Here is a 109,157-nt window from a genome sequence, read left to right as displayed (position 1 = left end):
GAGGGGAACTTAACCGATTTGGTTCAGAGTGTTGTGCCGCTGTCCGGTGGGCCCCTACTCTGATGCCGGGCCGCCGGGCGGGCCGCACCAGGCCGCCCATGTTCGGGATCTGACGGTCATTCACCGTCCTTTCCGCGGGCCGAACCCCGCCGGCCCGCCTGCCCGTGCAGAGCCGCTCGACCATCTCGGGCCGGCAAGCCCCGCTGCACCGCCCGTCCGCACCGTCGTACGCCGAACTGCACGCCGCGCCCCACCCCGTGCGCGTCCGTCCGGTCGCCGCGACTGCGGTGGTGCCGTCCGGGCGCAGTCAACCCACCCCATTCCGCAGCACCGGTCTCCCCCCACGCGGACCGGCACCGGTGCGTGCGCAACCCCCGTTGGGAGCACCAAGGATGAACCGCAGACTCGCAGGTGCGGCCGTGAGCCTCGCCGCCGTGGCCGCCTCGCTGTTCGTGGCCGTGCCCGCAGGCCACGCCGCGGCCGTGCCGGGTTTCCACGTCAGCAACGGGCGCCTGCAGGACGCCACCGACCAGGACGTCGTGCTGCGCGGGATCAACCACGCCCACACCTGGTACCCGAGCCGGACCACCCAGGCGCTCAAGGACATCAAGGCCGCCGGCGCCAACTCGGTCCGTGTCGTGCTGAGCACCGGCGACCAGTGGACCAGGAACAGTGCCGCCGACGTCGCGGACATCATCGCCCAGTGCAAGGCGAACCGCCTGATCTGCATCCTGGAGGCCCACGACACCACGGGCTACGGCGAGCAGGGCGCAGCCGTCTCCCTCTCCCGCGCCGTCGACTACTGGGTCTCCGTGCAGAGCGCGCTGCAGGGCCAGGAGAAGTACGTCATCCTCAACATCGGCAACGAGCCCTTCGGCAACAGCGGTTACGCCGCCTGGACGGCCGACACCACGGCCGCGGTCCAGCGCCTGCGCTCGGCCGGGTTCGCCCACACCCTGCTGGTCGACGCCCCCAACTGGGGCCAGGACTGGTCGTTCACCATGCGTGACAACGCGGCCGGCGTCTTCGCCGCTGACCCGCAGCGCAATACTGTCTTCTCCATCCACATGTACGGCGTCTTTGACACCGCGGCCGAGGTCGACGACTACCTCGGCCGCTTCGTGAACGCCAAACTGCCCATCGTCGTCGGCGAGTTCGGCGACATGCACTCGGACGGCAACCCGGACGAGGACGCCATCATGGCCACCTCCCAGCGGCTCGGCGTCGGCTACCTCGGCTGGTCCTGGAGCGGCAACGGCGGCGGCGTCGAGTACCTCGACATGGCCACCGGCTTCGACGCCACCAGGCTCACCACCTGGGGCAAGCGGCTGATCGACGGTGCCAACGGCATCCGCGCCACCTCCAAGGAGTCCCCCGTGTACGGCGGCGGGGGCGGCGACACCCAGGCCCCCACCGCGCCCGGCACCCCCGCGGCGTCCGCGATCACCTCCACCGGGACCCGGCTCACCTGGGCGGCCGCCACCGACAACACCGGCGTCACCGCCTACGACGTGGTCCGGGTGACCGCGGCCGGCGAGAGCGCCGTCACCACCGTCGCCGGCACCGGTGCCGACCTCACCGGGCTCACCCCCGCCACCCAGTACGGCTTCGCCGTGTACGCCCGGGACGCCGCCGGCAACCGCTCGCCCCGTTCGGGCACCGCCACCCTCACCACGGCCGGTGGCGGGACGGACCCGGCCGGCGCCTGCTCGGTGCGGTACGTCCTCAGCGACTGGGGCTCCTCCTTCAACGGCGACGTGACCGTCCGCAACACCGGCACCACCGCCGTCGACGGCTGGGCACTGGACTTCGCCTTCCCCGGCCCCCAGCAGCTCAACTCGGTGTGGAACGCCAAGGGCACCCAGAGCGGGCGGAACGTCCACGTCACCAACGAGGCCTGGACCCGGACCGTCCCGGCCGGCGGCAGTGTGACCTTCGGTTTCAACGCCTCCTCCGTCCCCGGCACCAACGGCGTCCCGGCCGCGTTCACCCTCAACGGCGCGGCCTGCACCATCGGCTGACGCGCACCCGGCACGTCCTCGGCCCCGGCCGCCCCTGTCGCGGGGCGGCCGGGGCCGGCTGCGGCGCTCGGGTGCGGGCTACGCGGGGAGGCAGGGGGCCGTGCGGGGCCGGACGGCCTCTTCCGCCGTGCGCGCCTCGGGGGTTGCCCGGCTTCCGTGGTCGGCGCGGTGGAGGGCGAGGGCGGCGGCGCCGACCAGGCCGGCGTCGGTGCCGAGGCGGGCCGGCAGGAGGTCGAGGCCGGCGGTGAAGGAGAGTGTGGCGTAGCTGTCGAGGTGGCGCCGGAGGGGTTCGAAGAGGACCGGTCCGGCCTTGGCCACGCCGCCGCCGACGACCGCCGCCCGGATGTCCACCAGGGCCGCCGTGGCGGCGATGCCCGCGGCCAGGGCCCGGGCGGCGCGGTCGAAGGCGCGCAGTGCGACCGGGTCGCCGCGGCGGGCGCTCTCCGCGACGGCGGAGGCGGAGGTGTCGGGGCCGGTGGGGCGCCAGCCGTCCCGGGCGGCGCGGGCGGCGATGGCGGTGCCGCTGGCCAGGCCCTCGAGGCAGCCGCGGGAGCCGCACGGGCACGGGTCGCCGTCGAGGTCCACGGTGATGTGGCCGAGGTGGCCGGCGTTCCCGCTGGGGCCGTGGTGGACGGCGCCGCCGAGGACCAGGCCGGCGCCGACACCGGTGGAGACGACCATGCACAGGGCGTCGGCGTAGGGGCGGGCGGCGCCGAGCCAGTGTTCGGCGGCCGCCATCGCCACCGCGTCGCCCCCGAGCACCACGGGCAGGCCGTGGACGGCCGGGTGGGCGGAGACCTCCCCGACCAGCGGGAAGGACCGCCAGGCGGGGATGTTGACCGGGCTGACCGTCCCGGCGGCGGTGTCGACCGGGCCGGCACTGCCGATGCCCACGGCCGTCACCAGCGGCCATCCGGGGTGTGCGGCGAGAGCGCCCAGGGCGTGCCGTACGACTCCGAGCACGGTGGCCGCGTCCTCGCGGGCCGGGGTAGGGCACTGCACCTGGTGCAGCAGGCGGCCGGAGGGGTCGACGAGCCCGCCGGCGATCTTCGTGCCGCCGATGTCGAGGGCGGCGACCGGCCCCCGGTCCGGGGCTGCGGGGGCGACGGTGCTGGCGGTGCTCATGGTGCTGGCTCCGGGGGAGTGGTGGTCGGTGCGGTGCGTGGCCGGAGTACCGCGGGGGCCGGTTGATTCTGACCCAGGCAGACAACGTTGTCCACCTTCGACGGGCAACGTTGTCCACGAGTCCCCCGCCGCGCCCCGAGGGCCGTATGCTCGCTGGCTATGAACAGCCGTCCGGTCGCCAGACCCACCATGAAGGACGTCGCGGCCGCCGCCGGCGTCGGACTCAAGACGGTCTCCCGGGTCGTCAACGAGGAGTCCGGCGTCAGCCCGGCCATGGCGGCCCGGGTCCGCGCCGCCATCGACGCGCTGGGCTTCCGCCGCAACGACAGCGCCCGGCTGCTGCGCACCGGCACCACGGCCAGCATCGGCCTGCTGCTGGAGGACATCGGCGACCCGTTCTCCTCCGCGCTCTCGCGCGGCGTGGAGGGCGTCGCCCGCGAGCACGGCTCCCTGCTCTTCACCGGCTCCAGCGCCGAGGACCCGCAGCGCGAACGGGAACTCGCCCTCGCCTTCTGCGCCCGCCGGGTGGACGGGCTCGTCGTGGTGCCGGCCGGCGCCGACCACGGCTACCTGGCGCCCGAACTGGCCTCCGGCACCGCCGCGGTCTTCCTGGACCGGCCCGCCTCGGGCCTGGCCGCCGACGCCGTGCTCAGCGACAACGCCGGCGGCGCCCGCGAGGGCGTGGCCCACCTGATCGCGCACGGCCACCGCAGGATCGGCTTCGTCGGCGACCTGCCGCACATCCACACCAGCTCCGAGCGACTGCGCGGCTACCGCGCGGCCCTGGCGGAGGCGGGCCTGCCCGCCGACGAGCGCTGGATCGCCACCGGCCCCACCGACGCGGGGACCGTGGCCCGGGCCGTGCGCGGCATGCTCTCGGGCAGTGAGCCGGTCACCGCGCTGTTCACCGCCAACAACCGGGTCACCCTGGGCGCCCTCCAGTACCTGGCCGGGGCGTCGCCGCGCCCCGCCCTGGTCGGCTTCGACGACCTGGAGCTGGGCGCCCTGCTCTCCCCGGGCCTGACCGTGGTCGCCCAGGACCCGGAGGCCCTGGGCCGGACCGCGGCCCGCCTGCTCTTCGACCGGCTCGGCGGCGACGCCTCCCCTCCGCAGCGCATCGAGCTGCCCACCCGGCTGATCGTGCGCGGCTCGGGGGAGGTGCCGCCGACCGCCGTGTGAGTGCCGGGGGGCCGGCGAGCCGGGTTCCCGCCGGCCGGTGCAGGCGTCGGGAGCGGCGCTGCACACGCGGTGGCACCCCGGCCCGGAGAGCGACCGCCCGGCCCTTCGGCGTCGGGGCGGACGCACGCGTGTCGGGCCGCGGCGGCGGTTGTCCCGACGCCTGTCGGATGCCCGACGGGCCGGCGCCGTGGGACGGTTCTTCCCGGGCGCCCGCCGGATCACGAGGGTTTCCGGCGGGCGCCCGCCCTGTGCCCGTTCCCGTGCCCGTCTCCGTCCCGGAGGGACCGCCAGCGTGCCCCACGCCTTCGACCCCGAACTGGCCGCGGCCCTCGCGATGTGGTCCCCGGTGGACATCTCCGACCTGGCGGCCGCCCGCGCCGCGCAGGCCGCCGAACTGGCCGGTACCGCCGAACGTGCCGACAGCGCCGGGGTGAAGGTCGAGGACGTCCGGGTGCCGGGCGCCCCCGGAGCCCCCGACGTCCTGCTGAGGACCTACCGGCCGCAGGGCCGCCCCGGCCCGCTGCCCCTGCTCTACACCCTCCACGGCGGCGGCTTCGTGCTCGGCAACCCCGACGTCGACCACGAGGACAACCTGCACCTCTGCCGGGAACTCCAGGCCCTCGTCGTCTCCGCCGACTACCGCCTCGCACCCGAACACCCCTACCCCGCAGCGCTGGAGGACTGCTGGACCGGCCTGCGCCGACTGGTCGAGCAGGCCGCCGGATTCGACCTGGACGCCGACCGGATCGCCCTCCGCGGCGACAGCGCCGGAGGAGGACTGGCCGCCGGTCTCGCCATGCTCGCCCGCGACCGCGGCGGCCCCCGCATCCGCCTGCAGCAGCTGCACAGCCCCGCACTCGACGACCGGCTGACCACCCCGAGCGCCGTCGAGTACACCGACACGCCCGTCTGGAACCGGCCCAACGCCCTGCTCTCCTGGGCGGCCTACCTCGGCCCGGCCGCCGGCGGCGACACCGTCGACCGGTACGCCGCACCCGCCCGCGCCGACGCCGCGGACCTGGCCGGCCTGCCGCCCGCCCACATCACCGTCATGCAGTTCGACCCGCTGCGGGACGAGGGCATCGACTACGCCCGCGCCCTGCTGGCCGCCGGCGTCCCCACCGAACTCCACCTGCTGCCGGGAACCTTCCACGGCGCCGGCATGGTGACCCACTCGGCCGTGGCACGGCGGGCCCGTGCCGAGGCCGTCGCCGTGCTCCGCCGGGCGCTGGGCCGATGAGCCCGGCCCGGCCGGTGGGTGCAGCCCCGCCCGGCGGCCTGCCGGAGGACGGTCAGTCCTCGGCGGAGGACGCCAGCCGCCAGGCGTACCAGGCCAGTTGTGCGCGGAACCGGTCCTGCGGGTCGCGCAGCCGCCAGCCCGTCTCCTCCTCCACCCGGGCCAGCCGCGCGGCCACCGAGCTGTGGTGCAGGTGCAGTTCGGCCGCTGCCTGGCGCAGGGAGCCCGTCCGGCAGAACGCGGCCAGGGCCGCCACCGCCGCCGCGCCGTCCTCGCGCTCCGCCAGCAACTCCAGTGCCCGGACGTCCGGCCGGCCGCGCAGCCGGTCCGCCGGGACCTCCGCCAGCAGCACCACCGTGCCCAGCGCGTCGTGGTCCGCCACCGCCTCCACCGGCGCACCCGCCACCGCGAACCGCAGCGCCGCACGCGCCTGCCGCCAGGACTCCCCGGCCGCCAGCGCCTCCGCCGGGCCGCCGACGCCGACCCGCAGGCCGCGTAAGGCCGTTCGCGCCCCGCCCGGCCCGCGGCCGCGCTCCCGCAGCGCCGTGCGCAGCTCCGCGGCCGGCGATCCGTCCGGCGATGCCCGCGGCCCCCGCGGCTGGAGCAGCACCGCGCCCACCGCACCCAGCCGGGCCACCCGGACCGTGCCCGCCACCGTGCTGCACCCGAGCAGCGCCACCGCCTCCGCGCCCGCATCGGTCTCCGGGCCGACCGCCACCGCCACCACCCGCAGCGGGAGTTCGGGCACCAGCCCGAGCAGCCGCAGCGCCCGGGCCCGGTCGGCCACCGCCTCCCGGCCGGACAGCACCAGCTCCACCAGCGCCGGATCGGCGACGTGCGGCGCCCCCGCGCCGCGTGCACCACCGCCCACCACCCGGGCGGCCGTCGCCATCCACTCCAGCACCAGATCATCCAACGGGCCCGCCGCGCCCGGACGTTCCAGCCACACCCGGCCGGCCGCACCCAGCTCCGCCGCGGACGAGACACGCCCGGGCAGACCGGCGAGCTCCCCGCCGTCCGGCCCGAACCGCACCGGCTCGCCGCCGGCCTGCAGCCACCCGGCCGCGCACTCCGCCAGACCCGCCGTCGAGCGCACCAGCGAGGCCGCATCGAGCGCCCCGCTGCCCAGCAGCGCCTCGAAGTGGGCGATCACCCGTAACGCTGCGGCCGCGTCCGCGTCCAGCGCCGACAGGCGCAGCAGCAAGCCCTTCACAGCCGCAGTCTAGAAAGGACAGGGACATGTCCGACAGGCATCTGCACACCCGATCGGCGCCGCCCGGGCGGAAGTCGCGCTCGCTTCCCGCCCTCCTGCTGGGAGCCGTCCTCCCGTTACTGGCGGCCCTCCTGCTCACCGCCCCGGCCGCAGGGGCGGCGAGCCTCACCGAGGTCACCGGCTTCGGCACCAACCCGACCGGCCTGCGGATGCACCTCTACGTGCCCACCACGGTCGCGCCCCGGCCGGCCGTGCTGGTCGCCGTCCACTACTGCACCGGCTCCGGGCCCGCCTTCTACTCCGGCACCGAATTCGCCTCGCTGGCCGACCGCTACGGCTTCATCGTGGTCTACCCGTCCGCCACCCGCAGCGGGAACTGCTTCGACGTGTCCTCGCCGCAGGCCCTCAGGCGGGACGGCGGCAGCGACCCGGTCGGCATCCGCTCGATGGTGGGCTGGGTCCAGCAGCACTACTCCGTCGACCCCGCCCGGATCTTCGTCACCGGCGCCTCCTCCGGCGCGATGATGACCAACGTCCTGCTCGGCGACTACCCGGACGTGTTCAGCGCCGGGGCCGCCTTCATGGGCGTGCCGTTCGGATGCTTCGCCACCACCGACGGCTCCTCGTGGAACAGCGCCTGCGCCAACGGCACCGTCACCAAGTCCGGGCAGCAGTGGGGCGACCTGGTCCGCGCCGCCCACCCCGGATACAGCGGGCCGCGGCCGCGGATGCAGCTGTGGCACGGCACCGAGGACAGCACACTGCGGTACCCGAACTTCGCCGAGGAGATCAAGCAGTGGACGGACGTGCTGGGCGTCCCCGCGACCCCGGCCCTCACCGACCACCCGCAGACCGCGTGGACGCGAACCCGCTACGGCAGCACCGGCACCCGGGCCCCCGTCGAGGCCGTCAGCGTGCAGGGCGCCGGTCACACCCTGCCCACCGCCGGCATGGCGGCCCAGGCCATCGCCTTCTTCGGGCTCGACTCCACCTCGCCGAGCACGCCGCCGACGAGTCCGCCGCCCAGCACCCCGCCGCCCAGCACCCCGCCGACCGCTCCTCCCGGTGGCAGCGCCTGCCGGATCGGCTACACGGTGAACAGTTGGAGCACCGGCCTGACCGCGGCGGTCACCGTCACCAACACCGGCAGCACGGCCGTCGACGGCTGGTCCCTCGCCTTCACCCTGCCCGCCGGACAGACCATCACCTCCGGCTGGAACGCCACCTACACCCCCGCATCCGGAGCGGTCACCGCCCGCAACGCCGCCTACAACGCGGCCATCGCCCCCGGTACCTCCGTCTCCGTCGGCTTCCAGGCCACCCACACCGGCAACCCGGCCGCCCCCACGGCCTTCACCCTCAACGGGACTCCCTGCACAACGGGTTGACCCGGACCGCAGGGTCACCACTGAGGTGCCCCCACACCCCCCAGTGGTGACCCTTGTGCGGTGTCCGTCCTCTGCCGACGGGTGTTGCGGGAGGATGGGTGCATGACGGAGTTGCGGAGAAGGGCCGAACTGTTCGCCGGTGCCGAGAGCGAAGGCCGCTTCGGCGGGCCGACGACCGGGGACGAACGGAGGATGCTCGCCGACATGCTGGCGGCTCAGCGCACCACGCTGGAGATGAAGTGCTCCGGGCTGGGGCCCGAACTGGCGCTGCGCGCCGTGGAACCGTCCACGCTCTCACTGCTCGGGCTGGTGCGGCACCTGGCCGACGTGGAGCGGCGCTGGTTCCGGCAGGTGCTGGCCGGCGAGGACGCGCCGGCCTTGTACTCCTCGCCCGCCGACCCGGACGGCGACTTCGACGGGGCCTCGGCCGCGCCCGGGGCCGCGGAGGCGGCCTGGCAGGCGTGGCGCGACGAAGTGGCCTTCGCCGAACGGTTCGTCACCGGGGCGCCCCACCTGGACGTCGAGGGATACGACGAATGGCGCGGCACGGTGTCGCTGCGCTGGGTGCTCGTCCACATGATCGAGGAGTACGCCCGGCACAACGGCCATGCCGACCTGCTCCGCGAACGCATCGACGGAGCGACCGGAGTGTGAGGACTGTGGGGAGGACGGGCCCTCAGCCGGGCTCGTCCTCCGTGTCGAAGGCCGCGGGGTAGAGCGTCGAGGACGGCCCGACGAGGTCGTCGTCGCCGCCGTACATGTCCTCCGCGGCCCGGCGGGCGGCGGGCCTGCGACCCGGTGGCCGGGGCGCGGCGGGAACGGACTGCTCGAGGTCGTCCGGCCCTGCGATTTCGTGCTCTGCGGGATTGCTGCTCATCGGACTCTCCGCACCTGCTGGTCCCGATGCTTCGATGCTACGCCCCGCCGCCCGCGCCCTGCCGCGGCCGGTCCGCCGGGCCGGCCGCCCCCGCGGAGCCGAGCTGCGCCGCCAGGGCGGTCAGCGCCGTGCCGAGCGGCAGCGCGACCCGGGTGGCGGCCAGGGCGTCCCCGCGGGTCTCGCCCTGGTTCACGATCGCGACCGGCTTGCCGCTGTGCGCCGCACGGCGAACGAAGCGCAGGCCCGACATCACCGTCAGGGACGACCCCAGGACCAGCAGCGCCCGCGCGCCGTCGACCAGGTCGTAGCACTGCTGGACCCGGTCCTTGGGGACGCTCTCGCCGAAGAAGACCACATCGGGCTTGAGCACGCCGCCGCAGGCCTCGCACGGCGCCACCCGGAAGCCGTCCACCAGCGCGTCGGGGAGCTCCACGTCGCCGTCCGGGTTGATCCGGCCGCCCGCGTCCCGGAAGTCGCCGTTGAGCGCGTGCAGCCGCCGGTCGAGGGCCTCGCGGGAGCTGGTGCGGCGGCAGTCCAGGCAGATCACGCGGTCGAGGCCGCCGTGCAGCTCGACGGCGTCCACGGTGCCGGCCGCGCGGTGCAGGCCGTCGACGTTCTGGGTGATCACTGCCGCCACGTGCCCGGAGCGGCGCAGCCGTTCGACGGCCCGGTGCCCGGCGTTGGGCTGCGCCCGGGCGATCGTCCGCCAGCCCACGTGGCTGCGCGCCCAGTACCGGCGGCGGCCGGCCTCGCTCGCGGTGAACTCCTGGTAGGTCATCGGTGTGCGGGGGCGGGCGCGGCCGGTGGCCCCCCGGTAGTCGGGGATGCCCGACTCCGTGGACAGCCCGGCGCCGCTCAGTACGGCCACGCCCCGCCCGGCCAGCAGGGCCCCGATCTCACGCAGGGCGGCGCCGTCCTCCGCGCTGCCGTCCTCCGCGCCGTCGTACGGCTCCGCGCCGCCGTCCGGCCCTGTTCCGTCGTCCTCCGGCCAGGTGCCGGACCCCGGGTGCACACGCATGCCACGAGCCTACGTCGGCCGTCGGGCGGAACCTCCGGGGCCGGTCGGCCGCACCTGCCGGGAACGGCGGTGTTCCGCGTGTAGTGTCCGGCCGGACGGGTTCTGCGACCTCCGAGGACTGCCTTCCGTGCCTGCTGAGACCAGCCGTACTGCGGCAGCCGCCGCCCGCGCCCGGGCCGCCGGGCCCTGCGGGACGGGGCGGGCCCGGTGATCTCCCTCGGGGCACTCGCCACCGAGGCCGGCACCACCGAGGCCGTGGGCTTCCCCGCGCTGTTCCTGCTGGTCGCCCTCGGTTCGCTGGTGCCGGTGTTCCCCACCAGCATGCTGGTCAGTGCGAGCGCGGCGGCCGCCGTCCACGCGACCCAGGTGCCCCGGGACGTGGCGCTGGTGGTGATCTGTGCGGGCCTGGGGGCCTGGTGCGGCGACGTGACCCTCTACCGGATCGCCGGTCACGCGGGCGGGCGCCTGGAGGCGCGCATCCGGCCCCGGTTCGACCATCCCCGGGTGCAGGCGGCCGAGCGGAGTCTGGACGAGCACGGCCGGATCGTGCTGGTGCCGTCCCGGCTCGTCCCCGGCGGACGGATGTTCATGATCGGCGCCTGCATGCTCTCGGGCTGGCCGGTGCGGCGCTTCGCCGTCGCCGAGGCGCCGGCCGCCCTGGCGTGGGCGGGCTTCTACACGCTGATCGGCGCACTCGGCGGCGCGCTCTTCGACGAGACCTGGAAGGGCGTCGTCGCCGCCGTGGGCATGGTGATGCTGGTCGGCGGTGCGACCCTGCTGTGGCGCCGCCGCAAGCGCCGCCGGGAGGAGGCGGCGGGTACCGGGCCGACCGACTGACCGCCGGGTCAGGCCGGGGTGCCGCCGGTGTTCCGGATCATCTGGCGGAGCACCTTGAGGGCCGTGACGTAGTCGGCGTCGTCGATGCCCTCGTGGATGCCGGCGCGGATCGCCGGGGCGTGCTCCTTGAGGCCGGCCCGGGCCGCGTCCCCCTCCTCGGTGATCCACAGCCGCCCCTCGCCGTCGCGGGTCAGCCAACCGTGCTCGAGCATCACGGCCGACTCCGCCGCGAGGTCGTCCTCCGGCCTGAGGTAGCCGCTCATGGCCAGCTGCAGTTCGCCGACCGTCATGCCCTGTCCGTCGGCCGAGAGGTCGTGCGTCGACAGGTGCCGCAGCACCCAGTACTGGGGCTGGGTGAAGCCGAGTTCGGCCTGCCGGGCCCGGGTGAAGGCGATGATCGACTCGTAGGCCGTGCCCGTCCAGTAGGCGGCCGGCTGCGAGGCGAGTTCGGCGTCGGTGAGGTGCTGGATCGTCATGTTCGGTCCCCCTGCGATTGATCGTCTCGGTGACTCGACCGTAAAACATGAAGTCGACATGAGGTCAAGGGCACAAGGCGGTACCTCGGGGATTGCATGCCCGGCCGACATCCTGGCCGAGGGCTCCAGGACGCCTACTTCCGTGACGCCGGACGCCGGGCCGCAGGTCCGGCCGTGGAGTTCACCGGCATCGAGTGGGCCGAATTCGAGATCGACTGACCGCGGACGGCCGGGAGGGTCCCGGCCGTCCGCAGCGGTGCCGGCTCAGCCGGCCGGCTGCTCGTGGCTGCCGTAGGGGCGGGTGATGATCTCCATGCCGTGCCCGGCCGGGTCCATGAAGTACAGGCCGCGGCCGCCGTGGTGATGGTTGATCTCGCCCGGCTGCTTCAGGTGCGGATCGGCCCAGTATCCGATGCCGCCCTCCCGGATGCGGGCGAAAGCGGCGTCGAACTCCTCGTCGGAGACGAGGAAGGCGTAGTGCTGCATGACGATCGACTCGGCCGGGATCGTGGCGAAGTCCAGGGTGACCCCGTTGGCGGTGGCGACCGGAATGAACGGGCCCCACTCGGCGCCGACCTCGAGCCCGAGGACGTGCGCGAGGAATGCGGCGGACTCCCGGTTGTCCCGGGCGTGGACGATGGTGTGGTTCAACTCGACTGGCATGTGTGGAATGCCTCCGTAGGGCATCTCACGGGCACCTCCATGCCTCACCCGGTCGGTGACCGACACGCGATGCCGTACCGGAATCCTAACCGCCCGTCCCGCGGCGGCGGGCGCCGTCCGCCGAGGGCCTCACGGCACCGTCCGGAAGGCCGAGGGTGATGCGGCGGCGCGGGCGGTCCACGGCGAGAACGGTGACGCGGACCGGGTCGCCGACCGCCGGTTCCGGACGGCCGGGCCAGGGAGCGTGGACCAGACCCTCGACGCCCGGAGCCACCCGGACGAAGATGCCGAACGGAAGCAGCCTGACGACCGTGCCGGGGAGTTCGGTGCCGGGGCGGAGGCGGTCGGCGAACAGCCGCCACGGGTCGGGCTGCAGCGCCTTGACGGACAGTCCGACCCGCTCCCGCGCCCAGTCGACGTCGAGGATCCGGGCCCTGATCCGGCGGCCTAGCGGGGCCACCTCGTCCAGCGAGTCGAAGTACGTCCAGGACATCTCCGGGACGCGCAGGAAGCCGGCGCCGCGCCCCGACGGGTGGTCGAGGTCCACGTGCACACCGACGTCGTCCAGGCCGCTCGCCACGGTGCCGGTCACGACGTCGCCGATCCGCAGGCCGGCGAGCAGGGCGCGCCGTCCGGTGGCCGGGGTGGGGTTGGTCCGCCACCGGGCCCGGACGACCCCGTCGGCGTCCGGCAGCACAGCCGCGAGCAGTGGCCGCCGGTCGGCCGGCTGGAGCGGGACGAGCCCGGCCCGCCGCCCCGGACCGGCGGGGACGGCAGGGTGCGGGTCGCCGGTGCGGCCCATCCACGGTTCGGCGATGCGCACCGTCGGGAAGGCGCCGTCGGCCTCCTGACGGACGAGCAGGTGAGGGCGCCCGCCGGCACGGACCCCGGCGCGGACCGCCTCGATGTCCTCGGTCAGGTCCGGCCACACCGCCAGCCGGGCCCGCGGGGCGAGGCGCCCGCGGACGGCGGTCACCGCGGCCTCGGTGGCCAGCCGGTGCCAGCGGCGGCCGTGGGCCGCGTACTCCTCCTCCAGCAGGACCGCCCCGCGTTCGGCGACCAGGCAGTGCACACCGGTCCAGAACACCCCGTCGGCGGGCGGCCGGACGTCCGTCTCGTCGAGGGAGGGGTCGTAGGGGGAACGTCCGACCTTCTCGGCGAACAGCCCCAGGCCGCGGGCCCCGGTCAGCGCCTCCGCGAACGGGCCGTCGCCGCCGGCGAAGCCGACGAACAGGTCGTCGCGGTGCCCGGGGTGGAGGAAGAACCCGCCGCCGGCCCGCAGCCTGCACCAGGTGCCCTCCCGCTGGAGCACCGCCCGCAGCAGCGCCAGACCGGCGGCCACCGGGAGGCCGGCGCCGTCGTGGAAGCCGGTGAGATCGCCGGGGAACACCCCGGCCAGGCCGTCCCGCCCACGGGAACCCCGGGTGGAGAACGAGAAGAACCCCTCCACCATCGGACTGCCGATCACCAGCCGCTCCGCACCTGCCGCCCGGGCGAACCCGGCGGCGGCATCGGCGAGGGCCGCGGCGGTCTGTGCGCGGGCGCGGTGTGCGGCGGGGGAGCAGGCGTCGTACTCCGCCTCCGCCGCAGGGTCGTACGGGGTGAGGCGGTACACCCGGGGCGCCATGTCAGCGCCCCGTTCGGTCCGCCGTCGCTGCAGGGGCCGAGCGCCCGCGGACGGAAGAAATGATCATCTGGCCACCCTACGGAGGTGACGGCGTGTCGGACAAGCCCCGGCGCGGCGCGGTCCGCGGGTGGGTAGGACCTGGTGGGAGGAGCGGCGGCCGAATCCGCTCCACGCGCCGAAGGAGCCGGCATGGACAGTGAACTGCAGCGGATCGTCGACGCGGTCCGGGCGGTCGAGACGCAGCTGCGCGAGACCGCGCTCGGCCCGGCCCGCGCCCGCCACGACGCGGTGCCCAGGGCCGACGAGGAGCACCTGCTGGGCGCCCTCGCAGCGGTGCTGGAAGTTCTCAAGGACCTCAGCGGAGTGCTCCCCGGCCGACTCCACACCCCCAACGCCAGATTCGTCCTCAACAGCGCCTCGCTCGAACTGGGCGGCCTCGCCGGCAACCTCCGCCGCGCCGAACGCCACGCCTCCGCGGGCGGGGTGTGACCGGACACAGCCTCGCCGGCGCCTGCACGGCGGCCTCCTGCCGGTCGTCGGCCTGCGTGCCCTTGCGGCGGTCGGGGACCTCCCGGTGGCCCCGATATTCGCTGTACCGGGGCTCCGAGCGCCGAAAGACTGCCGGCATGGAGTTCTTCTGCTATCACCGCGATCGGCCCGACTCACTGGCGCTGCGCGACGAACTGCTCGAACAGCACTGGTCCTACATGGACGGGTATGCGGCGGAGATGACCGCCCGCGGGCCGACGCTCACCGACGCCGACGGGGTGCCCACCGGCAGCGTGCACATCGTCGACCTGGCCGGCCCGGCCGCCGCACGCGCGTTCGCCTTCGACGAACCGGGCTACCAGGCCGGGGTGTACCGGGACGTCCTGCTGCGGCGGTGGCGCAACCTGCTGGGCCGCACCATGTGGGAATTCCCCGGGGGCCGGACGGGCGGCCACCGGTTCCTGGTGCTCGGCCTGGGCTCGGGCGAGCCCGCCGACCTCGACGTGCCGTCCGACCGGGACGAACTGATCGCCTACGGGCCACTGCTGTCCGACGACGGAACCACCTGGCTGGGCACAGCGGCACTGGTCCGGGCACCGGACCCGGAGACGGCGCGCGCCGTCCTCACCGCGGACCGGTACGCGGACATCGAGGTGCACCGCTGGCAGTTCGGCGGCCGGCCGTCATGAGCCACCCGGCGGTGACGGGAACCCCGATTGCCGGTGATCATCCGTCGTACACCTGCCGAGGTCCCGGACGGTCGGCGCGGCGGCCGGGCGTTCTTGTCAGCCGATGTAGTCGGAAGTCGGCTGCCCCACCGCTGTGTCTGCGGCGGACCGGCCCGGGTTCGCCGGCAGGCCGGCCAGGTGTTCGGGGTGCTCTTCGACCAGGAGGTGTCCGGCCCCGGAGACCACACCCGGCTCGACGGCGAAAGTCTTGCGCCCTGCTGTGGCAAGCCGCCCGGGCGGGAGGAAGACGTCGTGCTCGCCGGTGACCATCAGGCCGTCCGGTCGGACGGGCCTCGGAGCCGTTTTCACATGGCACTCGGGTGACTCAGGGGCGCTGGGGGTATCTCCTGTCCCAGGGGCTGGGGCGGAACGGCGCAGCCCGGGTGCAGGTGTCACGAAAGCACGGCCGAGCCGTGATCCGTACGGCGGCCCGCATCCGAATTGCGCAGTTCCCGTGCCCCCTGTGGGGCACCTCCAGGACGATTCAGAACACGTCCGAGGTGTCGGGCTCCGTGATCCAGCCGGCGGCCAGGGGGAGGGCGGAGGGGCGGTGGACGGCGAGGAAGGCGAACGGGCGGTCGAAGACCGCCTCGGCCAGGGTGATCCGGTGCAGGGGCCGGCTGAATCCGGCGGCGCTGCGGGACATGCCGACGGCGGTGACCGCGGACGCCTCGAAACCGTGGGCGCCGAAGGTGGCGGCGGCGTTCTGCCGGGCGCTGGAGACGGCCAGCGGCTCGCTGCGGCTGATGCCGGAGAAGCCGCCCTTCTCGGTGGCCGTGGCGAGTCCGAAGACGGGCGGCCGGTCGAGCAGGTCGTGTTCGCCCGTGAGGGCGAAGGGCACGGTGGTGAGGGCGAGCCGGTCGTGCGGTTGCAGGCTGTCGGCGGCACGGACGGTCAGTCCGGGCCACTCGCTGCCGGTGGGCAGGGCGGTCACGGGGATGCGTCGGCACCGCTGCGCCACGAGGTCGAGCCCGGCGGACAGGACGGCGCCGAGCGGCGCGTCGGCCTCGCCCGCGAGCAGGTGGACGTCGACGTCGCCGGTGCCGGGCAGCCGGACCTCGGTGACCGGGCCGGCCGCGGTCTCCGCCACCGCGAGCCGGTCGAACAGGTCGGCCGCGTCGACCGTCAGTGCGGTCAGCAGGCGGCCCGCCCAGGGGCCCGCCCCGGGCCGCAGCAAGGTCGGGCCGAAGGGCCGGAGCCACCGGGTCCTTACGGTCACGGCGCTCGCCAGGACCAGCAGCAGGATGTCGGTCGCCCGTACCGGCATCCGCTCGATGATGCCGTCGGTGCGGTCGGACGCCCAGGCGTCCATCGTCGCCTGGTCCTCGGCCGGGTCGCCGGTGAGCCGGGCGTGGCTGCCCGGGCCGAGGCAGGCGAGCCACTGCGGTTCGACGACCAGGTGCTCCCGGGTCCACAGACCGATCGCGGCACTGGTCCCGGGCAGTTCGCGGAGCACGGCGAGCAGGTCGCGGGCCCGCCCGGCCGCGTCCTCGGCGTGCGCGCCGAGCACCTCTTCCAGCTCCCGTCGGACGGGTTCGTCGGCGCCCGCGGCGAGGAACGCGAGCAGCGGCCACACGCCGACCGCGGTGAAGACCGTCCCGCTGCTGCCGTCCACGATCCGCGTCCAGTCCGCGGTGAGTCTGCCGACGGCCTGCGCCGTCGTCTCCGTCGTGCCCAAAACCGCCCCCGGTGTCCTGCCCGGGCCGACCCGTCCGGCCCGTCGGTGCAGCCGATCGTAGGACGGATCGGCCCGTACTGCGGTGCAATCCCGCGGAGGGAATCCGCGATCGGGCGGGACGGCAGACGACGGCCGCCCGGTGAAACCGGGAACACCGGTCCGGTCGTGTGAGGTCGGGACCGCTCTCGTGCCGCCCCTGACGAAAGGAACACCCGTCACATGACCGAGCAGGACGTGCTGCGGGCCGCGCAGGCCTTCCTGGAGGAGCTGTATCCGGTGGCGCCGCCCACGCCCGTGGTCCGGGCCGAGTGGATCGAGGAGCACGCCGCCGCCTGGAGCGTTTCCTTCGACACCTGGAGACCGGGATCTTCCCTCCTCCGCCGGAGGTCGACCGCCCGTAGGGGCGTCGCCCGCCCGGTCGTGGGCTGCCGCCGCAGCGGTGTCTGTCCGGGGCCGGGTGTTCCCCGGGTCGCTCTGCTGTTCCTGCTTCTTGCTCCACTGCCGGCAAAGCCCGTCAGTCGGGTTGGAGGGAGCGCCAGACCCGGTCGGGGAGGATGCGTTCGGCCTGGTCGAGGTCCAGGTCGTAGGTGCTGGAGAGCCAGCGCCGCGCGGCCTCCGCGGCCGGGCCGAGCACCAGTGCCTCGATGAGCGACGAGGGGATGGGGGCGATCTCGCCGGAGATGATCCGCGGGCCCAGCCACTCCGCGAGCGCCCCCAGCTTGGCCGCCTTGGCGGCACGGATTTCGTCGGCATGGGCCGCCAGGTACCCGGAGTAGGCGGAGGCGTGCAGGAAGAGCGCCGCGTCCGGGTGCTCCCGGGTGAACCGCAGATAGGCCACGACGATCGCCCGCACACCCGTCCGTGCGGTGCGGGTGCGGGCGACCGCGCCGACCATCTCGTCGAACAGCTGCTCCATGCACCGGATGTAGAGCGCGGCGGCCAGCCCGTCGAGACTGCCGAAGTGGTGGTACAGGCTGCCGAGGCTGACGCCGGCGCCCTTGGCCACCGCGTTCACGGTGAAGCCCTGCTGGCCCGAGGCGGCGTAGACGTCCAGGGCGGCGGCGAGGACGCGCTCCACGGTGGCCTCGCCGCGCTGCTGCTTCGGGGACATGTCGGGCCGTCCTGTCTGTCGTGGCGGGCCCGGTGGTGGCCCAAAGTAGAAATATATTCTAGAAACTGACTTCACATCAGACTGCGGAGCAGCCACACTCGTCCTGGGATCGCACCCGGAACGTCCGGGTACAGCAGGGGGATTGCAGCCATGTGGGGTCAGGGCACGGTACTCGGTGGACGGTACACGCTGGCCGGGCGGCTCGGCAGCGGCGCCATGGGCGAGGTCTGGCGGGCGGTGGACGGCGTGCTCGGCCGCGAGGTGGCCGTCAAGATCGTGCTCCCGGCGCTGCTCGAGGACGCCGCGTTCGCCGCGCGCTTCCGCCGCGAGGCCAAGGTGCTCGCCGCGGTCAGCCATCCCGGCATTGTGGACATCCACGACTACGGCGAGGACGACGGCGACCCCTCCGGGCGGCTCGCCTGGATCGTGATGGAACTCCTGGACGGCCGGCCGCTGGACCAGGTCCGCAAGGAGACCGGCACGCTCGAGGTGGCGCGGGCCCTGGACGTCGTCGCCCAGGTCCTGGACGCCCTGCACGCCGCGCACCGGCGGAAGATCGTGCACCGCGACATCAAACCGTCAACCTGATGCTGAGCGGCGAGGGGGCGGTGACCGTCACCGACTTCGGCATCGCCCGCACGCTCGCGGAGACCGGGATCACCACCGCGCACGCCGTGATCGGCACCGCCCTCTACATGGCCCCGGAGCGGGCCGAGGGCCGGGACGCCACCCCCGCCTCCGACCTGTACTCGGTCGGCGCGGTCTGCTACGAACTTCTGACCGGGGCACCGCCGTTCACCGGCGAGACCGCCCTGGAGGTGGTGCTCAAGCACGTCCGGGAACCGGCCCCGGAGCTGCCCGCCGAACTCCCGGAGCCGGTCCGCGCACTGGTCGCCAAGGCCCTCGCCAAGCAGCCCGAGGAGCGCTTCGCCGACGCCGTCGAGATGGCGGCCGCGGTGCGGTCCGCGGCAGGCGGCCCGGTGGCCGTCTCCCGTCCCACCGTCGACCTCGGCCTGCGACCCGACAAGCCCGAGAGGCCCACGAAGCCCGACACGGCGGAGAAGCCCGACAAGCCCGAGAAGCCCGAGGGCGATGGCCCGGCGCAGGTGCCCGCGAAGGCCGAGCCGGAGCCCCCGGCGGTGGTGATCGCCCCGGAGACCGGGCGGATGCCCCCGCGCAGGGCTCGCAGCACCCTGGTGGCCCTGGTCGTCCCGGTGGTCGTCGCCACGTCCGTCGTCACCGTGGACCGGCTCGACCTGCTGCCCTGGCAGGCCCGCGCGGCCGCGCCCGACAGCCGGTCGTCCACCGGCCCGGTCCCGGTCACCCCGGCCGCGGCGGCCGGCGGCGCAGCCGGGGGTCCGGCCTCGCCCGCGGCAGTCTCCTCGGCGCCCGGTGCGAGCCCGGCGGCGCCGGACGGCGGCGCGGGCGGCGGCGCCCAGGCCGGCGGTGTTCCGGCCGGCGGTGCGGCCGCCGGAGGCGCGGCGGGCGGAGCCGTACCCGTCGGCGGTGCCGGTGGCACGCAGGCCGGCGGCGGCGCGGGCGGCACCCGGGCGGGCGGCGGCTCCGGGAGCGGGGGAGGCTCCGGCGCGAGCGGCGGGGGGACGGGCAGCAGGCCGACCACGGCGGCGCCCGCGACACCGGCCACCGTGCCGAACGGCTGCGGCGGTTCGGGCTGGGGAGCGATCACCAACGTGGGCGACGGGCTCAAGGTGGGCCTGGCCTCGGCCGCCCTGACCGGGGGTGTCGCCGTCGTCATGGGCGGCCACACCGAGTACGGCTGGATGCGGGTCGGGACCGTCCCGCCGTACGTGGCGCTGCACGCCTGCAGTACCAATTACCCGAAACTGGGAGTCCCGTACGGCTCGTCCACCCCGGGCGGGACCGAACTCGCCGACGGCTTCGCGCACATCACCGCCTTCACGGTGGTCGACGCCGGGGCCGGCACCTACACCATCAAGCCCTCCTACGGGCCCGGCACGTCCTGCCTCACCGACAACGGCGCCAACCGTCAGTTGACCGTCAGCGACTGCGTTCCCGGTGCCAGGTCCCAGCTCTGGCGCGTCCCCTGACCGACCGGTCGTTCCCGGGGACCCCTACCGGGGGAGGCCGGCGGTCGACACACTGGTGACGGCAGCACGGGAGCTGCCGGGGGACACAAGGGGGAGCAATGCCGCTGATCGACCACACCCGCCGGAGCCGGGCGGGCTACGCCTGGCTCGCGGTGGCCGCCGCCGTCCTGACGCTGGTGGGCCTCTATGCGTGGCCCTGGTGGTCGGGGCGCCACAGCACCACCTTCCTCGAGTACCGCGAGGACTTCCTCACCGACCGCACCAGCGGCGACCAGTGGTGGAACGTCCTCTACGAGAGCTGGTTCCGGTACGGCTTCGTCGTGCAGACCGTCGCCGTGCTGGTGCTGCCAATCGCCGTCCTGCGGTGGGACCGCTGGCACTGGCTGTCCGCCGCGGCCGTGCTCGGCGCGGTGTGGCAGCTCGTCGGCGTGCTCGGCAGCACCGTCTTCCACACCACGCCGGCCCCGTTCCTCGGCCCGCTCGCCGGTGTCCTCGCTGCGGTCGCCTGGCTCGGCGGCCGCTTCGGACGCCGTCAGCCCGCCGGAGCCTGACTGCGGGCCGCCCGGCGCTCGTCCGGGCGGCCCCCCGCCGACGGGGTGACACGGGAGAAGTGCAGCTCCGGGTCGAGGACGCTGTCGGCGCGCAGCAGTCTGACGTCGGCCTGGTAGTCCATCGAGGTCAGCCACGGCATGCGGTCGCCCTGGCGCGGCAGTTGGTCGACGGCGCGCTGGATGTAGCCGGCGCCGAAGGAGAGGAACGGCTGCGTCGGCATGGCCGGGTCGGCGGGCTCGGGCCGGCAGGCGTCCCAGCCCTGGGCGTCCATGTGGGCGAGCAGCCGGCAGAAGTGCTCGCACAAAAGGCCGACCTTCAGCGTCCACGAGGAGTTGGTGTAGCCGATCGCGTAGGCGAAGTTCGGCACGCCCGACAGCATCATGCCCTTGTAGGCGACGGTGTCGGGCAGGCTGACCTGCTCCCCGTCGACGGTCAGCCGCGCCCCGCCGAAGGCCTGCACATTGAGGCCGGTGGCGGTGACGACGATGTCCGCCTCGAGTTCCCGGCCGGACTCCAGCAGCACCCCGCGCTCGGTGAACGTGGCGATCCGGTCGGTCACCACCGAGGCCCGTCCGGCGCGGAGTTCCTTGAACAGGTCGCCGTCCGGTACGGCGCACAGCCGCTGGTCCCACGGGTCGTACGGCGGGTTGAAGTGCTCGTCGACCGGATAACCCGCGGGCAGCTGGCGGACGTTGATCCACCGGATCAGTCGGCGCGCCGCCTTCGGGTACCGCTGGCAGAGCCGCCAGACCGCCCGCTGCTGGGCGATGTTCTTGCGCCGGGTCAGCGCGTGCCCGCGCTCCTCCCCGAGGACCTTCTTCAGCAGGTTCCCGACGGTGTCCCTCTTCGGCACCGGCAGGATGTACGTCGGCGTCCGCTGCAGCATGGTGATGTGCGCGGCCGTGCCGGCCATCGCCGGCACCAGGGTGACCGCGGTCGCGCCGCTGCCGATCACCAGCACGCGCTTGTCGGCGTAGTCCAGGTCCTCCGGCCAGTGCTGCGGGTGCACGACGGTGCCGCGGTAGCGCTCCCGGCCCTCGAAGCGGGGTGTGAACCCCTCGTCGTAGCGGTAGTAGCCGCCGGCGCAGAACAGCCAGCTGCAGGTCAGCTCCGTCCGCCCGCCGGTGTCGGTGCGCTCGACCTCGACCGTCCAGCGTGCCCGCTCGGAGGACCAGGACGCGGAGACCAGCCGGTGGTGGTAGCGGATGTGCGGCTCCAGGCCGTTCTCCGCCACCGTCTCCCGCAGGTACGCCAGGATCCGGGGTGCGGAGGCGATCGCCTCCTTGTCCCGCCAGGGCTTGAACTCGTAGCCGAAGGTGTGCAGGTCCGAGTCGGAGCGGATGCCCGGGTAGCGGAAGAGGTCCCAGGTGCCGCCGGAGGCGCCCCGCGCCTCGAGCACGGCGAAGCTCTTCGACGGCAGCTCCGTCTTGAGGTACCGCCCCGCCCCGATGCCGGAGATTCCGGCACCGATGATCAGGACGTCGAGGTGCTCGGCTGCGGGCGGTGCGGCGGCGGAGGACATGGGTGGCGGCTCCCGAGGGACGGAGGTGGCAGGGTCTTTCCATGGTGGGCCCGGCCCGGCCCTCCGGCCAGGGGCGGACTGCACCGCATCCTTCCGGAGGAGGTGCACTCTGCACCACTACACTGCCGCCATGCCGTGGAACCCGCCGTCGCCCCGGGTCCGGGAGCTGATCCGCCGGGGTGCCGAGATCGCGCTCAACCCGCCGCCGGAGTGGCTGGCCGAGCTCGACGCCGCCACCCTGGCCGGCGAGTCCAGGCAGCAGATCGCCACCGACCCGGTGCTCGCCGCGGGCGCCCGGCGGACCAACCGCTCCAACCTGCTCTTCTGGGCCGCCGCCAACATCCGCTCCCCCGGCGAACCCGTCCCCGCCAACGACGGGGAGGCGCCGCTGGCCGTCGCCCGCGACCTCGTCCGGCGCGGCCTCGACGAGTCCGCACTCGACGCCTACCGGGTCGGCGAGAGCGTCGCCACCCGGATGTGGACGCAGGTCGCCTGCTCCCTCACCACCGACCCCGAGGAACTGCGCGAACTCCTCGACGTCTCGCTGCGCTCCATCTCCGCCTTCGTCGACGCCACCGTCGCCGCGATCTCCGCACGCATGGACGCCGAGCGCGGCGAACTCACCCGCGGCACCCACGCCGAACGCCGCGAGACCGCCACCCTGCTGCTGGACGGCGCGCCGATCACCCGGCAACGCGCCGAGGCCCGGCTCGGTTACGCCCTCGAACCGGAGCACACCGCAGCCGTCCTGTGGGCCGACGACCCGGCGGCCGACCTCCGCCAGCTGGACCGCGCCGCCGACGCCCTCGCCGCCGCGGCCGGCCGGACGCGTCCGCTGAGCATCATCGCCAGCGCGGCCAGCCGCTGGGTGTGGGTGCACGGCCGGCCCGACACCGGCGACCTGCACACCGCCCTCGCCGGGCTGCCGGCCGTCCGCATCGCCCTCGGTTCGGCCGCGCCCGGCATGGACGGTTTCCGCCGCAGTCACCTCGATGCGCTGACCACCCAGCAGATGCTCGCCAGACTGGGCTCGGCCCACCGGCTGGCCTCGCACGACGAGGTCGAACTCGTCGCACTCGCTACCCAGGACCCGGAACGCGCCGACCGCTTCGTCCAGCGCACGCTCGGCGACCTGGAGTCCGCGTCCCCGGAGATCACCGAGGCGGTGCGGGTCTTCATCGCCGAACAGTGCAACGCCTCCCGGGCCGCCGCCCGGCTGTTCACCCACCGCAACACCATGCTCCGGCGGCTGGCCCGCGCCGACCGGCTGCTGCCGCGGCCGCTCGCCGAGCACACCCTCCAGGTCGGCGCGGCCCTCGAGATCCTCCGCTGGCGCGGCCGTGACTGACCGTCCGGCCGCCGACCGCCCTGCCCCGGGAGCCGATGTGAACGCCGTCCGCCGCCGTGGCCGCCGCAGCCGGCCTCGCCCCCACCGACCGGTGGCACGACGGAGAGGCCTGGTGGCAGGCCGCACTCGGCCGAGCGGGCCGGGCGCGTGCGTCGTGACGGTCAGCCGGCGGCGGACGGGACGCGGCTGTCGGCCGGCCGACTGTCCGGGCGGCCGGGTTCCCTGTGGACGGGCGTCGGACGGCCCGGTCGCGGGCCGGCCGTGGCGGGGCGGGTCTGGGCGAGGACGACCGAGCCGAGGGCGAGCGCCCCGCCCAGCAGTTGCAGGCCGGTGAGCCCCTGGTCGAGCGCCAGCCAGCCGAGCACGGTGGCGACCAGCGGACTCAGCAGGCCCAGGAAGGTGACCTCGGTGGGGGAGAGGGCGCGGATGCCGCGGAACCACAGCGCGTACGCCACCGCGGCGCCGATCAGCCCCAGGTAGCCGTACCCGGCGAGGTTCCGGACGGTCAGGGCGGGTGGCATCCCCTCGGCGAGCAGCGCGGTCGGGGCCAGCAGCAGCCCGCCGGCGACCAGCTGCCAGCCGGTGACGGCGAGCAGCCCGGCGGGCGGCGCCCACCGCTTGCTGAGCACCACGCCGGAGGCCATGACGACGGCACCGCCGAGCGCCGCGGCGATGCCGATCGCGTCCGGCCGCGCATCGGCGCGCAGCACCAGCAGGCCGACCCCGGCGATGCCGCCGAGGGCGGCGACCAGGGAGCGCAAGGTGAACCGCTGGCCGAGCAGTGCCACCGACAGTCCGACGACCAGCAGGGGCTGGACGGAGCCGACGGTGGCGGCGAGCCCGCCGGGCAGACGGTAGGCCGCGACGAAGAGCAGCGCGAGGAAGATGCCGATGTTCAGCGCGCCGAGCACCAGCGACTTCCACCACCAACTGCCGCTCGGGAGGCGGCGGGTGATGAGCAGCAGGAGGAGTCCGGCGGGCAGGGCGCGCAGCGCGGCCGCGGTCAGCGGTCGGTCGGGCGGCAGTAACTCGGTGGTGACGAGGTAGGTGGAGCCCCAGACGGCCGGGGCGAGGGCGGTGAGCAGCAGGGTGGCAGGTCGATTTCTTAGCACTAAGAGAATGTATCTCACCGCTAAGACATTCCGCTAGGCTTCCGCCATGGCAGACCACGTCGACACCGTGCTGGACCAGTGGGCCCGACAGCGGCCCGACCTGGACGTCTCCCCGATGGCGGTGATCGGACGGCTCAAACGGCTCGTCATGTTCATCGAACCCGAGCTGCGCCGCACCTTCGCCGCACACGGCCTCGACACGCCCTCCTTCGACGTCCTCGCCACCCTGCGCCGCAACGGCCCGGACAACCCGCTCACCCCGGCCGAACTCATGCGCTCCGCGATGGTCACCTCCGGCGCCATCACCCAGCGCCTGGACCGCCTGCAGACGAACGGACTGATCACCCGCAGCCCCAGCCCCACCGACGGCCGCGTCGTCCTGGTCTCCCTGACGGCCGAGGGCCTCGCCCTCGTCGACCGCGCCCTGCCCGACCACCTCGCCACCGAACAGCGGCTCCTCGCCGGCCTCGACGCCGCCGGCCGCGAGGAACTCGCCGCCACCCTGCGCACCCTCCTGGAAACCCTGGAAGGGCCCCGGCCCTGACCCCGCCGGTCAGCCCGCGCAGCTCACCGCGGCTCGTCCGCCCTGCCCGCGGCCGGTGCGGCCTGCCGCCGGCCGGCGACAACGAGCAGCGACGGGCCGCCCAGCGCACACAGCAGCCCGGCCGCGGAGCAGAGCAGCACCACACCGAAGCCCGCCCCGAGGGTGCGGGGCACGCCGTTGGCCGGCGCCGACAGGTAGAGGCCGAGGAGGGACAGGCCGGGGAGGGACAGGCCGCGCAGCCGGACGGGCTCCAGGCGGCTGCGCCAACGGGCCGGCACCCGACCGGACGCCAGCAGGGCGGCCGGGGGCAGGAACACCGCCGTGGTGACGGCCGGAAGTACCCACTGCGGATTCACCGGCCCACCGCCGGCACAGCGCAACGGTCGGACCGTCGGGCGTGGTTCACAGGGCGGCTCCGGGCGCGGCAGGGCAACGTGCCGACCAGACTTCCCGGCTCACCTGCGGAAGATCGTAGCGGGGCCCGAAGGGTCCGGAGCGGTCATAGGAGCAAGCATGCCCGGCCCGCCCGGCAACTCGTTCCGACGGCCCGTCGGTTGACGGTCGGCGCAGGGCCTCCACGGCTCCTCCGCCGACCCGCCACGGAATGCGGTTGCCCGAGTGTGCCCTGGTGGGCCAGGCTGCGGACGTGAACGATGATCGCCGCCCGCTGGGCATGCCCGTCTTCTCCGCTCCGGCCACCGACGCGGTGGACGCCCCGGACCGCCGGCCGCTCCCGCCGATCGACCGGGCCCTGTTCCTGCCCCCGCCCGCGTCCGAGCCGACCGTGCCCGCCCCGGGCCGCCGCCCGCTCGCCGACGGCGGCCTCACCTTCTCCGCCGACCGCGCCCCTCAGGGCTGACGGCCGGCCTCAGCGGAACGGCTGCCCGTCCTCGCTGCGGGTGATGGCGCCGTCCTCGATCCGCCAGGAACGGCTGTGCGGGCTCAGCCTCCAACCCTCCGGCGCCTGCCGGGCGTTGGCGATCCAGGCGCGGAGCTCGGGAAGCACCCGCCCCCGCAGGAGCTCGCGGGCGGCGGCCCGCTCGCCGGCGGGAAGCGGGGCGACGGCGATCTGCAGGGTGTTCCACAGTCCGGGGTGGATGCCCTGCCCGTAGTTGGACGAGATCGGCGGCACCCACCTGACGGTCAGCAGGGTTCTGCAGCCCCAGGGGTGTTCGTCGAACGACACGGCCTCCGGGTCGACGGGTTCGTCGCCGAGGGCCTCGCAGAGGTCGGTCGGGGTGAGCGGCCAGGACAGGTGGCGCGGGAGGCGGCGGTTTCGGGCGGGCACGCGCCCGATCGTGCCAGATGCCCAGGTGGGAACGCATGCGGGTTCCTGAGGCTTCGCCTGCCGCCGTCGGGGCGGTGTTGTGTGTCGCCCTCGGCTGGGGAGGCAGGGCCGAGCCGGAGACTGCTGCGGGCACCTACACTCGCTGCGCGTGGACGAGTTCATTCCCATGCGCGACGGCGACCTCAGGTGGGCCTTCCCCGGGGTGCGGGACGCTCACGCGGCGGCGGAGGAGTTGCAGGCTGCGGACGGGCGCCTGGAGCGGATCGCGGTGCACCTCGGGCTGTCGGCGGGCGGGCGCCTGGGCTATGAGCGGTGTGAAGGGATCACCCTGACCGGGGTGTTCGGTGCTGTGGGCGTGCCGGGTGTGCGGATGGCGGCTTCGGCCTTCGTCCCCCGGCGCTGCCTCCACGGCCGGCGGGCCGGGCCGCCGTGGATGGTGACCGCATACATCGAGGTGGACTGCGCCGAGTACGGGGAGGACTGCGGCAGCCACGAAATCCTCTGCGAGGAGGAGGAGTTCGACGATCCTGACGAGGCGGCGCGCGCCCTCGCCGGGGCGGCCGGGCGGCTGCTCGGCGAGGTGCTGGCCCGGCCGGCGGCGTACTGGCGGGCGCTGCCCGCCTCGGCGGACCTGCCCGGCCGGCACGCCTGACAGGGCCGACGTCAGGTGCCCGCGGTGGGCACCTGGCCGGGGGCGTCGACGATGCCGCGGGTGACCACGGCGATCGAGCTGACCTCGTCGCCCGCGCGGCCCCAGGGGCCGTCCTGGAGGAGGACGGTGCGTTCGCCGAGCAGGCGCAGGGTCCCGGGGTCGAAGATCCACTCGGAGCGTTCCCCGCCGTGCACCCGGGCGACGGCCGTGCCGTGGCGTCCGGCGGCGTCGACGGCGTCGTCCACGGTGACCACGCCCGGGATGCGGGCCGCCGCGCGGTAGAGGGCGGCGCTCACCTCGGGCGGGGCCACCGAGCTGCGCAGCAGGTCGCCGATGGCCGTGAAGGCCTCCTGGTCGGGGCCGGTGGTCGAGCCGGAGCCGGCGCCGTGGTTGAGTTCGGCGTCCGCGCGGATGCGGGCGAGCAGGGCGTCCGGGTCGGCGGGCAGCGCGGCGAGAAGGCGGTAGGTGGGGGAGTTGAGCGTGCCGGCGCCGGGGGCGGGGAGCTCGTGCTCTCCCCGGTCGGTGCGCCGGAGCCCTGGGCGGGTGCCGTCCACGGCCGTCCACTGCTCGGTGTTCTCGCTGACGGTGTCGCGCCGCATGGTGCCGCCGTCCTCGCTGAGCGCGGTGCTGCGGCCGACCGTCCTGACGTAGCCGTACTGGGTGCCGCGGGGGGCGGGCCCGGGGTCGGCGTGGGCGGCGAGGGCCGCCCGTTCCAGCAGCCGGACCGACGCGGCGCTGGCCGGAGGCACCGGTGCCGGCGGGGCGCCGGTACCCAGGGCGTTCACCCCGAGGACCAGGGCCGCGACGGCAGCGGCGGCCGCCAGTACCAGCAGCGGGCGACGGGCGCGGGACGGGGCAGGTCGCTCGGCCTCCTGCAACAGGAAGGCCCGGTGGGCGTGCCGGCGCTCGGCGGAGAGGCCGGCGTGCGGCGGCGGGGGCAGCAGCCGTGCGAGCGCGCGGCGTTCGCTCTGCTCGTCGGCGTCGTGGCGGTGTCCGGGTGCGGTGGTCACTGCTGCCTCCCCTGCGGGTGTGCCGGGGCCGGGCCGCCGGCGTCGGAACGGACTGTGCGCTGTTCGGCGGCGACGGACCTGCGGAGCTTCTCCCTCGCCCGCGACAGCCGGGAGCGGACGGTGCCCACCGGCACGCCCAGTGCCTCGGCCGCCTCCGCGTAGCCGAGCCCGGACCACACGACGAGGGCGAACACTTCCCGTTCGCCGCGCCGCAGTTGTGCGAGCGCGCGGACGGCTGCGGCGAGCGCCTCGGCGTCGGCCATCCGCCCGATCAGCTCCTCGGCGAAGTCCGGCACCGGCTCCCGCGGTGGCATCCGGAAGAGCGCGGCACGGTGACGCCGTGCCGCCCTGGCGGTGTTGCGCAGCACATTCGCGGCGATGCCCAGCAGCCACGCCCTGGGGTGGAGGACCTCGCCGCGCAGCTTGTCCCGCAGCCGCCAGGCCTCCAGGAAGGTCAGCGACACCACGTCGTCGGCGAGGGCCCGGTCGCCGGTCGTTCTGACGGCATGCGCGAACACGGCGTGCACGTGCTCGTCGAAGAGGGCGCCGAACGCCTCACGGTCCTCTGCATGCGACCCCTCACCGGGCAGGAATGACTCCACGCCGATCCAGTGTCCGGACGGCCCCTCGGGTTCCCGTGAATTTCCGTCACTTTCTCGGCGGCACCCCGTCGGCGCGGGATCGGCAAGATCCGTAAGACCCGCCCTAGGGTGATCGCGAAGGTCCCCGGCCGTGGCCCCGCACGGCGGCGGGCCGCAGAACGGAGCCCGGCGATGCTCCCCCGACTGGGACCGCTGTCCGCGGTCGGCGACCACTGGGTGGTCGGCGATCCCGAGCCGCCCGGTGCGACCTGCATCGAACTCGGCCGGGCCGGGGTCGCCGTCCGGCGCGACGGGGAGACGAGCGTGCGCATTCCCTGGCCGCGGGTCATGGAGCTGGACCTCCAGGTGCAGCCCGGCAGGCTGGCCAACACCAGGGGCTTCGCCCGCTTCAGCCGCCTGCTGCTCAACCTGGGAGGGGCCGCGCCCTCGGTGGGGCTCGGGCCCGCCCGGCTGACGGCGTCCCTGCGCAGCCCGTACGAGTACTGGGGCGCGGAGTTCACCCGCCACCGCCAGGGCTACCGGCGGCGCGAGACGGTGGCCGCGGCGGAACTGGTCCGGCAGGTGGTGGGCGAGAGGCCGGCAGACCGGTTCGGCCGGCCCGGCTGGGCGGCGGCGGTGCTCACCGAGGCGGCCGCCGTCCGCGCGCGGCCCCGTGCCTCGGTCGTGGACCGGATCGGGGAGATCCTGCGGACCGGCCCTCGACCGGGGGCGTGATGGGCGTGGTGTCGGGTTGTCCGGTTGGATGGGCACGTGACCGTTCATGACGTGGCCCGCCTGCTGCCCTCCGTCGCAGACCTGCGGGGCTTGTGCCGCTCGCTGGCGATGCTCGATGCGATCCTGAGCCCGGACTGGGAGGGCCGGTACTACTCCTTCGACGCCGGCTGGGCCGACGGCGAGGAGATGGCCTCGATGCGCAACGGGTCGGGGGACGAGTACTCCGTCGTGTTCTCGGCGGCCGGCGCGTACGTCCGCGGCTTCGACCACGAGTCGCCGATGAGCCCGTACGGCAACGACGCCGAGCCCTGGCCGGGGGTGATCGACGACGTCCCCGAGGTCTTCAGGCCCTTCGTCGAGGAGCCGGCGTTCACCGACGAGGACGGCGTGCCCGCGGTGACGGTCTGCCTTTGGCGGGCGCGGACGGACGACCGGTGGCAGCACGGTGTGATCGACTTCCCGGACGGCCACGCCGACCCGGACGGGGCAGCGGGGCTGTTCGAGCTGCTGGTCGACCGTTCCCCGGAGGCGTACCGGCGCTTCGCGGAGGACTACTACGAGGTGTCCGTCGACCCGGAGGCGGTGCGCGCCGTGTACGCCCTGCGGCCGCTGAGCCACGAACTGGTGTCGTCGCTGAACCCGGAGCTCACCCTCGCGGACCTGGCCGAGGACGTCGCGGAGATCGGCTACCCGACCGGGTGAGTACGCGCCGCCGGCCGAGTGCCTGACCGGTCACTCGCGGCGGAGGGCGTCCAGCACGGCGGCCACGGCCTCCTCCGGTGTGGCGGCGGAGCGGAGGGCGGGCTCCGGTGGGGCGTCCGGGACGGCCCAGCCCTCCAGGACGACGGCGGGCTTGCCGCGGCGCACCGCGAGGGCGATCTCGTTCAGCGTGCCCCAGCTGCCGCCGACCGCCAGCAGGGCGTCGCTCGCCTGCACGATCAGGCCGTTGCGGAGTTCGCCGACGCCGGTGGCCAGCGCCACCGTCAGGTGCGGGTTGGCGCCGGTGCGGTCCGTGCCGGGCAGCAGGCCGACGGTGGTGCCGCCGCGGCTGTGCGCCCCCGCACAGACGGCCTCCATCACCCCGCCCATGCCGCCGCAGACCACCACCGCGCCGTGGCCGGCGAGGAGTTCGCCGACCCGGCGGGCCAGCTGCTGCTCCCGTCCGGTGGCCGTGGCAGGGCCCACGACGGCGATGTACGGGGTGTCCGGTGCCAAGGCGAACCTCCGGGGCCTGCGGCGGTGTCGGGGCAGGGTGCGCGCCACCACGGCGGCCGTCCCCTGCAGCGGCCGGCACGCGGTGGTGGGCGTCGGATCGCTCCGGCGCGTCACCGGGCCGTCGCCGAAGCCGGTCGCGTGCGCCCGGCGGTCAGCGGTACCAGCCGCGGATGGCGTCCGCGCACTCGCGGACGTCCGCCCGCCCGTCGCGCAGCCGGGCGGCGAGCTCGGCGGCCTGCTTGGGCTCCGCGGTGACGATCACCCCGGAGGCGCTCAGATAGGAGGCGGCGACGACGGCCGCGAAGTGCTCGTTGCCGAACTGCAGCGCGGGCACCCGCACCAGCTGGTGCATCAGCGCCGCCGCACGCTGGTGCAGGCCGCCGTAGACCGGCACCTCCATCACCTCGTCGACGTGCCGGGCGACGGCCGCGGCCAGCGACCCGTAGTCGGTCACGTCCGGGTCCCCGGGCAGGAACTGGTGGGCGATGTCGAGCAGCCAGGCCCGGTCGATGCGCAGGATCACGCGGCGCTCGCCGCCCCGGCGCCGCCGGCCTGCGGGTAGGGGCCGAACTCGGCCTCGAAGGCGGGGCCCCACTCCTGGGAGAAGTGCGCGGCAGCCGTCAGGAAGCGCTCGCGGCGCTCGTCGGCCTCCTCCGCGAGGACCTTGCGCGCGTACTCCGGGAGCGTCATCCCCGCCGCTTCGGCGCGCTGCTCCAGGGCCTCGTGGGCCTCGTCGTCGAGTCGGACGTTCAGCTGCTTCATGGGAGGCAGCGTAGCCGCGCGTACAGCGCCCTACAACGGCTTCGCCGAACCTCCACAGCCGAACCTCCACAGGAGGGAGGGCGTGGGACGCGACGGGCCCCGTCGTGCTCGGGGGTTCACGACGGGGCCGGAAGACCAGCATTGCCCGTCCCGCCCGGCCCGGCCACCGACGGCGTCCGAACAGGCGTCGGGGCAGCTGCCGGGCCGGCCCCCCCGGCCGGGGGCCGGTCAGGCCTGGCGGGTGGGGAGGACCACCAGCTGGCGGAGGTTCACGTGGCGCGGGCGGCTCGCGGCGAAGGCGATCAGGTCGGCGACGTCCTCGGAGGAGATCGGGCCGATGGCGTCGAACATGGCGCCGAGCTGGCCGTCCAGGCCGAGCGCGGGGTTGTCGATGTGGTGGCCGAGCTCGGTGTCGGTCAGGCCGGGCTCGATGTTGGTCACCCGGACGTCGCGCGGGCCGAACTCGCTGCGCAGCGAGGCCGCGAGGTGGGTCAGGGCGGCCTTGGTGGCGCTGTAGACGGCGTAGTTCGGGAAGCTGACGTGGGAGGCGATCGAGGAGACGGTGACCAGGTCCGCGGGACCGCCCCCGGCGGCCGAGGCCACCAGGTCGCCGGTGAAGGCCCGGACGGTCCGCAGCACACCGGTGAGGTTGGTGTCGATCATGCGGGACCACTCGTCGATCCGGCCGTCGTCGACGGGGTTGGGGAGCATCACCCCGGCCGCGGCCACCACCAGGTCGACCCGGCCGAACCCGTCGCCGACCAGGGCGGCGGCCGCGTCCACCGACTGCTGGTCGGTGACGTCGGCGGGCACGGCCAGGGCGCGGCCGCCCGCGGCCTCGATGCCGGCGGCGAGCTCCTTGAGCCGGTCCTCGCGGCGGGCGAGCAGGGCGACCGAGGCGCCCTGCTCGGCGAGCAGCCTGGCGGTGGCGGCGCCCATGCCGCTCGCGGCGCCGGTGACGACGGCGGTGCGGCCGGAGAGGGAGGTGTACGACACGGTGGACTCCTGGCGGAAGGTCGGGCCGTCGGCGGTTGCCGTCGGCGCTCGGTGACATCCGTCAGCCTGCCGCCGCGGCGGGGCGCCACCCAGGGTGCCGGTGTTCCTGGGTCCACCAGGGCCACCCTCCGCAGGGGTCAGTGCGCGCCCGGCGGCAGGGCAGGAGCCTGCGGGGGTGCGGGCCACACCAGCAGCACCGGGCACGCCGCGTGGTCGACCGCGAAGCGCGTCGCCGGGGCGAGGCTGCGCGGGCCCGGGCGGGTGCGGTCGCCGTCCCGGGCGAGCACCAGCAGGTCCGCGCCGGCCGCGGCGGTCACCACCTCGTGCTCGACCCGCCCGGCGCACTCGACCCGGGTGCACGGACGGCCCAGGCGCTCCGCGGCCGCGTCGAGCAGCCGTCGGCCGGCGGCGTCCGCCAGGGCCTCCATCCGGGTGCCGGGGTCGCTGCCCCAGCCGTCGGGCGGGCTGCTCCGGGGGTGCCCACGCCCCATCAGCCCGGCGAACGCACCGTGCGCCGCGCCCGCCACGTCCTCCGGGCTCACGTGCAGCAGCACGACGGGCGTCCTTGCCGGGACGTACATGCGCATCGCATCGATGCAGGCCTGCCAGGTCCCCTCGGCCACCCACACCACGACCGCCACCGGCTCACCCTCCGACGAGCTGCAGGGACCCCCACAGTGCCACCACGGACAGCACCAGGGAAGCGGGCACGGTGAGCAGCCCCAGCCGGGTGAACTCCCCGAGGCCGACCTCCCCCTGATGGGCGTGCACGATCCGGCGCCACAGCAGGGTCGCGAGCGAGCCCGCGTACGTGAGGTTGGGGCCGATGTTGACGCCCAGCAGCACCGCGAGCACCGCACCGGGGCCGGTCGGGGCGGTGAGCGGCAGCAGCACCAGCACCGCCGGCAGATTGTTGATCATGTTCGCCAGGACGGCGGCCAGCACCGCGATCCCGAGCAGCGCCGCCAGGCCCTCGCCCTCCGGGACGAGGTGGCCGAGCGCATCGGCGAGGCCGTTGTCGACCACCGCCCGCACCACCAGGCCGAGCGCCAGCACGAAGGCGAGGAACGGCACGCTCGCCGCCTGCACCACCGCGGCCACGGTGGTCCGCCGGCGGGCCAGCGCGTGGCAGGCGAGCACCAGCGCCCCGGCGGCGGCCACCCAGGCCGGGTCCACCCCGACGGCGGAGGCCGGTACGAAACCGGCCAGTGTGCAGACCACCGTGACCAGCGCGAACCGCGGCATCTCCGGGGCGTCCCCGGCCGGCGGGGCATCGGCGCCCGCGTCCAGGTCAGCGGCGAAGAACCGCCGCAGCACCAGGTACTCGACCGCAATGGCCACCGTCCAGGGCAGCGCCATCAGCGCGGCGAACCGCAGGAAACCCAGCCCGGCGGCCGCGAAGGCGAGCAGGTTGGTCAGGTTGGAGACCGGCAGGAGCAGCGACGCGGTGTTCGACAGGTGGGTGCAGGCGTAGACGTGCGGCTTGGGCCGCGCGCCCAGCCGGGCGGCGGTCGCGAACACCACCGGGGTCAGCAGCACCACCGTGGCGTCCAGGCTGAGCACCGCCGTGATCAGCGAGGCGACCACGAAGACCTGCTGCAGCAGGCGGCGCGGCCGGTGCGCCGCCGTCCGCGCCATCCAGGCCCCGCAGGCGCGGAACAGACCCTCGTCCGCGCAGAGCCGGGCCAGCACCAGCACGGCGGCGAGGAAGCCGATCACCGGGCCGAGCCGCTCGGCCTCCTCGCGCGCATGCTCCATGGAGAGCACGCCGGTGCCCAGGGCGACCGCGGCGGCCGGCACGGCCGCCACCGCCTCCGGCAGGCCGAACGGCCGGACCACCGCGCAGACCAGCACCACCACCAGCAGGCCGACCGACAGCACCTCGGACGACGACATGTCGGAACCGCTCCTCACCTGCACCGCGCCGTCCGCGCACGGTCGCGCCCGGGCAGCGGCGCACCGCCGCGGAGAACGGCGGGGCCCGCCGCGGAAGCGACAGCAGAGGCGCGGGCGGCGGACCACCGACAGCAACAGGTCCTGATCGAACCAGACGCCGGTGGAGGACGTGCGACCAGGTGCGGGCCGACTCGCCGCGGCTGCCGCCACGACGGGCGCGGCGGCAGCCGGACCGGGGACGGCGGCCCCGCACCCTGGCCCTGGCGGCAGGGCTCGGCGCAGCCTCCGTGATCTGTACGGAGGGCCGCATCCGAATTGCGCAGCTCCCCGCGCCCCTTGGGTGACCGCCCGAGTGCCGTCGACGGCACGGATCAGTCCGCCGTGACGCCCCAGTAGCCGATGGCGGAGGGATGGCCGTCGGTGTGGAGGACGGTGCACCTGCCGCTGGCTCGCGGGGGGTACTCGAGGGTGCCGGTCACGAGGGCGTCGACCCATTCGGCGACGGTGGGCCGGCCGGTGGGGGCCCAGGTGCGCACCTCGCGGTCGGTGAGGGGGCGCATCATGGCCTCCTCGTCGGGGGCCTCGGCGTCGATCAGTCGCCACTGGTCGAGGACCGAGCCGGTGCCGCCGGTCAGGATGTACTCCTGCCATTCCTCGTCCTGCCAGAGCTCGTCCACGGTCATGCCCCCGGAGTTGTGGTCGTCGTCCTTCAGCTCCAGTTCCTGGGCGAGCCGCAGCGCCGCTGCCAGGTCCTCCCGGTACGGGCCCGTGGCCCACCATCCGCTGCCGCCCATGTCCTCGTCCTCCCGGTGATCCACTCGATCACCGCGCAGCCTAGGACCGGGGACCGACAGCGCCGGCCGGGTTGACCTTGTCGCAGCGGCAGGGTTTCTACCGGGGGGCATGCGGATCGGAGAACTCGCCGGGATCGTCGGCGTCACCACGCGTGCCGTGCGGCACTACCATCGCATCGGCCTGCTGCCGGAGCCCCCGCGGCAGCCCAACGGCTACCGCGAGTACGCGCTGCGCGACGCCGTCGAGCTCGCCCGCGTCCGCCGTCTCGGCGAGGCGGTGGACGAGAACGGCTGCGCCGATCTCGCGGTGGCCGGGCAGACCACCGTCACCGTCGACCTGCACCGGCCGGCCGCCTACGTCCGGGCGTTGGGCAGGCCGGCGGAGGCCCGTACCTTCCGCTGGTACGCGGAGGACCCGGCGGCCGCGGTCGCCGTACTGCGCACCCGCGGTGTCCTCGACCCGGTCTGACGGGGCGTCAGTGGTGGTGGCCGTGCCGGCCGAGGGTCTCCACGGGGGTCGCGCCGGGGCGGGTCCACTGCGGCACGGGACGGCTGGTCGGGCCCCAGGTGGCGATGCCGTCGGCGTCCGTGCGCCAGTACCAGCTGATCGGCGAGCCGTGCCCGCCGACCGGCGAGCCGGCCGAGGGGGCCTCGGGCCGGCCTTCGGGATTGTCCTCCCACGCCTCGTGGCGGCCGTAGGGCGTCATGTCGAGCAGGGCCAGGGACCCGTTGACCGGCTCGTTGCCGCGGCCCGTCGTGGTGTAGGTGAGGAACGTGCGGTCGCCGTCGCGCAGGAAGCAGGTGAGGTACCCCATCTCCCCGCCGACCGGCTCGTCCACGCCGCGCACCGAGTACCAGGGCTGGGTGTAGCCCATGAACTCGACGTAGGAGGCCACCTCGTCCCAGCGGCCCGTGGTCAGGACGGCGAACGAGACGCCGCGGGCGTTGAGGTAGACGGCGTCCTTCAGGTGCCAGACCGTGGTGGTGCAGCCCTCGCACTGCCCCTGGTGCGGCGCGCCGTCGTACCACATGTGCTTGTAGACCACGAGCTCGTCGCGGCCCTGGAAGAGGTCCAGGAACGGGACCGGGCCGTCCGGGCCGACGACCTCGACCGTTCCGTCGAACTCCACCATCGGCAGCCGGCGGCGGGCCGCGGCGAGGGCGTCGCCCTCGCGGGTGTGGGCCTTCTCGCGGACCAGGAGTTCGTCACGGGCGGCCTGCCAGGCGGCCGGGTCGGCCACGGGCGGGCGGCCGGGCAGCGCGGTGGTCGGGTCGTTCGGATCGGTCGTCATGGTGTCCTCCGTGGTGTCCCGTACCGGCAGCCTCGCACGGCGTCGCGGTCGGGCGGCTGATGCACCGTTCGAAGGGACACGTGTCGGCCCGGTCGGAGGAAGGGCACACGACAGCCGCCACGGCGCTGGTGTGCGCCGTGACGGCAGGACCGAGAGGGTCACGAGAAGGTGAAGAAGACCTTGGTGAAGGTGCCGGGAATGGCCGCCGAGACGGTGTTGGTGGTGTCGTTGATGCTGACATTGGTGTAGGTGACGTCAGCAAGCACCAGCGTCTGGTTGCCCGGGCAGGTGAAGTCGCCCGGACCCGGGGGGTGCAGGGTCAGGGTCTGCGAGATCGTTCCGTTCTTGCCGGAGCTGAACGTGCCCTCCGCCGAGACCGGCCCGCTGACCGTCTCCTTGTTGGAGGCCTGCGGGTGGTTTCCGCCATGGTTGATGCAGCCGTAGTCCGCGACCGCGCTGGCGCTCGCGACGTAGCTGATCAACTGGTTGTTGCCGAGACCGGCTTCCTTGAAGCTCACGTTCAGGTCGCCGCTGTTCGTGATGGAGGCAGAGGACTTGATGAAGTGCGGACTGTCCGCGAAGGCCGGCCCGATCCCCAGCAGAATCGCGCCGGAGAGGGCCGCGGAGGCCGCGAGGATTCTGGGTATGTGCATGAGGGATCACCGTCTGTGCGAGGTTGATCGAAGGGCCGAAACAACATCCCGGGCGGTGGCCCGCGGGGTGCCCTGTACTCCTGCCACCACGCCGCAGACCGTGCGCCGGCGGCGGGGGCCGTACTCGATCGGTAGTACGGACAGGATTGCATCACAGGGCTCCGTTACTAACTGTTCACATTACGCCCGTCTGCTCCGCGAGCAAGCCGTGTTAGGGGCCCCGATCGGTGACCCTTCGTAATATTCACCAGGTCAACCAAGTGCCGCGGCGGGCAAATCGGTTACTGAGTGTCACGTTCTGCGACCGTGATGCGGCGGCGGGCGGCCTGCGCCTACGGAGGGTAGCGTGTGAACGTGGCCCGAACGCCCGCCGGTGCCCCTCGGGGCGCCGGATGACGCCGCGCGTCTCCCGCCGCGCCGTACTGATCGGCGGCGTCGGGGGAGTGCTGGCGGCATGCGGCGGCCCCGCGGCACGGACGGGACCGCAGCCCGGCGCGGGCACCACGGAGGCCGCCGCGACGCGGGCCGCCGTGCGGCTGCCGGTCGCGCTCGCCGTCCACCCGTCCCGGTCGCCGGGCCTCGCGGCGAGCCGCGCCGAACTGGAGGCGGTGCAGTCCGGCGGGGCCGGTACCTGGCAGGGGTTCCGGGTGGTCCGCGGCCCCGGCGCCGTCGCCGCGGCCCTCGCCGACCGGAACACCGCCGCCCTGGTGACCGCCGACGCGCTCGTCCCCGGCATCGCCGCGGTGCCGGTCGACGGAGTGGACCCGCTGACAGCCCCGGACTCGTACCCCGTCACCGCCGAGGTCGCGGCCTCCGGCGGGCCCGGGCCGGTGGTGACCAGCCTGTGGACCGGGGACGTGATGCTCGGCCGGAGGGTCGGCGCCGGCATGGCGCGCACCGGCGACTGGGAGCTCCCCTTCTCGCAGACCGCGGACCGGCTGGCCGCCGCCGGCCTGACGGTCGGCAACCTCGAGTGCACCCTCTCCAAGGAGGGCCGCGCCACGCACGGCGGCGACTCCTTCGGCGCGGACCCGCGGGCCCTCGCCGGAGTGCACCGGGCCGGCTACGACATCCTCACCCTGGGCAACAACCACCTCGGCGACTACGGTCCCACGGCTCTGGTCCGCACCGCGGCCATCGCCCGCGGCGAGGGCTTCGCCACCACCGGGGCCGGCGAGGACATCGCGGCGGCGCGGGAGCCCGCACTGGCCTCGGCGGGCGGCCTGCGCTTCGGCGTCCTCGCCTTCAACGCCGTCGGCGAGTCGCCCGAGGCCGGGGCGGCCTCGCCCGGGGTCGTCTGGCTGCGGATGCCGCCGATCACCGGCCCACTCGCCCCCGCCGACCTGGAGGCCGTCGCCCAGTCCGTCCGGGCGGCCCGCGGCTCCGCCGACGTGCTGGTGGTGGTCCCGCACTGGGGTCGCGAGTACAGCCACCGCCCGGTCGCCGACCAGTACACCGTCGGCCACACCCTGATCGAGGCCGGCGCCGACGCCGTCATCGGCGGCCACCAGCACTGGGTCCAGCCCATCGAGATCTACCGGGGCCGGCCGATCGTGCACGGGATGGGCAACTTCGTCTTCGACATGACCTTCTCCGAGCAGGTCCAGCAGGCCGTCGTCGTCGAACTCGTCCACTGGGGGACCACCCTGAAGGCGATCCGGGCCCTCCCGGTACGGATCGGCACCGGCGGCGTGCCCCGCTTCCTCGACCCGGCCGGCACCGAGGGCCGCACCATCCTCGGCCCGGTCTGGGGCTGACGCCCCGGCAGGTCACGACCCGTCGACGGCTGCCACGTGGGGCCGGGCCGTCACGGTGTCCCGGACGGCATGCGGCTTGCCAGCAGGATCGCGGCGACGCTGCCCGCCTCGGTGATCGCGCCCGAGACCACCATGTCGACGGCCTCCGGGAGCGGGCAGCGGTGGACGGTCATACCGGCCTCGGCCTCGTCCCGTGCCATCCGGCCCGGCGACAGCCCGCTCGCCAGGAAGAGATGGGTGGCCGCCGCGGTGCTCGACGGCAGCGGGTGGATGCGGCCCAGCGGAGTCCACCGCGCCGCCCTGAGACCGGTCTCCTCCTCCAGCTCGCGGCGGGCCGCCTCCTCCGGCTCCTCGCCCGGCTCCACGCCGCCGCCCGGCAGGTGCGGCATCCGACCGCCCGTCAGGTAGAAGTCGTCCTCCACCACCAGCAGCCGATGCTCGTCGTCCAGCGCGACGGTCCTTACGGAGTCGGCGACCTGGATGTGCTCGTAGCCGAACGCCGGCTCGTACGGGCCCTGCACGGTGTCGGACAGCAGCCGGATGAACGGGCCGGAGTGCAGCACCTCCCGGTCGATCCTGGTCCAGCTCCCCGCTGCGCCGCCGCCCATCCCTGCCCGTCCTCTCCTCGCCCGAGTCGGACCCGGAGCCCGACCCCGACCCCGATCCCGATCCCGATCCCGATCCGATCCTGACCCTACGCCCGCCGCCGGCCGGCCGGGGCCGACCCGCGGAGGCGTTCGGAAGCACCGCACCGGCGCGCACCGGCCGGCCGGTTGCCGCTACTCGTTGTGGAGGACCTCCGCGATGGTGAGGCGGGCCGCCGACCGGGCCGGGACGAGGGCGCCGAGGACGGCGATCGCCAGGCCGGCCAGAGCCAGGCCGACCAGCTGCGGTGCGTGCCAGACGTCCTTCATGGACTCGGCGAAGACGAGGACCTCCACGTGGTCGACGATCAGCCGGTGGGCGAGCATGCCGAGCGGGATGCCGAGCAGCCCGCTGACGGCGCCGAGCCCCGCGACCGAGGTCACCGTCATGGCGACGACCTGGCGGGGCGTCATGCCGATGGACTTCAGCATGCCCAGGTCCCGGCGGCGCTCCCGGACGTTCAGCAGGACGGTGTTGAAGACGCCGAGCGCGGCCACCACGGACAGCAGGACGGTGAACACCGTGGAGAAGCCGATCACGGTCGCGGTGGCGGTGTCCGGGTCGGTGCTGCTCGCCGAAGCCCGCAGGCCCGGTTCGGCGGCCGTCACCGCGGCGGCGTAGGCGGCCGCGTCCGTGCCGGGGGCGAGCCGCACGTTGTACTCGATTACGTGCGGTTCGGCGGTGAGGGCGGCCAGTGCGGCGGCGGTCGCCCCGACCGACCGGGCATTGCCCTCCAGCGGCATGCCGACGACGGTGACGGGCAGGCGGTGGCCCCGGAGGTCGAGCGTGATCCGGTCGCCGAGCTTCAGCCCGTGCTGGTCGAGGAAGGCCGGCCCGGCGATCACCTCGTTCGGCCCGGCCGGCACGCGTCCCTTGACCACGTGCAGCGCCAGGGCGGCCTCGTCCCCGTCGTAGAAGTCGCCGAACACGGTCTCGTCGTGGCCGACCAGGCCGAGCCGGACGAGCGCCCGCGAGGTCACCGCCGCGGCGCCGGGCGTGGAGCGGAGCAGGGCCGCGGAGCCGCTCTCGCCCAGCTTCGGCGCCACTTGGTGCTCGGCGGCGCTGCCGACCTGCACCTTGACCCGCGGCCCCGGGGCAATGCCCGCCGGGAGTGCCGTGGCGGCGAGCATGGTGCTGCTCAGACCGGTGGTGAGGGTCACGGTGACGACGCCGAGGACGATGGCCGACATGGTCAGCGCCGTCCGGCCGGGCCTGGCGAACGGCTGGCCCAGGCCGAGGCTCACCGCGCGCGGCAGCCGGGTGCCGCTCAGCGCCCGCTGGACCCGCAGGCCGCGGCCGGTGCGCGGTGCGCTGCCCGCAGTGATCGCCCGGGCCGCGGACAGCCGGTGGGCGCGGGAGGCCGGCACCAGCGCGGCGGCGGCGACCAGGGCCGGTACGGCCACCAGGCAGGCGGGCACCAGCCAGGCGGGCGGCTCCAGGGCCGCGGTGCCGGTCTCGATCCCGGCGAAGGTGACGCGCAGCACCGGGCCGGACAGCGCCCACCCGAGTGCGGTGCCGAACAGGCAGCCGACGACGGCGGGTACCGAGACCATGGCGAGGTACACGGCGACGACCTGGCGCGGGGTGAAGCCCAGCGCCTTGAGGACGCCGATGTGCCGGTACCCGGACACCACCGCGCCGCTGACGACGTTTCCGACGATCAGGACGGACACCAGCAGGCCGAGCACGCCGAAGACCGTGATGAACGGCAGGTAGGAGTCGGCCAGCGCCGAGTAGGCGGACTTGAGCGTCAGGTACGACCGGGCGCTCTCCAGGGCGCCCTCCGGCAGGCCCGCCGTCGCCGCGGCGAGCCCCGCCCGCACCTTCCCCTCCGTCGAGGCGGAGTCGAACCGGTACTGCATCTGCAGGCCGGACGGGTGCAGCGCGGCCGCCTGCTCGGGGGTGACCCAGGCGCCGGCCGACTTGCTCATGCTGTTCGCGAAGCCGACCACCACCAGCGGGGGGGCCTCCGAGGGGGTGAGCCGGGCGCCCAGCATCGAGGCCGGTGAGCCGCGGAAGCCCTGGCCGACCACGATCTCGCCGGGGGCGGTGGCCCAGCGGCCGGCGATGAGCTCCACCCGGTCCACCGGGCCTGCGGGGTCGGCCCGGCCGACCACCGTCAGCCGGCCAGGCGGGTGGCCCAGCCAGTCCTCCGGCATGTCGAGGGCGGCCTGTGCGAACGGCCCGGCCGCGGCCTCGACCCCCGGTCGCCGGGCCGTGTCGGCCAGCTGCGCCGGGGTGGTCCTCGCGGCGTCGAAGGCGGCCACCACGTGGGCGCCGCGCTGCCCGTCGAAGGCCGCGTCGAACGGCGCGGAGGCGGCAGTGAGCACCGACAGCGCCAGTACGACGGTGGTGGTGGCGCAGAACACGACCAGGCCGATGACGGCGGTCTGCAGTGGGCGGCGCGCGACCGCCGCCCGGGAGGCCCGCCACACGGCGCTCATGCGGTGCGCTCCAGGGTGCCCTCGTCGATGCTGCTCTCGCGGGCCACCCGGCCGTCGGCGAACTCCACCAGGCGGCCGGCGCAGCGGACGGCCAGCTTCGGGTCGTGCGTGACGATCAGCAGGGTCTGCCCGATCTGGTTGAGGTCGATCAGCAGGTCCATCACCTGCTCGCCGGAGCGGCTGTCCAGGGCGCCGGTCGGCTCGTCGGCGAGCAGCAGCGCCGGACGGTTCATCAGTGCCCGGGCGACGGCGACCCGCTGGCGTTCGCCGCCGCTGAGTGCGGCAGGGTAGGTGTCCTTGCGGGAGGCCACCCCGAGCTCGTCGAGGAGCTCCACGGCCCGGCGGCGTGCCTGGCGGGCCGGGGTGCCGGTCAGCTGCGCGGCGAGGGCGACGTTGTCCAGTGCGGGCAGGTCGTCGATCAGGTTGAAGAACTGGAAGATCATGCCGATGTTGCGGCGTCGGAACAGCGCCAGCCCGGTCTCGTTCAGCGCGCCCAGGTCCTGGCCGTGCACGCGGACGGTGCCGGCGGTCGGGCGGTCCAGCCCGGCGACCATGTTGAGCAGGGTGGACTTGCCGCAGCCCGAGGGGCCCATCACGGCCACCGCCTCGCCCGCCCGGATCTGCAGGTCGACGCCGTCGAGGGCCTTGGCGTCCCCGTACTCCTTGTGGACACCGGACAGGTCCACGACGGTCGGCGGAGCGCCGTCGTGCCCGGTGGTGCCGTGTCGGTCAGTGGTCATGGGACGAAAGTAGGAGCAGGGGCACCGTCCCCGCGTCGGACTGCGGATGTAACTGTCGGGGCACGTAGTACCGGGGATGTACCGGGGCGGCACCTGGGGAGGATGTGGATCACCCGGGCCGGCTGGGAGACTGACGGTGTGTGGGGATCGGAGACGGGTCTGCTGCCGGGGGCCGCCCTGGTGGCGGTGAGCCTCGTCGCGGCCTGGCTGGGCGTGGCGCTGGCCGGGGCGCGGCGGAAGTACCGGGCGGCCGTCGGCGAGCGCGGCTGGCTGCTCGAGCGGGAGCGGGAGAGCGCGGCGCTGGCTGCGGTCGACGCGGAGCGGGCGAGGATCGCCTCGGAGCTGCACGACATCGTCAGCCACAACGTGAGCCTGATGGTCGTTCAGGCCGGGGCCGCCCGCGAGGTGCTGGCCACCATGCCGGAGGAGGCCGCGGCCGCGATGGGCGCGGTCGAGGCCGCCGGGCGCGACACCATGACCGAGCTCCGCCACCTGCTGGGCCTGCTCGCGCCCGCCCAGGACGGCACGGACGAACCGTACGGAGCCGGGGCGGCCCGCGGTGCCCGCGGCGCGGCGGACACCGACCGGTCGCCGCAGCCGAGCCTGAGCCGGCTCAGCCCGCTGATCGACCGGATCTGCTTCGCCGGCCTGCCGGTGGAGGTGCGGATCTCCGGAGAGGTCCGGCCGCTGCCGGCCGGGATCGACGTCACGGCGTACCGGATCATTCAGGAGGCGCTGACCAATGCACTCAAGCACGGCAACGGGGGGAGGGCCGAGGTGACGGTGCGGTACGCGGACCACAGCCTGCGGGTCGAGGTGCTCAACAGCGGGCCGAGCGTGCTGTCCGGCGAGGGCACGGCACCCCGGCCCGGTGCCGTCGGCGCAGGGCGCGGGCTGGTCGGGCTGCGCGAGCGCGTCGCCGTGTACGGCGGCGACCTGGACGCCAGGCGGCGCCTCGGCGGCGGCTACCGGGTCCGCGCCAGGATCCCGCTGGACCGGCCGTGCTGACCGGCCCGCCGACCGGGGACGGCCGGGCCGGGGAGGCCGGGGCACCCGCTGCGACCCGGCCGCGGGTGGTGATCGCCGACGACCAGGAGCTCGTCCGCACCGGCTTCCGGATGATCCTCACCGCCCGGGGCATCGACGTCGTCGGCGAGGCCTCGGACGGCGCCGAGGCGGTCGCCGCCGTCCTCCGGCACCGGCCGGACGTCGCCCTCCTGGACATCCGGATGCCCGTGATGGACGGCCTGGAGGCCGCCCGGCGGATCATCGCGCAGGCCCCGCAGTGCCGGGTGGTCATGCTGACCACCTTCGACCTCGACCACTACGTCTACGCCGCCCTGGAGGCCGGGGCCAGCGGCTTCCTCCTCAAGGACGTCACCTCGGCCCACCTCGCCGCCGCGGTGCGCCTGGTCGACACCGGGGACGCGCTGCTCGCCCCGTCCATCACCCGCCGCCTGGTCGAGCGCTTCGCCTCCGGCGCACCCGGGCCGGCGACGGGTGACGGACGGGCCGCCGACCGGCAGCCGGGGCCGGCCGACCGCAGCCTGGAGCCGCTGACGCCCCGTGAGCGCGAGGTGCTGACCCTGGTCGGCCGCGGCTACTCCAACGCCGAACTCGCCGACCGGCTGACCCTCAGCGAATCCACCGTGAAGACCCATGTGGCCCGCATCTTCGCCAAGTCGGGCCTGCGCGACCGCGCCCAGGCCGTCATCCTGGCCTACGAGACCGGCCTCGTCTCACCCGGCGAACCCGGCGCGTCCAGCGCGTCCGGTGTGCCCGGCACCGGTCCGGCGGGGCCGGCCGGGGGCTGACGCCCTGACGGGCACCGCCCCCGCCGCCCCCGCCGTCCGCGTGCGGATCACCGGCACCGTCGGAGCGGGATCAGGCGAGACCGAGGTGGGCCAGCGCCCGCTTCACCAGGATGCCCTGACCGCCCGGCATCTCCTGCTGCACCTGCGGCGAGGCCGCCTCCTGCGGGGTGAACCAGACCAGGTCGAGCGCGTCCTGCCGGGGTCTGCAGTCGCCCGCCACGGGCACCACGTACGCCAGGGACACGGCGTGCTGCCGCGGGTCGTGGAAGGAGGTGACGCCCTGGGTGGGGAAGTACTCCGCCACGGTGAACGGCTGCAGCGAGGGCGGGATCTGGGGCAGCGCCACCGGCCCGAGGTCCTTCTCCAGGTGCCGCAGCAGCGCGTCGCGCACGCGTTCGTGGTACATCACCCGGCCGGAGACGACGGTGCGGCTGACCGTCCCGTCCGGGCCGATCCGCAGCAGCAGGCCGATCTGGGTGACCTCGCCGGTGGCGTCGACCCGCACGGGCACGGCCTCGACATACAGGATCGGCATCCTCGCGCGGGCCGACTCCAGCTCGTCCGGGGCAAGCCAGCCCGGCGTGGTTTCCGTCATGTCAGACATTGGCTGATCTTACGTTCCGCAGGAGGTGAACCGCAGCGTCCGCCGGGAGCGTCCGCCTGTTTCCCACCTCGGCGGCCCGCCGCCGGCCGCCCGGAGCCGTCCGGTGCGCCGCCGTCGTGGAGACTGGCCCCATGACCGGTACTCCCGAGGACCCGCGCACCGGCCCGTCGCATCGCCCCGTCCCCGCCGAACTGCGCCCGTACCTGGAGGAACTCGTCCGGCGGACGCACGCCGCCTGCGGCGACTTCCTGGTGAGCGTCCTCGCCGTGGGCTCCGTCGCCCTCGGGGACTACCGGCACGGGCGCAGCGACGTCGACGTCATGGTGGTCGTGGAGCCGTCCCTGCCCGGGGCCGCCCTGCACGAACTCACCGGGGAACTCGCCCACCCGCGGCTGCCCTGCCCGGCGGCCGGCCTGGAACTGGTGGTGTACGGCACCGACGCGGTGAGCCGCCCCTCCGGCACGGCCGGCTACCTGCTGGACCTCAACACCGGCCCGCAGCTGCCCGGCCGGGCCTCCTTCGACCCGGCGCAGTCCCCGGCCTTCTGGTACGTGATCGACCGCGCCGTCGCCCACCGGGCCGGGCTGGTCCTGTACGGCAGCCCCGCGGAGCGGGTGGTCGCCGCGCCGGACCGCACCGAGGTGCTGGCCGCCGTAGCCGCCTCCGTCCGGGAACACACCGAGGGGGAGGGGCACCTCGCGGACAACCGCGTCCTCAACGGCTGCCGCTCGGTGGTCTACTGCCGCACCGGCCGCTGGACGGCCAAGCGTGCGGCAGCCCGCGAGATCGCCGCCACCGAGCAGCGCTTCGGCCCGCTCGTGGCGGCCGCCCTGCACAGCTTCGAACGCCCCCGCACAGCAGCGGCAGCCCTGCCCGCCGCCGAGGTCCGGGCCTTCCTGCACTGGGTACAGGAAGCCGTCGACGAATCGGCCCGGACCCCGGGGCCGTGACCCGGGCAGGTAGGGTCGGCAGTCGCCGGGGCCGTGTCGCGGGCGCCGTGCGGAAGGAGTCCCGTTGCGCACCCATCGAGACCGTCTCCCTCGGATCCCGTACCCCGCCAACCGGCTGCCGGCCGGCGGTCCGTGGATGACCGAGCAGGAGGCGGCCGACCACCTCGGGATCGGCCACCTCCATCTGGGGTGGCTGATCGGGGCGGCGCACCGGCTGGAGATCGTACGGACCACCAGTCCGGCCTGCGCCGTGACCCGGGCCGGCGTGGAGACCGAACAGCAGTGGCGGGCCACCGCCTCACGCAGGCAGAAGACCTGGCGGCTGCTCAGGGACGTCCTCAAGGGGTTCTGAGCGGGTGGGCTGTCGCCCAGAGCACCGGGTGGCCCCGGCCCGCCCCCGGAAGGGCGGGCCGGGGGCCGGGTCAGGACTCCAGGGACATGTACAGGCGGGTGCCCTGGGGGCGGAAACCGATGCGCTCGTAGACACGGCGGGAGCCGTCGCCGGAGTACTCCAGCCAGACGGAGTCCGCGCCCTTGTGGAACATGGCCTCGGCCAGTGCGGCGGTGACGGCCGCCGCGATGCCGCGGCCGCGGAAGGCGGGACGGGTGCCGACGCCGGCCAGCTCCGAGGTGCCGACGGCGGGGGCGGAGCAGGTGGCGCCGCCCGCGCAGCTGCCGTCGGGGGCGCGGACGAACCGGACGGCGCCGCCGCTCTCCTGGTTCCTGCGCAGGCGGTTGGCCCCCTCGGGGGAGGAGGCGAACTCGCCGGAGAAGGCCTCGGCCAGTGCGGCGTCGACGGCCGAGTAGTCCGCGTCGCTGTCGGGCGTCTCCACGACCGGTCCTGACCCGCCGTCGGCCTGCGGCATCGTCAGGGAGCCGGGCGTGCAGACCAGGTACTCGTGGACCGCCTCGACGGTGAAGCCGGCGGCGCGCAGGGCGGGTTCCACGGCGGGGGCGCCGTCGGGGGCGAACTCCAGCCGCGGCTTGAGGCCGCGCCCGCGGAAGGCGGCCACCAGGGCGGCGACGTCGGAGCCGGTCGGCGCCGCGCCGAGCAGCGGGGTGGCGTAGTTGATGTACGGGCTGGTGGTGTCGGGGTCGAACCCCACGACGAAGCCCCCGGTCTCGACGACCACGGGACGGCGGCGGAGGTTGGCGACGGCAAAGCTCTGGACAGGGGTGTCCACGGTGATGATGACCTCACGTCATGACAAGGGTGGGCGCGTGCGCCCGCCGCACGGGGCGGGACGGGTCGGCCGCGCATGGTGTCGGCCCGGCCTCGAGCCGGTACCGTCGCCGCGCAGGGCAACGGCAGATGCGGTGCGTGGCACCGCGCGTGGGGCCGCCGTGAGGTGACGTGCCAGGCAGTGAGGGGTGCGCGGAAGCGCAGACCGCTCAGTGCCGACGGCGGCCGCTGGGGGACGCCGAGACCATGGACTTCAATCCCTCGGTAAGAGTGCGTGTGCACTCCCTTTCGGAGCGCGGGCCCACACTGCCACGGCGAGTGGCAGGTGCGCAACAGCCTTTCGGGCAGCGGGTACCGGGTGGTCGGGCCGGGCCGGACACCGCCGGGAAGCACCGGGCAGGCCACGCCGCCGACCGGTGCGTGCACCAGTGCTTCCGCGGCTGACCTGGGAAGAAATGCCGGTGCGCCGCCGGTCCGTGCGCTGACATACTCCGTGCGGACATCGAACAAGGAGGTGCGGACGATGAAGCTTGCCGAGGCGCTGGCGCTGCGGGCGGACGCAGTGCGCCGGGTGGAGCAGCTGCGCACCCGGATCGCCGCGAGCGCCCGCTACCAGGAGGGCGAGGAGCCGGCCGAGGACGCCGGACAGCTGCTGGCGGAGTCCGCCGCGGTCCTGGACGACCTGGAGTCGCTCGTCCGCCGGATCAACCGGACCAACGCCGCCGCCGCGCTCGACGGCGGCGGCACCCTCACCGACGCACTCGCCCGCCGGGACGTGCTGCGGCTGCGCCACTCGGTGGTCACGGCCGCGGCCGACGCGGCCGCCGGGCAGTACGGTGCCGTGCGGCAGCTGCGCTCCGAGCTGCGGATGCTCTCGGCCCTGCCGGTGGCCGAACTCCGCAGCCGGGCCGACGCCCTGGCGCGCGAGATCCGGGAGGTCGACGTACGCATCCAGCGTGCGAACTGGGAGGTCGACCTGCTGGACTGACGACTCGGCGGTGTGGAGGAGCAGGTAGGCGTTCACGGAGGCGTGCACAAGCCGAGGGCCGGCGGTTCATCCGGCCCACTCGTGGCGCGCGGAGGGCAGCGCAGGGGTTCGACTCCCCGACGACAGGGCAGCCCAGCAACGCGAACACGAGACGGTGCACAGCACACAGCACACAACCACGTGCAGATCCGGAACGCCGAGGGCGGGCTCGGGGCGCTCCACACCGCCGGCACCACCCCCGGCCGCCGTCACAGCGTGCCCGTGTCCGGGTTGCGGGCGGTGAGGCAGTAGAGACCGCCGGAAGGGTCGCGCATCACCGTCCAGTGCGGGTGTTCGGCGACCGTCACCGCGCCGAGCTCCTCGTGGGCGGCCCGTACCGCGGAGCGGTCCGCGCAGGCGAGGTCCAGGTGGGCGCCGGCGGGCCTGGGCACGTCCAGCCGGTGCAGCAGGATCCGGATCGGGAGCTCCGCCGGCGCCTTCACCACCCGGAACTCCGGGCGGGAACCGCTCAGCACGGGCCAGCCGGTCAGCCCGCCCCAGAACTCCGCCTCCGCCTCGTACGCGTCCGCCGCGACGTCGATCGCCACCTGGTCCATGCGGGTGCCCTCGAAGACCTCCGGCCGCCGCGACTCCCCGTGCCACGGCACCGCGCAGAACGGCACACCGGCGGGGGAGGCGAGCACCACGTACTCGCCGTGGTCCGCGACCACCGCCGCACCCAGTTCCACCGCCCGCCCGGCCAGGGCCCGGACGTCCTCCACGGCCAGGTCGAGGTGCGCCCCGCCCCCGCCGTCCGCGACGCCCTGCAGCTTGACGCAGGCATCCGTCGCGCCGTCCGGCACCAGCGTGGCGAACTCGTCCACCGCACCCCGCCGCGCGGACAGCGCCGTCCCGGTGACCGCCGTCCAGAACTCCGCGGCCTCCCCGAACCGCTCCCGCGGCCGGTCCACGAACGCGTACACCCATCGGATCACGCCTGCCTCCATCCCCTGCCCGCCGCCCTGCGGCGACCTGCTGTGATGCTAGGGCGTGCCCCTACTGCTCACCCAGGTTTTGTGCCGGTGCCCCCACCTGGCACCCTGTGCTGCAATGCGGCGGTGACGTGAAGGGTTCGGGTGGCAGGGGTGCGCGGGTTCGGTCAGCTGGAGGCCGAGATCATGAACCGGCTGTGGTCGTGGGGCAGACCCGCCACCGTCCGGGAGGTCGTGGACGACCTCAACCAGGTGCGGCCGGTGGCCTACACGACCGTCAACACGGTCGCCGACATCCTGTACCGCAAGGGCTTCCTGGCCCGCACCAAGGAAGGCCGTGCCTGGGTGTACGCACCCGCGAGGTCCCGCGAGGCGTACACCGCCGAGCTGATGCGCGAGGTGCTGGGCGAGGCGCCCGACGCCCGTGCGGCGCTGATGCTGTTCGTCGGCGGCATGGACGCCGGCCAGGCGGCGGTCCTGCGCGAGATCCTCGCCGAACCCGAACCCGAACCCGAACCCGCACGCGAACCCGCACCCGGGGACGACAGGTGAGCGCGCTCGCCGCGCTGGCCGCCCTGGTGCTGGCAGTCGGCTGGTGGCTGCCGGAGCGCCTCGAGCGGGCCGCCTGGACGGCACGTGCCCCGCGGGCCGCCGCAGCCCTCTGGTGCGCCCTGCTCGGATTCTGCGCCACCGCCCTGGCCATGGGTGCGCACCAGGCGTCGGCCGGCCACCGCGCCACCTGGCTGGTGAGCTGGCTGCGCGCCGGGGAGGCCGCCTCCGCGGACGAAGGCTGGGGCGGGCACGCGCAGGCCCTGCTGCTGGCCACAGCGGTGTTCGCCGCGGCCGCGGCGGTGATGGCCGTGGGCTGCGTCCGGGCCGCTCGCGCGCGGGCCCGGCACCGGCGGCTGCTCGGCCTGATCGGGCGTCCCGCGGCGGACGGGACCGTCCTGGTGGACGACCCGCGTCCGGCCGCCTGGTGCGTGCCCGGCCGCGGTGGCCGGATCGTCCTCACCAGGGGCGCCGCCGAGCAGCTGACCGCCCCGCAGCGGGCGGCCGTCCTGGCCCACGAACGCGCCCACCTGGCGGGCCGCCACCACCTGCCGGTCGCCGCCGTGGGCGCCCTCGGCCGGGCACTGCCGTGGCTGCCGCTCGCCTGCGCCGCCGCCCGGCGCGTTCCCGTCCTGTGCGAGATGGCGGCCGACGACGCCGCCGTGCGCATCGCCGGCCGGGACGCCGTTGCACACGCCCTCTGCCGGGTCGCTCCGCACCCGGCGCCCGAGGGCGCGCTGGCGCTCGGCGCGCACGAAGCCGTGGAGCGCCTGCGCCGCCTGACCACCCCTCAGACCGAACTGCCCGCCGCCGCACGGATCGCCTGCTGGACGGCGGCCGCCCTGCTCCCGGCGCTCCCCGTCCTGATCGCCTGCGGCCCCTGAACCGTCGGGCGCGTTTCCCTCGGGGTGTCCGACTGCCTTCGGCGGCATGCCGGGGCAGGATCGCCCTCCGGAGGGGGCCGCTTGCCACGCCCCCGCCCCCATCTACTAAGTTACTTAGCACAGACGCGGTCGGCGGTCGCCGCCGCATGTTCGAGGACGCCTGCTGCACCCGCGGCGGCCCGCACGACAGCCAAGGAGTGACCGCACGCCATGGGGACCCGACGCAAACCTGCTCCGCCCAGCCGTGCCCGCATCGCCATCGTGACCACGGCCGCCGCGGGCTCCGCCCTCTTCGCCTCCGCGGGCGGCGCCCAGGCCGAGCCCAAGGCCGACCTCGCCACCGTCAAGGCCCAGGTCGACGAGCTCAACGAGCAGGCCGAGGCCGCCACGGAGAAGTACAACAAGTTCAAGGAGGACCAGCAGCGCCTGCAGAAGGAGGCCACCCAGTTGCAGGACCAGGTCGCCGCGGCCCAGGAGAAGATGGGCGGTCTCAAGGAGCGCCTGTCCGCCGTCGCCGCCGACCAGTATCGCACCGGGAACGTCGACCCCTCCGTCGCCCTGATGCTCTCCGCGGACCCCGACAACTACCTCCGGCGCGCCTCCGCCCAGGACATCGCGGCCAGTTCGCAGAGCGACCTGCTGCGCCTGCTCCAGGATCAGCAGCGCCGCCTGGACCAGCGGCGCGCCGAGGCGAGCACCGTCCTGGCCCAGCTCGACCAGGCCGACCGGGCGCTGGCCGCCGAGAAGAAGCAGGTCCAGTCGAGGCTGGCCGAGGCCACCCGGCTGCTCAACACCCTCTCGGCCGCCGACCGCGCCAAGGTGAACGCCCAGGACTCGCGCTCCTCCCGGGACTCCGCCCGCGAGACGTACACCGGCCCGGCCAGCGGCCGCGCCGCGGCCGCCGTCCAGTTCGCCTACGCGCAGCTCGGCAAGCCCTACGAGTGGGGCGCCACCGGCCCCGGCACCTTCGACTGCTCGGGACTGACCGGCGCCGCCTGGCGCGCGGCGGGCGTCTCGCTGCCCCGGGTCTCCCAGGACCAGTGGAACGCCGGCCAGCGCATCGCCAAGAGCAACCTCCAGCCCGGCGACCTGGTGTTCTTCTACTCCGACCTGCACCACGTCGGCATCTACATCGGCGGCGGCAAGATGATCCACGCCCCGCGCACCGGCAAGAACATCGAGATCACCCCGATCGAGTACATGCCGTACGTGGGCGCCGTCCGCCCCTGAACCGCAGCGTTCGGGCCGTGGTTCCCCCCACGGACCCGTCGGATTCCGCACGGGTTGTCGTCGGCACACCGCCGGTGACAACCCGTCCGGACACCTGGGAGCGCTTCGACCACGGTTGCCCGCGCCGTCCTCGCTCCGACCCGGGTCACCATGCGCTGATGACCGGCGCGTCGGGTTCGTGCTGCCGCCAGGCCTCGTTGAGGCGTGCGAGCCGGTCCGCGGCGGCGATGCCGTGCAGGGACGCGACCTTGCCGTCGCTGATTTCGAACGCCACGGTGCCCACGACCCGGTCGTCGACCACGGCGACGACGGCCGGGGAGCCGTTGACCCGCACAATGTGCATCGCGGGGGAGCCGCCGGCCAGCCGCCGCTTCGCCGGAGTGGGCTTGAAGCCGGCCCGCACGTAGACGGCGATGCGCTCGCGCGTGCCGTACCGCAGCAGCCGCCTCGCCAGTCCGGCGCCGTCCGAGACCGCGGTCGCGTCGGCGGTGAGCATCGCCACCAGCCGTTCGGTGCGCCCCGACGTGGCGGCGGCGAGGAACTCCTCGACGATCCGGCGTGCGGACGCGGGGTCCACCTCGTCGCCGCCGCGGCGCTCGGCGGCGACCCGGTGTCGGGCCCGGTGGACGTGCTGTTGGCTCGCGGACTCGGTGATGCCGAGGATCCCGGCGATCTCGGCGTGGGGGTACGAGAAGGCTTCGCGCAGGACGTAAGCGGCCCGCTCGACCGGCGAGAGGCGCTCCATGAGGGTCAGTACGGCCAAGGACACCGATTCGCGCTGCTCGAAGGTGTCGGCGGGGCCGAGCATCGGGTCGCCCTCGAGGAGCGGTTCGGGCAGCCAGTCCCCGACGGCACGCTCGTGGCGCGCCTGCGCCGAGCGGAGCCGGTCGATGCAGAGATTGGTGACGACCTTGGTCAGCCACGCCTCCGGCACCTCGATGCGTTCCCGGTCCGCGGCCTGCCAGCGCAGGAACGCGTCCTGCACGGCGTCCTCGGCGTCGGCCGCCGAGCCGAGCAGACGGTACGCGAGCGAGGCCAGCCGGTCCCGGCCGGCCTCGAACCGATTGACGGCTGCGCTGTCCATGCGGAGCAGCCTATGCCGCGACCCTCGCACCGGCCCGGTCGGACGCGGTGGCCAGGCGGCGCCTGCGCTTCGGCATGCCGAAGGTCGGGTGGTCGATGCCCCATCCGGCCCCCTTGAGCACGCCCGACTTGAGCCGTGCGGCGGTCCGGCCGCCCAGGTACCAGGACTTCGACCGGACGTCCCCGTCCACCATCTGGAAGATCGCGTCCCGCCGCCCCAGGCTGATGTGGTTGCCGTGGTACTTCAGCCCGCCGGTCGGGACCTCACTGCCCGTCAGGCGCGCGATGATGGAGGCGGTCGCCTGCATGTTGGTAAGGCCGGCCGAGGCGCAGGACATCGGCAGCGGCCGGCCGTTCTTGCCGATCGCGTAGGCGCAGTCGCCGGCGGCGTAGACGTCCGGGTGCGAGACCGAGCGCATGGTGCGGTCGACGACGATCTGACCGGTCTCGGCGACCTCCAGGCCGCAGGCGGCCGCGACGGGGTGCACGGCGAAGCCGGCCGACCACACGGTCACGTCGGCCGGGACGGACGTACCGTCGGCGGCGATCGCCCGTGTAGCCTCCACGGCTTCGATGCCGGTGTGCTCGTGGACGGTGATGCCGAGTCGGTCGAAGGCCCGGTGCAGGTGACGGCGGGCCTTAGGGGAGAGCCAGGCGCCCAGTTCGCCGCGGGCGGCGAGCGCGACCGAGAGGTCGGGCCGGGACTCGGCGAACTCGGTGGCGGTCTCGATGCCGGTCAGTCCCTCGCCGACGACCAGCACGGTGCCGCCCTCGCCCAGTGCGGCCAGGCGCTCGCGCAGGCGCAGCGCCGAGGACAGACCGGTCACATCGAAGGCGTACTCGGCCGCGCCGGGGACGCCGTGGTGGGCCACGGAGCTGCCGAGCGCGTAGAGAAGCGTGTCGTACGCGAGCTCGCCGTCGCCGTCCTCGCCGGTCACGGCGACGGTCCTGCGCTCGGGGTCGACGCCGGTGACGCGCGCCAGGCGCAGCCGCACCCCGGTGCCGGCGAAGACGTCGGCGAGCTTGCGGAACGAGAGGTCCTGGCCGATCGCGAGCTGGTGGAGCCGCATCCGCTCGACGAAGTCGGGCGCGGCGTTGACGACGGTGATCTCGGTGTCGGCGGGGGAGAGCCGGCGGGCCAGGTTTCCGGCGGCGAAGGCGCCCGCGTATCCGGCGCCGAGTACGACGATGCGGTGCTTCATGGCGTTGCTCCTGTCTCGTTCGCGTGCCCCTTGAACGAGACGGCGCCCCGATTGCTGACAGGAGCCGGATGTGACGCGGGTCACAGAAGCGGACGGGCGGCTGAACGTCCGTCATGGCGGGACGTGTGATTCCTGCGGAGGGAGTTGTCCGTCTACGGCGGACCGTGGGGCGAAGGAGAACACCCATCCTCCGCCACTCTCAACGTATACCGCAGTGGGGGTCTTGCGGCAAGGCCCCGGTCATGCCGCAAAATCGCTGGCTGAAGCCGGAAGCTGCGGAAATGGGAGATTTGCGAAGTGCCTGTGCTTTTGTTGATCCACGCCTGGTGCGGTGCCGCCGAACCGGCGGCGGGAAGTGCGCTGCGGCAGCGGGCACTCGGTGCGGAGGAGCGGCAGTGCGTGCCGACCGAAGCCCCGGCAACGGCCCCGGATCGGAGCGCATGACATGAACCCTTTGACCACCAGTGCGTTCGACCTTCCCGACCGGCTCGCCGCCAAGGCCGACCCGGTGCTGATCGCCGACGACGAGCGGCACTTCGCGGCCGTCGCGGAGAGCCTCGACCGGGCGGTCGCCGAACTGTCCGACCTCCTCGACGCCGCGCGCAGGGCGCCCGGCGGCGCCGGCCGCGGTGCGATGGACCGGGACGCGGAGATCCACCGCCTGACCGGCCGGCTGCGCGCCCTGCGCCGTTTCGGCCTGGACCTGTGCCTCGGCCACATCGTCGGCGCCGACGACGCCGGGCCCGTGTACATCGGACGGCTCGGCCTGACCGACGGCGAGGGCCGCCGACTGCTGCTCGACTGGCGTTCGCCCGCGGCCGAGCCGTTCTTCGCCGCGACCCACGCCAATCCGATGGGCCTGGCCAGCCGCCGCAGGTACCGCTGGACCCGCGGCCGGATCAGCGACTACTGGGACGAGGTGTTCACCGCCGACGGGCTGGAGGGGCGCGCCGCGCTCGACGACCAGTCCGCCTTCATCGCCAGCCTGGGCGGCAACCGGTCGGCCCGGATGCGGGACGTGCTCGCGACCATCCAGGCCGACCAGGACGCCATCATCCGGGCGGGCTCCCGCGGCGCGCTCGTCGTCGACGGCGGGCCGGGCACGGGCAAGACCGTCGTCGCCCTGCACCGCTCCGCCCACCTCCTCTACTCCGACCCCCGGCTCGGCCACCGCCGCGGCGGCGTCCTGTTCGTGGGCCCGCACCAGCCCTACCTGGCGTACGTCGCCGACGTCCTCCCCAGCCTGGGCGAGGAGGGCGTGCAGACCTGCACCCTGCGCGACCTCGTCGCCGAGGGCGCGGGGGCGGCGGTCGAGACCGACCCCGAGGTGGCCCGCCTGAAGTCGTCCGCGGACATGGTGAAGGCGATCGAAAAGGCCGTCAGGTTCTACGAGGAGCCGCCCACCGAGGGGATGACGGTCTCGACGCACTGGTCGGACATCTGGCTGAGCGCCGAGGACTGGGCCGATGCGTTCGACGCGCCGGACCCGGGCACGCCGCACAACGAGGCCCGCGAGCAGGTCTGGGACGAGCTGGTCACGATCCTGCTGGACAAGTACGACGGCGACGACGTCCCGCCCGAGCAGTTCCGCAGGTCGCTGCAGCAGGACGAGGAACTGGTCACGGCCCTCCACCGCGCCTGGCCGCTGATCGAGGCGGCCGACCTCGTCGGGGACCTGTGGTCCGTCCCCGCCTACCTGCGGATGTGCGCCCCCTGGCTCACCCCCGACGAGGTCCACAAGCTCCGGCGCCGGGACGCCCGGGCCTGGACGGTGTCCGACCTGCCGCTCCTGGACGCGGCCCGGCAGCGCCTCGGCGACCCGGAGGCGGCGCGGCGGCAGCGCCGGCACAGGGCCGCCGTCGCCGCCGAACGCGCGCGCATGGCCGACGTCATCGACCACCTGCTGCAGGCCGACGACGACGGCGAGGGCGCGGTGACGATGCTGCGCGGACGGGACCTGCAGGACAGCCTGGTCGACGGGGCCGCGCTGCCCGCCGCCGACCCGGACCGGCTGGCCGGCCCGTTCGCGCACATCGTCGTGGACGAGGCGCAGGAACTGACCGACGCGGAGTGGCAGATGCTGCTGCTCCGCTGCCCGTCCCGGAGCTTCACCATCGTGGGCGACCGCGCCCAGGCCAGGCACGGGTTCACCGAGCCGTGGCAGGAACGGCTCGAGCGGATCGGGCTCGACCGGATCACCGTGGCCTCACTGGGCATCAACTACCGGACACCGGCGGAGGTCATGGCCGAGGCCGAGCCGGTCGTCCGGGCCGCGATCCCGGACGCCAACGTGCCGGCCTCCGTCCGCAGCAGCGGCATCCCCGTCGTGCACGGATCCGTCCCGGAGCTGGACCGGATCCTCGAGGCCTGGCTCGCCGAGCACGCGGAAGGGATCGCCTGCGTCATCGGGGACCCGGCGTTCCGGGAGATGCCACGGGTGCGGTCGCTGACGCCGGAGCTGTCGAAGGGGCTCGAGTTCGACCTGGTCGTCCTGGTCGACCCTGAGGCGTTCGGTACCGGCATCGAAGGTGCCGTCGACCGCTATGTCGCGATGACCCGGGCGACCCGGCAGCTCGTCGTCCTCACGAGCCCGTGACCGGCTCCTGACCCCGGCAGGGCCGTCGCCCCCACTGTTGCCGGTCCCCTCAGCCGCCGTGCCGGGCGCTTCCGGCGTCGGCGCGGAGGCAGGAGGGGAAGCCGGGGTGCGTCGACCAGGCGGCGAGGCCTTCGAGGACCACGGCCCAGGCCCGCGCGGCCTCGCCCGCCTCACCTCTCGCCAGGGCCTCCTCGGCCCGGGCGAGGTGCTGGTCGACGGCACCGGACCAGGCGTCGAGCGCCGTGGCGATCTTGGCGCGGCCCGGCCGCAGCCCTGCCGCGCCGCGCTGCCGGCGCGCAGCGACGAACGCGCGGGCCGCACTGAGCTGCTCGGGGGTGGGGAGGCCCTCGGGAAGGTCGTGCGGAGTGCTCATGCCGTGTCCTCGGTGGCGGTACGGTCGCAGCCCTGCCGCAGGTCCGCCGTGATCTTCGAATATCCAACCTACTCCACCGCCCGAACACCCGCCGGGCTGCGTCGACGGACCCTCCACGGCGAACGGATCCGCTCGGCCGTGCGACGGGCCCCGCAAGGTTGTCCACAGGGGGCGAAATCGGGATGACCGGGCCGGCAGGGGCCGTGCACAATCCGGGCATGGCATCGAACGGCAAGGGATCGGACGTGGACGGGGCCGGGCCGGACGCCGGCGCCGACCGGGTACAGCGGCGGCTCGACCGGGCCGTGCGCAGCGGAGAGCTGATACGCATCCGCCGGGGCATCCGCGGTGCGGACCGCATCGAGGGCTTCGCGGTCGCGGCGACGCCCGGCTGGACGCTGCTGGCCGTCTGCACGGACATCCAGCTCGACGGCTTCGCCGCGGTGCGGACGGCGGACATCACCGAGGTCCGCCGCCGGGGCGGCGATACCTGCCTGACCGTCAGGGCGCTGCGCCGTCGCGGGCAGTGGCCGGTGCGCCTGCCCGGGCCGGCACTGCCGCTGGACGGCCTGACGGGGCTGCTGGAGGCCGCCGGCCGGGGGTTCGGCCTGGTCGCGGTGAGCCGTGAGCGGCAGGCACCGGATGCCTGCTGGATCGGGGCCGTTGCGGAGCTGCGGCCGAAGTCGCTGCGGCTCCACGAGGTCGACACGGACGCGCACTGGCACACCGGTGTGTCGAAGTTCCGCTTCAAGGACATCACCAGGGTCGACTTCGGCGGCCGGTACGAGCGGACGCTGCGCGAGTTCGCCGGGCCGCGTCCGTAGGCGGCGGCGAGCCCCGGGCCGTCGTTCTGCTGCCCCGATCCGGTGGGGATCGGGGCAGCGGTTCACGGCTGCGGGGGCGGGTCCTGCTCCGCCGCTTCGGCGAGGCGCTTGATCCGGGCCAGTCGCCGGTCCCAGTCCGCGGCGAGGGAGGACATCCAGCGCGCCGTGGCGTCCAGCGCCGCGGGCTGTACCGAGTAGCGGACCTCGCGTCCGGCCCGCCGGGCGGTGACCAGCCCGGCGGCGTCCAGGACGGCCAGGTGCTTGACCACGGCCTGCCGCGACACGGGCAGGCCCTCGGCGAGCACCGTCGCGGTGACCTCGCCGCGGGCGGCCAGCAGGTGCAGCAGCCGGCGCCGGGTCGGGTCCGCCAGGGCGGTCAGGACGCTGTCGACCGCCTCCGCAGGGCCGGGGCCCTCCTCGGTCACGAGGAGGGCTGTTCGGCGCGCGTCCTGAACGCGTCGAGCACCTGCGACCAGCCGCCGGTGTTGTCCTGCACGGCCTTGAGGCGCAGCTCCTCGGAGCCGGCCAGCGCCGCGAAGCCGCTCTCGACGACCCGCAGGCGCGTCCCGTCGCCCTCCTGGGCCAGCGTGAACTCGATCAGCGTGCTGTTGTCCTCGCGCAGCTCCTCCCCGGGGAAGGCGCTGGCCCAGCGGTAGGCGACGTACGTCTGCGGCTCGACCTTCTCCACGCGCACGGGGAAGTCCCCGTACTCGGGGTTCTTCACCACCACGGTCGAGCCCGCCGCTGCGACGGTGCCGGCCACGGCGGCTTCGTCGGCCACCCAGAACCCGGGCTCGGTCACCAGCGACCAGACCCGCTCCAGGGGTGCTGCGATCAGGGTCTCGCGCTCGATCCGGTCCGCACTCATGAGGAAACTCCTTCACTTCCGGCAGTGGATGCAACTCCAGGGTTGCACGTCGCCTCCCCAGGTGCAACCCAAGAGTTGCACCTGGGGCCGCGGCCGGGCGCCGGGCGGCCCTACGGCAGGGGTTCGCCGCGTGCCGTGAGCCAGAGGTCGTACCACTCCTCGTGGGCGAGTTCGGGCTCGCGGACGGCGGCATCCCGGCAGGCGCGGATGCGGGCCGGACTGGCCGTGCCGACGACGGGGACGATCCGTGCCGGGTGCCGCTGGAGCCACCACAGCACGACCGCCTCCGGCGTGGTGCCTTTCGCCTCGGCCAGCGACGCGACGAGCCGCGCCGTCCGCTGCTCCCGGTCGGTCTCCTGGCGGCCGGTGTAGCGGCCCTGCGCGAGCGCACCCCAGGCCTGTATCCGGATGCCGTTCCGGCGGCAGTGTTCGACCGTCCCGAACGGGAAGCCGTTGCCGGCCGCCGCGGCCGTGTTCACCAGTACCCCGGCCTCGAGCCAGTCCCGGCGCGCCAGGCTCATCTCCAGCTGGTTCGCCACCAGGGGCACGTCCAGATGTGCCTGCAACTCCTCGATCTGTGCGGCGCCCATGTTCGACACGCCGAACGCCCGCACGAGGCCCTGCCGGTGCAGCGACATCAGCGCCTCGGCGACCTCCGCCGGGTCGGCCAGTGGGTCGGGACGGTGCAGCAGCAGGGTGTCGAGGACGTCGGTGCGCAGCCGGGTGAGGCTCTCCTCGACCCGCTGCAGGATGCTGTCGCCGCGCAGGTCGTAGATGCCGGGCCGGTCACCGTCGGCGAGCCGGATGCCGCACTTGGTCTGGACGGTGATCCGTTCGCGCAGTCCGGGTGCCCGGGACAGGACCTCGCCGAAGACGGCTTCCGCCTTCCCGCGCCGGTAGATGTCCGCGTGGTCGAACACCGTGATGCCGGCGTCCACCGCCGCCTCGACCGCCGCCTCCGCAGCGGCGATGTCCTGCGAGCCGTACTTCTCGGAGTCCCAGTCGCCGCCCAGCCCCATGCAGCCGTACAGCAGGCGTTCCCCGCCCGGGAGTGTCGTCGTCATGCGGCAACCCTAGGCCACCTGTTCCAGAGGCCCGGAACACCCTCTGCCTGCACAAAGACCCGATCGAGCGGCCCCCTGAAGCCACCGGCACGCGTCGTCGGCCGGCCGGCCCGGACGGAGTTCCCGTTCGCGGGCGGGCTGCAGCGGTCGTGTCCGGCGGGCCGCGTAGCCTTCGGCCGTGACCGATCCGCAGCAGCCGCAACCGACCCTCGACGAAAGCCGGTTCATGCACGACCACCCTGACATCACTGCCCTGCTGCGGGTCCTGCCTCCGGAGTTCGTTGCCGATGAGCATGTCGACCGGGCGGCTGTCGAGGCGGCCTGGGGCACTGCGTTGCCGAGTGACTACATGGCCTTCATGTCCCGGTACGGGGGCGGCGCGGTCAACGGGGAGGTGGTGGTGTTGCTCCCGCTGCCCACGGAGGGCATCCAGTGGGACCCGGGGTCGCTGGAGGGGGAGACCGCGAATGCCCGCCACACCTGGGAGATGGTGGGCGGCCAGGAGGGGTCTGGACATCGGCCCGGACGCCATCCTGGCGTGGGGCGTCACGTCGGGGGCGGACATTTTCTGCTGGTACACCGCCGATCCGGACCCGGACCGCTGGCCCGTGCTCGTCTGCGGCCGCCACACCCGGGACGGCTTCACGCTGTACGCCTGCGGCATGGCCGAGTTCCTGCGCAGGGTGCTGCTCGACGAGTTCGAGGAGTACCCGCTGAGCATCGACGTCCGCGGCGGGGAGCCGACGTTCGTGCACTGGCTCGAGCAGCAGCGCCGCTGGAAGGCCGGGCTCGACCCGCACACCGGCGAGCCCGACCCGTTCGCCGACATGCTCCCCCGCTGACACCTCCGTCCGGGTCCGGATCGGGGTGTCAGGCGTTCCAGGTGCGGGTGCACAGGACGAGGCGGTAGCCGTCGGGGTCGGTGACGGTGACGCCGTGTTCGTCCCAGTACGGGTTGTGGGCCGGGACCCGGGTGCCGCCGTGCGCGGTGAGCCGTTCGACCAGGGCGGGGTCGACGGGGGTGCCCAGGTAGAGGACGAGGAGGTCGTCGACGGTCGGGGTGGGGCGGAGCGGGCGTTCGGGGTCGTGGGTGAGTTCGAGGTGCCAGGTTGCGCCAGGCGGGCCGACCATCAGCAGGTCGTGCTCGCCGGGCACGCGCTCGGTGGTGCGCCACAGCACCTCGAGCCCCAGCCCGTCGACGTAGAAGCGCTCCGCCGCCGCGAGGTCGAGCGAGGGGCGGGCCAGCCGGACCGGGGTGTCGGGGCCGATCACGCCGAGCGCTCCAGGGCCGCGCGCCAGACCGGGCTGTCGACGTAGTGGTTGTCGAACTGCTCGGAGGAGGCGGCGATCTCGGCCGGGTCGGCCTCGCCGCGCATCACACGGCCGAGCAGCCGCAGGTAGTCGAAGCGCTCCATGCCGGGCGTGAAGACGAACAGCACGTCCGCCTCGGAGCCGGGTGCGGCGGCGAAGGCGTGCGGGGTGTGCGGCGGGACGGCCAGGAAGTCTCCGGCGCCGAGCACCTTCACCTCATCGCCGACCAGGACCTGGAGGGAGCCGCTGATCACGAAGAACAGCTCCCACGCCCGGGTGTGGAAGTGGGCGGGGGCGCCGACCGCTCCCCGCGCGAAGGTGGAGCGGTAGCTCGTGAACGCGCCCTGGGTGTCGGCCGAATCGGCGAGCAGGGTCATCACGCTGCTCGGGTCGGCGCAGGTCTCCGCCTCGGCGCAGCGGGTGAGGACGGGGCGGGCGGCCTCCGTGTCGGGGGCGGTGTCGGGGAGGTTCTGATACATCGTCATGATCATTACCCTAGTGCCGTAAAGGACCAATTGCACGGGGCATTCGGACAGCGGGATCTTGGGCCAATTCGCCCCTCGGCCACTGCGGTCCACGGGGTCGGCCCGGCCCGTGATCTCCGCGTGTCGCGGGCGTGACCGGCGCGCGCGAGACTCGACGGTATGCGGAGTACGGGGGAGTGGGCCGCGATCCGGGCGGTCCTGCGGTGGGCGGGGCATCCGGGGACGCTGGCCGCGGTGCTGGTGCTGGCGTTCAACGACCATGTGGGCAAACGGCTCTGGCCGGGTGTCGTGACCGGCAAGCTGAGCGACCTGGCCTGGATGCTGGTCGCGCCGCCGGTGCTCGCGCTGCTGCTGGTGCCGCTCCTGCGGCTGCGCGGCGACTGGCCGGCCCGGGTGGGCCTGGGTGGCACGGCGGTCGCCTTCGCGCTCGCCAAGTCGGGCCCGGCGGGCGGCGAGATCGCCTCCCTGGTGTGGTCGTCGAGCGGTGTGCCGAGCCGCATCGTCGGCGACCCCGCCGACCTGGTGGCGCTGCCGCTGCTGGGGTTGAGCTGGTGGCTGTGGACCAGGCGAGACCTCCCCGGCCGGGGGCGCCGGGCGGCGGCCGTACTGGCGGTGCCGCTGGCAGTGGCGGCCATGGCGGCCACCTCGGTGGCCGACGCCTGGTACGAACTGGTGAGCGTGGACGGGCGGCCCGTCCTGGTCACCAGCGACGACCGGTGGACCAGCCCGGACGGCGGGAAGACCTGGACGCTGGTGGAACACGAGCCGCAGGACTCCGCCGTGCGGAATTCGGGCAAGAGTGCGCCTACGACGGGCTGTTCGGCCGCGGACCCGCGGATCTGCTACCGCGTGACCGACGAGAGATCGCCGGTCGAGGGCAGCCGGGACGGCGGCCTCACCTGGCAGCCGGTGTTCGACCCCCGCGTGGACCGGCACGCGGGAGCACACGGACTCCCGACGGCCTCTTCCCCGGGGTTCCCCTCGGCAGTCCCGTCGTCGCAGGCCGCCGGGGCGTCCGGGGAGGCGGGCGCGCAGCCGACCGCGTCGGGGTTCACGACGCCCGGGCAGGTGCTGGTCGTCGAAACGGCGGACGGCCTCCGGGTGCTCGCGCACTACCCGCACCAGGGGCTCTTCCTCCGCGACACCGACGGCACCTGGGCGCTGCGCCCGTACCCGATGTTCCGGCCGGAGCTGCTCCCGGAGCCGCCCCGGGAGGCCGGGTCCTGGCTCAGGGGCGTGCCCGTCGCGGTCGCGGCCGGCTGGGCGGCGGCCCTCGCGGCGATCGGCATGCGCCGACTGCGTACCGCACCGGCGGACGGCCGGCGGCGGCTCGCCGTCGGCTCGGCACTGTGCCAAATCCTGTGCCTGGCATGGGTCTACTGCGCCGGATGGCTGACCGGCGGACGCGTGTTCGCCGTGCTGCCCGGGTGGCTGCCGGTGAGCGTGCTCTCGCTGTGGCTGCTGCCGCTGACCGTACTGGCCTGGCGCACCCCCGGGGCCGGCAGCCGTCCGCGCCCGGATGCCTGGGTGCTGGGCGTGGTCTTCGGCACCGTCGGCCTGGTGCCGTACCTGATGTGGTTCCACGGCTCGGTCGCCACCTGGTCGGAGGCCTCCGGCAGGGTGCTGTGGGGCGCCCTGCTCGGTACGGCTGCGGGCGCGCTGTCCGGTTCGCTCCCGTGGCGGCCCCCCGCCCGGGCCGGAGCCGCACCGAACCCTTACCCGCCCGCAGGACGCCACCGGTAGTGGCGACCGGACAACTTGTGCGCGTCGGGACGGTTGCGGGGGACTCGGGCGCGGGGCGGCGGGGAAGGGACGTGCTGTGAATCCTGAATGCCCCCAGTGCGGGGAGATGCTGACCGCCCGACGGGTCGAGTTCCGGCGGAACCGCTGGGGCGTGTCCGGGCCGCGGCCGAGACCGGAGCTGTGGTGGGAGTGCGGCGCGTGTGCGTGGCTGGGCGTGCAGCACCGGGCCGGCGGGGAGTTCCGGAGGATGCGGCGCCTCACCGGTGGCGAGGCGGACTGCCCGTTCTGCGGTGAGCAGCAGTCGAACGTCGCCGGCCCGGTCTGGCGGCAGCCCGACGGCGGGCTGCGCAGCCTGGTGGTGTGCCTGGACTGCGGAACGAGCAACGCCCGCCGGGTCGGGCTCGCGGAGGATGTGCAGTCGGAGGCGGGCTGACCGGACGTCGCGCAGGGAGGCTTGTCAGGATTTTCCTGACAAGCCTATCCTCACGTCAGGAACGACCTGACAAAGGATGTGACATGCCTGCTGGCACGGCCGAGCACGACCCCCTGCAGTGCTCCTTCTGCGGCAAGTCCGACGCCGAGGTGGACAAGCTGGTCTCCGGGCCGGGGGTGCACATCTGCAACCAGTGCGTCGACCTCGCCGCGTCGATCGTCGCCGAGTACCGTGGCCGGCCGGTCGACCTGCAGATGCCGACGTGGGGCTCGATGACCGACGAGGAGATGCTCACCCGCCTTCCGCGGATCGCCGCCGTCGCCGACCAGGTCGAGGACAACCTCAGGGCGTGGGTGCAGGAACTGCGGCGGCGCGGCGTCACCTGGGCGCGGATCGGCGAATCCCTCGGCATCACCCGGCAGTCGGCCTGGGGGCGGTTCTCCGGCGAGGAGTAGCGGCACCGCGCGCGTGCCGGCCCCCGTTCCCGGGCGGCGCCAGTAGCAGCGGGTGCGGCGCGCGGTCGGACCGCTGCGCGCCTGCGGGCCGCCCGTCCGCTCCCCGTGCGCCGCTGACGCGTGCGTCCGCCCGGTGACAGCATCGCACCGCGCGGCCGCACACGATCTGCCCGGCGGCCGCCGGAACCAGGGGGATGCATCCGGTTCCTGCTCTGCCTGGAGCGGCGGGCCGTCCGCGAACTGCTCTGACCGGCGGGCCGCCGTGCTCTCTCAGCCGGTGTGGAGGACCCGGAAGCGGGCGGGTTCCGCCGGATCCCGGTCGACGACCTGGACCGGCGGCCAGGCCCACTGCCACACGCCGATGCCCGGCGTCCGGGAGAACCGGATCGGCCCGCGGGTGCCTTCGACTGCCACCTGCGGCCAGGATCCGGCGATGCGCGCCCGGTCCGGGCCGTGCGAACGCAGCACCTCGGCGAGGACGGCGACCGTGTCGTAGCCCTCGTAGGCGACGAAGGAGGGCGCTTCGGCCAGCCGCTCGCGCAGGGCCGCCCCGACCCGTGCACCGAGCGGGCCGAGGCGCTCGGGCAGGTAGCGCAGGAACGGGACCGCTGTGCCGTCGCCGCCCAGCAGCGCCGCCCATTCGGCGAACTCCGGCTGCCCGGCGGGAGCACCGATCATGATCCCGGCGAGGCGCCGGTCGCGGCGGACGGCCTTGACGACCGACACCGCCGGTTCCGGGTGGCCGACCAGGAGGAGGAGGGCCGTCGCGCGCTTGTCGGCGAGTTCGTCGCACACGGCCCCGGGGTCGAGCGAGCGCATGTCGAGTTCGGTGACGCCGCCGCCGCGCGGCGCGAGGTGGTCCCGCAGGATGCGGGCCCCGGCTGCCCAGTAGACGCTCGGCTCGGCCGCCACGGCGATCCGGCGGTGGCCCGCGCCGAGGAGGAAGTCCGCGTAGATCCGCCAGCCGTGGGACTGCGCCGGGGCGAGGCGTGCGACCCGTCCCGTCGGCTGTTCGGTGAGTGCGTCGAGAACCGCCGACGAGCAGAGGAACGGCAGGCCGAGGGCGTCGGCCCTGGCGGCGGCCGCGCGGGCGACGACACTGTGGTACTCGCCGGCCAGGGCGGCCACGCCCAGGCCGGCCAGTTCGTCCACGGCCGCCGCGGCCCTCCGGGGATCGGCCGCGGTGTCCCGGACCACCAGCTCGAGCGGCCTTCCGGTGATCCCGCCGGCGTCGTTGACGTCGCGAACGGCCAACTCGAGTCCGGCGAGCAGGTGCCGGCCCGCCTCGACCCAGCCGGGACGGGTCAGCGGAACGAGAGCGCCGATCCGGACGGACGATCCGTCGGTCCGTCTTCCGGCTCCAGGTACCGATGGTGACGTATTCATGCATCGGATTGCATCCACCACCATCGCCGACAGGCAACCGGTTATCCGCTCGCCGAGCCGCCGGGCTCGTGAGCACGCCCGCTCGCGTCCGACGCCGTTGTCCATTCCTGATGAACATGATCGCGATCCCGTGCAACCCGTGCGGTCACTCGTGCGTGAACCGCGAGAAGACCGTCGAGGGGGCGAATGAACAGAATCGGCAAGGCGATTGCGGCAGGGGCGGCAGGAGGAAGGCTGCTCTGCGCCACCGCCTGCACCGGCAGCAGCGGCCCCGGGGGCACGGGCGGCGAAGCCCGGGGAGGCGCGACCGCGGCGAACGCCGCGTCGGCCGCCCGCATCAGTGTCGAGCCGGCGAACGGCGCCAAGGACGTCAAGCCGGCGACCGGGCCCCGCCGCCTGCCGAGATCCTCAACCTGAACGGCTGAGTCCCGTCCGGTGCCCCGCCTCCTCAGCCGGCGGGGCGGTCCGACGCTCGAAGGGAAGCGGCCGGGTCGGGCCGGGGGCGGTCGTCCTCGGTACCGTCCCGGTCCAGGTCCGGCAGGGCCTCGCCGAGCAGGGGCTCGCGGCCCTCGATCAGCCAGAACAGGTAGCCCCGCAGGTAGTTCTCCACCGTCCCGTCCTGCAACTGGGCGGCGTAGGCGCGCAGCGGACCCTCCTCGTTGCCGCTCTCCTCCGGGTGCTCGAGTTCGGTGGCCAGCCAGTCGAGGACCAGGCCGCGGCCGGCCCACCACGCCCGTACGCTCTCGGGGGTCCAGTGCTCGTCGCCGTCCGAGGCGTAGCCGCCCAGCGGCTCGTTGTACGCGACACCGACCAAGGCGTCCACCTCGCGCGGGTCGGCGGGCTGCCGGTAGACGAACTCGTAGCCCTCGTCGTCGCTCAGGACGTGCTCGGGCAGATGGAAGGGGCCGTTGAGCCCGGTGTCCGTCTCACCGCAGTAGAACGGCCCCGGAACGTTCAGCCAACTGCGCTGCTCCCAGGTCGCATCGCCGATCGACGCCGTGAGTTCCGCAAGGGTTGGCATCGGGTCCCAGTAGGCGAGCCTGTCCCACTCCCCGTGCTCCGGGTACGGGGCACGTGCCGGGCGGGGCGGCGGCCGGTCCGCGGGCGCGGCGCCGCCGCCCGTCCGGAGGGCCCAGGCGCAGCTCACCACCGCGCCCCACACCGCGCCGCCGCCGAGCGCGATCATTGCCCTGGTTACCAGTTCCACGGTCGGACACCCTACGGGGCGCGTGGGCCGCCCCGGGGAGTGGCACGCCCAGGGTGGTTCGGCGGCTGGAACGGCGGCCGAGGGAGTCGCCGGGGTTGACGAGGTCGATGGCGACGACTGGTACCGGTAGGCCGTCATCGGCCCGGCCGTGGTCGCCCGGATGTGGGTGGGGGCGTCTACGGTGCCGGTTGTGAGTGACGATCAGCGTGAGAACGGCGCGGGCACCGGCCCTTCCGGGGCGGGCGCGTGGTGGACGGACCCGGAGCTGCTGGTGAACGGCGATCCGGCACGGGTCGGGCAACTGCTGGAGGCGGCCGCCGACCCGCGGGCCCGCCTGGCGGCGGCCGTGTACCGGGCATCGGCGGACGTGCACCGGGCGGCCGCACCGGTGCAGCGGCGGCAGTTGCTGGCCCTGGACGCGGCCCGGGTCGGCGACACGGAGCTGTCCGCCCGGTTCCGGGACACCGCGGTGCCCGGGCAGCCGGGCGCGCAGTGGAGCGTGGAGTGGGCGAGCGGCACCGGCGCCGACACCCGCCTGCTGCGCACCTTCACCGGCCACGACGGGCCCGTGACGGCGGTGGCAGCGGCGGTCGTCGGCGGGCGGCCGGTGGCCGTCTCCGCGAGCCGGGACACCACCGTGCGGGTCTGGGACGTGGCCACCGGCGACCGGCTCCACGAGTGGGCGGCGGGCGACGTCGACCCGCTGTCCTCGCTGACGGCAGAGGTGCTGTCGATCGCCACGGCCGAGGCCGACGGGCGCGTTCTCGCGCTGACCCTGGACACCGACGGCGCGGTACGGGCCCGGGACCTGGAGACCGGGCAGCCGGCCGGCGAGCTCGTCAGGGCGGTGGAGACGACCGTGCTCGCCGGGCGCCCGGTGGTGCTGACCATGGACGCGGCCCGGACGCTGCAGGTGTGGGACGCGGGCACCGGCGACCGCCTCGGCACGTACCCCTCGGTCGTCGAGCTCGGTGTCCTCGACGGGCGCAGGGTCGCCGTCACCGGCGCCGCGGGCGGCCCCGTGCGGGTCTGGGACCTCGCTGCCGGCTGCGAGCTCGGCGAGACCCTGGAGGTGGTCGAGGCAGGCGAGTACGGCCGCGGCCGGGCCGTCGCCGTGACCGTCCGGGACGGCGGGGCGCCACAGGCGTGGGACCTGAGCAGCGGCGAGCCGCTCGAGGGCCCCGCACCGGAGGCGGACGGGCTTCTGTCGGGAGTCGCCACGGCCCTGACCGTCGTCCACGGGCGGGCCGTGGCCGTGACGCTCGCCGACCAGGACGAACCGGAATTCATCGGCGCGTTGGCCGACGGCCGTCGCGGCGCCTCCGTACGCGGCACCTGGGACGTGTACCTGGGGACGAGCCGGGTCGCGCTCGCCGCGACGGCCGACGGGCCGCTGCACCTCTGGGACCTGACGGCGGACCAGCAGGACGCGGGCGGCATGCGCGTGCTGCGGAGCACCCCCGCGGGGGAGCGCCTGCAGGAACTCGTCCTCGGCCCGGGCGGCGGGGACGTCCCCTGGGGCCCGCTCACCGGCCGGAGCGGCGACGCGTCGGCGGACGGATCGCCGGCCGCGTCCCTGCCCTTCGACCTGGCGGGGCGGACGGTCGTCCTCGCCGGTGAGAAGGACGGCGGCCTCACGGTGCGCGACACCGGGGACGGGCAGCCCCTGGGCCCGTCGCTCACCGGCCACACCGGCCCCGTACGCGCGGTGGCCACCGCGTCCGCCGGGCCGACGGTGCTGGCGGCGACCACCGCCCCGGACCGCACCGTCCGGGTGTGGGACGTCACCACCCGGCAGCCGTACGGGGAACCGCTGACCGGCCACACCGGGCAGGTCTGGGACATCGCCACCACCGTCCTGGACGGGCGCCCCGTGGCCGTCACCGCGGGCGCCGACCACACCGTCCGCGCCTGGGACCTCACCGCGCCGCAGGCGGGCGGCGCCCACCGCACCGGGCACAGCGGCGCCGTCCGGGGGCTCGCCCTCGCCGCACTCGACGGCCGGCCCGTCGCCCTCACCGCGGGCACCGACCGAACCGTGCGCACCTGGGACCTGGCCACCGGCCGTCAGGCGGCCGACCCGCTGCAGACCGACACCGCCGTCCTGACGACCGCCGTGGTCGGCGGCCGGACGGTCGCCGTGTGCGCCGCTCCGGACGGCACCGTGCACACCCTCGACCCGGCCACCGGCGAGGAGCTGCACCGCCCCGTACCGACCGGCCACGGCAGGGTCCTGGACCTGGCCACGGCCGTGCTCGACGGCCTGCCGGTGCTCCTCACCGCGGGCAGCGACCGCACCACCGGAGTCTGGGACCTGACGACCGGGACGCAGCTGCGGGAGCCCCTCACCGGCCACACCGGCCGCGTCACGGCCGTCACCACGGCGGTGGTGGACGGGCGGCCCGTCGCGGTAACCGGCAGCTGGGACAAGACCGTTCGCCGCTGGGACCTCACCACCGGCCACCAGATCGGCGAACCGCTGACCGGCCACACCGACTGGGTGACGGCACTGACCACCACGACCGTCGACGGCACGGCCACCGCGGCGAGCACCGGACGGGACGGAACGCTCCGCCTGTGGGACCTCGCCACCGGGGAACAGACCGCCGGCATCCCCGCCCCCGGCGCCGCCTCGGCCACGGTCGCCGTCCTGCCCGCGGCCGACGGCAGCCCGCATGCCGTCGCGATCGGCCACGACCGGGAGCTGCACCTCCTCGACCCTGCGACCGGCCGCGGCACTGCCGCCGGCCTGCTGTTCCCGTTCCCCGTCCACGCCCTCGCCGCAGCGCCCGACGGCCGCCTGGTGGTCGCCTTCGGCCCGGAGATCGCCGTCCTCCGCCCGACCGGCGAGTAGACCCGACAGGGCTGCGGGACGATCCGCGGACGGAGGAGGCGTACGTGCGCGTCGGCCCGCTCGGCGACGGCTTCGAGCACGACCACCGGGCCCACGCCCTCTGGCGCTGGAGGTTGCGCCAGGGGCGCGGGTAGCTGCGCAGTTCGGGCACGGGGGTCGAACGGCACGGTGGCCGCCGGCGCCGGGGAGCGTCGGCGGCCACCGTTCGGACGGGGTGTCAGTCCCGCAGTTCCAGGGTGCAGCACTTGACGCTGCCGCCCGCCTTGAGCAGCTCGGTGAGGTCGACGCCGATCGGCTCGAAGCCGCGCTCGCGCAGCCGCTCCTTGAGGTGGACGGCGGAGTCGGGCAGCAGGACGTGCCGCCCGTCCGAGAGGGCGTTCAGCCCGAAGACCGCGGCGTCCTCCGGGGTGGCCTGGATCGCGTCCGGGAACAGCTCGCGGAGCACGGACCGGCTGCCCGGGGTGAACGCCTCGGGGTAGTACATGATCTCGTCCTCGGAGAGCACGGCGAGCGCGGTGTCGAGGTGGTAGAACTCCGGGTTGACCAGGGTCAGGCCGGTGACCGGCAGCCCGAAGAACTCCTGGGCCTCGGCGTGCGATCTCGGGTCGGTGCGGAAGCCGGTGCCGGCCAGGATGCGCCGTCCGACGACCAGGTAGTCGCCCTCGCCCTCGTTGATGTGCTCGGGCCAGTGGACGTCGCGGTAGCCGCGCTCGGCGAACCAGCGCAGGTACGCGGGCCCCTCCGAGGTGCGTTCGACGTGCCGGAACCGGGCGCCGAACACCCGGCCGTCCACGACGGTGGCGCCGTTCGCGGCGAACACCATGTCGGGCAGGCCGTGTTCGGGCTCGATGGTCTCGACGGTGTGGCCGAGCTCCTCGTAGAGGTTGCGCAGCTCCGTCCACTGGGCGAGGGCGAGGCTGCCGTCCACCGGCTTGGTCGGGTCCATCCACGGGTTGATGGAGTAGGTGACGTCGAAGTGGCGCGGCGGGCACATCAGGAAGCGGCGCCTGGTCGCGGTGCGGCCGCTGCGCCGGGGTGCCGGTGCTGCGGTCGGGATGGTGTCGGTGAGAGGCATGGGTCCCCATTCGGGTGTGGAGTCGGCTGCGGCGGAGGGTCGCCCCGCCCGGCGGGCGACGGTTCGGGCCGGGTGCACCGGTCGGGTGCGTCCGGCCTTCAGGCGTCGGCGCGCTCTGCTTCGAGCGGAGTCGCGTCCAGGAGGACGGCGCGTTCCGCCTCGTCCAGGCGGGCCCGGCAGGCCTCGGGGCCGTCGGCCGAGCAGATCACGTAGGCGTAGCGGGAGAGGTAGCCGCCCGGAGGGAGCAGCAGGCGTGCGCCGGGTTCCACCATGGCTTCCGCGGCGACCAGTCCGGGGACCTCGCCGGGCGCGGGGAGGTGCACGCGGGTGACGGTGCAGTCCTGCTTCGGGTAGAGGAAGCGGATGCCGGTCGTGCCGCCGGCGGTGGGTGCGAGGTCGGGCCGGGTGCCGGTGGCGAGGTCGGCGGCGACGGCCGCCGGGTCGATCCCGGAGGCGAGTTTGCCCAGGTACGGGATGAGGTCGCCGCCGAGCCTGGCGTTGACCTCGATCACCACGGGGCCGCGGTCGGTGAGTTTGACCTCGGTGTGCGTGATGCCGTCCTGCAGTCCGAGGGCGCGGTGGGCGCGGGTGAGGACGTCGAGCAGTGCGGCGTCGTGCAGCAGCGGGTCGTCGGCGGTGACGACGTGTCCGGCCTCCTCGAAGTACGGCTCCTCGCCGAGGCTCTTGTGGGCCACGAAGAAGGGCCGGTACTCACCGCGGTGGGTGGCGCCGTCGATGCTGATCTCCGGGCCGCGGACGAACTCCTCGAGCAGGACGCCGCCCTCGTAGGCGGGGGCGCCGCCGTGGCCGGCCCGTTCGGCGACGGTGAAGGCGGCGACGAGCTCGGCCGCGGAGTCGGCGCGGACGACGCCGATGCTGGCGCCCATGCCGCGCGGCTTGAGCACCAGCGGGTAGCCGATCCGGTCGGCGTGCGACCGGGCCTCGGCCTCGGTGGTGGCGTAGCCGAAGGCGGGTTGGGGCAGGCCGGCGGCGGTCAGTGCGGTGCGGGTGCGGTGCTTGTTGCGGCAGGCGTCCGCGCCGTCCACCGAGAGGCCGGGCAGGCCGAGTTGCTCGGCGATCCGGGCGGTGGCCATGACCAGGGTCTCGTCGTAGGTGAACACCCCGGCCACCGGGCGCTCGCCGGCGATCCGCACGGCGGTGGCCAGCAGGCCCTCGGCGTCCGGCACCAGGCGGGCGCGGTCGAGCAGCGGCACGGTGTCCGCACCTGTCACGTAGGGGAGTTGCCAGTCGGGGTCGGCCGCGTCGATCAGCCACACCGGGTGGCGCCGGGCGGCTCCGGCCAGCAGGTATTCGCGGTAGCGGCGCATGCCGCTGCCGACGACCAGCACGACTTCGTTCTCACTCATTCACCGGCTACCGTTCTGCGGTGGGTGGTTGGGCCCGTGGGCGGGGGCTCAGCGGACCAGGACATAGCCGTCGTCCGGACGGTGGTCGCGGGAGCGCCGCAGGTCGTTGAGGACGAACGCCCGCTGCAGCCAGCGGTCCTGTCCGTCGTAGCGGGGCCGGAATGCCGTCCGGCCGTGCAGGGTGGTGCGGTTGTCGACGACGGCCAGCTCGCCCGGCACCAGGCGGACGGTGCGGCTGACCCGGTCCAGGGCGGCCTCGAGCTCGGTGAGGGCCTTCTCGGCGCGCGGGCCGAGGCCGGAGGTGGCGGCGAAGTCGACCCGGATGTCCGGGTCGTCCGGGTCGCCGAAGAGGACGGCGTGCGGCGGGGTCGCGGCGCCGCCGGTGCCGAAGGACGGCGGCGGCTGGGTGCTGAACTCGGGGAGCGACAGCGCCTCTCGGGTCTCGGCGGTGAGCAGCGGCAGCGCCTCGCGGATGCACGAGGTGCGCAGCCCGGCGATCTGCTCGTGGTCGGCGCGCAGGCACAGCAGCATGACGAAGTCGGGCCGGTGCTCGTGGAAGGCGTTCTCGTTGTGCATCATCAGCGCCACCGACCCGGCGTTGCCCTGGAAGTCCTCCTGGCCGGGCACCGGGACGACGTCCTGGACGAGGGCGCCGGACTTCTCGGCCCGGAACGCGGCGGGGTCGCCGAGTCCGCAGGCGAGCATCATCAGGACGGCGGCGGCGACGGTGGTCTCGCGCTGCACGGAGCCGTTCACCGCGGGCGTGCTGGGGATCGGCGCGTCACCGAGCGGCAGGTTGCGGATGAGCAGGGTGCCGGCGGCGCCGGGCCGTCGGCGGAACTCGTGGACCTTCTGCCGTACGGACAGCGGCAGTTCGCTCCAGGCGGCGCGGGCTGCGGCGACCCACTGCGGGTCGTCGACCCGGTGCTCGGGCGAGCACAGGGCCGCGGCGGTGCGGGCGGCCCGGGCGGCCTCGTCGGGGGTCAGTTCGACCGGGTCGGTCTGCGGGTGCGAGGAATGCGGTGCAGGGGTGGTTTCCATGAGCTCGGCGTCTCCTCACCAATGGGCGATCGGTTGTGTTCGGTCGTGCCGGCCGGCAACGGTCAGGTCCCGGAGGGGAGTTCGATCAGGTAGGACACGCCCTGGTCGGCGTTCTCGCCGAACCGCCGCCAGACCTCCTCCAGCCGGATGCGGCCGTCCTGCAGGACCTCGGGGGTGCTGACGCAGTGCCCGGCGACGACCTCGCCGCTCGCGAGCACCATGGTGTACGCGAACTCGGCGACGCCGTCGGCGCGGACGACGCCGGTGAGCGATCCGCGGCGGACGGAGCCGCCCGCGGACTCGCCCCACAGCAGGTCGCCGTCCTGGCGGTACAGGGCGACGGTGGCCTCGGAGTCGGGTGCGGCGGACTCGGCCCGGAAGCGCTTGCGGTTGTAGTCGATCACTGGGGTGCTCCTCGTCGGTCGGCCGGGCGGCTCACGGGGCCACCCGGACCTTCACGTTGTCGGCGAACTCGGTGGCCCTGCGCATGGCTTCCTCGAAGGAGCTGTCGGCGCAGCCCAGGAAGCCGAGGATGTTGTTGCCCTCCGGCGGGCGCCTGATCAGGTCGCCCGGCCTGGCGGTGATCTTGACGAAGAGTTCCCTGCCGGGCTCCGACGCGGCCTCCGGCAGCTCGATCTCCTCGATCCGGCCGGCCTCGCAGAGCAGCACCATGCCGGCGATGTGCACCCCGGTCGGGGTGAACGGGCGCAGCGCGGGCCGCTCGCCGCGGGCGGCGGCCATCAGTGCCCGGATCGGGCAGTGGCCGGCGGTGACGCGGGCGAAGGAGTCCAGGTCGCCGCCGCCGGGGCGGGCGGCGATCTCCAGCAGGTGCGGCTGGCCGTCGTGGAAGCGCACCTCGGCGTGGACGACGCCGCGCCGGATGCCCTGGGCGCCGATGCCGGCGGCGACCGCGAGCCGTACCTCCTCGAGGCCGTCGGCGGCCAGCGAGGTCGGCGCCCGGTGGACGTCGTCGTCGAAGGTGCCGCCCTCCACGGTGATCCGGTCGACCACCGACCCGAGGAACACCTCCCCGTCCCACACGGCCGCCTCGATCTGCATCTCGCGGCCGTCCAGGAAGGACTCCACCAGCAGCCCCTGCGGGCCGAGGTCCAGCCCCTGCACCTCCATGGCCGACCAGGTCATCCCGGCCAGGCCGGCCTCGGCCTGCGGGAAGCGCAGCTCCATCTCCTGCGGGGAGTCGATCTTGAAGACGTAGTTGCTGGCGGCGCCCAGCGTCGGCTTGAGGATCACCGGGTAGCCGAAGTCCTCGGCCGCCTGCAGGGCCCGGGCCAGGTCGGGGACGAAGCGGAAGTCCGGGTGGGGGGCGCCGCCCTCGGCGTGCGCCCGCCGCATCAGCAGCTTGTTGCGGCTGGTCCGCGCCGCGTCCAGGCCGATGCCCGGCAGCCCGAGCGCCTCGGCGACGGCGGCGACGGCCACCACGGCCGACTCGGAGAAGGTGAGGACGCCGTCGAACCGCTCCTCCTCGTGCCAGGCCCGGGCCGCGGCGACCAGGTCGTCGATGTGCTGCGACCCGGCGATCCGGTAGCGACCCTCCTCCCAGTAGCCCGGCTCCCCGATGCCGTTCAGGACATGGAGGTTGCCGCCGAACTCCTCGACCTGGCGGTAGCGGGAGTGGTAGTAGGTGCCGTTCTGGCGGGCTTCCAGGGCGAGCAGTTTCACGGCGGGGTCGCCTCCTCGGGCGGAACGGTCGACGGATGGCGGTCGACGGTCGGCAGGTGGTGGTCGAGTACGGGCAGTCCGGTCGGCCGGACGGGCCCGCGGCCGAGCGCCCACTGGGCGAGGGCACGGCCGATCAGCGGGGCGAACTTGAACGAGGAGCCGCCGCAGGCCGCGTACACCCAGGTCGGGCCGGCCGGGTGGCGGTGGAGGCGGGGGCCGTGCGTGTCGGCCCCGGCCAGGTAGTAGCTGTCCGCGGCCGAGCGCACCCAGGCGGGGGTGAAGCCCGCCAGCAGCCCGGCGAAGTGGTCCACCAGGAGGTCGCGCAGCCCGCCCGGCGCGTCCCGGCCGTCGAACCCCGCGACCTCGCGGCAGGCCGCGGAGGCGCTGAGCTTCAACGGGGTGCCGGCCACCGGGGGCACCAGCCAGGCGCCCGCCGCGGTGCCCAGGCCCGGCATCGCGGGAGCCCGCTCCCAGTCCTGCCGGAGGCCGTCCGGCACCTCGCAGTACAGCAGGGTCTGCCGGTACAGCCGCAGCTCTGCCGCCTGTCCGGGTTCCAGCAGTGACCGCGACCAGGGACCGGCGGCGACCACCACGGCGTCGCCGCGCAGCCGGGTGCCGTCCGCCAGTACCACCCCGGTGCCGTCCGGCTCCAGGGCGGCGACCCGGCGGCCCGCCTCGATGCGCACCTCCGGGCACCGGGCGAGCCCGTCCGCGAGGGCGGTCAGCACCCGGTCCGCGAGCAGCACCCCGGCGTCCCGCTCCAGCAGGCCTGCTGCACCCGCCGGTAGTGCAAGGTACGGGTAACGGGATTTCAGGTCCTGCCCGTCCAGCCCGTCGGCGACGACGCCGGCGGAGCCGAGCACCCCCAGCTGCTCGTGCAGGTCGGTGCGGTCCAGCACGGTCAGCGCGCCGACCCGGCGGTAGAAGTCGGCGCCGAGCGCCTCCTCCCACTCCCGCCACAGCCGGTCCGCCTCCCGCGCCGCCCGGGCCGGGCCCGGATCGCCGCGGTGGAAGGCCCGCAGCACGCGGTGCCGATCGTACGAGGCGGCCGCGGGCGACGGCACCCGGTCCTGCTCCAGCAGGGTCACGGCGGCACCGGCCCGCCGGCACTCCCAGGCGGTGAGCAGGCCGACCACCCCCGCCCCCACCACAATGATCTGCATCATCAACCCCCCCCGGTGCCGGGCGCGGCCCCGGCCGGGCCGGCGCCGCGCCCGGCACGCGACTCAGCCCAGGACCGGCAGCTCGAAGGGCTTGACCTCGGTGACCCGGAAGGCCTCCTCGGTCATCAGCCCGTCGAAGCCGCCCCGCTCGGCCGCCGCCTCCGCGAGGTCCACCAGGATCGGCGAGGCCGCCGCGATCAGCACCTTGACCTCCAGGAACAGGTCGCCGAGCCGCTCCCGGTCCGGGCCGGCCCCGCCCTCGTCGAGCCGGTCGCACCAGCGGGCCAGCCGCTCCAGCTGAACGGCGATCAGGTCCGCCGCACGCGTCGGGCTGTAGCCCTCCAGCTCGTAGCAGAGCGCGAAGCGCTCCAGCACGGTCGCGGCGTTCTCGCGCGCCGTCGCGGAGACCGGCAGGACGTCCGCGCCGACCGCGTCGGTCGCCCGCTTCAGGCCCGCCGCGAGCTGCCGCCACGGCGCGGCGAGCCGCTGCTCCACCACCTTGGTGAGGGCGGCCCGGCTGAAGTTGGTCCGCTGGTTCTCCGGATTCGCCAGCGCGAGGTAGTAGCGCACGAAGTCGCGCGGCACCTCGCCCAACAGCTCGTCGCAGTACAGGACGTGGCCGCGGCTGGTGGAGAACTTCTCGTTCTCCAGCTCGTAGAACTCGTTCACCACCATCGCGTCCGGCACGATGTAGCGGCCCTCGTGCGCCATGATCAGCGCCAGGTGGGTCAGACCCCAGAACCAGATGTTGTCGAAGCCGATGAAGTACACCAGGCGGTTGCCCCGCTCGGCGCGCCACAGCTCGTCCGTCGGGCCCTCGGGGCGCTCGCCCAGCTGCTCCGCCGCGAACGCGGTCGTGTAGATGACCGCCGGGATGCCCTCCACCCAGGCGTTGAGCACCTGCCCCGGCGTCTCGGCGAACGGCGCCGGAATGCCCCAGGACAGCGGGTAGGTCACCGGCAGGTCCGGCAGCGGCCGAGCGAACAGCTCGCGGATCAGCTGCGCCATGTGTGGCCGGAACTCCGGCAGCTTCTCCCGGTAGTAGGCCTCCAGCTGCTCCCGGTACTCCTCCATCGGGAAGACCAGGATCTCGGCCTCGCGGACGGTGAGCACATCGGTCGGGTCGGCCGTCGACCGGGCGTCGATCAGCTCGTCGTAGTTGTTCGGGTGGCCGCAGGTCTCGCACAGGCCGCCGCGGCTCTCCGACAGGCAGATCGGGCAGTCGCCGCAGACCAGGCCCTCGACCAGGAACTCGCCGAGGCGCTCCGAGTACGGCAGCCGGACGGTCTTCAGCCGGAACTTCCCGGCCTCGTGCAGCGGCCGGACGAACTCCAGCACCGTCGAACGGTACCAGTCGTCGTAGGGCGCGAAGCCGTCCAGGGAGATCCCCATGACCTGCAGGGTCTCCTTGATCGCCGGCCAGGAGTCGCCGCTCAGCCGCTCCGGGGTGGTGCCGGCCTTGCGGGCGCTGGCCAGCACGTAGGTCTGGCTCTCGTCGGTGCCCGAGGAGTACAGCACCGGGCGGCCGGTGGCCCGCAGGTAGCGCGCGTGCACGTCGGCGCCGATGAACGGCCCGGCCAGGTGGCCGACGTGGAGGTTGCCGTTGGGCGTCGGCGGGGTGTCGATGACGATGGTGCGGGGCTGGCTGGTCATGGCTCAGGACTCGCTTTCGTGGCGGGCGAGGAAGACCCTCGCCATGGCCGTGTCCCACCACACGCTGAACATGGTGAAGTCGGTGTCGGTCTCGTTGAAGATCTGGTGCTCGTGCCCGGGCGGGAAGTGCACGACGTCCCCGGCCACGAACGGCCGGCGCTCTCCGTTCGACTCCACCACCGCGGACCCGGAGGCCGCGATGAAGATCTCGCCCTCGTGGTGGGCGTGCTTCGGCGAGGCACTGCCCGGCCGGATGACGCTGAACGCGCCCTCGAACGGGGCGTTCAGCGACGCCCACGGGTGGAGCCGCTTGGAGTGGCCGGTGGCGTCGTTGAGCTCCGCCGGGTCCAGCTTGCGGATGTCCATCTGCGCTCCTCGCAGGTCAGGCGGCGGACGGGGCCGCGCTCAGCAGGTGTCCGGCGCCGGGGCCGGCCAGATCGGTGTCACGGCGGTGGGTGGCGACGTCCGTGGCGATCTCCGCGCCGCGGACCGCCAGGATGCTCAGCAGCGAGTCCGGAATGCCGTGGGTGGCCTCGTTGATGCCCTGCAGGTAGCAGGCGCCGGTCGCCGGACCGTCCAGCAACAGGCGGTAGTTGCGGGTCACCTCGACCCGCTCCAGGCCCAGCGACTCCTGCAGCCGGCGGACACCCGCCGGCAGGCCGCGGACGAAGCCGGTGCCGAGCAGCACCACGTCGCAGGCCACCGTCTCGGTCTTGCCGGACTTGCGGTCCGTCAGCTCCAGGCGGACCTCGCCGTCCTCCTCCACCGCGCCGGTCACATCGGCCAGGGTGACGATCCGCAGGCGCTCCTCGCCGTGCAGCCGGTCCAGGTAGAGCTGGCGGTACAGCGAGTCGAGCAGGTCGGGGGAGAGGCCGGCGTAGTTCGTCCGGTGCATCTCCGAGAGGATCTGCTCCCGCGCCTCCGGACGCGAGTGGAAGAACTCGTCGGTGAACGACGGGAAGTACAGCTCGTTGGTGAACTTGCCCGTCTCGTAGTGGCTCAGGCCGATCGAGCGCATCACCAGCGTCCGGTGGCTGCCCGGCAGGTCCTGCTGCACCGCGTTGAACATCTCCGCGGCGCTCTGCGCCCCGCCGACCACCACGACCCGGTGCGCGCGGTCCTTCGGCAGCTCCGCCACCCGCCGGGTGTACTCGGTGCTGTGGATCAGCCGCCCGGCCGGGAGTCTGCCGAACACCGCCGGGACGTGCGGGTCGCGGCCCGCACCGATCACCAGGTAGCGGCTGCCGATCGTGGAACCGTCCGCCAGCTCGGTCAGCCAGCCGGTCACCGCACCGGACGCGCTGCGCCGCGGCGTGACCGACTCGCAGGAACGGCCGCACTCCAGCCGGACCTTCGCCAGCTCGGAGCCGACCCAGGCGAAGTACTCCGACATCTCGCTGCGGTACGGAGTGAAGGTGCCCAGGTTGATGAAGTCGTCCAACCGGCCGGTGGAGTGCAGGTAGTTGACGAAGGAGAACCGGCTCTGCGGATTGCGCTGGGTCACCAGGTCCTTGAGGAAGGAGACCTGGCTCTGCGCCTCGCGCAGCAGCATTCCGGGCTGCCAGGACACCTTCTCCTGCCGCTCGATCAGCAGCGACTGCTCGGCGAGGTCGGGTGCCAGCTCCTCCAGGGCGACGGCGAGGGCCAGGTTGGCCGGCCCGGCCCCGACGGCCAGCAGCTCGACTTCTCGGTGTGTCATGGAAGCCTCCAGGGATGGGGTTCGTGGGTTCTGTCCGGCCGAAGGGCCCGCCGGTGAGGGAGGAGCGCGGGAGCGTCCCGCCCCGAGCCGAAGGGCCCGCCGGTGCCGAAAGGGAGGAACGCGGGAACGACGAAGGAGCGACGGAGTGACGACCGTCGGCGCCGGGCTCAGAGGGCCCGGAGGCGAGCGGGTGACAACACAGGCCCGGAGGCGAGCGGGCGACGATCAGCGAGGACCTCGTCGAGGACGGACAGCGGCAGCGGGCCGTTGCCGAGGACGAGGTCGTGGAAGGCCCGGACGTCGAACGCGGGGCCCGCCTCCGCCGCGGCCCGCGCCCGCAGGCGCTGCAGCTCCAGGCGGCCGACCATGTACGACAGCGCCTGGCCGGGCATCTCGATGTAACGGTCGGTCTCGGACTGGATGTCCACCTCCGCCATCACGGTGTTCGTACGGAGGAAGGCCACCGCCTCCTCCCGGCTCCAGCCGAGGGCGTGCAGCCCGGTGTCCACCACCAGGCGGGCCGCCCGCAGCGAGTCCATGGCCAGCACCCCGAGCAGCGGCACGTCGCCCGAGTACAGCCCCATCTCCTGGGCCAGGCGCTCGGTGTACAGGCCCCAGCCCTCGATGTAGGAGTTGATCCAGGCCAGCCGGCGCAGCGCGGGCAGCCCCTCCAGCTCCTGGGCCAGCGCCAGCTGGACGTGGTGCCCCGGCACCGCCTCGTGGAAGGCCAGTGCCTCCGAGGTGAACCGGAAGCGCTCGTGCGCGAGGTGGGTGTTGGCGAAGTAGGTGCCCGGCCGGGAGCCGTTCAGCGCGGGCGGCAGGTAGTAGGCGGCCGGCGAGTGCGGGGCGTCCGCCTCCGGTACGGCGGCCAGCACACAGGCGTGCGAGGGCAGCCGCCCGAACCAGGCGGGCGCCGCCTTCTCGGCCCGCTCGACGGCGGCCCGGGCGTCGGCCAGCAGTTCCTCCGGCCCCGACCAGCGCAGCGACGGGTCGGACCGCATCCGCTGCCGCACCTCCGCGGCCGTACGGACGCCGAACAGCCGACCGCCGACCGCCGGGTACTCCTCGTCGAGCGCGGCCAGCAGCTCCAGCCCCGTCCGGTGCAGCTCCTCGGCCGTCCGGTCGGTGGTGGTGTGGATACGGGCCAGTCGCGCGTACACGGCCGCGCCGTCCGGCAGCCAGCACAGGCCGGGCCGCTCCTGCGGCCGGCCGTGCGGGGCGATCCCGGCGAGCACCTCGCGGTACCGGGCGAACGCCGGCCGCACCGCCTCGGCCAGCAGGCGGTCCCGTTCGGCCGCCCGCCGTGCGGCCACCGGGACGGCGGCCAGCGGGTCGCCCGCCGGGTCGTCCAGGTAGGCGCCGAGCCGGGCCACGGCGCGGTGGGCCCGCTCCGCGACCGGCACCCGCCCGGCGGCGAGGCCGCCGCGCAGCCGCCCGGCCGCCTCGGCGAGGTAGGCCGGGACCGAGGCCAGCCGCGCCAGGTACCCCTCCTCCCCGGCCTCGCCGCTCGGGCGCAGCGCGGGGAGGGCGACCAGCAGGCGCCCCAGCGGGGAGGTGTCGTAGTCGGCCACGGTGTGCTCGACCAACCGGGCGCCGACCCGGTCGGCCAGCGCCTCGGCCTGCTGGACGACGACCGCGCGGGTGATGCCGTCCTGGCCGGAGCACTCCAGCGTGCGGGCGGTGCCGGCGATGCGGCGTGCCCGGTCGGCCAGGTCCTCGTCGGCCTCCTCGGCGAGGTTCCGCAGGCGGTGCTCGAAACCGGGGTGGCCCTCGAGGGCGTCGTTGAGCGGGTCCTCCTCGGCGATCAGGTCGAGCGTCCGGTCGGCCAGCTCGGCCACGGTGGTCACGGTGTCTCCTCGGTCCGTTCGTCCGTCTGGGGCGGGGGCTGCGGTACGGCGGGGGTGTCAGGCGACCGGCCGGACCTTCACCTCGATCAGCTCGACGGCCCGCTTGGCGCGTTCCACCGCCTCCTCGGGGGTGGCGCCGCAGGCGATCGCCGAACCGATCCGGTCCCACGAGCACTTGAGTTCGTACGTCCGGTCGCCGGGCTTGAAGGTCACCGCCGCGGAGACCACGCCGGGCACCGCCAGTGCCTCCTCGACGCCGGTCACCGCCTCGATCTCGCCGGGGTCGGCGACCACGAACCGGATGGACGCGGCCTGCCCGGCCTTCCGGTTCAGCTCCGCGGGCAGCGGCTGCCGCTTCATCACCGCCCAGAAGCTGCGCACCAGGTCGATCCCGTAGGCGCGCTCGATCAGCTCGATGATGGCGTCGCCGGCGAACCGGCCGGCGCACTCCACCAGGTACGGGGTGCCGTCGGCGACGATCCACTCGCAGTGTGTGATGCCGCTGCCGAACCCGACGGCCTGCAGCAGGAGTTCGGTCTGCTCCAGCATCAGCCGGGTGAGCTCGGGGGAGATCCCGGCCGGGGCGACGTGCCCGGACTCCACCGGCCGCACGCCCGGGTAGAGCTCCTTGGCGGTGACGTTGCCGAACAGCGCCTCGCCGTCCCGCACCAGCATCTCGACGCTGAACTCCGGCCCGACGATGCAGCGTTCGGCGAGCATCCGGACCGGCATCGGGCGGTCCGGCACGAACACGCCCTCGTCCTGCACGGTGCACTCGGCCCAGGCCTCGTCCGCCTCGTTCACCGAGTGCACCACCCGGACGCCCACCGCCGCCTGCCGGTTGGCCGGCTTCAGCACCACCGGGCCGGGGTGCGCGGCCATGAAGGCGCGCAGGCCGTCCGGTGAATCCACCGGCTCCGACTCGGGGTTGGCGATCCCGGCGGCGCGGGCGACCAGGCGCAGCTGCTCCTTGTCGCGCAGCAGCGAGGCCGCGCCGAAGCCGGCGCCGTTCACGCCGTAGCGCTCGGAGAGGCGCGCCGCGAAGGGCACCCCGTAGTCCGACAGCGGGGCGACGGCCGCCGGGGCGAGGTCGGGCCGGGTGTTGTAGAACGCGTCGGCCGTGCCGGGGAGCTGGTACTCCCACTGGACGAGCTCGCGGACGACCGGGAGTCCTGCGGCCATCGTGACCAGGTCGCGCTTGCGCACGACGTCGGGCTCCTCGATCACGATCACCGAGGCGTTCGGCTGGAACTCGGCGAGGGACTTGAGCGCGACGAGGGAGAATCCGACGACGACGACCGGCTGTTCGGACATGACTGAACTCCTGCCTGAAGTGGTGAGGGGACGGGGAGGGCGGGCCGCCCTGGCCGGGTCAGGCCGACACGGTCTCGGCGGCGGGCCGGGTGCGGGCCTCGGCCGGCTCGTGCAGCCCGAGGGCGGTGGCCGCGGCCGACAGCAGGGCGACGGCGCCGCACAGCCACCAGGCGGAGGCCCCGAGGTGGTCCCAGGCGAAGACGCCGACCGCCGGGCCGACCGCCGAGCCGAGGCCGAACATCGCCTGCGAGGCGGCCAGGTAGCGGGCGCGGTGCTCGGCGGGCTTCTTCGCCGGGTGGGCGAAGGTGGTCGGGCCGCTGACCATCAGGCCGACGTCCGAGAGCACGATGAGGCCGAGCACCACCGCGGCGGCCGTGGGCGCCAGCGCGTACCCGGCGAGGCCCAGGCCCATCACCGCGATGCCGAGGCCGCCGGCCACGGCCGGCTTCCAGCTCTGCACGTACGAGGTGATCTTCAGCTCGCAGGTGATGACCAGCAGCGAGGAGGTGATCAGGACGGCGCTGTACAGGCGGGGGGAGTGCCCGCCCTCGGTGAGCTGGAGCGGCAGGATCGCCATGGACTGGATGTAGACGATCGCGCTGAGCAGCATGCCGAGCAGGTACAGCACGTAGCGGTGGTCCCGCAGGACCACGGCGTAGCTGCCGCCCTTCTTCTCCGGGGTGCGGTCCTTCTCCGGGGTGCGGTCGGCAGTCTTGTCGGCCTGCTTGCCGACGGGGGTACGGGGCAGCAGCAGGGCCGCCACCACGGCGTACAGCAGCGCGGTCGCCGCGTCGAACCAGAAGAGCGCCGACCAGTCGAGTCCGATCAGCACGGCGGCCACCAGCGGGCCGACCGCGGCGCCGACGTTGAGCGCGATCCGCAGCATGGAGAAGGCCATCACCCGGTGTTCCTCGGGCATCAGCTCGGTGAGCATCGCCGAGGCGGCCGGCCGGTAGGCCTGGGTGATCAGGCCGGCGCTGGCGACCACGGCCGCCAGGGCGATCTCCAGGCCGGGCTCGGCCAGCAGCGGCATCGAGGCGACCAGGACGGCGGACCCGGTCATCGCGGTGATGATGGTGTTCCGCGCGCCCAGCCGGTGGGTGAGCTCGCCGCCGAGCAGCGTCCCGAAGACGGCGCCGAGGCTGTACGCCCCGAGGAAGATCCCGACCTCGCCGACCGGGAACTTCTGGTGCACCAGGAACAGTGCCAGGAAGGTCTGCATGAAGGCGCCGAGCTGGTTCACCAGCACGCCGCCCAGCAGGTACCGCACGGGTACGGGGGTGACCCGCAGGGTTGCCAGCACGCCCGGCGGGGCCGCCTGCTTGTCGCTCTCAGTCATGAAGCCGCTCTCTCCGATCCTGTTACTCGCCGAGCCCGATGCTCTGGTCGAAGCTGAAGACGTCGTCCGGGTCGTACTTCCGCTTGACCTCGACCAGCCGGGGGAGGTTCGCGCCGTAGTACGCCTGCTGCCAGTCGGCCAGCTCGGGGTCGACGAAGTTCTGGTACGCGGAGTCGGACACGTACGGGCCCACCGCGTCGTACAGCCCGTTGAGCCAGTCCAGGTTCTCCGCGACCAGCTCGGGGGAGTCCTCGGCGGTCCAGGAGGTGTCCATGGAGACCAGGAAGAGCGTGTCGCGGTGCACGAAGGCGGTGTCCCCGGGCGCGATCCGGTTGATCTCCCCGCCCCAGGAGAACAGGCCGACGCCGCCGCCGTCGGTGTTGCTGCTGCCGGGCCAGCGCTCGATCCAGGAGATCATCGCCTCCAGGCCGCCGGCGGCGACCGGGCCCTTGGCGTAGTTGGTCCGCAGCGCGAAGTCGCCGCCCGAAGTGGCGTGGGACATGTGCATCTTGGCGTCCCAGTAGGTGCGGTCCTCGAACTCGGCGGTGGCCGGTGCGGCCGCGGTCAGCGCGTCGTCGAGGATGCTCCGCAGCTCGGTGGAGGGGCCGAGGTACTGGGCGGCGGTGGTGACCACCCGGTTCTCCCGGGCGGTCCGCGCGTCCGGGCCGTGGGTGCTGACGCCCAGCCGGGCCGCGAACTCGTCCGGGGCCCGGTCCACGATCCGCTGCAGCACGGGGAGGACGGTCATGGCGTCGGACCAGCGCCAGGTCAGGTCGCAGGTGGAGACGTCGCCCACCGGTTGCGCCTGGAAGGTGAAGGAGACGTTGATGCCGAAGTTGCCGCCGCCGCCGCCGCGGCAGGCCCAGAAGAGGTCCGGGTTCTCCCGCTCGTTGCAGGTCAGCATGCGCCCGTCGGCGGTCACCACCACGGTCTCCACCAGCGCGTCGCTGGTCAGCCCGAGCTTGCGGGCCGCGAACTCGCAGCCGCCGCCGAGCACCAGCCCGGCGACGCCGACCGCCGGGTGGGTGCCGGCCGACACCGCCATCTCGAACGGCCGGATCGCGTTGTACAGCTGGCCCGTCCGGGTGCCGCCGCCGATGGTGACCAGGCCGGTGGACTCCTCGGCCCGGGTGGTGCACAGCCGGGCCAGGTCGATGACCAGGCCGTCGTTGACGGAGTAGCCCGCGAAGCTGTGGCCGCCGGAGTGCGCCACCAGCGGGACCCCGTGCTCACGGGCCCACCGGATGCCCAGCCGGACGTCCTCGGCGTCGGCCGCGGCGAGCACGCCGAGCGGGCTGCGGGCGCCGTCGTAGCGGGTGTTGAAGAGCCGGGTGCCCATCAGGTAGCCGGGCTCACCGGGTCGGCAGACCCGGCCCCTGATCGCCCGGCCGAGCCCGAGCCAGTCGGACTCCTGCGGAGGCCTGAACCCGCCTTCCGTCCTGCGCATGCCACGTCCCTCGATCGATTCCGGCCCTGGTCCGACCCTGGGAGGTCGGGGAGATGGGACCCGCGAGCGGTGGGCGGGTCGTTCCTCATCGAAGTCGAGACCGGAATTGATCGGAAGGATTGAACGTATCGAACAATCAAATAGGTCCGTGGAGTCCGCGCAGTTCAGCGCCGGTCGGGCGGCCGGCCGCGGGCCGAACGCCCGACCGGCGGCTCAGGCCTCCGGCATGTGCAGCACCGCATCCGCCCGTTCGCACCCCGGCGCCCCGCCCGACTGCTCCGCGACGAACGCCCGGCACAGCCCCGGCAGTGCATAGCCCTGGCCGAACCCGGCGGTGTCCACCACCAGCCCGCTGTCGACCAGTTCCTCCAGGACGTCCTCGGCCTCCCCGGCACTGCAGTCGAGCAGCTCCGCGAGCTTCTCACCGGTCAGCGAGTGCACCGAGGCCAGCTGCCACAGCGCGGTGCGCGCCGAGTTGTCCAACTGCTCGTACGCCCGGGCCATCCGGTTGCGCAGGCTCACATCGCCGATCCGCAGCAGCCCCAGCACGCTCCCGTCCGCGGAGAACTGCTCCACCAACGTGCCGATCGAGCGGCCCGGCTGTGCCGCCAGCCGCCGCGCCACGATGTTCAGCGCCAGCGGCAGCAGCCCGCACAGCTCCACCAGCCGTTCGCAGGAAGCCCGTTCGGCCTCGACCCGCTCGCGGCCCACCCACGCGGCGATCAGGTCGAGCGCCGCCGCCGGCGGCAGCATGTCCAGCGAGATCCGCCGCACCTCGTCGACGCCCAGCAGCCGGGTACGGCTGGAGATCAGCGTCATGCTGCAGGTGGTCGAGGTCAGCAGCGGCCTGATCTGCCGCTCGTCGCGCACATTGTCCAGCACCACCAGGATGCGCCGCCGCGCCAGCAGCGAGCGGTACAGACCGGTCAAGTGGCCCGGCCCCCCGGTCGCCTGGCGGATCGGCACACCGAGCGCCCGCAGGAAGCCCAGCATCACCGTGTGCGAGTCGGTCGCCTCCAGGTCGGCGTACAGCTGGCCGTCCGGGAAACGCGCCGCGAGATCGTGCGCCACCTTCAGCGCGAAGGCCGTCTTCCCCACCCCCACCGGCCCGGTGACCACCAGCGGCTCGATCACGTCCGCCGGCGCCGACGGCGCCCGCCACGCCTGCCGCAGCTCCGCCCTGCGCCCGACGAAGTACCTTGGACACGGCGGAAGTTGGGCCGGTACCGGCAGCACCGCAGAGGGCACCGCCAACCCGTACCCGTCGGCAGCCGCCGGCAGCTCCACCGGCGAGGGCCACCGCTCGGCCGCCACCTCGGCGGGCTCCGCCGGCCGGGCCCGTTCACCGCGCTCGCCGCCCAGGAACGCCGCCGTCCAGCGCGCCTTCCACTCCGCCCGCTCGCCGCCGCAGGCGTCCACGAAACCGAGCGTCACCTGCAGCGTGGGCGGCTGGTGCCCGCTCGCGGCGCTCGACAGCACCGACGGCGAGAACAGCGCCACCTTGGACATGTCGCGATAACTGGGATTGCCCGCGCGGCGGCGCAGCTCTCTCAGGTCTCGGGCGAACATCGTGATCGGATCGGCCGCCAGGTTCAGCGGCTTCTCGGGCCGTCCCATGGTTCCCCCCATCGTCCGCACACCCCGGTCGGGGGCGGGCAGTTGACTTTCCTCGACCGCCCCGCACCGGGTTGTCCGGCGGGGCGGGGGAGCGCGGCAGCCCGGCGGACTGCGCGCGTAGAACGTCCGGCGTGCCCCGCTGCTCTGCGGGCGGACACAGCCGGTGGATCACCGGGCGGCGGACGCGGCCCGGTCCTTGCTCAGAAGGCCGACCAGTCCAGGGTCGGCTCCAGACAGCCTTCCAGGGTCAGCAGCCACCGCTTCACGGCCATGCCCTCGGCACCGCCGCCGAAGCCGCCGAGACCCCCGGCGGCGACCACCCGGTGACTGGGCACCAGCAAGGACAGCGGATTGGAGCCGATGATCGATCCGACCACCCGGGCCGCAAGCGCCCGCTGCTCCCGTCCGTCCTCGAACGCGCCGCTGACGTCGGCGAGTTCACCATAACTGACGGTCCGTCCGAAACCGACCTGCGCCTGCAGGGCCTGCAGCACGGTCCGCTGCACGCCGTTCGTCAGCGCCCAGTCGATCGGCAGGTCCAGGTCCCGGCGGCGACCGGCGAAGTACTCGTCGAAGCGGGTGCGCACGGCGACCGCCCGGCGGTCCGCCGCCGGATCGCGGAGCTCGGGCCCCGGCGGCAGGGCGGCGTGCTCCTGGGGTGTGAAGGCCGCGGCCAGCACGCCCTGTGCGGTGACGGCGATCCGCATCGGCCCGGTGGGCAGCGGGGTGTCCACGGTGAACCAGCTCGGCAGCATGGCGGGCTCACGGCTCCCCGGCGCCGACGGTGACCGCCCGCAGGTCGGGGCGGCGGGCGGGGCGACGTGCCCGTGCCGGGGCGGTGGGAGCGTCCTCGTCGGGCAGCCGGTTGGCCGGATGGTCCCCGGTCGCCCACAGGTACTGCACGGCGTAGGCGCGCCAGGGCCGCCACGACTCGGCCCGCGCGGCCAGCGCGGCGGGTGTCGAGGGGAGGTCCAGGCGCCGGGCCGCGTCCCGGACGCCGAGGTCGGTGGGGACGAACGCGTCCGGGTCGCCCAGCGCGCGCATGGCGACGGTCTCCACCGTCCACGGGCCGACGCCGGGCAGGGCGCCGAGCCGGCTGCGGGTGTGCTCCCAATCCCCGCCCGCGGAGAGGTCCAGCCCGCCCTCGGCCAGCGCCGCGACCAGGGTGGTCAGCGTGGTGCGCCGGGCGCGGGGGAGTGCCAGCCGTTCCGGGTCCAGCGCGGTGAGTGCGGCCGGGGTCGGGAAGAGGTGGCTGAGCCCGCCCTCGCGGTCCTCGATCGGCTCGCCGTGCTCCGCCACCAGGCGTCCGGCCAGGGTGCGGGCCGCGGCCGTGGAGACCTGCTGGCCGAGCACGGCGCGGACGGCGAACTCGGCACCGTCCACCGTCCGCGGCACTCTCCGGCCGGGCTCCTTGCGGACGTGCGGTGCCAACGCGGCGTCCTGGCAGAGGAGTTCGTCCACGGCCACCGGGTCGGCGTCCAGGTCGAGCAGCCACCGGCAGCGGCTGATCGCGGTGGACAGGTCGCGCAGGTCGGCGAGGGTGAGGCGGCACTGGATGTGGTCCGGCATCGGGCGCAGCGACACCACGCCCGGGCCGTGCGGCAGCCGCAGGGTGCGGCGGTAGGCGCCGTCGCGCCACTCCTCCACCCCCGGGACGCCGGTGGCGACCAGGTGCCCGAAGAGGTTGCCCGGGGTGAGCGGCGCCCGGAAGGGCAGCCGCAGGGTCAGTGCGCCCCTGGCCGACTCCGGCCCCGGCCCGGTGGAGCGGCTGCGTAACTCGGTCGGGGCGAGCGCGAACACCTGGCGGACGGTCTCGTTGAAGCTGCGGATGCTGGAGAAGCCGGCCGCAAAGGCGACATCGGCCATCGGGAGGGCACTGGTCTCGATCAGCACCCGTGCGGTCTGGGCGCGTTGGGCCCGGGCCAGGGCGATCGGCCCGGCGCCGACCTCGGCCATGAGCTGCCGCTGGATCTGCCGGACGCTGTAGCCGAGCCGGGAGGCCAGCTCCGTGACCCCGCCGCGGTCGACCACGCCGTCGGCGATCAGCCGCATGGCCCGGGCCACCAGATCGGCCCTTTCGTTCCACCGCGGCGAGCCGGGGCTCGCGTCCGGCCGGCAGCGTTTGCACGCGCGGAATCCCGCCTGCTGCGCAGCGGCGGCATTCGGATAGAACGTCATGTTCTCGTCCTTGGGCGGAACCCCCGGACAACTGGGACGGCAGTAGATTCGTGTGGTCACTACAGCGGTGTAGAACCAACCGTCGAAACGGGCGTCCTTGGAACGTACGGCTCGGATGCATAGCTCCCTGTTGATATGCACGCGACGAGCATACTCAAAACGTGAAGGCAGAACAGCCGGTCCGACAAAGGGTATTCGGCGCTCCGGTGCCCTGATGACGGCACGCCCGGCCCGCATGCGAGGCTGCACTCTAGCCCGGAAGGGTTAACCGCGGGGGACGGTCGACCGGGCTGACGGCAGTGTCGCAAATCTGCCAGCGAACCGTACGTCGGCGCTGGTCTAATGCCCGACATGACTGCACAGCACCACAACGCTCAGCTGTTCCGTTCCCTCCACGACTCCGCCGCCCCGCTGGCCCTGGCCAACGCCTGGGACGCCGCCAGTGCCCGCCTCGTCGAGGCCGCCGGCGCCAAGGCCGTTGCCACCACCAGTGCCGGCGTCGCCTGGGGTCTGGGGGCCGCGGACGGCAACCACCTCGACCGCGACCAGGCCATCGCGCTGATCCGTCGGGTGGTGGACGCCGTTTCCATTCCGGTGTCCGCCGACATCGAGAGCGGCTTCGGCGCCACCCCTGCCGACGTCGCCGACACCATTGCCCAGGTCATCGCCGCCGGCGCCGTCGGCGTCAACATCGAGGACGCACCCTCGGACGGCACCCCCGGCCTGCGGCCGGTGGAGGAGCAGGCCGAGCGGATCGCCGCCGCCCGCGCCGCGGCCGACGAGGCCGGCGTCCCGCTCTACATCAACGCGCGCATCGACACCTACCTGCGCGCCGTCGGGACGGAGGAGACCCGCGTCAAGGAGACGCTGGACCGCGCCCGTGCCTACCTCGACGCCGGCGCCACCGGCATCTTCGTGCCCGGCGTCACCGACGCGGAGACCGTCGCCGCGCTGACCGAGGGCATCCCCGCCCCCGTCAACATCCTCGCCGGCCCCGGAGCCCCGTCCGTCGCGGAGCTGTCCAAGCTCGGCGTGGCCCGGGTCAGCCTCGGCTCCTCCGTCGCCGAGGCGGCCTACGCGGTCGTCCGCCGGGTCGCCTCCGAGCTGGTCGCCACCGGCACCTACGAGAGCCTGACCGACGCCGTGGACTACAACGAGTTCAACACCCTGATGCGCGGCTGAGTCCGGCACCGTCACCGGCGTGCCGGGGAGGGCGTACGTCCCTTCCCGGCGCGGCCGTCCGTGCGCCCGTTTCCGCGGGTCGGCTCAGGAGCTCCCGGCAGCGGTGGCGCGGAAGGCCTGCACGCCCGCCTCGTCGACCTCGAAGACCACCGTGTGGTACTGCTCGATCCGGGAGACGATCGCCTCCCGCGGGCCGTCGGTCCACGCCGCGCTGTCGTAGAAGCGCTGCTCCTGCTCCCGGTGCTCCGCCAGCGAGGCGAAGGAGCGGATCAGGTACGCCTCCTCGTGCCCCTCCTCCGCGAACAGCGAGGCCCCGCAGCCGAGGACCGTGATCCCGGCCTGCTCCAGCAGCGGCACCGACTCCTCGCGCATCACCCGGACGAACTCCTCCCCGGTGCCGGGCTTGAGGCGGTAGGTGCGGACTTCGACAATCATGCGCGGTTCCCCCCCGGAGGTGTGGCTGACCGTCAGCCCTCGGCAGCGGACGAGCATATAGCGCGCGCAGTGGTGCCGGAGGGCGGCAGCGCGAACGCCGCGGACTTGTCGGCTGGACGGGATTATGACGATCGGTCTACATTGAACGGCATGGGAGCCAAGGGCGAGGAAACGCGCGGCCGGCTGGTGCAGGCGACCCGTGCGCTGATCGAGGAGCGCGGGTACTACGGCACCGGCCTCAACGACGTACTGGCCGCGAGCGGAGCCCCGCGCGGCTCGATGTACTTCCACTTCCCCGCGGGCAAGGACGAGATGGTCGCCCTGGCGCTGACCGAGGCCGGCCAGGACATCGGTGCGCTGATCGAAGGCGCGGCCGAGGGCGACGCCGGCCCGGCCGAGGTGGTGCGGCGCCTGCTGGACGCCCTGGGCGACCGCATGGCGGAGTCCGACTGGGCCAAGGGCTGCCCGATCGCCACCGTCGCCCTGGAGACGGCGGCCGGCCACGAGGACCTGCGCAGGGTGTGCGCGGACGCGTACGAGACCTGGCAGCTGGCGCTGGCCCGGATGCTCGTCCGGCACGGACGCGACCGGGCCGCCGCCGACGCCGCGGCGGGCGCGGTGCTGGCCCTGGTGGAGGGCGCACTGCTGCTCGCCCGGGTCTCGCACAGCCGCGTGCCGCTGGACCGCGCCGCCCGCGCCGCCGAACTCCTGCTCGCCCCCGGGGCCGCCTGACCGGCGGCCCTTCGCCCGGCCCGCTTTCGACCATGGAATATGTAGACCGGTCCATTGAAAGGACTCGCATGACCCACCCCGGCACCCTCGTCCTCGGCGCCACCGGCTTCATCGGCCGCTGGTACGTCCTCGAGCTGCTCGAGCACGGCGAGCACGTCGCGATCGGCCTCCGCGGAGGCCCCGCCCGCGACACCGGGCTGCGCGACTGGCTCACCGCCCACGGCGCGTCACCGGACGCACTCGCCGACCGGCTCACCACCGTCGCCGCCGACATCACCCGACCCGGCCTCGGCCTCTCCCGCCACGACGACGAACTCCTCGCCGGCGTCCGCGACACCGTCAACCTCGCAGCCCGGTACGCCTTCGGCCTCACCCGGGCCGACGCCCGCACCGCCAACGTGGACGGCGCCCTCCACCCCCTGCGCTGGGCCGCCGAACGGCCCGCCCTGCGACGCCACATCCACCTCTCCGGCTACCGGGTGGGCCGCACGGCGGGCCTGCGGCATCCGCTGCCGACCGCCGACGCCGACCGCCTCTACCGCACCCTCGGCGCCTACGAGGCCTCCAAGACCGAGGGCGACATCGCGGTCCGCACCCTGGCACCCGAGCTCGGCGTGCCGCTGACCGTGGTGAACCCCGGCGCCGTCATCGGCCACTCCCGCACCGGCGAAGCCGGCCAGTACCTCGGCCTCGCCACCCTCGTCGAACAGCTGTGGACCGGCCGCCTCCCGGCCCTCGCCGGCAGCCGCCGCACCGTCGTGCCCGTGCTCGCCGTGGACCACCTCGCGGCCTTCCTGGCGGCCGTCCCCCGGTACGACGACGGCATGCTCCACGTGCACACCGTCCTCGACCCGGCCACCCCGCCGCTGCCCGAACTGGTCGCCCTCGCCGCCGACCGGCTCGGCGTCCGGCCGCCGCGGCTCCTGCTGCCGGTCGGTCTGGTCCGACGCCTGCCGCGGGCCCTGACCGGCGTCGACCCGGAGACGCTGACCTTCCTCGCCGAGGACACCTACGACACCGCCTCGGCCGACGCCCTCGCCCGCGCTGCAGGCCTGGCCCACCCGCCGGTCCGGCAACTCGTCCAGGACTGGGCCGCACGCATCGTCACCGACCGCTTCCCCGGCGCCGCCCTTGCCCCGACCGGGGGGTAGCACTCATCCGTCGGCGGGCCGAGGCCGTGCGTACCGACGGACCCGCCGTTGCCGGAGAGAGGGGCCTCAGGAGTCCGGGGCGCCGAGCGGCTCCTCGAAGTCGCCGATCATCGCCGGGTCGTCGGGCGAGCTCGACCGGGGCCAAGGGGCAGCGCCCGTGACACCCAGATCGCCCCGCATCGCCTCCCTGGCGGCGCGTATCAGGGGCCAGAGCGCGTGCTGCGCCTCGGCGGCGGACCGCAGGGTCTCGCCCCGCCGGGGGGTTCCCTGTTCCAAGCGCTTGATCTGCCCGTACACCCGGGTCAGTGCGTCGTTCAGCTCGTTGGCCGGACCGATCACGGTGTCGGGGGCGATCATCAGGGTCTCGGACCAGCGGTCCCGGTGGGCGTCCTTGGCGCTTTCCAGCGCCCGGATGTCCTCCTCCCCGGGCGCACGATCCCGCACGGCGTACAGGTGGCGGCTCAGTGCTGTGGTGAACTGCCTGGCATCCCGGTGGAGTTCGGTGTAGCACCGCCGCCGCAACTCGCGGTTCTCGCGGGCCTCCTGGATGGCGTGGCCCATCTCGAGCTCACGCTTCTTGGTCCGGTCGGCGCCCCGCTGGGTGAGCAGGGCACCGCCCAACGTGCCGGCCACACCGGTGATCGCAATGAGTACCGCCCCCAGGTCCATCGGATCACCATAGGGCCTGTCTCCCGGATCACGGCGGGCTCGGCAACCCCGGAGCAGGCACCTCACGGTTTGTCGGCGGCCAGCGGCCCGGCCCGGCGCACGGTCGCGCCACATCTCCTCGCGCAGTTCCGCGGCGTCGCCGCGCACCAGGGCCGGCTGCTGGTGCAGGACGTGGCCCAGGACAAATGCAGAAGTTCAGCTGGAGTGCCAGCCGACCGAGCCGATGGCGCGGTGCCCCACCCACTCGTCGGCGGGGATGCAGTCGAACATGGTGTTGGCCCAGGAGTTGGGTCTGCCGAACACTCCGCGCGTCAGGAGTACGTCGCCCGCACGCTGGGCGCGCGGCAGCATCCCCCAGTCCGGGTGGCTGATGTCGGCCTCCGGGGTGAACGAGATGTCCCCGCCGTGCTTCTCCTGGTGCGCGGTGATCTCGTCCGCAAGCTCGGAGGGCCTCCGGCCGATCAGCCGGATGCCCTCCACCGTCACCTGGGGGCCGGTGAGGGCATCCACCACGACACAGGTCAAACCGATGGAGTCGACGAAGTAGGCCGCAACATCCGTCCGCCAGAAGGCTGCTGTGGCCTCAACTTCCCTTCCCCAGAGGAATCCTGTGGCCGTTGCCTTACGGAACTTCGCGCGTACCTGCTCGAACGGACCGAAGTTGTGAATCGCCGACGTCTCGGAGACGAACCCCCCTGCACCCATGGCAGCGACCGCCTCCTCCAGACTCATGCCGAACCGGAGCGGACCGACCCGCTCGAGCGGCTCGAAGTCCCACCGGTCACGGTCGGATTCCGCGACAACGGCCCACTGGTCCGGCCACATGCCCCACAACTCCCCTCCGGCACCCCTGCACCGGATGCACCGACCGGCGACCCTACAGCCCGGACGGACAGCACGTCCCGAATCCGAGCCCGGCCGGTCCGAGGTGTGCGCCACAGCTCTGACACCCTGACCGCATGGACGAATTCGTTGGCACGCAGACACCCGTCCGGCGCCTGACCGATCCCGCAGAGGCGATCCCAGCACTGGAGGACGCCGTGCCCGGCCTGGCCGCGTTGCGCCTTCCGGCCCGTCCGGACATCGACTGGCAGGTGACGGAGGCCGAACTGGGCACGGTCCTGCCGGACGACTTCAAGCTGCTCTGCGCGCTCTACCCGCCCCTGGTGATCGGTGACTTCCTCGGCGTCGGCGGACCGGCACCCGGCCGGGAGAGCCTCTGGGTACAGGGGAGGGTGGAGACGCTCGAGACCATCACGGAGTGGTGCGAGGAGGCCGAGCCGGCCGTCCCGCTCCACCCGTACCCCGCGCCGGGCGGCCTGCTTCCCTGGGCCGAGTCGAACCAGGGGGACTTCTTCCTGTGGAACACCGGCCCGGGCGTGCCGAACGAGTGGACGGTCACCGTGGCCTCACGGAGCTCCGCATGGTGGCACTACACCGGCGGGGCGGTCCAGTTCCTCGCCGACCTGGTCAGCGGAGCAGTGGAGCGGTGGGCCCTGCCCAAGGTCCGCCCCGAGGTCATGGAGTGGTGAGCCGTCGGCACGGCGTACAGCTGCCGCCGCGTCCTGCGAGTGCTCAGGGTTGATCGGCAGCCCGGGTCTTTCCGGCGGCACCGGCCCGGGGGACACCGTCGACCGCGACACAGATGCCGAAGACCCGGTCGTGGTTGGTCCAACCGTTGATGCGGCCACGGTTGTTGCTGATCTGTACGCGCTTCCTGGCCGGGTCGACGGAGGACACCAGATGCAGGTACACCGTTCCCGCGACGCGGGCGAGCACGATGTCGCCCACGGCCAGCTTCGACGGGTCGACCGGTGCGACGACCACCGGCTGCCGACTGCGTATCAGCGGGACCATCGACGAACCGCTGGGCCGGAACTCGACGGTGGCCCCGCCGGCAACCCTGGCAGCCACGGCATCCAATGCACCCATCCGGCGATCGTGGCAGATCCGGCCGAACCGGCCCACCGAATATCGCTCTCCCACCCGTGGAGCGGGAACGCCTCAGGCCGTCACCGGTTCCCAGGAATCCGACAGGAGGCGGCGGCGGAGGCGGGTGAAGGCAGTGGGGGTGGGACGCTGCGGGAGGAACTCCTTGATCTGCTGCGCGCATTCGCGTGCACCGGCGGAGCCCGTGTCGCACTCCAGGTCGTAGTCACCGTGGCTGTGGACCAGGTCGTACTGGTGGGCCGCCAGCCCCGGCGGACGGTCGCCCCGCGCCAGCTCGCGGCGGGTCAGCTTGTCGAGCGGGCAGTGCACGCCGACGAACAGGACGTCCTCGGGCCGCAGCACCGCCAGGCAGTCGAGCAACCGCCAGGGCTCGCTCAGCACATGGTCGACCACGATGTCGTTGCCCGCCTCGGCCATGGCCGCGATCGAGCGGTGGAAGCCCATTCTGGTCCGCCGAAGTGCGGCGTCGAGTTCTTCGGCCCCGAGCTCCCGCTTGCTGCGCATCGCGTTGAAGCCGTCGACCGCCATGTGGAAGAAGACGCCGTCGTCCAGGATGTGCAGGAGCTCCCGGGCAATGCTCGATTTCCCCGAGCTGGAGGTGCCGTTGAGGAAGATGATCCGTCCGGATGCCATGCCGACATGATCACATGCCGCGGCTCCGCGTCAGGCGGTGCTCGAGTTTTCCGCGGGCTTACGGCAGTTCGAGCTCCTTGCGGGCTCCTGCCACCCAGCGCAGGACGCCGTGGGCATCGGTGGCTTCGGCCAGCTCCGTTGCCTCCTCGAGGAGCGACGCGGCGTCGTCGTGCCGCTCCTGCTGGGCAGCGAGGTGGGCCAGCCCTATGAGGTTCGCCGCGACTCCCGGCAGGAATCCGAGCTCCCGGCGCAGACGAGTGGACTCCTCGAGGTGCCTGCGGGCCTCGTCCAGCCGGCCGGCCATGTGCTCGGCAAAACCGAGGTGCCTCAGGACGTAGGACACGGTCAGCCGGTCGTCGGCCCCGGTGGACAGGTCGAGAGCGCGGTCGAAGGCGGGCAGTGCGGCTTCCGTGTCGTCCCGGACCACCTGGTGGAAGGTACCGACCCAGAACAGGGCCTCGCCCTCGCCGCGGACATCGCCGAGCTTCCGGTACAGCTCCGCCGCGCGCTCGAACAGCACCAGCTCCGACGCGTTCTCGACCCGCTCGTCCAGGAACCGGGCGTGGATCACCCGGCCACGGGCCAGGGCGAGGTCGGCCTCGGCGGCGTCGAGACCGAGATCGGCTGTCGCCAGTGCACCGGCGTCGCCGCCGAAGACGGCGCGCTCGTAGAGGAGTTCGGCCTGCTCGATGCGCGCGTCCGTTGTCATGCGGCGATCGTATCGACCGCAGTCAAGCACGATCTCCGGAGACAGACAGCGCGAGTCCCACGCCCGGCGTGAATTCAGTGGCGGGCCGGCCCGGCGCGGACGAGCATGGGAGACATGAGTGACCGACCCGCGCGATGGAGCGAGGCAACCGTCTACCCCGACATGTGGGCGGACCCGGACGACGACCCCCGCAACAGCGAAGGCCCCGGCCCGGACGGTGAGCTCGCGACTCTGCAGGACTTCCTGGCGAACTACCGCCTGACCCTGAGGATGAAGTGCGAGGGCCTGGACGCGGAGAAGCTGGCCCGCCGGTCGGTCCCGCCGTCGACGATGTCGCTGCTCGGCCTCGTCCGGCACCTCGCCGAAGTGGAACGGGACTGGCGCAACTGGATCACCGATGCCGATCCGCTGCCGAAGCTCTACGGCAAGCGGGACGCGGACTTCGACGGCGCGGTCGCCGAGCAGGCCGTGGTCGACGCCGCATACGCCGACCTTGAACGCGAACAGGCCGCGACCGACGCCGCGTTGGCCGACCACCCCGATCTGGGCGAGCGGGTCGGCAAGGACAGGATCGCCATCCGGGAGCTGCTGGTGCACAGGGTCGAGGAGTACGCCCGGCACTGCGGGCACGCCGACCTGCTGCGCGAGCGCATCGACGGGCGCGTGGGCCAGTGACGGGGCCGGGTCGGGCGAACGGCCCGGCCGGGGCCGTCACTTGCCGTAGACGTCCTGGCAGGCCCAGGCGTTGAGCCCGGCGAAGCTGCCGCAGACCTTGCCCCAGGACAGGCGGATGTCGGTCCACTCCGCCACGATCTCCTTGCCCTGACGGCGTCCGGGCATCCGGATGTGCACCTCGCGCTGCTCGTCGCCCTCGTGGAGGATCGCCTCGGCCGCGTCCTTCCCGGACGGCGGATCGATCCAGCGGACGCGCAGCCGGGAGGCCCAGTCGTCGTGGCCCTCGATCTCGATGCACACCTGCGGCCCGGACCAGTCGTGCGTGCAGGCATTGCTGCTGCGGCGCTCCGCGGAGGCGGCGGGAGTGGCCGTCACCAGCACAAGGGAACCGATCGCGCACCCGACGGCGACCGTCCGCCCGACTCGACCCATGACGGTCTCCTCCCGTTCCTCGTCCGTGCGCCGCGCCGCCACTGCAGCCACGACCGTCAGAACGACCGACCGCCGCAGGTGTTGCGGCCCGTCCCCCGTTCGGCCCACACCGCGCCGTCCGCCGACGACTCAAGCCCGGCAGACATCAGGACGGGCGGCCGGGCCCACCCGCACCGCCGGTGAAGACGCCCAGGGAGGGCCCCTCCAGGGCCAGGGCCGTGAGACCGGTGGCCGTGCCGGAGGCGTGCACCTCGCCGGCCTCCCAACGGATGCCGTCGCCCGCCGACACGGGGATCCGGCGGCCGTCCGGACCTGCCACCCAGCCCTCGCCCGTGACCACCAGGAAGAGCTGGTCCACCGGGGCGGGATGGGCACCGATGATGCCGCCGGCTTCGACGGTCAGGCAGGCCAGGTGGACGGCGCCCTCGCCCGCGGCTATCCGGGTGGCCGTGGCCCCGGTACTGCCGAACCGATCGATGACCTGCTCGGCTCGGTCGAAGCGAAACATCTCCAACGAAGGGCTCCTTGATCGGCTTGGAAAGCGTCCGATCGTACGGGAGCGGGGCATCGGGCGATCCGCAGCGGCGGCAGAGGCATTCGCGGATCACCGTGAGCCCCGCCCTGCAGGCGTGGCGCGGGCGGGTCACCATGGAGCCGGTCCACCAGGGTGGGGCACCCGCGAGATCAGGGACGGCAATGGCTGACTACGACGGTTTCGCCGACCGGTACGACCGGACGGCCGACCTCAGCCCCACGCGCGTGCCGATCGAGTTCTACTCGGTCTTCAAGCTCCTCGGCGACATCACCGGCCAGGACTGGCTGGACGTGGGCTGCGGGACGGGAATCTACACGCGGGCGATGCGCCGCCGCGGCGCACGCCGGGTGGTCGGGGTGGACCTGTCGCCGGAGATGGTGCGGATCGCGAACGAGGCCGAGGCGAACGAGCCCCTCGGTGTGGAGTACCTGGTGCGGGACGCCGCCGAACTGGAGGAGATCGCGCCGTTCGACGGGGCCCTCGGCGCCTTCCTCCTGCACTACAGCACCGACCGCAAGCACCTCGACCGGATGTGCCGGGGAATCAGCCGCAATCTCGCACCGGGCGGCCGGTTCGTCACCCACCAGCTCAATCCGGAGATCTCCACGGCACCCGGCTACTACCGGCCCTACGGAATCGACTTCCGCTTTCCCGCCCACGCCCTGAAGGACGGCGACGGATTCACGTTCCGCTTCGACGCCCCGAATGTCGACAGCCCCGAATTCGGCATCCACTACTGGAGCCGCCCCGTGCTCGACGACGCCCTGGCGGCCGCCGGCTTCCGGGACATCCGATGGGTCATGCCCGAGCTCTCCCCGCAGGCCGCGGCGCAGCCGGACGCCGACCGGTGGCAGGACTACCTCGACCGGCCCATCTGCGTCCTCATCGAGGCGACCAGGAGCTGACCGCTGCGGAGCTACCGGACGGCGGAGAGCGTTGCGTAGACCACGATGTTGTTCTCGTAGCCGCCTGCCTCGGTGTAGGCGCCGCCGCAGGTGATCACCCGCAGTTCGGGCAGGCCGGAGTTGCCGTAGACCTTCCGGTCGGGGAAGTCCTTCTTGGCGTAGGACTCGACGGCGTCGACGGTGAACACCGCCGTCCGGCCGTCGGTGCGGCCGACCTCGATGGTGCTGCCCTTGGTGAGGGCGCCGAGCAGGAAGAAGACCGCGGGTCCGGAGCGGGTGTCCACGTGGCCGGTGGTGACGGCCGGAGCGGGTACCAGCCGGCGAGGCGCGGGTCGTCCGGGGGCGGCGGCTGCAGTGCGCCCGCCGCGTCGAGGTCCAGCTTCGCCAGGGGAGCGTCCACACCGATGGCGGGGATGCGGATACCGACCGGGTCGGCCGGCGGCAGGGGCTGGACCTCCGGTGGTGCGGCCGACGTGGCAGCACCGGGCTCGGCAGCGGCAGTCGGCGAGGCCCCGACGGGCGTCGCGGAGGCTGGCACGGAGGAGACGGGCCCGGAGGGGGTGGGCCCGGCGGGGGCGGGGAGGTCGGCCGCGGATCGGCCGGGAGTGGGGAAGGCCTGGGCCGGCGAGGGCTGCGGAGGGCGTTCGGCGCGGGCGCCGTGGCCAGTCAGCCAGCCGCCGACCGCGAGCGCGCACACCAGCAGCACGGTCGACGGTGCGGGCGAACGCTTGGGGTGCGGCGTGCGTGGTACGGCATCCATGCGGGTCAGGCCCCTGTTCGCGGACGTGGGCGGGGTGCGCCCGGCGCCCCGGGCCGATGGCGTCCGGGGCGCCGGTGCGAAGGAGGCGGGTCGTTCAGACCCGGGCGGCGCCCAGGCGGCGCCGGATCTTGACGGCACCGCCGGCCACGGCGCCGGCCAGCAGCACACCGCCCAGCGCGACCTGGCCGCCGTCGACACCCGCTGTGCCTCCGGAACCGGCCGCGATCGCACCGCTCGGGCGGGGGGCGGCGTCCGCTGCGCTTCCGGAACCGGCCGCGGCCGCACCGCTCGGGCGGGGGGTGATCGTGAGCGTGTCCGTCATCTGGATCCGCGGCGGACACTTCACCGTGATTCCGCTGCTGCCGGGCGCGGCGTCCTCCGGCACCTGGAACGTCCCGACCAGGGTGCCCTTCTGGTCGCCCGCGAGGAGGTTGATCTGGCTGGTCAAATCGGAGAAGGCCTTGCCGTAGTCGACGTCCGGCCCGCAGGCCGTCGTGCTGACGGTGACGGTCTGGCCCGGAGCCGCACTCCTGGGGCTGATGGTGATGCCGGAGTCCTCGGCCGCGGCCGAGGGCACGGCCAGGGCGAGGGCGCCCAGGGCCAGGGCTGCGGAACCGGTGACGACGCGTGAAATGTGCATAGGTGTTTCCTCCGAGCGGGCACGCGGCCGGGCTGTCCAGCACCTGTTCCGTGCCCTGAGCCCGAGGAAACCGACAGCCTGTCAGCTCTGCAACCTGACGGGCTGCCACCTGTGCCGTGCGGCCGGGCGTGGCGAGGCGGCCAATGTCGCCGTTTGCGCAGGTCAGCGGTGGTGGGCAGGGAAGCGGCCGGGAACCGGAGGACGGTTCCGCCAATGGATGACGGGGCATCAGCCGCCCCGGAACGCGCCACGGGATTCCGGGCGGCCCGAGTGCCGTCCGACCGGTCCGTGCCTGCCCGGCGCGATGGGCCGACGGTCGTGTTGCACGGCCCCGCGAGAGGGTTCGACGGCGCTTGGGTCCCAGTGCCGGAAACTCGGTGGCGGGCGGTCGCGCACGGCTCGGTAGCATGCGCGCATGCCTGACAACGGACTGATCGAAGTCGTGTTCGTCGACGCGGCGGACGGCCGGCCGTTCGGCCGCACCGAGCTGCCCGCCGAGCAGCTCCCGGAGTCCTTCGAGCCGGACACCCGGCTCGACCTCGCCGGGGAGTCGTGGGAGGTGCTGCACGCGGCACCGGCCGACCGGACCGCGGCCCTGGCCGCCGGCCGAACGGTGCTGACGCTTCGCCGGCTCCGGACGGTCGACCCGCAGGAGGTCGCCTTCTCCCTGCCCACGATCTGCGCCGAGCTGCCACCGCTCGCACCCCCGGACGGCACCGCGGACGACCTGGTGCTCCACGAGGACGACTGGCGACAGGCCGAACTGGTCGAACGCCGCTGCCTGGCAGAGGTCGAGGGACAACTGCACGAGGTCATGCGGGTCTACCGGGAACACTCCCGGGCGCTGGGTGAGGGCGAGTCGGCCGTACGGGTTTTCGACACCCTGCACCTGCGCGAGAGCCCCGCCCGGCCACTGGCCGGAGCACTCACCCGGCAGCGGCTGTTCGAACTGCTCCCCGCCTCCCGGACGTACGCGGGCGTGGCACTGCCGGACGGACAGGGCCGGGTGGCCGACTCCTTCGCCGCCCAGGTCGGGCCGGTCACCGTGTACGGCCGCTGCGCCGGCGACCGGGTCGTCGAACTCGGCCTCACCCCGGCGGCAGCGGCGGAAGCAGCCGCGGTGCCGGGCCTGGCGGCGCTGATGCAGGAGTTCGACCTGCTGCTGGTGGACTGGTGCGCCGTCCGCTGCGAGAGCGATGGGGTGACCCAGTAGGGCCCCCAGCGCCCCGGATGCGTACCCCGTTCAGGCTTCGATGCGGACCTCCTGCAGGAGGCCCCAGGTGAAGTCGGCGGTGCAGGCTTGCGGCCGGCCGGTGGCGTCCGGGGCGGTGAAGTCGAGCTGCCACCGGGTCGGTGCACTGCCCTCCCGCGGGACGGCGGGCGGGAAGGCGGCCGCGACGTCCGCCACGACGCAGCTCCACGGGGTCAGGTCGGAGAGCGTCCGGAGCGCCGGCGGCGGTGCCCCCGGTGCGCGGACCAGCCACTCGTTCCACGGCGGGGACGCCTCGCCGGCCGGCCCCAGCAGGATCTCGAACCGCAGCTCGGGCCAGAGCGGCAGCGCCCAGTGCTGCACCGTGCAGTCGAGATCGCCGATCCTCCGCGGCAGGACCGCCTCCGGCGGACCGAGGACGGCCGCGTAGCGGCGGGCGCCGTGCGGGAAGCGGCTCGAGCGGAGCATGGCCTGCCAGCGCTTGTTCGCCTCCCGCATCCCGGCGCGCGTCGCCCCCAGCCGCCGCACGGCCTGTTCCACCAGTTCCGGGTGGAAGTCGGCCATGCGGCGCAGCAGCACGAGCTGGAACTCGGTGGTCGCGAAGCCGTGGATCGCCATCCCGCCAGGCTAGACGCTGCCCGCGGCTGCGCCCCGGGTCAGCCCTGCGAGGCGAGGCGCTCCGCCAGGAACTGCTCGAAGGTGCCCTTGCCCACGGCCCGTTCGGGCGTCAGGTGCCCGCCGGCCCGGAACCCTGTGTATGCGCTGCCGGCCAGGCGCACGTTCAGCAGCGGTCGGCGCCGTCCGCTCGCGCGCAGGTAGGCACGGGCCAGGTCCGGGAAGGTGCGCACCTCGGGCCCTCCCATGTCCGGCACCCGCCCGGCGGGTGCCCCGGCGGCGAGTGCGGCCAGCAGGTCGGCGACCTCGGCCACCTCGACGGGCTGGTCGGCGACCCCGGCCGGGAGCAGCATGACCGGCAGCTTCGCCGAGTTCTGCAGAAGCTGCAGCACCAGGTCGTGGAACTGCGTCGTGCGCAGCACCGTCCAGCCGATCCCGGACTCCTCGACCAGCCGCTCGACGGCCAGCTTGGTCCGGTAGTAGGCGAGCGGCACCCGGTCGACGCCGACGATCGAGATGTACACCAGGTGCTGCACCCCGGCGGCTCGGGCCGCCTCGATCAGGTGGCGGGCCGCCTGCTCGTCGCCGCCGCGCGGGGAGCTCGCGCAGTGCACGACGGTGTCCACACCGGCGAGGGCCGCGGCGAGCCCCGTGCCCTCGCGCAGGTCCACGGCGTACGGCCGGGTGTGCCGGCTCAGCACCCGCACCGCGTGCCCGTCCGCGCGCAGCCGCTCGGTGAGGGGTCGGCCGAGGGTTCCGGTGCCGCCGGTCACCAGGATGGTGGTCATCGCAGTTCTCGTCCCTTCGGTGGGCGGGCGCTCCCCGGTGGAGCACCCGTCACCCGCCGAGAACCGGCGGGCGGACAGAGATGTGACAGCCCCCGGTGTGACGGTGCTCACCAGCGCCCGAGCGAGTCCGCCCGAGGGTCATGCCCCGGCGGCCGATGCAGCGAACTGCCGCCCCGCGAAGGCGAGTTTGTCCGGGTTTAGAACCATCTGCACCTGGGAGGCGACGCCGTCCCGCAGGTGGAAGCCGGCGACGGCGACGAGGTGCCCCGCCGTGTGCACCACCAGCGCCGGAGCGCCGTTGACCTCGGCGACCGCCAACTCCCAGCCGGCGCCGAACTTCTGTGCGGTGCCGACCAGGAAGCGCAGGACCTTCTCCCGGCCGAGGATGGGCCGCCGGGCCGCGGAGACCTTGCCGCCGCCGTCGCTCCACCAGGTGACGTCCTCGGCGAGCAGCCTCTCCAGCCCGGCCAGGTCGCCCTGGCGCGCCGCGGAGACGAAGGATTCGACGAGTTCGCGCTGCTGCTCGGCCGCCGCCGTGAAGCGAGTCTCGGACGCGGTCACCCGCTGGACGGCCCGGTGGTACAGCTGGCGGCAGTTGGCCTCGCTGAGGTCGAGCACCCCGGCGATGTCCCGGTGGCGGTAGTCGAAGGCCTCGCGCAGGACGTACACCGCCCGCTCGGGCGGTGTCAGCCGCTCCAGCAGCACCAGCAGCGCGGTCGACACGGCGTCCCGCTGTTCCGCGGACTCCAGCGGACCGAGCGATCCGTCCTGGGTGAGGACCGGCTCCGGAAGCCACGGCCCCGGGTACTGCTCGCGCCGGACGCGGGCGGAGGTGAGCCGGTTGAGGCACAGATTGGTGACCACCCGGGCTAGCCAGGCACCCGGGTGCTCGATCGCCGTACGGTCGGCGCCGCTCCAGCGCAGGTACGCGTCCTGGACGGTGTCCTCCGCCTCCTCGGCCGAGCCGAGCAGCCGGTAGGCCAGGCCGAACATCCTGGGGCGGTGGGCGGTGAACTCCTCGGCGGTTCCTGGCATCACGGGCCCCAAGCCTGCCAGACCGGCGCGGGCACCCGGCAGCCCGTACCCGCTGCTCATCCGCCGGCGGTGGCCGCCCTCTCCCCGACGGCTGTCCGCTGCGGTCCGGCGCCTGCCGGGCGGGGTGTCCGTGCGGCCGGCGAGCAGTTGCAGCAGGGCGAGTTGGACGGCGGCGCCGAGCGCCATGGCGGCCCAGACGCCGTCGACACCGGCCAGGCGGGCCCCGCCGTACCCGGCGGCGAGTTGGACGGCGATCCCGAGCGCGGTGGCCGCCACCAGCGCCCGGCCCCGGCCGGCCGCCTGGCGGACCCCGCCGAGTGCCACCACCAGTGCGTACGGGGGCAGGTAGAGCGCCATCATCCGCAGGAAGCCGACCGCCTCCGCGGCCACCGCGCGGTCCTGGGTGAAGAGGGCGGTGAGCGGGACGGCCGCCGCGGCGCACAGGACGGCCGCGACCGCGCCCGCCGTCCCGGCCAGCCGTGCGGTGTCCCGGGTGAGTTCGGCGAGGCGGCCGGGGTGCCGGTCGGCGCCGGTCAGCCGGGCGGCCTCGATCGCGGCGGCCTGCCGGACGGCGTAGAAGGCCATGGTGACGACCAGCAGCACCCGGTACCCGATGCCGTACCCGGCCACCGCGGGGACGCCGAACGCCGAGACCAGTCCGAGCTGGGCGGTGCCGACCGCCATCCGCGCGGTGAAGTCGATCCCGAACGGCGCTCCTGCGGAGAGGAGCCGGCGGGCCGTCGCCAGCTGGAGCCCGCCGGGGGAGCGCAGCGGTGCGCGCCTGCGCAGCGCCAGCGTGGCGGCCAGGGCCACCGTGCGGGAGGCGACCAGGGCGACGGCTGCGCCGGTGACCCCGAATGCGGGCAGCGGCCCCGGGCCGAGGATCAGCAGCGGGTCGAGGACCAGCAGCAGCCCGTTGCCGAGCAGGGCGGCGCGCATCGGGGTGCGGGTGTCGCCGGTGCCCTTGAACAGGTCGTCGGCGACCCGCTGGCCGAAGAACACGGCCAGGCCGGGCATGGCGACCGCGAAGTAGCCGGCCGCGGACGCTGCCGCCGGGCCGTCCAGGAAGAGCCGGGCCAGCGGCTCGCGCAGCAGGTAGCCCGGCACGGCGAGCAGCAGGACCGCCGCCGCCCACAACTGCCATGCCGCGCGGCCGACCCGCCCGGCGGTGGCGGCGTCGCCGGCGCCGACCGCGTGCGACAGGCGCAGCGCGGTGCCCGAGCACACCACCAGGATCACCCCGAGCAGCAGGTTCTCGACCGAGCCGGCCAGTGCCACCGCCGCGACGGCCTCCCCGCCCAGCCCGGCCACCCAGAACGTGCCGACGACCGACGCGGCCACTCCCGACAACAGCTCGAGATAGACCGGCCCCGCCAGCGACAACAGCCTCCGCACATCCCCTCCCGTGGTCCGGGTGCAGCCGTTCGACCGGCTTCCGAATACCTCGAATCGAGGTAGCTCGATTAGAGGTACCATTGGCCGGAGGAGAACACAACACCGAAAGGGCGCGGCCGTGCTGACACTCGCGATCCTGGGCTTCCTGTACGACGAGCCGCTCCACGGCTACCAGCTCAAATCCCGCATCACCGGGCTCACCGGCCACGTCCGCCCGGTCAGCGACGGCGCCCTCTACCCGGCCATCACCCGCCTGGAGAAGGCCGGTCTGCTCCGGCGCCGCCCCGAACCGGGCAGCGGCGCCGCACCCCGCCAGGTCCTCGAACTCACCGGCGCCGGCCGCGCCGAACTCCTCCGCCGCCTCGCCGAACCCGAGCCCGTGGAGATCTCCGACCAGATCCGCTTCTTCACCGTGGCGGCCTTCCTCGACCGCCTCCCCGACCCCGCCGGCCAGGCCGCCGTGCTGCGCCGCCGCCTCGACTTCCTCCAGGAGCCCAGCAGCTTCTTCTACGACGGCAGCGGTGAGCCCGTGACCGCGGAGAACGAGCCCAACCCCTTCCGGCGCGGCATGCTGCTCGTCGCGCGCGCCTCCGGCCGGGCCGAACGCGCCTGGCTCACCGACACCATCAGCGCCCTCGAGGCCGCGCAGCCCTGACCGCCGTACCCGCTCCCCCCGCTCGGCCGCGGATTCACCCGGACGCGCCGGGGCGGACGCTTGGCGGGGCGGAGGCGGGCCGGTCCCCTGGAGGGAATCGGGTCGGAGGAGGGTTCCGGGTGCTGCTGGAGAACAGGAACGCCGTGATCTACGGCGGCGGCGGGGCGATCGGTGGCGCCGTGGCACGGGCGTTCGCGCGGGAGGGCGCGCGGGTGCACCTGGCCGGCCGGACACAGGCGCCGCTGGACCGGGTCGCCGAGGAGATCCGGGCCGCGGGCGGCGCCGCCGAGACGGCACTGGTGGACGCCCTCGACGAGGCCGCCGTGGACCGGCACGCCGACGCGGTGGCCGAGCGGTTCGGCGGCATCGACATCTCGTTCGACCTGATCTCGCTCGGCGACGTGCACGGCACCCCGCTGGCGGAGATGTCGCTGGAGCTGTTCGAGCGGCCGATCGTGACCGCCGTGCGCTCCTTCTTCCTGACCGCCAGGGCGGCCGCCCGCCACATGATCCCGCAGGGCTCCGGCGTCATCCTGAACTTCGGCGGGGACGGCGGCCACGAGCCGATCCGCAACTACAGCATCGGCGGCTTCCAGGTGGCCGTGCAGGCCATGAGCTCCCTGCGCCGCCAACTCGCCGCCGAACTGGGCGGCCACGGCATCCGCGTGGCGACCCTGCACACCGGCGGCATCCCCGAGACCGTCCCGGCCGGCGAGCCGGGCCGTGAGTCCATCACCGGGATGATCACCGCCAAAACCCTGCTGGGCCGCGCGGCCACCCTGGACGACGTCGGCAACGTCGCCGCCTTCCTCGCCGCCAGCATCACCGCCGCCTCGATCAACATCACCTGCGGAGCCGTCGCCGACTGACGGTCGTTCGGCGCCCCCCCCCGGGCCCGGGCTCAGTGCCCCCGGGAGAGGGGAGCGGGGTGCCAGCCCTCCTGGGAGAACTCCAGGGTGCCGTCGGCTTTCCTCTTCAGGGTGACCTCGACGCCGACGTTGCCGGTGCAGCCGTTGCTGCTGCTCGGCCAGGATTCGGAGACCACCAGGGTGTCGGCGGTCGCGGACACCAGGACGCCATCGCCGCCGCTGCAGGTGATCTTCTTGGCCGGGTAGGACGTCGTGGCGCGGCCGACGGTCTCGCCGATCCTGCCCTGGACGACCTGTACGCGGTAGAAGAGGTCCTTGCCCTCGGTGGCGCCGCGCGTCGGCACCACCGTGCCCTCCCAGGTGCCGAGGAACTGCGCAGGCACGGCGCCCTCCACGGTCGGCGGGCCGGACGGCGAGGGGCTCGGCGAGGGAGAGGGTGAGGGTGAGGCACTGGCGGAGGGCGAGGGCGACCCGGCCGCGCCCTTGCCCTCCGGCGTGCCGGAGCGGCCGGTGAGCTGCCAGGTCAGCCCGGCCGTCAGCAGTACGGCTGCTGCCACCGCCCCGCCCGTCAGCGCCCATCGGCGGATGCCGCTCGCCGGGCGGCCCGGTGCTTCCGCGGGGGCCGGGTCGGCGGGTTGCGAAGGCCCGGCGGTACGGGCCGTGCCCAGTGCGGTCGGTGTGCGGACGGCACTTGCGCCGGCCGTCTCCGTGTCCGGGCCCGCGGCGCTGCCGTCGCCGGTGGCCGGGGCGTCGTCCGCATCGGCGTCCAGGCTCAGCAGTTCCACGGCGAGCCGTGCGACCGACTCGGACACCGCCGAGGGCAGCCACCCGCTCCGGCCGAGCCGGACCGTGCCGCCCTTCCCGGCCTGCAGCCGGGTCCGGAGTTCGCCGGGGGTCGGCCGGTCCTCCGGGCGCTTGGCGAGGCAGTCCAGGATCACCTCCCGCATGCCCTCGTCGAGGCCTTCCAGCTCCGGCGGCTCGTGCAGCACCCGGTAGAGCAGGACGGCCGCGCTGACCCCTTCGCCGAAGGGTGCGACACCGGTGGCCGCGTACGCCAGGGTGGCGCCCAGCGAGAAGACGTCACCGGGCGGCCCCGCCGGACGGCCCTGTGCCTGCTCCGGCGACATGAAGCCGGGCGAGCCGACGACGAAACCGGACTGGGTCAGGGCGGTCGCCGCGTCCAGCGCCCGTGCGATGCCGAAGTCGATCAGGCGCGGGCCGTCCAGCGCCAGCAGCACGTTCGACGGCTTGATGTCCCGGTGCACCAGATCCATGCCGTGCACGTGCGCCAGGGTCTCGGCCAGCCCCGCCCCGAGCGCCCGCACCACCGGCGCCGGCAGCGGGCCGAACTCCCGTACCGCAGAACTCAGCGGCGGCCCGACGACGTAGCCGGTCGCCACCCACGGCTGGTCGCCCTCGGTGTCCGCGTCCAGCACCGGGGCCGTCCACTGGCCGCCGACCCGGCGCGCCGCGGCGACCTCCTGCCGGAACCGAGACCGGAACTCGGTGTCCGCCGCGTACTCGCCGCGGACCAGCTTCACCGCGACCGTCCGCCCGCCCGCGTTCCGGCCGAGGTAGACCTCGCCCATGCCGCCGGCACCCAGTCTCCGCAGCAGCGTGTACTCGCCGACCCGCCGCGGGTCGTTCGGTCTCAACGACTCCATTGCCCTACCACTCCCCACATGTGACCGGCTTCTGACGATCAGTCAGATTATGCGGAGCCCGTCTACCACCGGTGGTGGACCTGCGGGCGGATCAGCTCGTCGTAGACCTCCTGCACGGCCCGGAGCGTGTCCCGGTCCAGCGGGGCGAGGGCGGCAGCGGCGGCATTCGCGCGGGCCTGCCCGGCGTTGCGTGCGCCCGGGATGACGACGCTCACCGCCTCCTGGTCGACGATCCACCGCAGCGCGAACTGGGCGAGCGCCACACCCTCGGGCACCAGCGGCCGCAGCCGCTCCACCGCCTCCAGCCCGGTCGCGAAGTCCACGCCCGAGAAGGTCTCGCCCACGTCGAAGGACTCGCCGCGGCGGTTGTATGTGCGGTGGTCGTCCGCGCCGAAGACGGTCGCCGCCGTGTACCGGCCCGAGAGCAGCCCGCTGGCCAGCGGCACGCGGGCGACGACGCCCACCCCCGCCGCGGCCGCGGCGGGCAGCACCTGCTCCAGCGGCTTGAGCCGGAAGGCGTTCAGCACGAGCTGGACGGTTGCGAGGTTGGGGCGGCGGATCGCCGCCAGCGCCTGGTCGCAGCTGCGGACACTGATGCCGTACGCCGCGATCGCCCCGCACTCGACCAGAGCGTCGAGGGCGTCGAACACCTCGTCGCTGAAGTACACCTCGGGCGGCGGGCAGTGCAGCTGCATCAGGTCGAGCCGCTCGACCCCGAGGTTGCGTCGCGAACGGTCGATCCATACACGGAAGTTGGCGGCGTTGTA

113 protein-coding genes and 2 pseudogenes (1 of these 115 cut by a window edge) are annotated in these 109,157 nt (G+C 74.2%); 43 read left to right on the top strand and 72 right to left on the bottom strand.

From position 1 onward, the window contains the following. Positions 1 to 392: 392 nt before the first annotated feature. A complete protein-coding gene (locus ACQ614_RS03880; protein WP_431676737.1) occupies positions 393 to 2,021 on the top strand; it encodes a cellulase family glycosylhydrolase in 1,629 nt (542 codons plus the stop codon). Positions 2,022 to 2,099: 78 nt separating this feature from the next. On the opposite strand, the gene ACQ614_RS03875 is transcribed toward ACQ614_RS03880, so the two are convergent. Further along, entirely contained in the window at positions 2,100 to 3,146 is a 1,047-nt protein-coding gene (locus ACQ614_RS03875; RefSeq protein WP_431676736.1) for an ROK family protein, read from the bottom strand. A 159-nt stretch (positions 3,147 to 3,305) separates the two neighbouring features. Here ACQ614_RS03875 and ACQ614_RS03870 point away from each other — a divergent pair, with 159 nt between their 5' ends. Together ACQ614_RS03870 and ACQ614_RS03865 are read left to right on the top strand one after the other, a co-directional pair. Next, positions 3,306 to 4,325 (top strand): LacI family DNA-binding transcriptional regulator, encoded by a 1,020-nt coding sequence (locus tag ACQ614_RS03870; protein ID WP_431676735.1) that lies wholly within the window; start codon positions 3,306 to 3,308, stop codon positions 4,323 to 4,325. A gap of 292 nt (positions 4,326 to 4,617) precedes the next feature. Beyond that, positions 4,618 to 5,565: an alpha/beta hydrolase gene (locus ACQ614_RS03865; RefSeq protein ID WP_431676734.1), complete on the top strand. Its 948-nt coding sequence runs from the start codon at positions 4,618 to 4,620 to the stop codon at positions 5,563 to 5,565. Positions 5,566 to 5,617: 52 nt separating this feature from the next. On the opposite strand, the gene ACQ614_RS03860 is transcribed toward ACQ614_RS03865, so the two are convergent. Then, entirely contained in the window at positions 5,618 to 6,775 is a 1,158-nt protein-coding gene (locus ACQ614_RS03860) for a PucR family transcriptional regulator (protein ID WP_431676733.1), read from the bottom strand. 26 nt (positions 6,776 to 6,801) lie between these two features. Between ACQ614_RS03860 and ACQ614_RS03855 the strand changes: the two genes are divergently transcribed. Continuing rightward, positions 6,802 to 8,163, top strand: a complete 1,362-nt coding sequence (locus ACQ614_RS03855; RefSeq protein ID WP_431676732.1) for an extracellular catalytic domain type 1 short-chain-length polyhydroxyalkanoate depolymerase — start codon at positions 6,802 to 6,804, stop codon at positions 8,161 to 8,163. 102 nt (positions 8,164 to 8,265) lie between these two features. Beyond that, a complete protein-coding gene (locus ACQ614_RS03850) occupies positions 8,266 to 8,817 on the top strand; it encodes a DinB family protein (protein ID WP_431676731.1) in 552 nt (183 codons plus the stop codon). Positions 8,818 to 8,839: 22 nt separating this feature from the next. On the opposite strand, the gene ACQ614_RS03845 is transcribed toward ACQ614_RS03850, so the two are convergent. Then, complete coding sequence (locus tag ACQ614_RS03845) at positions 8,840 to 9,040, bottom strand: hypothetical protein (protein ID WP_431676730.1); 201 nt, start codon at positions 9,038 to 9,040, stop codon at positions 8,840 to 8,842. A 37-nt stretch (positions 9,041 to 9,077) separates the two neighbouring features. Continuing rightward, a complete protein-coding gene (locus tag ACQ614_RS03840; RefSeq protein ID WP_431676729.1) occupies positions 9,078 to 10,058 on the bottom strand; it encodes an NAD-dependent protein deacetylase in 981 nt (326 codons plus the stop codon). A 207-nt stretch (positions 10,059 to 10,265) separates the two neighbouring features. Between ACQ614_RS03840 and ACQ614_RS03835 the strand changes: the two genes are divergently transcribed. Beyond that, on the top strand, positions 10,266 to 10,895 hold the full coding sequence (locus ACQ614_RS03835; RefSeq protein WP_431676728.1) for a DedA family protein: 630 nt from the start codon (positions 10,266 to 10,268) through the stop codon (positions 10,893 to 10,895). An 8-nt stretch (positions 10,896 to 10,903) separates the two neighbouring features. Here the strand turns inward: ACQ614_RS03835 and ACQ614_RS03830 are convergent, their stop codons facing one another. Next, positions 10,904 to 11,371: a MarR family transcriptional regulator gene (locus ACQ614_RS03830; RefSeq protein ID WP_431676727.1), complete on the bottom strand. Its 468-nt coding sequence runs from the start codon at positions 11,369 to 11,371 to the stop codon at positions 10,904 to 10,906. A gap of 96 nt (positions 11,372 to 11,467) precedes the next feature. Here ACQ614_RS03830 and ACQ614_RS03825 point away from each other — a divergent pair, with 96 nt between their 5' ends. Beyond that, complete coding sequence (locus ACQ614_RS03825; protein ID WP_431676726.1) at positions 11,468 to 11,590, top strand: hypothetical protein; 123 nt, start codon at positions 11,468 to 11,470, stop codon at positions 11,588 to 11,590. A 45-nt stretch (positions 11,591 to 11,635) separates the two neighbouring features. Here ACQ614_RS03825 and ACQ614_RS03820 read toward each other — a convergent pair whose 3' ends face one another. Continuing rightward, positions 11,636 to 12,034: a VOC family protein gene (locus tag ACQ614_RS03820; protein ID WP_431676725.1), complete on the bottom strand. Its 399-nt coding sequence runs from the start codon at positions 12,032 to 12,034 to the stop codon at positions 11,636 to 11,638. An 85-nt stretch (positions 12,035 to 12,119) separates the two neighbouring features. Further along, complete coding sequence (locus ACQ614_RS03815; protein WP_431676724.1) at positions 12,120 to 13,661, bottom strand: S1 RNA-binding domain-containing protein; 1,542 nt, start codon at positions 13,659 to 13,661, stop codon at positions 12,120 to 12,122. A 189-nt stretch (positions 13,662 to 13,850) separates the two neighbouring features. On the opposite strand from ACQ614_RS03815, the gene ACQ614_RS03810 reads away from it, so the two are divergent. Then, complete coding sequence (locus ACQ614_RS03810; protein WP_431676723.1) at positions 13,851 to 14,150, top strand: hypothetical protein; 300 nt, start codon at positions 13,851 to 13,853, stop codon at positions 14,148 to 14,150. A 137-nt stretch (positions 14,151 to 14,287) separates the two neighbouring features. Continuing rightward, complete coding sequence (locus ACQ614_RS03805; RefSeq protein WP_431676722.1) at positions 14,288 to 14,839, top strand: YciI family protein; 552 nt, start codon at positions 14,288 to 14,290, stop codon at positions 14,837 to 14,839. Positions 14,840 to 14,935: 96 nt separating this feature from the next. Here ACQ614_RS03805 and ACQ614_RS03800 read toward each other — a convergent pair whose 3' ends face one another. From ACQ614_RS03800 to ACQ614_RS03790, 3 genes are all read right to left on the bottom strand, one after another. After that, on the bottom strand, positions 14,936 to 15,148 hold the full coding sequence (locus ACQ614_RS03800) for a hypothetical protein (protein WP_431676721.1): 213 nt from the start codon (positions 15,146 to 15,148) through the stop codon (positions 14,936 to 14,938). Between the two features lie 214 nt (positions 15,149 to 15,362). Further along, positions 15,363 to 16,556 carry a serpin family protein gene (locus ACQ614_RS03795; protein WP_431676720.1) on the bottom strand — a complete coding sequence of 398 codons (1,194 nt, stop codon included), beginning with the start codon at positions 16,554 to 16,556 and terminating at the stop codon, positions 15,363 to 15,365. Positions 16,557 to 17,070: 514 nt separating this feature from the next. Continuing rightward, positions 17,071 to 17,667, bottom strand: coding sequence for a TetR/AcrR family transcriptional regulator (locus ACQ614_RS03790; protein ID WP_431676719.1), 597 nt, complete (start codon positions 17,665 to 17,667; stop codon positions 17,071 to 17,073). Between the two features lie 150 nt (positions 17,668 to 17,817). On the opposite strand from ACQ614_RS03790, the pseudogene ACQ614_RS03785 reads away from it, so the two are divergent. Both ACQ614_RS03785 and ACQ614_RS03780 read left to right on the top strand, forming a co-directional pair. Next, positions 17,818 to 19,736 (top strand): annotated as a pseudogene (locus tag ACQ614_RS03785) (protein kinase domain-containing protein). Between the two features lie 98 nt (positions 19,737 to 19,834). After that, positions 19,835 to 20,287 (top strand): hypothetical protein, encoded by a 453-nt coding sequence (locus tag ACQ614_RS03780; protein ID WP_431676718.1) that lies wholly within the window; start codon positions 19,835 to 19,837, stop codon positions 20,285 to 20,287. Here ACQ614_RS03780 and ACQ614_RS03775 read toward each other — a convergent pair. Further along, positions 20,269 to 21,810 (bottom strand): flavin-containing monooxygenase, encoded by a 1,542-nt coding sequence (locus ACQ614_RS03775; protein ID WP_431676717.1) that lies wholly within the window; start codon positions 21,808 to 21,810, stop codon positions 20,269 to 20,271. The two genes, ACQ614_RS03780 and ACQ614_RS03775, sit on opposite strands and share 19 nt — an antisense overlap. A gap of 130 nt (positions 21,811 to 21,940) precedes the next feature. On the opposite strand from ACQ614_RS03775, the gene ACQ614_RS03770 reads away from it, so the two are divergent. Continuing rightward, a complete protein-coding gene (locus ACQ614_RS03770) occupies positions 21,941 to 23,158 on the top strand; it encodes a PucR family transcriptional regulator (protein ID WP_431676716.1) in 1,218 nt (405 codons plus the stop codon). Between the two features lie 161 nt (positions 23,159 to 23,319). Here ACQ614_RS03770 and ACQ614_RS03765 read toward each other — a convergent pair whose 3' ends face one another. Then, positions 23,320 to 24,270, bottom strand: coding sequence for an EamA family transporter (locus ACQ614_RS03765; RefSeq protein ID WP_431676715.1), 951 nt, complete (start codon positions 24,268 to 24,270; stop codon positions 23,320 to 23,322). A gap of 46 nt (positions 24,271 to 24,316) precedes the next feature. Here ACQ614_RS03765 and ACQ614_RS03760 point away from each other — a divergent pair, with 46 nt between their 5' ends. After that, positions 24,317 to 24,814 (top strand): MarR family winged helix-turn-helix transcriptional regulator, encoded by a 498-nt coding sequence (locus ACQ614_RS03760; protein ID WP_431676714.1) that lies wholly within the window; start codon positions 24,317 to 24,319, stop codon positions 24,812 to 24,814. Positions 24,815 to 24,837: 23 nt separating this feature from the next. On the opposite strand, the gene ACQ614_RS03755 is transcribed toward ACQ614_RS03760, so the two are convergent. Then, positions 24,838 to 25,170, bottom strand: coding sequence for a hypothetical protein (locus ACQ614_RS03755; RefSeq protein ID WP_431676713.1), 333 nt, complete (start codon positions 25,168 to 25,170; stop codon positions 24,838 to 24,840). Between the two features lie 290 nt (positions 25,171 to 25,460). On the opposite strand from ACQ614_RS03755, the gene ACQ614_RS03750 reads away from it, so the two are divergent. Next, positions 25,461 to 25,673, top strand: a complete 213-nt coding sequence (locus tag ACQ614_RS03750) for a hypothetical protein (RefSeq protein WP_431676712.1) — start codon at positions 25,461 to 25,463, stop codon at positions 25,671 to 25,673. A gap of 9 nt (positions 25,674 to 25,682) precedes the next feature. On the opposite strand, the gene ACQ614_RS03745 is transcribed toward ACQ614_RS03750, so the two are convergent. Next, the gene (locus tag ACQ614_RS03745; protein WP_431676711.1) at positions 25,683 to 26,102 is read right to left on the bottom strand and encodes a hypothetical protein; all 420 of its coding nucleotides are present in this window, start codon (positions 26,100 to 26,102) and stop codon (positions 25,683 to 25,685) included. 148 nt (positions 26,103 to 26,250) lie between these two features. Between ACQ614_RS03745 and ACQ614_RS03740 the strand changes: the two genes are divergently transcribed. Continuing rightward, positions 26,251 to 26,754 carry a hypothetical protein gene (locus tag ACQ614_RS03740; protein WP_431676710.1) on the top strand — a complete coding sequence of 168 codons (504 nt, stop codon included), beginning with the start codon at positions 26,251 to 26,253 and terminating at the stop codon, positions 26,752 to 26,754. A gap of 11 nt (positions 26,755 to 26,765) precedes the next feature. Here the strand turns inward: ACQ614_RS03740 and ACQ614_RS03735 are convergent, their stop codons facing one another. Both ACQ614_RS03735 and ACQ614_RS03730 read right to left on the bottom strand, forming a co-directional pair. Beyond that, entirely contained in the window at positions 26,766 to 27,764 is a 999-nt protein-coding gene (locus ACQ614_RS03735; protein WP_431676709.1) for a CU044_5270 family protein, read from the bottom strand. Then, on the bottom strand, positions 27,761 to 28,372 hold the full coding sequence (locus ACQ614_RS03730; protein WP_431683816.1) for an RNA polymerase sigma factor: 612 nt from the start codon (positions 28,370 to 28,372) through the stop codon (positions 27,761 to 27,763). The genes ACQ614_RS03735 and ACQ614_RS03730 overlap by 4 nt, the downstream gene beginning before the upstream one ends. Positions 28,373 to 28,537: 165 nt before the next feature. Between ACQ614_RS03730 and ACQ614_RS03725 the strand changes: the two genes are divergently transcribed. Both ACQ614_RS03725 and ACQ614_RS03720 read left to right on the top strand, forming a co-directional pair. Then, positions 28,538 to 29,080 (top strand): hypothetical protein, encoded by a 543-nt coding sequence (locus ACQ614_RS03725; protein WP_431676708.1) that lies wholly within the window; start codon positions 28,538 to 28,540, stop codon positions 29,078 to 29,080. Positions 29,081 to 29,116: 36 nt separating this feature from the next. Beyond that, positions 29,117 to 29,782: a hypothetical protein gene (locus ACQ614_RS03720; protein ID WP_431676707.1), complete on the top strand. Its 666-nt coding sequence runs from the start codon at positions 29,117 to 29,119 to the stop codon at positions 29,780 to 29,782. Between the two features lie 30 nt (positions 29,783 to 29,812). On the opposite strand, the gene ACQ614_RS03715 is transcribed toward ACQ614_RS03720, so the two are convergent. The 7 genes from ACQ614_RS03715 to ACQ614_RS03685 all read right to left on the bottom strand — a co-directional run bounded on the left by ACQ614_RS03715 (position 29,813) and on the right by ACQ614_RS03685 (position 34,743). Then, a complete protein-coding gene (locus tag ACQ614_RS03715) occupies positions 29,813 to 30,295 on the bottom strand; it encodes a TIGR00725 family protein (RefSeq protein WP_431676706.1) in 483 nt (160 codons plus the stop codon). A gap of 151 nt (positions 30,296 to 30,446) precedes the next feature. After that, entirely contained in the window at positions 30,447 to 30,818 is a 372-nt protein-coding gene (locus tag ACQ614_RS03710) for a fic family toxin-antitoxin system, toxin component (RefSeq protein ID WP_431676705.1), read from the bottom strand. Beyond that, entirely contained in the window at positions 30,815 to 31,057 is a 243-nt protein-coding gene (locus ACQ614_RS03705; protein WP_363486960.1) for a plasmid mobilization protein, read from the bottom strand. Before ACQ614_RS03705 ends, ACQ614_RS03710 begins: the two co-directional genes overlap by 4 nt. Before the next feature lie 228 nt (positions 31,058 to 31,285). Continuing rightward, positions 31,286 to 32,053 (bottom strand): SDR family oxidoreductase, encoded by a 768-nt coding sequence (locus ACQ614_RS03700; RefSeq protein ID WP_431676704.1) that lies wholly within the window; start codon positions 32,051 to 32,053, stop codon positions 31,286 to 31,288. Between the two features lie 137 nt (positions 32,054 to 32,190). Further along, positions 32,191 to 32,694, bottom strand: a complete 504-nt coding sequence (locus ACQ614_RS03695; protein WP_431676703.1) for a universal stress protein — start codon at positions 32,692 to 32,694, stop codon at positions 32,191 to 32,193. A 4-nt stretch (positions 32,695 to 32,698) separates the two neighbouring features. Next, positions 32,699 to 33,949 (bottom strand): SLC13 family permease, encoded by a 1,251-nt coding sequence (locus ACQ614_RS03690; RefSeq protein ID WP_431676702.1) that lies wholly within the window; start codon positions 33,947 to 33,949, stop codon positions 32,699 to 32,701. Positions 33,950 to 34,320: 371 nt separating this feature from the next. Beyond that, on the bottom strand, positions 34,321 to 34,743 hold the full coding sequence (locus ACQ614_RS03685) for a hypothetical protein (RefSeq protein ID WP_431676701.1): 423 nt from the start codon (positions 34,741 to 34,743) through the stop codon (positions 34,321 to 34,323). Between the two features lie 109 nt (positions 34,744 to 34,852). On the opposite strand from ACQ614_RS03685, the pseudogene ACQ614_RS03680 reads away from it, so the two are divergent. Beyond that, positions 34,853 to 35,017 (top strand): annotated as a pseudogene (locus tag ACQ614_RS03680) (MerR family DNA-binding transcriptional regulator); the annotation flags it as partial. Positions 35,018 to 35,219: 202 nt separating this feature from the next. Here the strand turns inward: ACQ614_RS03680 and ACQ614_RS03675 are convergent. Together ACQ614_RS03675 and ACQ614_RS03670 are read right to left on the bottom strand one after the other, a co-directional pair. Beyond that, a complete protein-coding gene (locus ACQ614_RS03675) occupies positions 35,220 to 36,035 on the bottom strand; it encodes a DUF899 domain-containing protein (protein ID WP_431676700.1) in 816 nt (271 codons plus the stop codon). A 158-nt stretch (positions 36,036 to 36,193) separates the two neighbouring features. After that, positions 36,194 to 36,688, bottom strand: a complete 495-nt coding sequence (locus ACQ614_RS03670; protein ID WP_431676699.1) for a hypothetical protein — start codon at positions 36,686 to 36,688, stop codon at positions 36,194 to 36,196. A gap of 392 nt (positions 36,689 to 37,080) precedes the next feature. On the opposite strand from ACQ614_RS03670, the gene ACQ614_RS03665 reads away from it, so the two are divergent. Next, positions 37,081 to 38,445, top strand: a complete 1,365-nt coding sequence (locus ACQ614_RS03665) for a CapA family protein (protein ID WP_431676698.1) — start codon at positions 37,081 to 37,083, stop codon at positions 38,443 to 38,445. A gap of 50 nt (positions 38,446 to 38,495) precedes the next feature. Here the strand turns inward: ACQ614_RS03665 and ACQ614_RS03660 are convergent, their stop codons facing one another. From ACQ614_RS03660 to ACQ614_RS03650, 3 genes are all read right to left on the bottom strand, one after another. Continuing rightward, on the bottom strand, positions 38,496 to 39,053 hold the full coding sequence (locus ACQ614_RS03660) for an NUDIX domain-containing protein (protein ID WP_431676697.1): 558 nt from the start codon (positions 39,051 to 39,053) through the stop codon (positions 38,496 to 38,498). Positions 39,054 to 39,224: 171 nt separating this feature from the next. Then, complete coding sequence (locus ACQ614_RS03655) at positions 39,225 to 41,534, bottom strand: FtsX-like permease family protein (RefSeq protein ID WP_431676696.1); 2,310 nt, start codon at positions 41,532 to 41,534, stop codon at positions 39,225 to 39,227. Beyond that, positions 41,531 to 42,274: an ABC transporter ATP-binding protein gene (locus ACQ614_RS03650; protein WP_431676695.1), complete on the bottom strand. Its 744-nt coding sequence runs from the start codon at positions 42,272 to 42,274 to the stop codon at positions 41,531 to 41,533. The genes ACQ614_RS03655 and ACQ614_RS03650 overlap by 4 nt, the downstream gene beginning before the upstream one ends. 138 nt (positions 42,275 to 42,412) lie before the next feature. On the opposite strand from ACQ614_RS03650, the gene ACQ614_RS03645 reads away from it, so the two are divergent. Continuing rightward, positions 42,413 to 43,282, top strand: coding sequence for a sensor histidine kinase (locus ACQ614_RS03645; RefSeq protein ID WP_431676694.1), 870 nt, complete (start codon positions 42,413 to 42,415; stop codon positions 43,280 to 43,282). Positions 43,283 to 43,392: 110 nt separating this feature from the next. Next, a complete protein-coding gene (locus ACQ614_RS03640; RefSeq protein ID WP_431683815.1) occupies positions 43,393 to 44,088 on the top strand; it encodes a response regulator in 696 nt (231 codons plus the stop codon). A 70-nt stretch (positions 44,089 to 44,158) separates the two neighbouring features. On the opposite strand, the gene ACQ614_RS03635 is transcribed toward ACQ614_RS03640, so the two are convergent. After that, the gene (locus ACQ614_RS03635) at positions 44,159 to 44,692 is read right to left on the bottom strand and encodes an NUDIX hydrolase family protein (RefSeq protein ID WP_431676693.1); all 534 of its coding nucleotides are present in this window, start codon (positions 44,690 to 44,692) and stop codon (positions 44,159 to 44,161) included. A 131-nt stretch (positions 44,693 to 44,823) separates the two neighbouring features. Here ACQ614_RS03635 and ACQ614_RS03630 point away from each other — a divergent pair, with 131 nt between their 5' ends. Beyond that, on the top strand, positions 44,824 to 45,642 hold the full coding sequence (locus ACQ614_RS03630; protein ID WP_431676692.1) for an aminoglycoside adenylyltransferase domain-containing protein: 819 nt from the start codon (positions 44,824 to 44,826) through the stop codon (positions 45,640 to 45,642). A 64-nt stretch (positions 45,643 to 45,706) separates the two neighbouring features. Next, complete coding sequence (locus ACQ614_RS03625) at positions 45,707 to 45,994, top strand: hypothetical protein (RefSeq protein WP_431676691.1); 288 nt, start codon at positions 45,707 to 45,709, stop codon at positions 45,992 to 45,994. 70 nt (positions 45,995 to 46,064) lie between these two features. Here ACQ614_RS03625 and ACQ614_RS03620 read toward each other — a convergent pair whose 3' ends face one another. Beyond that, entirely contained in the window at positions 46,065 to 46,826 is a 762-nt protein-coding gene (locus ACQ614_RS03620) for a GNAT family N-acetyltransferase (RefSeq protein WP_431676690.1), read from the bottom strand. Positions 46,827 to 47,348: 522 nt separating this feature from the next. Here ACQ614_RS03620 and ACQ614_RS03615 point away from each other — a divergent pair. Continuing rightward, entirely contained in the window at positions 47,349 to 47,813 is a 465-nt protein-coding gene (locus tag ACQ614_RS03615) for a DIP1984 family protein (RefSeq protein ID WP_431676689.1), read from the top strand. Between the two features lie 248 nt (positions 47,814 to 48,061). Here the strand turns inward: ACQ614_RS03615 and ACQ614_RS03610 are convergent, their stop codons facing one another. Further along, positions 48,062 to 48,799 (bottom strand): VOC family protein, encoded by a 738-nt coding sequence (locus ACQ614_RS03610; protein ID WP_431676688.1) that lies wholly within the window; start codon positions 48,797 to 48,799, stop codon positions 48,062 to 48,064. A 138-nt stretch (positions 48,800 to 48,937) separates the two neighbouring features. Here ACQ614_RS03610 and ACQ614_RS03605 point away from each other — a divergent pair, with 138 nt between their 5' ends. From ACQ614_RS03605 to ACQ614_RS03595, 3 genes are all read left to right on the top strand, one after another. After that, complete coding sequence (locus tag ACQ614_RS03605) at positions 48,938 to 49,336, top strand: BlaI/MecI/CopY family transcriptional regulator (protein WP_431676687.1); 399 nt, start codon at positions 48,938 to 48,940, stop codon at positions 49,334 to 49,336. Beyond that, positions 49,333 to 50,217, top strand: a complete 885-nt coding sequence (locus tag ACQ614_RS03600) for a M56 family metallopeptidase (protein ID WP_431676686.1) — start codon at positions 49,333 to 49,335, stop codon at positions 50,215 to 50,217. Before ACQ614_RS03605 ends, ACQ614_RS03600 begins: the two co-directional genes overlap by 4 nt. A gap of 210 nt (positions 50,218 to 50,427) precedes the next feature. Next, positions 50,428 to 51,447 (top strand): NlpC/P60 family protein, encoded by a 1,020-nt coding sequence (locus tag ACQ614_RS03595; RefSeq protein ID WP_431676685.1) that lies wholly within the window; start codon positions 50,428 to 50,430, stop codon positions 51,445 to 51,447. A gap of 145 nt (positions 51,448 to 51,592) precedes the next feature. On the opposite strand, the gene ACQ614_RS03590 is transcribed toward ACQ614_RS03595, so the two are convergent. Continuing rightward, a complete protein-coding gene (locus tag ACQ614_RS03590) occupies positions 51,593 to 52,531 on the bottom strand; it encodes a sigma-70 family RNA polymerase sigma factor (RefSeq protein WP_431676684.1) in 939 nt (312 codons plus the stop codon). Between the two features lie 10 nt (positions 52,532 to 52,541). Continuing rightward, positions 52,542 to 53,732: an NAD(P)/FAD-dependent oxidoreductase gene (locus ACQ614_RS03585; protein ID WP_431676683.1), complete on the bottom strand. Its 1,191-nt coding sequence runs from the start codon at positions 53,730 to 53,732 to the stop codon at positions 52,542 to 52,544. A 445-nt stretch (positions 53,733 to 54,177) separates the two neighbouring features. Between ACQ614_RS03585 and helR the strand changes: the two genes are divergently transcribed. Next, positions 54,178 to 56,328 (top strand): RNA polymerase recycling motor ATPase HelR, encoded by a 2,151-nt coding sequence (helR, locus tag ACQ614_RS03580; RefSeq protein ID WP_431676682.1) that lies wholly within the window; start codon positions 54,178 to 54,180, stop codon positions 56,326 to 56,328. Between the two features lie 49 nt (positions 56,329 to 56,377). Here helR and ACQ614_RS03575 read toward each other — a convergent pair whose 3' ends face one another. Continuing rightward, complete coding sequence (locus tag ACQ614_RS03575; protein ID WP_431676681.1) at positions 56,378 to 56,701, bottom strand: hypothetical protein; 324 nt, start codon at positions 56,699 to 56,701, stop codon at positions 56,378 to 56,380. A gap of 218 nt (positions 56,702 to 56,919) precedes the next feature. Here ACQ614_RS03575 and ACQ614_RS03570 point away from each other — a divergent pair, with 218 nt between their 5' ends. Then, positions 56,920 to 57,525: a hypothetical protein gene (locus ACQ614_RS03570; RefSeq protein WP_431676680.1), complete on the top strand. Its 606-nt coding sequence runs from the start codon at positions 56,920 to 56,922 to the stop codon at positions 57,523 to 57,525. Positions 57,526 to 57,587: 62 nt separating this feature from the next. Here ACQ614_RS03570 and ACQ614_RS03565 read toward each other — a convergent pair whose 3' ends face one another. From ACQ614_RS03565 to ACQ614_RS03555, 3 genes are all read right to left on the bottom strand, one after another. Next, on the bottom strand, positions 57,588 to 57,950 hold the full coding sequence (locus tag ACQ614_RS03565) for an ArsR/SmtB family transcription factor (protein ID WP_431676679.1): 363 nt from the start codon (positions 57,948 to 57,950) through the stop codon (positions 57,588 to 57,590). Beyond that, positions 57,947 to 58,393, bottom strand: a complete 447-nt coding sequence (locus ACQ614_RS03560; RefSeq protein ID WP_431676678.1) for an SRPBCC domain-containing protein — start codon at positions 58,391 to 58,393, stop codon at positions 57,947 to 57,949. The genes ACQ614_RS03565 and ACQ614_RS03560 overlap by 4 nt, the downstream gene beginning before the upstream one ends. A 110-nt stretch (positions 58,394 to 58,503) precedes the next feature. Beyond that, positions 58,504 to 59,457 carry an aldo/keto reductase gene (locus ACQ614_RS03555; RefSeq protein ID WP_431676677.1) on the bottom strand — a complete coding sequence of 318 codons (954 nt, stop codon included), beginning with the start codon at positions 59,455 to 59,457 and terminating at the stop codon, positions 58,504 to 58,506. A 467-nt stretch (positions 59,458 to 59,924) separates the two neighbouring features. Between ACQ614_RS03555 and ACQ614_RS03550 the strand changes: the two genes are divergently transcribed. After that, a complete protein-coding gene (locus ACQ614_RS03550; protein WP_431676676.1) occupies positions 59,925 to 60,299 on the top strand; it encodes a hypothetical protein in 375 nt (124 codons plus the stop codon). Between the two features lie 28 nt (positions 60,300 to 60,327). On the opposite strand, the gene ACQ614_RS03545 is transcribed toward ACQ614_RS03550, so the two are convergent. Together ACQ614_RS03545 and ACQ614_RS03540 are read right to left on the bottom strand one after the other, a co-directional pair. Next, complete coding sequence (locus ACQ614_RS03545; protein WP_431676675.1) at positions 60,328 to 60,729, bottom strand: VOC family protein; 402 nt, start codon at positions 60,727 to 60,729, stop codon at positions 60,328 to 60,330. Next, positions 60,726 to 61,247: a cupin domain-containing protein gene (locus ACQ614_RS03540; RefSeq protein ID WP_431683814.1), complete on the bottom strand. Its 522-nt coding sequence runs from the start codon at positions 61,245 to 61,247 to the stop codon at positions 60,726 to 60,728. Before ACQ614_RS03540 ends, ACQ614_RS03545 begins: the two co-directional genes overlap by 4 nt. 165 nt (positions 61,248 to 61,412) lie before the next feature. On the opposite strand from ACQ614_RS03540, the gene ACQ614_RS03535 reads away from it, so the two are divergent. The 3 genes from ACQ614_RS03535 (at position 61,413) to ACQ614_RS03525 (ending at position 63,884) form a co-directional block, all read left to right on the top strand. Next, positions 61,413 to 62,996 carry a hypothetical protein gene (locus ACQ614_RS03535; RefSeq protein ID WP_431676674.1) on the top strand — a complete coding sequence of 528 codons (1,584 nt, stop codon included), beginning with the start codon at positions 61,413 to 61,415 and terminating at the stop codon, positions 62,994 to 62,996. A 106-nt stretch (positions 62,997 to 63,102) separates the two neighbouring features. Beyond that, on the top strand, positions 63,103 to 63,429 hold the full coding sequence (locus tag ACQ614_RS03530; protein WP_431676673.1) for a hypothetical protein: 327 nt from the start codon (positions 63,103 to 63,105) through the stop codon (positions 63,427 to 63,429). Positions 63,430 to 63,512: 83 nt separating this feature from the next. Beyond that, positions 63,513 to 63,884, top strand: a complete 372-nt coding sequence (locus tag ACQ614_RS03525) for a ClpX C4-type zinc finger protein (protein WP_431676672.1) — start codon at positions 63,513 to 63,515, stop codon at positions 63,882 to 63,884. 270 nt (positions 63,885 to 64,154) lie between these two features. Here ACQ614_RS03525 and ACQ614_RS03520 read toward each other — a convergent pair whose 3' ends face one another. Continuing rightward, positions 64,155 to 65,270, bottom strand: coding sequence for an ABC transporter substrate-binding protein (locus tag ACQ614_RS03520; RefSeq protein ID WP_431676671.1), 1,116 nt, complete (start codon positions 65,268 to 65,270; stop codon positions 64,155 to 64,157). A gap of 448 nt (positions 65,271 to 65,718) precedes the next feature. Continuing rightward, positions 65,719 to 66,477 carry a hypothetical protein gene (locus ACQ614_RS03515; protein ID WP_431676670.1) on the bottom strand — a complete coding sequence of 253 codons (759 nt, stop codon included), beginning with the start codon at positions 66,475 to 66,477 and terminating at the stop codon, positions 65,719 to 65,721. A gap of 190 nt (positions 66,478 to 66,667) precedes the next feature. On the opposite strand from ACQ614_RS03515, the gene ACQ614_RS03510 reads away from it, so the two are divergent. After that, the gene (locus tag ACQ614_RS03510) at positions 66,668 to 69,331 is read left to right on the top strand and encodes a WD40 repeat domain-containing protein (RefSeq protein WP_431676669.1); all 2,664 of its coding nucleotides are present in this window, start codon (positions 66,668 to 66,670) and stop codon (positions 69,329 to 69,331) included. A 217-nt stretch (positions 69,332 to 69,548) separates the two neighbouring features. Here ACQ614_RS03510 and ddaH read toward each other — a convergent pair whose 3' ends face one another. The 16 genes from ddaH to ACQ614_RS03430 all read right to left on the bottom strand — a co-directional run bounded on the left by ddaH (position 69,549) and on the right by ACQ614_RS03430 (position 88,892). Then, positions 69,549 to 70,406 carry a dimethylargininase gene (gene ddaH / locus ACQ614_RS03505; protein ID WP_431676668.1) on the bottom strand — a complete coding sequence of 286 codons (858 nt, stop codon included), beginning with the start codon at positions 70,404 to 70,406 and terminating at the stop codon, positions 69,549 to 69,551. A gap of 98 nt (positions 70,407 to 70,504) precedes the next feature. After that, on the bottom strand, positions 70,505 to 71,773 hold the full coding sequence (locus tag ACQ614_RS03500) for an ATP-grasp domain-containing protein (RefSeq protein WP_431676667.1): 1,269 nt from the start codon (positions 71,771 to 71,773) through the stop codon (positions 70,505 to 70,507). A gap of 48 nt (positions 71,774 to 71,821) precedes the next feature. Further along, positions 71,822 to 72,814 carry a TauD/TfdA family dioxygenase gene (locus ACQ614_RS03495; RefSeq protein ID WP_431676666.1) on the bottom strand — a complete coding sequence of 331 codons (993 nt, stop codon included), beginning with the start codon at positions 72,812 to 72,814 and terminating at the stop codon, positions 71,822 to 71,824. A gap of 62 nt (positions 72,815 to 72,876) precedes the next feature. Further along, positions 72,877 to 73,218, bottom strand: coding sequence for a hypothetical protein (locus ACQ614_RS03490; RefSeq protein WP_431676665.1), 342 nt, complete (start codon positions 73,216 to 73,218; stop codon positions 72,877 to 72,879). Between the two features lie 31 nt (positions 73,219 to 73,249). Then, the gene (locus tag ACQ614_RS03485) at positions 73,250 to 74,494 is read right to left on the bottom strand and encodes an ATP-grasp domain-containing protein (protein WP_431676664.1); all 1,245 of its coding nucleotides are present in this window, start codon (positions 74,492 to 74,494) and stop codon (positions 73,250 to 73,252) included. Then, entirely contained in the window at positions 74,491 to 75,660 is a 1,170-nt protein-coding gene (locus ACQ614_RS03480; RefSeq protein WP_431676663.1) for an NAD(P)/FAD-dependent oxidoreductase, read from the bottom strand. Before ACQ614_RS03480 ends, ACQ614_RS03485 begins: the two co-directional genes overlap by 4 nt. 60 nt (positions 75,661 to 75,720) lie before the next feature. After that, positions 75,721 to 77,310, bottom strand: a complete 1,590-nt coding sequence (locus ACQ614_RS03475; protein ID WP_431676662.1) for a class I tRNA ligase family protein — start codon at positions 77,308 to 77,310, stop codon at positions 75,721 to 75,723. Between the two features lie 3 nt (positions 77,311 to 77,313). Then, positions 77,314 to 77,676 carry a cupin domain-containing protein gene (locus ACQ614_RS03470; protein WP_431676661.1) on the bottom strand — a complete coding sequence of 121 codons (363 nt, stop codon included), beginning with the start codon at positions 77,674 to 77,676 and terminating at the stop codon, positions 77,314 to 77,316. Between the two features lie 16 nt (positions 77,677 to 77,692). Further along, positions 77,693 to 79,009, bottom strand: coding sequence for a lysine N(6)-hydroxylase/L-ornithine N(5)-oxygenase family protein (locus tag ACQ614_RS03465; RefSeq protein ID WP_431676660.1), 1,317 nt, complete (start codon positions 79,007 to 79,009; stop codon positions 77,693 to 77,695). Between the two features lie 167 nt (positions 79,010 to 79,176). Continuing rightward, a complete protein-coding gene (locus ACQ614_RS03460) occupies positions 79,177 to 80,856 on the bottom strand; it encodes a DUF885 domain-containing protein (protein ID WP_431676659.1) in 1,680 nt (559 codons plus the stop codon). A gap of 57 nt (positions 80,857 to 80,913) precedes the next feature. Continuing rightward, on the bottom strand, positions 80,914 to 82,170 hold the full coding sequence (locus tag ACQ614_RS03455; protein ID WP_431676658.1) for an ATP-grasp domain-containing protein: 1,257 nt from the start codon (positions 82,168 to 82,170) through the stop codon (positions 80,914 to 80,916). Between the two features lie 58 nt (positions 82,171 to 82,228). After that, positions 82,229 to 83,509, bottom strand: coding sequence for an MFS transporter (locus ACQ614_RS03450; protein WP_431676657.1), 1,281 nt, complete (start codon positions 83,507 to 83,509; stop codon positions 82,229 to 82,231). A 22-nt stretch (positions 83,510 to 83,531) separates the two neighbouring features. Continuing rightward, the gene (locus ACQ614_RS03445; RefSeq protein WP_431676656.1) at positions 83,532 to 84,956 is read right to left on the bottom strand and encodes an FAD-binding oxidoreductase; all 1,425 of its coding nucleotides are present in this window, start codon (positions 84,954 to 84,956) and stop codon (positions 83,532 to 83,534) included. Positions 84,957 to 85,169: 213 nt separating this feature from the next. Continuing rightward, on the bottom strand, positions 85,170 to 86,573 hold the full coding sequence (locus ACQ614_RS03440; protein ID WP_431676655.1) for an NB-ARC domain-containing protein: 1,404 nt from the start codon (positions 86,571 to 86,573) through the stop codon (positions 85,170 to 85,172). Between the two features lie 200 nt (positions 86,574 to 86,773). After that, a complete protein-coding gene (locus ACQ614_RS03435) occupies positions 86,774 to 87,328 on the bottom strand; it encodes a methylated-DNA--[protein]-cysteine S-methyltransferase (RefSeq protein WP_431676654.1) in 555 nt (184 codons plus the stop codon). 7 nt (positions 87,329 to 87,335) lie between these two features. After that, the gene (locus ACQ614_RS03430) at positions 87,336 to 88,892 is read right to left on the bottom strand and encodes an AlkA N-terminal domain-containing protein (RefSeq protein ID WP_431676653.1); all 1,557 of its coding nucleotides are present in this window, start codon (positions 88,890 to 88,892) and stop codon (positions 87,336 to 87,338) included. A 210-nt stretch (positions 88,893 to 89,102) separates the two neighbouring features. Between ACQ614_RS03430 and ACQ614_RS03425 the strand changes: the two genes are divergently transcribed. After that, a complete protein-coding gene (locus ACQ614_RS03425) occupies positions 89,103 to 89,933 on the top strand; it encodes an isocitrate lyase/PEP mutase family protein (RefSeq protein ID WP_431676652.1) in 831 nt (276 codons plus the stop codon). Positions 89,934 to 90,017: 84 nt separating this feature from the next. On the opposite strand, the gene ACQ614_RS03420 is transcribed toward ACQ614_RS03425, so the two are convergent. Continuing rightward, a complete protein-coding gene (locus tag ACQ614_RS03420; protein ID WP_431676651.1) occupies positions 90,018 to 90,368 on the bottom strand; it encodes an NIPSNAP family protein in 351 nt (116 codons plus the stop codon). A gap of 150 nt (positions 90,369 to 90,518) precedes the next feature. Here ACQ614_RS03420 and ACQ614_RS03415 point away from each other — a divergent pair, with 150 nt between their 5' ends. Together ACQ614_RS03415 and ACQ614_RS03410 are read left to right on the top strand one after the other, a co-directional pair. After that, the gene (locus ACQ614_RS03415; protein ID WP_431676650.1) at positions 90,519 to 91,100 is read left to right on the top strand and encodes a TetR/AcrR family transcriptional regulator; all 582 of its coding nucleotides are present in this window, start codon (positions 90,519 to 90,521) and stop codon (positions 91,098 to 91,100) included. 68 nt (positions 91,101 to 91,168) lie between these two features. After that, positions 91,169 to 92,251, top strand: coding sequence for an SDR family oxidoreductase (locus ACQ614_RS03410; RefSeq protein ID WP_431676649.1), 1,083 nt, complete (start codon positions 91,169 to 91,171; stop codon positions 92,249 to 92,251). A gap of 66 nt (positions 92,252 to 92,317) precedes the next feature. On the opposite strand, the gene ACQ614_RS03405 is transcribed toward ACQ614_RS03410, so the two are convergent. After that, positions 92,318 to 92,920, bottom strand: coding sequence for a hypothetical protein (locus tag ACQ614_RS03405; protein WP_431676648.1), 603 nt, complete (start codon positions 92,918 to 92,920; stop codon positions 92,318 to 92,320). Between the two features lie 195 nt (positions 92,921 to 93,115). Then, on the bottom strand, positions 93,116 to 93,745 hold the full coding sequence (locus tag ACQ614_RS03400; protein WP_431676647.1) for a hypothetical protein: 630 nt from the start codon (positions 93,743 to 93,745) through the stop codon (positions 93,116 to 93,118). Between the two features lie 134 nt (positions 93,746 to 93,879). Here ACQ614_RS03400 and ACQ614_RS03395 point away from each other — a divergent pair, with 134 nt between their 5' ends. Further along, positions 93,880 to 94,452: an SMI1/KNR4 family protein gene (locus ACQ614_RS03395; protein ID WP_431676646.1), complete on the top strand. Its 573-nt coding sequence runs from the start codon at positions 93,880 to 93,882 to the stop codon at positions 94,450 to 94,452. Between the two features lie 43 nt (positions 94,453 to 94,495). On the opposite strand, the gene ACQ614_RS03390 is transcribed toward ACQ614_RS03395, so the two are convergent. From ACQ614_RS03390 to ACQ614_RS03380, 3 genes are read right to left on the bottom strand one after another with little or no spacing between them, the layout of a single operon-like run. After that, positions 94,496 to 94,888, bottom strand: coding sequence for a S26 family signal peptidase (locus ACQ614_RS03390; RefSeq protein ID WP_431676645.1), 393 nt, complete (start codon positions 94,886 to 94,888; stop codon positions 94,496 to 94,498). Positions 94,889 to 94,924: 36 nt separating this feature from the next. Further along, a complete protein-coding gene (locus ACQ614_RS03385; protein ID WP_431676644.1) occupies positions 94,925 to 95,503 on the bottom strand; it encodes a chloramphenicol phosphotransferase CPT family protein in 579 nt (192 codons plus the stop codon). A gap of 58 nt (positions 95,504 to 95,561) precedes the next feature. Continuing rightward, positions 95,562 to 96,212 (bottom strand): tetratricopeptide repeat protein, encoded by a 651-nt coding sequence (locus ACQ614_RS03380; RefSeq protein ID WP_431676643.1) that lies wholly within the window; start codon positions 96,210 to 96,212, stop codon positions 95,562 to 95,564. A gap of 114 nt (positions 96,213 to 96,326) precedes the next feature. On the opposite strand from ACQ614_RS03380, the gene ACQ614_RS03375 reads away from it, so the two are divergent. Continuing rightward, positions 96,327 to 96,887 carry a DinB family protein gene (locus tag ACQ614_RS03375; protein ID WP_431676642.1) on the top strand — a complete coding sequence of 187 codons (561 nt, stop codon included), beginning with the start codon at positions 96,327 to 96,329 and terminating at the stop codon, positions 96,885 to 96,887. A gap of 36 nt (positions 96,888 to 96,923) precedes the next feature. On the opposite strand, the gene ACQ614_RS03370 is transcribed toward ACQ614_RS03375, so the two are convergent. Together ACQ614_RS03370 and ACQ614_RS03365 are read right to left on the bottom strand one after the other, a co-directional pair. Continuing rightward, the gene (locus ACQ614_RS03370; protein ID WP_431676641.1) at positions 96,924 to 97,319 is read right to left on the bottom strand and encodes a hypothetical protein; all 396 of its coding nucleotides are present in this window, start codon (positions 97,317 to 97,319) and stop codon (positions 96,924 to 96,926) included. A 145-nt stretch (positions 97,320 to 97,464) separates the two neighbouring features. Next, complete coding sequence (locus ACQ614_RS03365; protein ID WP_431683813.1) at positions 97,465 to 97,827, bottom strand: cupin domain-containing protein; 363 nt, start codon at positions 97,825 to 97,827, stop codon at positions 97,465 to 97,467. Between the two features lie 188 nt (positions 97,828 to 98,015). On the opposite strand from ACQ614_RS03365, the gene ACQ614_RS03360 reads away from it, so the two are divergent. Further along, positions 98,016 to 98,759 carry a class I SAM-dependent methyltransferase gene (locus ACQ614_RS03360; protein WP_431676640.1) on the top strand — a complete coding sequence of 248 codons (744 nt, stop codon included), beginning with the start codon at positions 98,016 to 98,018 and terminating at the stop codon, positions 98,757 to 98,759. 11 nt (positions 98,760 to 98,770) lie between these two features. On the opposite strand, the gene ACQ614_RS03355 is transcribed toward ACQ614_RS03360, so the two are convergent. Together ACQ614_RS03355 and ACQ614_RS03350 are read right to left on the bottom strand one after the other, a co-directional pair. Continuing rightward, positions 98,771 to 99,043, bottom strand: coding sequence for a sortase domain-containing protein (locus ACQ614_RS03355; protein WP_431676639.1), 273 nt, complete (start codon positions 99,041 to 99,043; stop codon positions 98,771 to 98,773). 570 nt (positions 99,044 to 99,613) lie between these two features. After that, positions 99,614 to 100,159 carry a sortase gene (locus ACQ614_RS03350; RefSeq protein WP_431676638.1) on the bottom strand — a complete coding sequence of 182 codons (546 nt, stop codon included), beginning with the start codon at positions 100,157 to 100,159 and terminating at the stop codon, positions 99,614 to 99,616. 415 nt (positions 100,160 to 100,574) lie between these two features. Between ACQ614_RS03350 and ACQ614_RS03345 the strand changes: the two genes are divergently transcribed. Next, complete coding sequence (locus ACQ614_RS03345; protein WP_431676637.1) at positions 100,575 to 101,372, top strand: hypothetical protein; 798 nt, start codon at positions 100,575 to 100,577, stop codon at positions 101,370 to 101,372. Between the two features lie 30 nt (positions 101,373 to 101,402). On the opposite strand, the gene ACQ614_RS03340 is transcribed toward ACQ614_RS03345, so the two are convergent. The 3 genes from ACQ614_RS03340 to ACQ614_RS03330 all read right to left on the bottom strand — a co-directional run bounded on the left by ACQ614_RS03340 (position 101,403) and on the right by ACQ614_RS03330 (position 105,202). Next, a complete protein-coding gene (locus ACQ614_RS03340; RefSeq protein ID WP_431676636.1) occupies positions 101,403 to 101,987 on the bottom strand; it encodes a hypothetical protein in 585 nt (194 codons plus the stop codon). Between the two features lie 38 nt (positions 101,988 to 102,025). Beyond that, entirely contained in the window at positions 102,026 to 102,772 is a 747-nt protein-coding gene (locus ACQ614_RS03335; protein ID WP_431676635.1) for an SDR family oxidoreductase, read from the bottom strand. 138 nt (positions 102,773 to 102,910) lie between these two features. Next, positions 102,911 to 105,202 (bottom strand): RNA polymerase sigma-70 factor, encoded by a 2,292-nt coding sequence (locus ACQ614_RS03330; protein WP_431676634.1) that lies wholly within the window; start codon positions 105,200 to 105,202, stop codon positions 102,911 to 102,913. 118 nt (positions 105,203 to 105,320) lie between these two features. On the opposite strand from ACQ614_RS03330, the gene ACQ614_RS03325 reads away from it, so the two are divergent. Both ACQ614_RS03325 and ACQ614_RS03320 read left to right on the top strand, forming a co-directional pair. Continuing rightward, entirely contained in the window at positions 105,321 to 105,857 is a 537-nt protein-coding gene (locus ACQ614_RS03325) for a PadR family transcriptional regulator (RefSeq protein WP_431676633.1), read from the top strand. A gap of 119 nt (positions 105,858 to 105,976) precedes the next feature. Next, positions 105,977 to 106,726 (top strand): SDR family NAD(P)-dependent oxidoreductase, encoded by a 750-nt coding sequence (locus ACQ614_RS03320; protein ID WP_431676632.1) that lies wholly within the window; start codon positions 105,977 to 105,979, stop codon positions 106,724 to 106,726. Positions 106,727 to 106,758: 32 nt separating this feature from the next. On the opposite strand, the gene ACQ614_RS03315 is transcribed toward ACQ614_RS03320, so the two are convergent. Both ACQ614_RS03315 and ACQ614_RS03310 read right to left on the bottom strand, forming a co-directional pair. Then, positions 106,759 to 108,390: a serine/threonine-protein kinase gene (locus ACQ614_RS03315; RefSeq protein WP_431676631.1), complete on the bottom strand. Its 1,632-nt coding sequence runs from the start codon at positions 108,388 to 108,390 to the stop codon at positions 106,759 to 106,761. Positions 108,391 to 108,452: 62 nt separating this feature from the next. Next, on the bottom strand, positions 108,453 to 109,157 hold the 3' portion of the coding sequence (locus ACQ614_RS03310) for an aldo/keto reductase (RefSeq protein WP_431676630.1). The gene runs 288 nt beyond the window's last position; 705 of the gene's 993 nt are visible here — the last part of the coding sequence; its start codon lies off the right edge, out of view; its stop codon occupies positions 108,453 to 108,455.

The organism is Kitasatospora dryopteridis (assembly GCF_050749075.1).
In the GTDB taxonomy this organism is placed as follows: Bacteria; Actinomycetota; Actinomycetes; order Streptomycetales; family Streptomycetaceae; genus Kitasatospora.
This window is presented reverse-complemented; position numbering and strand designations above follow the sequence as displayed.

Excerpts from the sequence above, each read along its gene's own strand:
- ACQ614_RS03635 (WP_431676693.1), bottom strand. The coding sequence starts at position 44,692 with ATGTCTGACATGACGGAAACCACGCCGGGCTGGCTTGCCCCGGACGAG.
- ACQ614_RS03395 (WP_431676646.1), top strand. The coding sequence starts at position 93,880 with ATGGACGAATTCGTTGGCACGCAGACACCCGTCCGGCGCCTGACCGAT.
- ACQ614_RS03550 (WP_431676676.1), top strand. The coding sequence starts at position 59,925 with ATGCCCGCCACACCTGGGAGATGGTGGGCGGCCAGGAGGGGTCTGGAC.
- ACQ614_RS03610 (WP_431676688.1), bottom strand. The coding sequence starts at position 48,799 with ATGGAGGCAGGCGTGATCCGATGGGTGTACGCGTTCGTGGACCGGCCG.
- ACQ614_RS03655 (WP_431676696.1), bottom strand. The coding sequence starts at position 41,534 with ATGAGCGCCGTGTGGCGGGCCTCCCGGGCGGCGGTCGCGCGCCGCCCA.
- ACQ614_RS03810 (WP_431676723.1), top strand. The coding sequence starts at position 13,851 with ATGGACAGTGAACTGCAGCGGATCGTCGACGCGGTCCGGGCGGTCGAG.
- ACQ614_RS03525 (WP_431676672.1), top strand. The coding sequence starts at position 63,513 with ATGCCTGCTGGCACGGCCGAGCACGACCCCCTGCAGTGCTCCTTCTGC.
- helR (WP_431676682.1), top strand. The coding sequence starts at position 54,178 with ATGAACCCTTTGACCACCAGTGCGTTCGACCTTCCCGACCGGCTCGCC.
- ACQ614_RS03685 (WP_431676701.1), bottom strand. The coding sequence starts at position 34,743 with ATGGGCGGCAGCGGATGGTGGGCCACGGGCCCGTACCGGGAGGACCTG.
- ACQ614_RS03675 (WP_431676700.1), bottom strand. The coding sequence starts at position 36,035 with ATGACGACCGATCCGAACGACCCGACCACCGCGCTGCCCGGCCGCCCG.
- ACQ614_RS03845 (WP_431676730.1), bottom strand. The coding sequence starts at position 9,040 with ATGAGCAGCAATCCCGCAGAGCACGAAATCGCAGGGCCGGACGACCTC.
- ACQ614_RS03445 (WP_431676656.1), bottom strand. The coding sequence starts at position 84,956 with ATGCGCAGGACGGAAGGCGGGTTCAGGCCTCCGCAGGAGTCCGACTGG.
- ACQ614_RS03830 (WP_431676727.1), bottom strand. The coding sequence starts at position 11,371 with ATGACGATCCAGCACCTCACCGACGCCGAACTCGCCTCGCAGCCGGCC.
- ACQ614_RS03350 (WP_431676638.1), bottom strand. The coding sequence starts at position 100,159 with ATGCACATTTCACGCGTCGTCACCGGTTCCGCAGCCCTGGCCCTGGGC.
- ACQ614_RS03530 (WP_431676673.1), top strand. The coding sequence starts at position 63,103 with ATGCTGACCGCCCGACGGGTCGAGTTCCGGCGGAACCGCTGGGGCGTG.
- ACQ614_RS03875 (WP_431676736.1), bottom strand. The coding sequence starts at position 3,146 with ATGAGCACCGCCAGCACCGTCGCCCCCGCAGCCCCGGACCGGGGGCCG.
- ACQ614_RS03825 (WP_431676726.1), top strand. The coding sequence starts at position 11,468 with ATGCCCGGCCGACATCCTGGCCGAGGGCTCCAGGACGCCTACTTCCGT.
- ACQ614_RS03880 (WP_431676737.1), top strand. The coding sequence starts at position 393 with ATGAACCGCAGACTCGCAGGTGCGGCCGTGAGCCTCGCCGCCGTGGCC.
- ACQ614_RS03760 (WP_431676714.1), top strand. The coding sequence starts at position 24,317 with ATGGCAGACCACGTCGACACCGTGCTGGACCAGTGGGCCCGACAGCGG.
- ACQ614_RS03705 (WP_363486960.1), bottom strand. The coding sequence starts at position 31,057 with ATGAAGCAGCTGAACGTCCGACTCGACGACGAGGCCCACGAGGCCCTG.
- ACQ614_RS03440 (WP_431676655.1), bottom strand. The coding sequence starts at position 86,573 with ATGGGACGGCCCGAGAAGCCGCTGAACCTGGCGGCCGATCCGATCACG.
- ACQ614_RS03470 (WP_431676661.1), bottom strand. The coding sequence starts at position 77,676 with ATGGACATCCGCAAGCTGGACCCGGCGGAGCTCAACGACGCCACCGGC.
- ACQ614_RS03405 (WP_431676648.1), bottom strand. The coding sequence starts at position 92,920 with ATGGACCTGGGGGCGGTACTCATTGCGATCACCGGTGTGGCCGGCACG.
- ACQ614_RS03820 (WP_431676725.1), bottom strand. The coding sequence starts at position 12,034 with ATGCCAGTCGAGTTGAACCACACCATCGTCCACGCCCGGGACAACCGG.
- ACQ614_RS03615 (WP_431676689.1), top strand. The coding sequence starts at position 47,349 with ATGAAGCTTGCCGAGGCGCTGGCGCTGCGGGCGGACGCAGTGCGCCGG.
- ACQ614_RS03315 (WP_431676631.1), bottom strand. The coding sequence starts at position 108,390 with ATGGAGTCGTTGAGACCGAACGACCCGCGGCGGGTCGGCGAGTACACG.
- ACQ614_RS03815 (WP_431676724.1), bottom strand. The coding sequence starts at position 13,661 with ATGGCGCCCCGGGTGTACCGCCTCACCCCGTACGACCCTGCGGCGGAG.
- ACQ614_RS03840 (WP_431676729.1), bottom strand. The coding sequence starts at position 10,058 with ATGCGTGTGCACCCGGGGTCCGGCACCTGGCCGGAGGACGACGGAACA.
- ACQ614_RS03385 (WP_431676644.1), bottom strand. The coding sequence starts at position 95,503 with ATGGCATCCGGACGGATCATCTTCCTCAACGGCACCTCCAGCTCGGGG.
- ACQ614_RS03415 (WP_431676650.1), top strand. The coding sequence starts at position 90,519 with ATGGGAGCCAAGGGCGAGGAAACGCGCGGCCGGCTGGTGCAGGCGACC.
- ACQ614_RS03590 (WP_431676684.1), bottom strand. The coding sequence starts at position 52,531 with ATGGACAGCGCAGCCGTCAATCGGTTCGAGGCCGGCCGGGACCGGCTG.
- ACQ614_RS03650 (WP_431676695.1), bottom strand. The coding sequence starts at position 42,274 with ATGACCACTGACCGACACGGCACCACCGGGCACGACGGCGCTCCGCCG.
- ACQ614_RS03455 (WP_431676658.1), bottom strand. The coding sequence starts at position 82,170 with ATGTCCGAACAGCCGGTCGTCGTCGTCGGATTCTCCCTCGTCGCGCTC.
- ACQ614_RS03425 (WP_431676652.1), top strand. The coding sequence starts at position 89,103 with ATGACTGCACAGCACCACAACGCTCAGCTGTTCCGTTCCCTCCACGAC.
- ACQ614_RS03800 (WP_431676721.1), bottom strand. The coding sequence starts at position 15,148 with ATGGTCACCGGCGAGCACGACGTCTTCCTCCCGCCCGGGCGGCTTGCC.
- ACQ614_RS03465 (WP_431676660.1), bottom strand. The coding sequence starts at position 79,009 with ATGACACACCGAGAAGTCGAGCTGCTGGCCGTCGGGGCCGGGCCGGCC.
- ACQ614_RS03340 (WP_431676636.1), bottom strand. The coding sequence starts at position 101,987 with ATGGCGATCCACGGCTTCGCGACCACCGAGTTCCAGCTCGTGCTGCTG.
- ACQ614_RS03365 (WP_431683813.1), bottom strand. The coding sequence starts at position 97,827 with ATGTTTCGCTTCGACCGAGCCGAGCAGGTCATCGATCGGTTCGGCAGT.
- ACQ614_RS03410 (WP_431676649.1), top strand. The coding sequence starts at position 91,169 with ATGACCCACCCCGGCACCCTCGTCCTCGGCGCCACCGGCTTCATCGGC.
- ACQ614_RS03790 (WP_431676719.1), bottom strand. The coding sequence starts at position 17,667 with ATGTCCCCGAAGCAGCAGCGCGGCGAGGCCACCGTGGAGCGCGTCCTC.
- ACQ614_RS03570 (WP_431676680.1), top strand. The coding sequence starts at position 56,920 with ATGGCATCGAACGGCAAGGGATCGGACGTGGACGGGGCCGGGCCGGAC.
- ACQ614_RS03770 (WP_431676716.1), top strand. The coding sequence starts at position 21,941 with ATGCCGTGGAACCCGCCGTCGCCCCGGGTCCGGGAGCTGATCCGCCGG.
- ACQ614_RS03780 (WP_431676718.1), top strand. The coding sequence starts at position 19,835 with ATGCCGCTGATCGACCACACCCGCCGGAGCCGGGCGGGCTACGCCTGG.
- ACQ614_RS03335 (WP_431676635.1), bottom strand. The coding sequence starts at position 102,772 with ATGACCACCATCCTGGTGACCGGCGGCACCGGAACCCTCGGCCGACCC.
- ACQ614_RS03855 (WP_431676732.1), top strand. The coding sequence starts at position 6,802 with ATGTCCGACAGGCATCTGCACACCCGATCGGCGCCGCCCGGGCGGAAG.
- ACQ614_RS03575 (WP_431676681.1), bottom strand. The coding sequence starts at position 56,701 with ATGAGCACTCCGCACGACCTTCCCGAGGGCCTCCCCACCCCCGAGCAG.
- ddaH (WP_431676668.1), bottom strand. The coding sequence starts at position 70,406 with ATGCCTCTCACCGACACCATCCCGACCGCAGCACCGGCACCCCGGCGC.
- ACQ614_RS03805 (WP_431676722.1), top strand. The coding sequence starts at position 14,288 with ATGGAGTTCTTCTGCTATCACCGCGATCGGCCCGACTCACTGGCGCTG.
- ACQ614_RS03775 (WP_431676717.1), bottom strand. The coding sequence starts at position 21,810 with ATGTCCTCCGCCGCCGCACCGCCCGCAGCCGAGCACCTCGACGTCCTG.
- ACQ614_RS03520 (WP_431676671.1), bottom strand. The coding sequence starts at position 65,270 with ATGAATACGTCACCATCGGTACCTGGAGCCGGAAGACGGACCGACGGA.
- ACQ614_RS03535 (WP_431676674.1), top strand. The coding sequence starts at position 61,413 with ATGCGGAGTACGGGGGAGTGGGCCGCGATCCGGGCGGTCCTGCGGTGG.
- ACQ614_RS03480 (WP_431676663.1), bottom strand. The coding sequence starts at position 75,660 with ATGATGCAGATCATTGTGGTGGGGGCGGGGGTGGTCGGCCTGCTCACC.
- ACQ614_RS03345 (WP_431676637.1), top strand. The coding sequence starts at position 100,575 with ATGCCTGACAACGGACTGATCGAAGTCGTGTTCGTCGACGCGGCGGAC.
- ACQ614_RS03475 (WP_431676662.1), bottom strand. The coding sequence starts at position 77,310 with ATGACCAGCCAGCCCCGCACCATCGTCATCGACACCCCGCCGACGCCC.
- ACQ614_RS03690 (WP_431676702.1), bottom strand. The coding sequence starts at position 33,949 with ATGTCGTCGTCCGAGGTGCTGTCGGTCGGCCTGCTGGTGGTGGTGCTG.
- ACQ614_RS03660 (WP_431676697.1), bottom strand. The coding sequence starts at position 39,053 with ATGGGCGGCGGCGCAGCGGGGAGCTGGACCAGGATCGACCGGGAGGTG.
- ACQ614_RS03555 (WP_431676677.1), bottom strand. The coding sequence starts at position 59,457 with ATGACGACGACACTCCCGGGCGGGGAACGCCTGCTGTACGGCTGCATG.
- ACQ614_RS03450 (WP_431676657.1), bottom strand. The coding sequence starts at position 83,509 with ATGACTGAGAGCGACAAGCAGGCGGCCCCGCCGGGCGTGCTGGCAACC.
- ACQ614_RS03630 (WP_431676692.1), top strand. The coding sequence starts at position 44,824 with ATGACCGGTACTCCCGAGGACCCGCGCACCGGCCCGTCGCATCGCCCC.
- ACQ614_RS03585 (WP_431676683.1), bottom strand. The coding sequence starts at position 53,732 with ATGAAGCACCGCATCGTCGTACTCGGCGCCGGATACGCGGGCGCCTTC.
- ACQ614_RS03595 (WP_431676685.1), top strand. The coding sequence starts at position 50,428 with ATGGGGACCCGACGCAAACCTGCTCCGCCCAGCCGTGCCCGCATCGCC.
- ACQ614_RS03380 (WP_431676643.1), bottom strand. The coding sequence starts at position 96,212 with ATGACAACGGACGCGCGCATCGAGCAGGCCGAACTCCTCTACGAGCGC.
- ACQ614_RS03870 (WP_431676735.1), top strand. The coding sequence starts at position 3,306 with ATGAACAGCCGTCCGGTCGCCAGACCCACCATGAAGGACGTCGCGGCC.
- ACQ614_RS03850 (WP_431676731.1), top strand. The coding sequence starts at position 8,266 with ATGACGGAGTTGCGGAGAAGGGCCGAACTGTTCGCCGGTGCCGAGAGC.
- ACQ614_RS03670 (WP_431676699.1), bottom strand. The coding sequence starts at position 36,688 with ATGCACATACCCAGAATCCTCGCGGCCTCCGCGGCCCTCTCCGGCGCG.
- ACQ614_RS03420 (WP_431676651.1), bottom strand. The coding sequence starts at position 90,368 with ATGATTGTCGAAGTCCGCACCTACCGCCTCAAGCCCGGCACCGGGGAG.
- ACQ614_RS03540 (WP_431683814.1), bottom strand. The coding sequence starts at position 61,247 with ATGTATCAGAACCTCCCCGACACCGCCCCCGACACGGAGGCCGCCCGC.
- ACQ614_RS03360 (WP_431676640.1), top strand. The coding sequence starts at position 98,016 with ATGGCTGACTACGACGGTTTCGCCGACCGGTACGACCGGACGGCCGAC.
- ACQ614_RS03725 (WP_431676708.1), top strand. The coding sequence starts at position 28,538 with ATGCTCCCCCGACTGGGACCGCTGTCCGCGGTCGGCGACCACTGGGTG.
- ACQ614_RS03560 (WP_431676678.1), bottom strand. The coding sequence starts at position 58,393 with ATGAGTGCGGACCGGATCGAGCGCGAGACCCTGATCGCAGCACCCCTG.
- ACQ614_RS03435 (WP_431676654.1), bottom strand. The coding sequence starts at position 87,328 with ATGCTGCCGAGCTGGTTCACCGTGGACACCCCGCTGCCCACCGGGCCG.
- ACQ614_RS03400 (WP_431676647.1), bottom strand. The coding sequence starts at position 93,745 with ATGTGGCCGGACCAGTGGGCCGTTGTCGCGGAATCCGACCGTGACCGG.
- ACQ614_RS03640 (WP_431683815.1), top strand. The coding sequence starts at position 43,393 with ATGATCCTCACCGCCCGGGGCATCGACGTCGTCGGCGAGGCCTCGGAC.
- ACQ614_RS03500 (WP_431676667.1), bottom strand. The coding sequence starts at position 71,773 with ATGAGTGAGAACGAAGTCGTGCTGGTCGTCGGCAGCGGCATGCGCCGC.
- ACQ614_RS03495 (WP_431676666.1), bottom strand. The coding sequence starts at position 72,814 with ATGGAAACCACCCCTGCACCGCATTCCTCGCACCCGCAGACCGACCCG.
- ACQ614_RS03370 (WP_431676641.1), bottom strand. The coding sequence starts at position 97,319 with ATGGGTCGAGTCGGGCGGACGGTCGCCGTCGGGTGCGCGATCGGTTCC.
- ACQ614_RS03375 (WP_431676642.1), top strand. The coding sequence starts at position 96,327 with ATGAGTGACCGACCCGCGCGATGGAGCGAGGCAACCGTCTACCCCGAC.
- ACQ614_RS03665 (WP_431676698.1), top strand. The coding sequence starts at position 37,081 with ATGACGCCGCGCGTCTCCCGCCGCGCCGTACTGATCGGCGGCGTCGGG.